114 protein-coding genes and 1 pseudogene (2 of these 115 cut by a window edge) are annotated in these 113,048 nt (G+C 54.0%); 68 read left to right on the top strand and 47 right to left on the bottom strand.

The window, feature by feature from the left end; all coding sequences use genetic code 11:
• From ycjQ to SOM82_RS11090, 7 genes are all read left to right on the top strand, one after another.
• A protein-coding gene (ycjQ, locus tag SOM82_RS11120) for a D-guloside 3-dehydrogenase (protein WP_320461533.1) crosses the window boundary here: on the top strand, positions 1–162 show its end. It extends 891 nt beyond the left edge of the window; the window shows 162 of its 1,053 coding nt (coding positions 892–1,053); its start codon lies beyond the left edge, outside the window; its stop codon occupies positions 160–162.
• 17 nt (positions 163–179) lie between these two features.
• Positions 180–968, top strand: a complete 789-nt coding sequence (gene ycjR, locus SOM82_RS11115) for a 3-dehydro-D-guloside 4-epimerase (protein WP_320461532.1) — start codon at positions 180–182, stop codon at positions 966–968.
• A gap of 14 nt (positions 969–982) precedes the next feature.
• The gene (ycjS, locus tag SOM82_RS11110; RefSeq protein ID WP_414672136.1) at positions 983–2,038 is read left to right on the top strand and encodes a D-glucoside 3-dehydrogenase; all 1,056 of its coding nucleotides are present in this window, start codon (positions 983–985) and stop codon (positions 2,036–2,038) included.
• Entirely contained in the window at positions 2,032–4,311 is a 2,280-nt protein-coding gene (locus SOM82_RS11105; RefSeq protein ID WP_320461530.1) for a glycoside hydrolase family 65 protein, read from the top strand. Before ycjS ends, SOM82_RS11105 begins: the two co-directional genes overlap by 7 nt.
• Positions 4,301–4,981: a beta-phosphoglucomutase gene (pgmB, locus tag SOM82_RS11100; protein WP_320461529.1), complete on the top strand. Its 681-nt coding sequence runs from the start codon at positions 4,301–4,303 to the stop codon at positions 4,979–4,981. Before SOM82_RS11105 ends, pgmB begins: the two co-directional genes overlap by 11 nt.
• 8 nt (positions 4,982–4,989) lie before the next feature.
• A complete protein-coding gene (locus tag SOM82_RS11095) occupies positions 4,990–6,072 on the top strand; it encodes an ABC transporter ATP-binding protein (protein ID WP_320461528.1) in 1,083 nt (360 codons plus the stop codon).
• A 67-nt stretch (positions 6,073–6,139) separates the two neighbouring features.
• Positions 6,140–7,054, top strand: a complete 915-nt coding sequence (locus tag SOM82_RS11090) for an OmpG family monomeric porin (protein ID WP_320461527.1) — start codon at positions 6,140–6,142, stop codon at positions 7,052–7,054.
• 32 nt (positions 7,055–7,086) lie between these two features.
• Here the strand turns inward: SOM82_RS11090 and SOM82_RS11085 are convergent, their stop codons facing one another.
• Complete coding sequence (locus SOM82_RS11085; protein ID WP_320461526.1) at positions 7,087–8,097, bottom strand: LacI family DNA-binding transcriptional regulator; 1,011 nt, start codon at positions 8,095–8,097, stop codon at positions 7,087–7,089.
• 153 nt (positions 8,098–8,250) lie between these two features.
• Here SOM82_RS11085 and SOM82_RS11080 point away from each other — a divergent pair, with 153 nt between their 5' ends.
• The 4 genes from SOM82_RS11080 to SOM82_RS11065 all read left to right on the top strand — a co-directional run bounded on the left by SOM82_RS11080 (position 8,251) and on the right by SOM82_RS11065 (position 12,901).
• Positions 8,251–9,648 (top strand): YcjX family GTP-binding protein, encoded by a 1,398-nt coding sequence (locus tag SOM82_RS11080; RefSeq protein WP_320461525.1) that lies wholly within the window; start codon positions 8,251–8,253, stop codon positions 9,646–9,648.
• Complete coding sequence (locus SOM82_RS11075; protein ID WP_320461524.1) at positions 9,645–10,694, top strand: TIGR01620 family protein; 1,050 nt, start codon at positions 9,645–9,647, stop codon at positions 10,692–10,694. Before SOM82_RS11080 ends, SOM82_RS11075 begins: the two co-directional genes overlap by 4 nt.
• A 107-nt stretch (positions 10,695–10,801) precedes the next feature.
• Positions 10,802–12,343: a transcriptional regulator TyrR gene (gene tyrR, locus SOM82_RS11070; RefSeq protein ID WP_154125608.1), complete on the top strand. Its 1,542-nt coding sequence runs from the start codon at positions 10,802–10,804 to the stop codon at positions 12,341–12,343.
• A 231-nt stretch (positions 12,344–12,574) separates the two neighbouring features.
• Positions 12,575–12,901: a DUF1493 family protein gene (locus SOM82_RS11065; RefSeq protein WP_320461523.1), complete on the top strand. Its 327-nt coding sequence runs from the start codon at positions 12,575–12,577 to the stop codon at positions 12,899–12,901.
• Positions 12,902–13,037: 136 nt separating this feature from the next.
• Here the strand turns inward: SOM82_RS11065 and tpx are convergent, their stop codons facing one another.
• Entirely contained in the window at positions 13,038–13,544 is a 507-nt protein-coding gene (gene tpx / locus SOM82_RS11060) for a thiol peroxidase (protein ID WP_154125605.1), read from the bottom strand.
• A gap of 95 nt (positions 13,545–13,639) precedes the next feature.
• Here tpx and ycjG point away from each other — a divergent pair, with 95 nt between their 5' ends.
• Complete coding sequence (gene ycjG, locus SOM82_RS11055; RefSeq protein WP_320461522.1) at positions 13,640–14,605, top strand: L-Ala-D/L-Glu epimerase; 966 nt, start codon at positions 13,640–13,642, stop codon at positions 14,603–14,605.
• On the opposite strand, the gene mpaA is transcribed toward ycjG, so the two are convergent.
• A complete protein-coding gene (mpaA, locus tag SOM82_RS11050) occupies positions 14,596–15,309 on the bottom strand; it encodes a murein tripeptide amidase MpaA (protein ID WP_320461521.1) in 714 nt (237 codons plus the stop codon). The two genes, ycjG and mpaA, sit on opposite strands and share 10 nt — an antisense overlap.
• A 184-nt stretch (positions 15,310–15,493) precedes the next feature.
• Between mpaA and SOM82_RS11045 the strand changes: the two genes are divergently transcribed.
• Positions 15,494–17,110, top strand: coding sequence for a peptide ABC transporter substrate-binding protein (locus SOM82_RS11045; RefSeq protein WP_320461520.1), 1,617 nt, complete (start codon positions 15,494–15,496; stop codon positions 17,108–17,110).
• A 166-nt stretch (positions 17,111–17,276) separates the two neighbouring features.
• Here SOM82_RS11045 and SOM82_RS11040 read toward each other — a convergent pair whose 3' ends face one another.
• The 3 genes from SOM82_RS11040 to SOM82_RS11030 all read right to left on the bottom strand — a co-directional run bounded on the left by SOM82_RS11040 (position 17,277) and on the right by SOM82_RS11030 (position 20,902).
• A complete protein-coding gene (locus SOM82_RS11040; protein ID WP_320461567.1) occupies positions 17,277–17,417 on the bottom strand; it encodes an Ecr family regulatory small membrane protein in 141 nt (46 codons plus the stop codon).
• 70 nt (positions 17,418–17,487) lie between these two features.
• Positions 17,488–18,720 (bottom strand): sensor domain-containing diguanylate cyclase, encoded by a 1,233-nt coding sequence (locus tag SOM82_RS11035; protein WP_320461519.1) that lies wholly within the window; start codon positions 18,718–18,720, stop codon positions 17,488–17,490.
• A gap of 52 nt (positions 18,721–18,772) precedes the next feature.
• On the bottom strand, positions 18,773–20,902 hold the full coding sequence (locus SOM82_RS11030; protein ID WP_320461518.1) for a putative bifunctional diguanylate cyclase/phosphodiesterase: 2,130 nt from the start codon (positions 20,900–20,902) through the stop codon (positions 18,773–18,775).
• 452 nt (positions 20,903–21,354) lie between these two features.
• Between SOM82_RS11030 and SOM82_RS11025 the strand changes: the two genes are divergently transcribed.
• The 5 genes from SOM82_RS11025 (at position 21,355) to dbpA (ending at position 26,989) form a co-directional block, all read left to right on the top strand.
• On the top strand, positions 21,355–22,509 hold the full coding sequence (locus SOM82_RS11025; RefSeq protein WP_320461566.1) for a methyl-accepting chemotaxis protein: 1,155 nt from the start codon (positions 21,355–21,357) through the stop codon (positions 22,507–22,509).
• 320 nt (positions 22,510–22,829) lie between these two features.
• Positions 22,830–23,813, top strand: coding sequence for a zinc transporter ZntB (gene zntB / locus SOM82_RS11020; RefSeq protein ID WP_320461517.1), 984 nt, complete (start codon positions 22,830–22,832; stop codon positions 23,811–23,813).
• Positions 23,814–24,129: 316 nt separating this feature from the next.
• Entirely contained in the window at positions 24,130–25,335 is a 1,206-nt protein-coding gene (locus SOM82_RS11015) for an ISL3 family transposase (RefSeq protein ID WP_501083522.1), read from the top strand.
• A gap of 84 nt (positions 25,336–25,419) precedes the next feature.
• Positions 25,420–25,587 (top strand): proline-rich small protein YnaL, encoded by a 168-nt coding sequence (ynaL, locus tag SOM82_RS11010; RefSeq protein WP_414672108.1) that lies wholly within the window; start codon positions 25,420–25,422, stop codon positions 25,585–25,587.
• A 28-nt stretch (positions 25,588–25,615) separates the two neighbouring features.
• On the top strand, positions 25,616–26,989 hold the full coding sequence (gene dbpA, locus SOM82_RS11005; RefSeq protein ID WP_320459598.1) for an ATP-dependent RNA helicase DbpA: 1,374 nt from the start codon (positions 25,616–25,618) through the stop codon (positions 26,987–26,989).
• Positions 26,990–27,043: 54 nt separating this feature from the next.
• On the opposite strand, the gene ttcA is transcribed toward dbpA, so the two are convergent.
• The 3 genes and pseudogenes from ttcA to SOM82_RS10990 form a co-directional block, all read right to left on the bottom strand.
• Positions 27,044–27,979 (bottom strand): tRNA 2-thiocytidine(32) synthetase TtcA, encoded by a 936-nt coding sequence (ttcA, locus tag SOM82_RS11000; protein ID WP_154125596.1) that lies wholly within the window; start codon positions 27,977–27,979, stop codon positions 27,044–27,046.
• A 103-nt stretch (positions 27,980–28,082) separates the two neighbouring features.
• Positions 28,083–28,226 (bottom strand): annotated as a pseudogene (locus tag SOM82_RS10995) (site-specific integrase); the annotation flags it as partial.
• 202 nt (positions 28,227–28,428) lie between these two features.
• On the bottom strand, positions 28,429–28,986 hold the full coding sequence (locus SOM82_RS10990; RefSeq protein ID WP_501083521.1) for a DUF3828 domain-containing protein: 558 nt from the start codon (positions 28,984–28,986) through the stop codon (positions 28,429–28,431).
• 435 nt (positions 28,987–29,421) lie between these two features.
• Between SOM82_RS10990 and SOM82_RS10985 the strand changes: the two genes are divergently transcribed.
• Positions 29,422–29,595 (top strand): GnsA/GnsB family addiction module toxin, encoded by a 174-nt coding sequence (locus SOM82_RS10985; RefSeq protein WP_154125594.1) that lies wholly within the window; start codon positions 29,422–29,424, stop codon positions 29,593–29,595.
• Between the two features lie 175 nt (positions 29,596–29,770).
• Complete coding sequence (locus SOM82_RS10980; protein WP_154125593.1) at positions 29,771–30,187, top strand: GFA family protein; 417 nt, start codon at positions 29,771–29,773, stop codon at positions 30,185–30,187.
• Between the two features lie 19 nt (positions 30,188–30,206).
• On the opposite strand, the gene SOM82_RS10975 is transcribed toward SOM82_RS10980, so the two are convergent.
• The 4 genes from SOM82_RS10975 to SOM82_RS10960 form a co-directional block, all read right to left on the bottom strand.
• Entirely contained in the window at positions 30,207–30,404 is a 198-nt protein-coding gene (locus SOM82_RS10975; RefSeq protein WP_320459620.1) for a KTSC domain-containing protein, read from the bottom strand.
• Between the two features lie 377 nt (positions 30,405–30,781).
• Positions 30,782–34,306, bottom strand: a complete 3,525-nt coding sequence (gene nifJ / locus SOM82_RS10970; RefSeq protein WP_320459596.1) for a pyruvate:ferredoxin (flavodoxin) oxidoreductase — start codon at positions 34,304–34,306, stop codon at positions 30,782–30,784.
• 285 nt (positions 34,307–34,591) lie between these two features.
• Positions 34,592–35,020 (bottom strand): DUF3828 domain-containing protein, encoded by a 429-nt coding sequence (locus SOM82_RS10965; RefSeq protein ID WP_154125591.1) that lies wholly within the window; start codon positions 35,018–35,020, stop codon positions 34,592–34,594.
• A complete protein-coding gene (locus SOM82_RS10960; RefSeq protein ID WP_320459595.1) occupies positions 35,020–35,382 on the bottom strand; it encodes a CHAP domain-containing protein in 363 nt (120 codons plus the stop codon). The genes SOM82_RS10965 and SOM82_RS10960 overlap by 1 nt, the downstream gene beginning before the upstream one ends.
• 340 nt (positions 35,383–35,722) lie before the next feature.
• Between SOM82_RS10960 and SOM82_RS10955 the strand changes: the two genes are divergently transcribed.
• The gene (locus SOM82_RS10955) at positions 35,723–35,989 is read left to right on the top strand and encodes a putative hemolysin (RefSeq protein ID WP_154125589.1); all 267 of its coding nucleotides are present in this window, start codon (positions 35,723–35,725) and stop codon (positions 35,987–35,989) included.
• On the opposite strand, the gene hslJ is transcribed toward SOM82_RS10955, so the two are convergent.
• The 4 genes from hslJ to SOM82_RS10935 all read right to left on the bottom strand — a co-directional run bounded on the left by hslJ (position 35,990) and on the right by SOM82_RS10935 (position 39,100).
• Positions 35,990–36,403: a heat shock protein HslJ gene (gene hslJ / locus SOM82_RS10950; RefSeq protein WP_320459594.1), complete on the bottom strand. Its 414-nt coding sequence runs from the start codon at positions 36,401–36,403 to the stop codon at positions 35,990–35,992. It abuts the gene before it with no gap.
• Positions 36,404–36,555: 152 nt separating this feature from the next.
• Positions 36,556–36,684: a DUF2474 domain-containing protein gene (locus SOM82_RS10945; RefSeq protein WP_320459593.1), complete on the bottom strand. Its 129-nt coding sequence runs from the start codon at positions 36,682–36,684 to the stop codon at positions 36,556–36,558.
• Positions 36,684–37,694, bottom strand: a complete 1,011-nt coding sequence (gene cydB, locus SOM82_RS10940; RefSeq protein ID WP_320459592.1) for a cytochrome d ubiquinol oxidase subunit II — start codon at positions 37,692–37,694, stop codon at positions 36,684–36,686. Before cydB ends, SOM82_RS10945 begins: the two co-directional genes overlap by 1 nt.
• On the bottom strand, positions 37,694–39,100 hold the full coding sequence (locus SOM82_RS10935) for a cytochrome ubiquinol oxidase subunit I (protein WP_320459591.1): 1,407 nt from the start codon (positions 39,098–39,100) through the stop codon (positions 37,694–37,696). Before SOM82_RS10935 ends, cydB begins: the two co-directional genes overlap by 1 nt.
• Positions 39,101–39,524: 424 nt before the next feature.
• Between SOM82_RS10935 and ymcF the strand changes: the two genes are divergently transcribed.
• The 7 genes from ymcF (at position 39,525) to patD (ending at position 46,864) form a co-directional block, all read left to right on the top strand.
• Positions 39,525–39,716, top strand: a complete 192-nt coding sequence (gene ymcF, locus SOM82_RS10930; RefSeq protein WP_154125584.1) for a cold shock small protein YmcF — start codon at positions 39,525–39,527, stop codon at positions 39,714–39,716.
• A gap of 78 nt (positions 39,717–39,794) precedes the next feature.
• Positions 39,795–41,204: an aminotransferase-like domain-containing protein gene (locus SOM82_RS10925; protein ID WP_320459590.1), complete on the top strand. Its 1,410-nt coding sequence runs from the start codon at positions 39,795–39,797 to the stop codon at positions 41,202–41,204.
• Between the two features lie 293 nt (positions 41,205–41,497).
• Positions 41,498–42,643, top strand: coding sequence for a putative ABC transporter substrate-binding protein YdcS (gene ydcS, locus SOM82_RS10920; RefSeq protein ID WP_154125582.1), 1,146 nt, complete (start codon positions 41,498–41,500; stop codon positions 42,641–42,643).
• A 16-nt stretch (positions 42,644–42,659) separates the two neighbouring features.
• Positions 42,660–43,673 (top strand): ABC transporter ATP-binding protein, encoded by a 1,014-nt coding sequence (locus tag SOM82_RS10915; protein ID WP_320459589.1) that lies wholly within the window; start codon positions 42,660–42,662, stop codon positions 43,671–43,673.
• Position 43,674: 1 nt separating this feature from the next.
• On the top strand, positions 43,675–44,619 hold the full coding sequence (locus SOM82_RS10910; RefSeq protein WP_320459588.1) for an ABC transporter permease: 945 nt from the start codon (positions 43,675–43,677) through the stop codon (positions 44,617–44,619).
• Positions 44,609–45,415 (top strand): ABC transporter permease, encoded by an 807-nt coding sequence (locus tag SOM82_RS10905; RefSeq protein ID WP_154125579.1) that lies wholly within the window; start codon positions 44,609–44,611, stop codon positions 45,413–45,415. The genes SOM82_RS10910 and SOM82_RS10905 overlap by 11 nt, the downstream gene beginning before the upstream one ends.
• Before the next feature lie 24 nt (positions 45,416–45,439).
• Positions 45,440–46,864 carry an aminobutyraldehyde dehydrogenase gene (gene patD / locus SOM82_RS10900; RefSeq protein ID WP_320459587.1) on the top strand — a complete coding sequence of 475 codons (1,425 nt, stop codon included), beginning with the start codon at positions 45,440–45,442 and terminating at the stop codon, positions 46,862–46,864.
• 79 nt (positions 46,865–46,943) lie between these two features.
• Here patD and SOM82_RS10895 read toward each other — a convergent pair whose 3' ends face one another.
• Complete coding sequence (locus SOM82_RS10895) at positions 46,944–47,099, bottom strand: hypothetical protein (RefSeq protein ID WP_320459586.1); 156 nt, start codon at positions 47,097–47,099, stop codon at positions 46,944–46,946.
• A 310-nt stretch (positions 47,100–47,409) separates the two neighbouring features.
• Between SOM82_RS10895 and SOM82_RS10890 the strand changes: the two genes are divergently transcribed.
• A complete protein-coding gene (locus tag SOM82_RS10890; protein WP_320459585.1) occupies positions 47,410–47,571 on the top strand; it encodes a hypothetical protein in 162 nt (53 codons plus the stop codon).
• Positions 47,572–47,667: 96 nt separating this feature from the next.
• On the opposite strand, the gene SOM82_RS10885 is transcribed toward SOM82_RS10890, so the two are convergent.
• Genes SOM82_RS10885 through SOM82_RS10875 form a run of 3 tightly spaced genes read right to left on the bottom strand, consistent with a single transcriptional unit; the run spans position 47,668 to position 48,562 of the window.
• Positions 47,668–47,850 carry a DUF1869 domain-containing protein gene (locus tag SOM82_RS10885; RefSeq protein WP_154125921.1) on the bottom strand — a complete coding sequence of 61 codons (183 nt, stop codon included), beginning with the start codon at positions 47,848–47,850 and terminating at the stop codon, positions 47,668–47,670.
• 4 nt (positions 47,851–47,854) lie between these two features.
• The gene (locus SOM82_RS10880) at positions 47,855–48,208 is read right to left on the bottom strand and encodes a TehB family protein (RefSeq protein WP_320459584.1); all 354 of its coding nucleotides are present in this window, start codon (positions 48,206–48,208) and stop codon (positions 47,855–47,857) included.
• Positions 48,209–48,235: 27 nt separating this feature from the next.
• The gene (locus SOM82_RS10875) at positions 48,236–48,562 is read right to left on the bottom strand and encodes a TehB family protein (protein ID WP_320459583.1); all 327 of its coding nucleotides are present in this window, start codon (positions 48,560–48,562) and stop codon (positions 48,236–48,238) included.
• A gap of 332 nt (positions 48,563–48,894) precedes the next feature.
• Between SOM82_RS10875 and SOM82_RS10870 the strand changes: the two genes are divergently transcribed.
• Both SOM82_RS10870 and SOM82_RS10865 read left to right on the top strand, forming a co-directional pair.
• The gene (locus SOM82_RS10870) at positions 48,895–49,068 is read left to right on the top strand and encodes a GhoT/OrtT family toxin (RefSeq protein ID WP_095284283.1); all 174 of its coding nucleotides are present in this window, start codon (positions 48,895–48,897) and stop codon (positions 49,066–49,068) included.
• A gap of 86 nt (positions 49,069–49,154) precedes the next feature.
• Positions 49,155–49,913: an alpha/beta fold hydrolase gene (locus tag SOM82_RS10865; RefSeq protein ID WP_320459582.1), complete on the top strand. Its 759-nt coding sequence runs from the start codon at positions 49,155–49,157 to the stop codon at positions 49,911–49,913.
• Between the two features lie 31 nt (positions 49,914–49,944).
• Here the strand turns inward: SOM82_RS10865 and SOM82_RS10860 are convergent, their stop codons facing one another.
• From SOM82_RS10860 to SOM82_RS10850, 3 genes are read right to left on the bottom strand one after another with little or no spacing between them, the layout of a single operon-like run.
• Positions 49,945–52,119 (bottom strand): virulence factor SrfC family protein, encoded by a 2,175-nt coding sequence (locus SOM82_RS10860; protein ID WP_320459581.1) that lies wholly within the window; start codon positions 52,117–52,119, stop codon positions 49,945–49,947.
• Positions 52,116–55,097, bottom strand: coding sequence for a virulence factor SrfB (locus SOM82_RS10855; RefSeq protein WP_320459580.1), 2,982 nt, complete (start codon positions 55,095–55,097; stop codon positions 52,116–52,118). The genes SOM82_RS10860 and SOM82_RS10855 overlap by 4 nt, the downstream gene beginning before the upstream one ends.
• Before the next feature lie 4 nt (positions 55,098–55,101).
• Positions 55,102–56,454, bottom strand: coding sequence for an SrfA family protein (locus tag SOM82_RS10850; protein WP_320459579.1), 1,353 nt, complete (start codon positions 56,452–56,454; stop codon positions 55,102–55,104).
• A gap of 282 nt (positions 56,455–56,736) precedes the next feature.
• Between SOM82_RS10850 and SOM82_RS10845 the strand changes: the two genes are divergently transcribed.
• The 3 genes from SOM82_RS10845 (at position 56,737) to SOM82_RS10835 (ending at position 59,722) form a co-directional block, all read left to right on the top strand.
• Entirely contained in the window at positions 56,737–58,335 is a 1,599-nt protein-coding gene (locus SOM82_RS10845) for an ABC transporter substrate-binding protein (protein ID WP_154125572.1), read from the top strand.
• An 86-nt stretch (positions 58,336–58,421) separates the two neighbouring features.
• Complete coding sequence (locus SOM82_RS10840) at positions 58,422–58,655, top strand: YdcY family protein (protein ID WP_320459578.1); 234 nt, start codon at positions 58,422–58,424, stop codon at positions 58,653–58,655.
• A gap of 128 nt (positions 58,656–58,783) precedes the next feature.
• On the top strand, positions 58,784–59,722 hold the full coding sequence (locus tag SOM82_RS10835) for a zinc-dependent alcohol dehydrogenase family protein (protein WP_320459577.1): 939 nt from the start codon (positions 58,784–58,786) through the stop codon (positions 59,720–59,722).
• Here the strand turns inward: SOM82_RS10835 and SOM82_RS10830 are convergent.
• Positions 59,713–60,747, bottom strand: coding sequence for an AI-2E family transporter (locus SOM82_RS10830; protein WP_320459576.1), 1,035 nt, complete (start codon positions 60,745–60,747; stop codon positions 59,713–59,715). The two genes, SOM82_RS10835 and SOM82_RS10830, sit on opposite strands and share 10 nt — an antisense overlap.
• Positions 60,748–60,914: 167 nt before the next feature.
• On the opposite strand from SOM82_RS10830, the gene SOM82_RS10825 reads away from it, so the two are divergent.
• From SOM82_RS10825 to SOM82_RS10810, 4 genes are all read left to right on the top strand, one after another.
• Complete coding sequence (locus tag SOM82_RS10825) at positions 60,915–61,052, top strand: protein YdgV (RefSeq protein WP_422655527.1); 138 nt, start codon at positions 60,915–60,917, stop codon at positions 61,050–61,052.
• Positions 61,053–61,169: 117 nt separating this feature from the next.
• Entirely contained in the window at positions 61,170–61,532 is a 363-nt protein-coding gene (gene mdtJ, locus SOM82_RS10820) for a multidrug/spermidine efflux SMR transporter subunit MdtJ (RefSeq protein ID WP_154125568.1), read from the top strand.
• Positions 61,519–61,848, top strand: a complete 330-nt coding sequence (mdtI, locus tag SOM82_RS10815) for a multidrug/spermidine efflux SMR transporter subunit MdtI (RefSeq protein ID WP_154125567.1) — start codon at positions 61,519–61,521, stop codon at positions 61,846–61,848. The genes mdtJ and mdtI overlap by 14 nt, the downstream gene beginning before the upstream one ends.
• An 81-nt stretch (positions 61,849–61,929) precedes the next feature.
• Positions 61,930–64,092 carry a bifunctional diguanylate cyclase/phosphodiesterase gene (locus SOM82_RS10810; RefSeq protein ID WP_320459575.1) on the top strand — a complete coding sequence of 721 codons (2,163 nt, stop codon included), beginning with the start codon at positions 61,930–61,932 and terminating at the stop codon, positions 64,090–64,092.
• Position 64,093: 1 nt separating this feature from the next.
• On the opposite strand, the gene SOM82_RS10805 is transcribed toward SOM82_RS10810, so the two are convergent.
• The 3 genes from SOM82_RS10805 to asr form a co-directional block, all read right to left on the bottom strand.
• Positions 64,094–64,915: a trypsin-like serine peptidase gene (locus SOM82_RS10805; protein WP_154125565.1), complete on the bottom strand. Its 822-nt coding sequence runs from the start codon at positions 64,913–64,915 to the stop codon at positions 64,094–64,096.
• A 101-nt stretch (positions 64,916–65,016) separates the two neighbouring features.
• Positions 65,017–65,100 carry a small membrane protein YdgU gene (gene ydgU / locus SOM82_RS10800; RefSeq protein ID WP_154125919.1) on the bottom strand — a complete coding sequence of 28 codons (84 nt, stop codon included), beginning with the start codon at positions 65,098–65,100 and terminating at the stop codon, positions 65,017–65,019.
• A 92-nt stretch (positions 65,101–65,192) separates the two neighbouring features.
• Entirely contained in the window at positions 65,193–65,582 is a 390-nt protein-coding gene (gene asr, locus SOM82_RS10795) for an acid resistance repetitive basic protein Asr (protein WP_154125564.1), read from the bottom strand.
• 254 nt (positions 65,583–65,836) lie between these two features.
• Here asr and SOM82_RS10790 point away from each other — a divergent pair, with 254 nt between their 5' ends.
• Positions 65,837–66,127: a hypothetical protein gene (locus SOM82_RS10790; RefSeq protein ID WP_154125563.1), complete on the top strand. Its 291-nt coding sequence runs from the start codon at positions 65,837–65,839 to the stop codon at positions 66,125–66,127.
• A gap of 85 nt (positions 66,128–66,212) precedes the next feature.
• On the opposite strand, the gene SOM82_RS10785 is transcribed toward SOM82_RS10790, so the two are convergent.
• Both SOM82_RS10785 and ynfM read right to left on the bottom strand, forming a co-directional pair.
• Positions 66,213–67,700 (bottom strand): carboxypeptidase M32, encoded by a 1,488-nt coding sequence (locus tag SOM82_RS10785; RefSeq protein WP_320459574.1) that lies wholly within the window; start codon positions 67,698–67,700, stop codon positions 66,213–66,215.
• A 397-nt stretch (positions 67,701–68,097) separates the two neighbouring features.
• Positions 68,098–69,351 (bottom strand): multidrug efflux MFS transporter YnfM/SxtP(Kp), encoded by a 1,254-nt coding sequence (ynfM, locus tag SOM82_RS10780; RefSeq protein ID WP_320459573.1) that lies wholly within the window; start codon positions 69,349–69,351, stop codon positions 68,098–68,100.
• Between the two features lie 121 nt (positions 69,352–69,472).
• Between ynfM and ynfL the strand changes: the two genes are divergently transcribed.
• The 3 genes from ynfL (at position 69,473) to bioD (ending at position 72,547) form a co-directional block, all read left to right on the top strand.
• Positions 69,473–70,405: a multidrug efflux transcriptional activator YnfL/SxtR(Kp) gene (ynfL, locus tag SOM82_RS10775; protein ID WP_320459572.1), complete on the top strand. Its 933-nt coding sequence runs from the start codon at positions 69,473–69,475 to the stop codon at positions 70,403–70,405.
• A gap of 94 nt (positions 70,406–70,499) precedes the next feature.
• Positions 70,500–71,720 (top strand): sugar metabolism global transcriptional regulator Mlc, encoded by a 1,221-nt coding sequence (mlc, locus tag SOM82_RS10770; protein ID WP_320459571.1) that lies wholly within the window; start codon positions 70,500–70,502, stop codon positions 71,718–71,720.
• Between the two features lie 131 nt (positions 71,721–71,851).
• A complete protein-coding gene (gene bioD / locus SOM82_RS10765) occupies positions 71,852–72,547 on the top strand; it encodes a dethiobiotin synthase (RefSeq protein ID WP_320459570.1) in 696 nt (231 codons plus the stop codon).
• 67 nt (positions 72,548–72,614) lie between these two features.
• Here bioD and osmV read toward each other — a convergent pair whose 3' ends face one another.
• The 7 genes from osmV to SOM82_RS10730 form a co-directional block, all read right to left on the bottom strand.
• Positions 72,615–73,763 (bottom strand): osmoprotectant ABC transporter ATP-binding protein OsmV, encoded by a 1,149-nt coding sequence (osmV, locus tag SOM82_RS10760; RefSeq protein WP_320459569.1) that lies wholly within the window; start codon positions 73,761–73,763, stop codon positions 72,615–72,617.
• A complete protein-coding gene (osmW, locus tag SOM82_RS10755; protein ID WP_320459568.1) occupies positions 73,763–74,410 on the bottom strand; it encodes an osmoprotectant ABC transporter permease OsmW in 648 nt (215 codons plus the stop codon). Before osmW ends, osmV begins: the two co-directional genes overlap by 1 nt.
• 9 nt (positions 74,411–74,419) lie before the next feature.
• A complete protein-coding gene (gene osmX, locus SOM82_RS10750; protein ID WP_320459567.1) occupies positions 74,420–75,319 on the bottom strand; it encodes an osmoprotectant ABC transporter substrate-binding protein OsmX in 900 nt (299 codons plus the stop codon).
• A gap of 18 nt (positions 75,320–75,337) precedes the next feature.
• Positions 75,338–76,051: an osmoprotectant ABC transporter permease OsmY gene (gene osmY / locus SOM82_RS10745; RefSeq protein ID WP_320459566.1), complete on the bottom strand. Its 714-nt coding sequence runs from the start codon at positions 76,049–76,051 to the stop codon at positions 75,338–75,340.
• A 285-nt stretch (positions 76,052–76,336) separates the two neighbouring features.
• The gene (gene dmsD, locus SOM82_RS10740) at positions 76,337–76,951 is read right to left on the bottom strand and encodes a Tat proofreading chaperone DmsD (RefSeq protein ID WP_320459565.1); all 615 of its coding nucleotides are present in this window, start codon (positions 76,949–76,951) and stop codon (positions 76,337–76,339) included.
• A gap of 130 nt (positions 76,952–77,081) precedes the next feature.
• Positions 77,082–79,520, bottom strand: a complete 2,439-nt coding sequence (gene ynfE / locus SOM82_RS10735) for a selenate/tellurate reductase subunit YnfE (RefSeq protein ID WP_320459564.1) — start codon at positions 79,518–79,520, stop codon at positions 77,082–77,084.
• Between the two features lie 132 nt (positions 79,521–79,652).
• Entirely contained in the window at positions 79,653–79,958 is a 306-nt protein-coding gene (locus tag SOM82_RS10730; RefSeq protein ID WP_154125552.1) for a DUF1161 domain-containing protein, read from the bottom strand.
• A 471-nt stretch (positions 79,959–80,429) separates the two neighbouring features.
• Between SOM82_RS10730 and SOM82_RS10725 the strand changes: the two genes are divergently transcribed.
• Positions 80,430–81,122: a YnfC family lipoprotein gene (locus SOM82_RS10725; protein ID WP_501083566.1), complete on the top strand. Its 693-nt coding sequence runs from the start codon at positions 80,430–80,432 to the stop codon at positions 81,120–81,122.
• A 24-nt stretch (positions 81,123–81,146) separates the two neighbouring features.
• Here the strand turns inward: SOM82_RS10725 and speG are convergent, their stop codons facing one another.
• Both speG and SOM82_RS10715 read right to left on the bottom strand, forming a co-directional pair.
• Positions 81,147–81,707 (bottom strand): spermidine N1-acetyltransferase, encoded by a 561-nt coding sequence (speG, locus tag SOM82_RS10720; protein WP_154125550.1) that lies wholly within the window; start codon positions 81,705–81,707, stop codon positions 81,147–81,149.
• Between the two features lie 23 nt (positions 81,708–81,730).
• Positions 81,731–82,069, bottom strand: coding sequence for a DUF1283 family protein (locus SOM82_RS10715; RefSeq protein ID WP_154125549.1), 339 nt, complete (start codon positions 82,067–82,069; stop codon positions 81,731–81,733).
• A gap of 152 nt (positions 82,070–82,221) precedes the next feature.
• Between SOM82_RS10715 and SOM82_RS10710 the strand changes: the two genes are divergently transcribed.
• Entirely contained in the window at positions 82,222–82,548 is a 327-nt protein-coding gene (locus SOM82_RS10710; protein WP_320459561.1) for a YnfA family protein, read from the top strand.
• 111 nt (positions 82,549–82,659) lie between these two features.
• Positions 82,660–83,874, top strand: coding sequence for a D-mannonate dehydratase ManD (gene manD, locus SOM82_RS10705; protein ID WP_320459560.1), 1,215 nt, complete (start codon positions 82,660–82,662; stop codon positions 83,872–83,874).
• A 94-nt stretch (positions 83,875–83,968) separates the two neighbouring features.
• Here manD and SOM82_RS10700 read toward each other — a convergent pair whose 3' ends face one another.
• Positions 83,969–84,418 (bottom strand): DMT family transporter, encoded by a 450-nt coding sequence (locus tag SOM82_RS10700; RefSeq protein WP_154125546.1) that lies wholly within the window; start codon positions 84,416–84,418, stop codon positions 83,969–83,971.
• On the bottom strand, positions 84,415–84,933 hold the full coding sequence (locus SOM82_RS10695; protein WP_320459559.1) for a GNAT family N-acetyltransferase: 519 nt from the start codon (positions 84,931–84,933) through the stop codon (positions 84,415–84,417). Before SOM82_RS10695 ends, SOM82_RS10700 begins: the two co-directional genes overlap by 4 nt.
• Before the next feature lie 149 nt (positions 84,934–85,082).
• On the opposite strand from SOM82_RS10695, the gene SOM82_RS10690 reads away from it, so the two are divergent.
• From SOM82_RS10690 to SOM82_RS10675, 4 genes are all read left to right on the top strand, one after another.
• A complete protein-coding gene (locus SOM82_RS10690; RefSeq protein WP_320459558.1) occupies positions 85,083–85,658 on the top strand; it encodes a helix-turn-helix domain-containing protein in 576 nt (191 codons plus the stop codon).
• 65 nt (positions 85,659–85,723) lie between these two features.
• Positions 85,724–86,761: an NADPH-dependent curcumin/dihydrocurcumin reductase gene (curA, locus tag SOM82_RS10685; RefSeq protein ID WP_320459557.1), complete on the top strand. Its 1,038-nt coding sequence runs from the start codon at positions 85,724–85,726 to the stop codon at positions 86,759–86,761.
• 253 nt (positions 86,762–87,014) lie between these two features.
• Positions 87,015–87,683, top strand: coding sequence for a GntR family transcriptional regulator (locus SOM82_RS10680; protein WP_154125542.1), 669 nt, complete (start codon positions 87,015–87,017; stop codon positions 87,681–87,683).
• A gap of 187 nt (positions 87,684–87,870) precedes the next feature.
• Entirely contained in the window at positions 87,871–89,409 is a 1,539-nt protein-coding gene (locus SOM82_RS10675; RefSeq protein ID WP_320459556.1) for a methyl-accepting chemotaxis protein, read from the top strand.
• A gap of 33 nt (positions 89,410–89,442) precedes the next feature.
• On the opposite strand, the gene pqqU is transcribed toward SOM82_RS10675, so the two are convergent.
• A complete protein-coding gene (gene pqqU / locus SOM82_RS10670; RefSeq protein WP_320459555.1) occupies positions 89,443–91,557 on the bottom strand; it encodes a TonB-dependent receptor PqqU in 2,115 nt (704 codons plus the stop codon).
• A 267-nt stretch (positions 91,558–91,824) separates the two neighbouring features.
• Here pqqU and yncE point away from each other — a divergent pair, with 267 nt between their 5' ends.
• Entirely contained in the window at positions 91,825–92,886 is a 1,062-nt protein-coding gene (gene yncE, locus SOM82_RS10665; RefSeq protein WP_320459554.1) for a 7-bladed beta-propeller protein YncE, read from the top strand.
• A 54-nt stretch (positions 92,887–92,940) separates the two neighbouring features.
• Here yncE and ansP read toward each other — a convergent pair whose 3' ends face one another.
• Both ansP and SOM82_RS10655 read right to left on the bottom strand, forming a co-directional pair.
• Positions 92,941–94,437, bottom strand: a complete 1,497-nt coding sequence (ansP, locus tag SOM82_RS10660; protein WP_320459553.1) for an L-asparagine permease — start codon at positions 94,435–94,437, stop codon at positions 92,941–92,943.
• A 380-nt stretch (positions 94,438–94,817) separates the two neighbouring features.
• A complete protein-coding gene (locus SOM82_RS10655; RefSeq protein ID WP_320459552.1) occupies positions 94,818–95,708 on the bottom strand; it encodes a LysR family transcriptional regulator in 891 nt (296 codons plus the stop codon).
• A 111-nt stretch (positions 95,709–95,819) separates the two neighbouring features.
• Here SOM82_RS10655 and SOM82_RS10650 point away from each other — a divergent pair, with 111 nt between their 5' ends.
• On the top strand, positions 95,820–96,218 hold the full coding sequence (locus SOM82_RS10650) for a (R)-mandelonitrile lyase (RefSeq protein ID WP_154125537.1): 399 nt from the start codon (positions 95,820–95,822) through the stop codon (positions 96,216–96,218).
• Here SOM82_RS10650 and SOM82_RS10645 read toward each other — a convergent pair.
• Positions 96,215–97,750, bottom strand: a complete 1,536-nt coding sequence (locus tag SOM82_RS10645) for a methyl-accepting chemotaxis protein (protein ID WP_320459551.1) — start codon at positions 97,748–97,750, stop codon at positions 96,215–96,217. The two genes, SOM82_RS10650 and SOM82_RS10645, sit on opposite strands and share 4 nt — an antisense overlap.
• A gap of 349 nt (positions 97,751–98,099) precedes the next feature.
• Between SOM82_RS10645 and SOM82_RS10640 the strand changes: the two genes are divergently transcribed.
• The 13 genes from SOM82_RS10640 (at position 98,100) to SOM82_RS10580 (ending at position 107,978) form a co-directional block, all read left to right on the top strand.
• Entirely contained in the window at positions 98,100–98,639 is a 540-nt protein-coding gene (locus SOM82_RS10640; RefSeq protein ID WP_320459550.1) for an AAA family ATPase, read from the top strand.
• A gap of 110 nt (positions 98,640–98,749) precedes the next feature.
• Positions 98,750–99,751 carry an LLM class flavin-dependent oxidoreductase gene (locus SOM82_RS10635; protein WP_320459549.1) on the top strand — a complete coding sequence of 334 codons (1,002 nt, stop codon included), beginning with the start codon at positions 98,750–98,752 and terminating at the stop codon, positions 99,749–99,751.
• Positions 99,748–100,869, top strand: coding sequence for a M20 peptidase aminoacylase family protein (locus tag SOM82_RS10630; protein WP_320459548.1), 1,122 nt, complete (start codon positions 99,748–99,750; stop codon positions 100,867–100,869). The genes SOM82_RS10635 and SOM82_RS10630 overlap by 4 nt, the downstream gene beginning before the upstream one ends.
• Before the next feature lie 16 nt (positions 100,870–100,885).
• Positions 100,886–102,202 carry an NtaA/DmoA family FMN-dependent monooxygenase gene (locus SOM82_RS10625; RefSeq protein ID WP_501083520.1) on the top strand — a complete coding sequence of 439 codons (1,317 nt, stop codon included), beginning with the start codon at positions 100,886–100,888 and terminating at the stop codon, positions 102,200–102,202.
• A 13-nt stretch (positions 102,203–102,215) separates the two neighbouring features.
• A complete protein-coding gene (locus SOM82_RS10620) occupies positions 102,216–103,148 on the top strand; it encodes a transporter substrate-binding domain-containing protein (protein WP_501083519.1) in 933 nt (310 codons plus the stop codon).
• A 9-nt stretch (positions 103,149–103,157) separates the two neighbouring features.
• Positions 103,158–103,667 (top strand): GNAT family N-acetyltransferase, encoded by a 510-nt coding sequence (locus SOM82_RS10615; RefSeq protein ID WP_320459547.1) that lies wholly within the window; start codon positions 103,158–103,160, stop codon positions 103,665–103,667.
• 9 nt (positions 103,668–103,676) lie between these two features.
• The gene (locus SOM82_RS10610; RefSeq protein ID WP_320459546.1) at positions 103,677–104,597 is read left to right on the top strand and encodes an amino acid ABC transporter permease; all 921 of its coding nucleotides are present in this window, start codon (positions 103,677–103,679) and stop codon (positions 104,595–104,597) included.
• Complete coding sequence (locus SOM82_RS10605) at positions 104,581–105,354, top strand: amino acid ABC transporter ATP-binding protein (protein WP_154125529.1); 774 nt, start codon at positions 104,581–104,583, stop codon at positions 105,352–105,354. Before SOM82_RS10610 ends, SOM82_RS10605 begins: the two co-directional genes overlap by 17 nt.
• Before the next feature lie 9 nt (positions 105,355–105,363).
• Positions 105,364–106,251, top strand: coding sequence for an ABC transporter substrate-binding protein (locus SOM82_RS10600; RefSeq protein WP_320459545.1), 888 nt, complete (start codon positions 105,364–105,366; stop codon positions 106,249–106,251).
• A gap of 52 nt (positions 106,252–106,303) precedes the next feature.
• Complete coding sequence (locus tag SOM82_RS10595) at positions 106,304–106,921, top strand: glutathione S-transferase family protein (protein ID WP_320459544.1); 618 nt, start codon at positions 106,304–106,306, stop codon at positions 106,919–106,921.
• 34 nt (positions 106,922–106,955) lie between these two features.
• Positions 106,956–107,186, top strand: coding sequence for a tautomerase PptA (gene pptA, locus SOM82_RS10590; protein ID WP_320459543.1), 231 nt, complete (start codon positions 106,956–106,958; stop codon positions 107,184–107,186).
• A gap of 195 nt (positions 107,187–107,381) precedes the next feature.
• Complete coding sequence (locus SOM82_RS10585; protein ID WP_154125526.1) at positions 107,382–107,615, top strand: type II toxin-antitoxin system Phd/YefM family antitoxin; 234 nt, start codon at positions 107,382–107,384, stop codon at positions 107,613–107,615.
• Between the two features lie 27 nt (positions 107,616–107,642).
• Positions 107,643–107,978 carry a type II toxin-antitoxin system RelE/ParE family toxin gene (locus SOM82_RS10580; protein ID WP_320459542.1) on the top strand — a complete coding sequence of 112 codons (336 nt, stop codon included), beginning with the start codon at positions 107,643–107,645 and terminating at the stop codon, positions 107,976–107,978.
• Positions 107,979–107,983: 5 nt separating this feature from the next.
• Here SOM82_RS10580 and SOM82_RS10575 read toward each other — a convergent pair whose 3' ends face one another.
• On the bottom strand, positions 107,984–108,286 hold the full coding sequence (locus tag SOM82_RS10575) for an ArsR/SmtB family transcription factor (protein ID WP_320459541.1): 303 nt from the start codon (positions 108,284–108,286) through the stop codon (positions 107,984–107,986).
• A gap of 161 nt (positions 108,287–108,447) precedes the next feature.
• Between SOM82_RS10575 and fusA the strand changes: the two genes are divergently transcribed.
• From fusA to SOM82_RS10560, 3 genes are all read left to right on the top strand, one after another.
• A complete protein-coding gene (gene fusA, locus SOM82_RS10570; protein ID WP_320459540.1) occupies positions 108,448–110,550 on the top strand; it encodes an elongation factor G in 2,103 nt (700 codons plus the stop codon).
• 274 nt (positions 110,551–110,824) lie between these two features.
• Complete coding sequence (locus SOM82_RS10565; protein WP_320459539.1) at positions 110,825–111,193, top strand: NlpC/P60 family protein; 369 nt, start codon at positions 110,825–110,827, stop codon at positions 111,191–111,193.
• Complete coding sequence (locus SOM82_RS10560; protein WP_320459538.1) at positions 111,193–111,636, top strand: DUF3828 domain-containing protein; 444 nt, start codon at positions 111,193–111,195, stop codon at positions 111,634–111,636. Before SOM82_RS10565 ends, SOM82_RS10560 begins: the two co-directional genes overlap by 1 nt.
• A 26-nt stretch (positions 111,637–111,662) precedes the next feature.
• Here the strand turns inward: SOM82_RS10560 and SOM82_RS10555 are convergent, their stop codons facing one another.
• Positions 111,663–112,235: a flavin reductase family protein gene (locus SOM82_RS10555; RefSeq protein ID WP_320459537.1), complete on the bottom strand. Its 573-nt coding sequence runs from the start codon at positions 112,233–112,235 to the stop codon at positions 111,663–111,665.
• A 138-nt stretch (positions 112,236–112,373) separates the two neighbouring features.
• On the opposite strand from SOM82_RS10555, the gene SOM82_RS10550 reads away from it, so the two are divergent.
• Positions 112,374–113,048, top strand: the 5' portion of a protein-coding gene (locus SOM82_RS10550; protein WP_154125521.1) for an ABC transporter ATP-binding protein. The gene runs 18 nt beyond the window's last position; 675 of the gene's 693 nt are visible here — the first part of the coding sequence; its start codon is at positions 112,374–112,376; the stop codon falls past the right edge of the window.

Here is a 113,048-nt window from a genome sequence, read left to right as displayed (position 1 = left end):
AAACGCATTGAGGAGACCTGTTGGGAATTGCTGATGAATGGCTATCTCAACTGCGAGGATCTGATCGATCCGATCGTGAGTTTTGAAACCAGCGCTGAAAGCTATATGACTTATGTCGATAAGCATCCAGAACTGAGTATCAAAATGGGCGTCACTTTTTAAGCTAAGGAGAGCACACAATGAAGATCGCAACGCAAAATCAGGCTTTTTTCCCGACCTCTGTTCTTGAAAAATTCCAGTACATCAAAGCCATGGGCTTTGACGGATATGAAATCGACGGCAAGTTGCTGGTGGAGAATCTGGAAGAGGTGAAAGCCGCTATTCACGCCACCGGACTGCCCGTGACCACCGCCTGCGGCGGCTACGACGGTTGGATCGGCGATTTTATCGAAGAGCGTCGTCTGAACGGCCTGAAGCAAATTGAACGCATTCTTGAGGCGCTAAGCGAAGTGGGCGGGAAAGGGATTATCGTCCCGGCAGCCTGGGGAATGTTTACCTTCCGCTTACCGCCTATGGTATCGCCACGCAGTCTGGAGGGCGATCGCAAGGCGGTCAGCGCTTCACTACGCTGGCTGGACGAAGTGGCGGCCCGCACCGGAACTACGGTCTATCTGGAACCGCTCAATCGCTACCAGGATCATATGATCAATACCCTTGCGGATGCCCGACGTTATATCGAAGAAAATGCCCTTCAGCATGTGCAGATCATCGGTGATTTCTACCATATGAACATTGAAGAAGACTCAATGACGGAAGCGTTGCACGTCAATCGAGGCTTGCTGGGCCATGTCCATATTGCTGACAACCACCGTTATCAGCCAGGCAGCGGCACTCTGGATTTTGCCGCTCTGTTCGATCAGCTTCGCGCCGATGATTACCAGGGTTACGTGGTGTACGAGTGCCGAGTCCGCGCTGAGAACCCGGCGCAGGCTTATCAGGACTCACTGACCTTTTTACGTGAATGCTAAGGATGACCAGCGTGATGAGTGCTTCTAGCCCTTCGACTTTGCGCGTCGCCATCATTGGTGCCGGGCAGGTCGCGGAAAAAGTGCATGCCTCGTATTATGCCACGCGAACCGATCTGCAAATGGTGGCTGTCATGGACAGCCGCCTGGATCAGGCGCAGGCCTTTGCTGAACGCCACACGATAGCCGGAGCGTATCAGGATACCCGACAGATGCTTGAGGAGGTGAAGCCGGACATCGTTAGCGTCTGTTCGCCCAACCGTTTTCACTTCGAGCACGCGATGGCGGCGCTCGAGGCGGGTTGTCATGTGATGTGCGAAAAACCGCCCGCGATGACGCCGCAGCAGGCCGATCGGATGCGGCTGGCGGCCCGTAAGTCGGGAAAAGTGCTGGCCTATGATTTTCACCATCGCTTTGCGCTGGATACGCAGCTACTGCGTGACGCGGTACAGAACGGTACTTTCGGCGAAATCTATGTCACCAGTGCGCAAGCGCTACGGCGCTGCGGAGTTCCGGGCTGGGGCGTTTTTACCAATAAAGCGCTGCAGGGCGGTGGGCCACTGATTGATATCGGCATCCATATGCTGGATGCGGCGATGTACGTATTGGGTTTTCCCGCGGTAAAAAGAGTGACGGCGCATAGCTTCCAGAAGATTGGCACGCGCAAAAGTTGCGGTCAGTTTGGCGAATGGGATCCGCAGCGTTACACGGTAGAAGACGCGCTCTTTGGCACTATCGAATTTTGCAATGGCGGGATTTTGCGCCTTGATACCTCTTTCGCGCTCAACATTCGCGAGCAGTCGATCATGAATATCTCTTTTTGCGGAGAGCACGCAGGGGCAACGCTTTTTCCCGCTCATATCTATAACGATATGAACGGCGAACTTCACACCATTTTACAGCGTGATGATGCTGACGATCAGCGCCATCTTCGCAGTATGGATGCGTTTGTTCGCCATGTTCTGGGCGAGCCGGTGATGATTGCCGATGCGGAACAAGGGCTGGTGATTCAGCAGCTGGTGGCCGCGCTGTATGAATCAGCAGAGAAACGGGAGAGCGTGGAATTATGTTAACGATTTCCGTTCTGGCCGATCCAACCTTCAGCCCACACACGCTGAACAAATATGGCTCCATTATGGCGTGTGGCAATGGCTACATGGGGGTTCGGGCGGCCCACGAAGAGAGCTATACGCAGCAAACGCGCGGCATGTATCTGGCCGGGCTGTATCATCGCGCCGGACGCCATGAAACCACTGAGCTCGTCAATCTCCCTGATGTGACGGGCATTGAGTTGCAGCTGGATGGTGAAAATTTCACACTGCTTGCCGGAGAGATCCTGAGCTGGCAGCGCGAGCTGGCGTTTGCCAGCGGCGAGCTGCGCCGCAGCGTGGTCTGGCGCTCCTCAACAGGCCGACGTTTTCAGATCGACAGCCGACGCTTTGTCTCTCTGGATCAACTCCCGCTCATGGCGTTGCAATTTTCCGTCACACCGCTGGATAGCGCAGTGCAGATTAGCCTCACCACGGGCATTGATGCGACGCAGACCAACAGCGGCAGGCAGCATCTGGATGAAATCTCCGTGCGGGTGTTCGACCAACACTGTATGCAGGGGATTTATGAAACCCAGGACGGAGCGACAGAAGTGGTGATCTCTGCCTGCTGTCGATTGAGCAGAGACAGTGAAAGCTGTTTCACCGCTAAAAATCGCCGTCTCAATTGTCACCATTCTCTGCGGGCTGAAGCGGGGCAAACGGTGATGCTTGAAAAAATCATCTGGCTAACGCACCGCAGCGATAGAGCCCTTTCACAAAGCTCTTTTGCGCAAAAGGGGATGACCGCGCTGAAGGCTTGCGCGGATCAGGGCTATGACGCATTGCTGATGAATACCACGCGGGCGTGGAAAAATATCTGGCTCAAGGGTCGCGTTGAAGTGTGCTCCACTGACCCGGGCGATCAGCTGGCGCTGGACTACGCGGTCTGGCATCTGACTGCCATGACGCCGGCACACGATCAGCGCTGCAGTATTGCCGCAAAAGGGCTGACCGGCGAAGGCTACAAAGGGCATATTTTCTGGGACACTGAGATATTCCTGTTGCCGTTCCATCTCTTCACCTGTCCGCAGACTGCCCGCAATTTACTGCGCTATCGTTGGCTGAATCTTTCAGGAGCCAGAGAGAAAGCAAGGCGTAATGGCTGGTCCGGCGCGCTGTTCCCCTGGGAGAGCGCCTCCAGCGGGGAAGAAGAAACGCCGGAATTTGCCGCCATTAATATCCGCACGGGTGTCCGCCAGAAAGTCGCGTCGGCTCTGGCCGAACACCACATTGTTGCCGATATCGCCTGGGCTGTGGTGGCGTACTGGCATGCAACTCAGGATCATGAATTTATGCGCCATGAGGGGCTGACGCTGCTTATCGAAACAGCTTCGTTCTGGATGTCACGGGCAATTGAGATTAACGGGCGACTGGAACTCCATGATGTGATCGGCCCTGATGAGTATACCGAGCACGTCAATAACAATGCCTATACCAATTATATGGCCTGGCAAAATGTCGCCTCTGCGCTGAAGTATATGCATCAGTTTGAACGCCAGGATGAACGGTTTGCTCAGGCTGCACAGCGTTTTCTGGAACAGTTATGGCTACCAGAGGCAAATGAAGAGGGCGTTATTCCGCAGGATGATACTTTCCTGACGAAACCCGCGATCGATCTCAGTCGCTACAAAGCCGATGCCGGAAAACAGACCATTCTGCTCGACTACTCCCGGGCGGAAGTGAACGAGATGCAAATTCTGAAGCAAGCGGATGTGGTCATGCTGAACTACCTGCTACCGGAGAAGTTCGATCGCCAGCAGTGTGCCGCGAACCTCGAATTTTATGAACCCCGAACCATCCATGATTCGTCACTCAGTCAATCGATCCACAGCATCGTGGCCGCGCGCTGCGGTGAGACGGATCTCGCCTGGCAGTTCTGGCGCGATGGGGTGGCCATTGATTTGGGAGAGGATCCCCACAGCTGTGACGACGGGATCCACGCGGCAGCAACGGGAGCGATTTGGTCTGGCGCGATTCAGGGGTTTGCCGGTATGCAGATGATTGACGGTGAGTTACACCTTGCGCCGTCACTGCCTGCGCAATGGCAGCGGCTGCGATTTAGCCTGAAATGGCGTAATGCCACCATTGATATCTGCATTGAGACTGGTTGTATAACCCTGAGCACGACTGCACCGGTCACGCTGACGATTTTTGAACACACTCAGACGCTTTCCGGCCGGCAAACATTCATGTTCGACGAATTAAATTTACCTGTTTCTGGGACCGCTACCACGGAGGGCCGGTATGACGCTTAAGGCCATTATTTTCGATTTGGATGGTGTGATTACCGATACGGCGCATCTGCACTTCCAGGCGTGGAGGACCATTGCAGCAGAAATTGGAATCACCCTTGATGAGACGTTCAACGCCGAACTGAAGGGGATTGGTCGTATGGATTCCTTGCTGAGAATACTGCGCTTCGCGGGCATGGAGAAAGCTTTCAGCGAGAAAGAGCGCTATGCACTGACACAGGCAAAGAACGCCCTGTACGTGCGTTCTCTGGCTGGACTCAATGCCGACTCGCTGATGCCGGGTATTGGCGGGCTCCTCTCTGAAATTCGGGCCGCTGGGATACGTACCGGGCTGGCTTCGGTTTCTCTCAATGCTCCACAGATCCTTCATGCGCTCGGCATCACCGCTGCCTTTGATTTTTGTGCTGATGCAGCGCGGATCACCCACTCCAAGCCTCACCCGGAGATTTTCCTTGCGGCCTGCCAGGGGCTGGGCGTGATGCCTGAACAGGCGCTGGGTATTGAAGATGCCCAGGCTGGCATTGAAGCGATTAACGCTGCGGGCATGCTGTCGGTAGGGATTGGCGATGATTTAACGCATGCCGGTCTGAAACTTTCGTCAACGAATGAACTGACCTGGCAGCGTTTATCTGATTTTTGGCACGCGAAACGCTGCCCGATTTTGCATCAATAGGGGACACAATGGCTCAGCTTTCTCTTAAACATATTCAAAAAATCTATGATAACCAGGTGCATGTGGTTAAAGATTTTAACCTCGAGATTGCGGATAAAGAATTTATTGTCTTTGTCGGCCCTTCAGGCTGCGGTAAATCCACCACGTTACGAATGATCGCCGGATTAGAAGAGATCAGTGGCGGTGACCTGGTTATCGATGGCAAACGTATGAATGATGTACCCGCCAAATCGCGTGGTATCGCCATGGTGTTCCAGAACTATGCGCTCTATCCACATATGACCGTCTACGACAACATGGCGTTTGGCCTGAAGACGCAGAAGATTGCCCCGACGGTGATCGAAGAACGCGTCAACTGGGCCGCCCAAATTCTGGGGCTTAGGGACTACCTGAAGCGTAAGCCGGGCGCACTTTCCGGGGGCCAGCGCCAACGAGTGGCGCTGGGGAGAGCCATTGTGCGGGAGGCGGGGGTATTTCTGATGGACGAGCCGCTGTCGAACCTCGATGCCAAGCTTCGTGTACAAATGCGTGCCGAAATCAGCAAGCTACATCAGAAACTGAATACCACCATGATTTACGTGACACACGATCAAACCGAAGCTATGACCATGGCGACGCGGATTGTGATCATGAAGGATGGCATTATTCAGCAGGTGGGGGCGCCGAAGCAGGTCTATAACGAGCCTGCCAATATGTTTGTCGCCGGCTTTATCGGTTCCCCGGCTATGAATTTTATTCGCGGTGCGATAGATGGTCGTTATTTTGTGACCGAAACTCTGCGCCTTGAAATCCCGGAGACAAAACTCGCGGCACTTAATGCGTTGGGTTACCAACGCAAAGCGGTGGTCTTTGGCATCAGACCTGAAGATATTCTCACCACTCAGGGGCTGGCAACAGGAACTGACGCGAAGGTCAGCGTTGCGGAGCTTACCGGCGCGGAGTTTATGCTTTATGCCACCGTGGGGGGGCATGAGTTAGTGCTTCGTGCCGGAGCGGTAAACGATTATCGCGCCGGGGATAATCTGGCCATTCAATTTGAAATGGACAAATGCCATTTCTTCGACGCTGAAAGCGAAATGGCGATCAAATAAAAAGAGTCAGTCGCCGGGAATTCACGTCCCGGCATTTTTAGTTGTCATTATATAAAGGAATATAACAATGAGTACTCGATTAAGAAGTGCTGCGCTTTTGTTATGCGCAGGGGTGATGTCTGCCCATGCAACAGACAATGACAAGAAGTGGAATTTTAATCTTGGCGCAATGTATGAGAGCGAAAATATCGAAGGGCAGGGTGAAGATGAGGATGGTCTGTTTGAACCTTCAGTCTATTTTAATGCCTCGTGGGATGCTTGGCGTATATCGGTGGCGATGTATCAGGAAGGGGCGGTGAATTATAGTGACATGAGTCGCGGCACTTATTTCGACAGACCCGAGCTGGAGATTCGCTATCAGTTTGTCGGAAATGATGATTATACTTTGGGTCTGACCGGAGGTTTTCGTAACTACAGTTATCATTATGAAGATGAAAAGGGGACGGATACCGGTAGCGCGAATATGCAGCGTTATAAAATTCAGCCCGACTGGGATATCAGGCTAAGTGACGACTGGCGGTTCAGCGGCTGGTTGGCCTTATATCAGTTTGGTCATGACCTGGATAAAACCGGTTATTCCGATAGCCGGGTCGAAAGCGAAACCGGATTTAGCTGGACCATCAATAAAACCTTCTCCGCGAGGATCAATTATTACCTCGAGCGGGGTTTCAATATGGATAATGGAAGCAACAATGGTGAGTTTTCCACTCAGGAAATTCGCGCCTATTTCCCTGTTTCATTGGGTAATACGACGTTGACGCCTTATACCCGGCTGGGTTTAGATCGCTGGTCAAACTGGGACTGGCGCGACGATCCCGAGCGTGAGGGGCATGATTTCAACCGTCTTGGCCTACTGTATGCCTATGATTTTGGTAACGGGCTGTCAACGACGCTGGAATATGCTCACGAATGGGAAAATCATGATGAAGGTAAAAGCGACAAATTCCATTACGTGGGTATTGGTTTGAATTATGCGTTTTGATGTTCAATTGACAGGGGTCATCGACCCCTGATTCATTTCATTGAAGACGTTAATGTCAGTTGAGTATCAACGATAATCTTATGCGGCACAACCTGGCCGGCGATACGGTTAAAGAGCAGATCGCAGCTCTCTTCACCCAGTCTGCGAGTCGGGATCTCTAAACCGCCCGGTGCAGGGGTTAAAATCAACGACAACAGCGGATCGGTATAACCCGCAACGGCCAACTGCTCGGGTATCATCAAATTTAATTCATCAGCCGCGCGATACAGCGCCAGTAGTTTCATACTGTCCGCCGCCAGAACGGCACGCGGGGGCGCAGAGGATGAGAGTAATTCCCTGGCTGCGACCAGTGCACTGTCGTGTGTATAGCCGCCGTCGACAATCCAGTCAGTATTCACGGCAATATGGTGCTTTTCGAGGCTGGCCTTATACCCGGCGAGTCTGTCTATTGATACGTGATAATCAAGGGGAGCGTGTAGACAAGCGATATCGCGGTGACCATTGTGAATGAAATTATCGGTCAATGTCATACTGCCGTGGATATTATCTGTATCAACAGAATAGATATTCTCAAAATCCCCTTCAACTTTGCCAATAACAACTACCGGAACGCCATACGTATCGAGCCGTGGGAAAAAGGATTCATTCGCCGGGGAGCTCAGCATGATAATGCCTTTAACCATTTTTTGCTTAATTTTACTTTCGCATTTCAGCAAATCATCTTCGCTGCTTTTTGACGTCTGGAGAATAACATCAAAGCCTTCTTGTTCTGCTTTTGCCGTGATGGTGTGCAGCACGTCAGAGAAAAAAGGATTACCGGCAGTGGTTTTTGTTGAGCGCGTGGAAATAACCATAATCGCGTCGAAACCAGAAGAGGTCAGGGCCCGGGCGAGTTTGTTAGGTTGATAATTTAATTCATCGATCGCTTTAAGCACCTTCTCACGTGCTTCAGGGGAAATATTTGTTTGCTTGTTAAGAACCCTGGACACGGTTGATTTTGATACGCCAGCAGCGCGTGCAATATCATAAATGGTGGGTGACATACACCTTACAACTCCATCATAGAGGCAGGAAAATTATTTTACGGGAGAAAAAAGGGGAATGACAGTGACATTGAATTGAAAATCAACGATCTGCCCCAATTTATTGTATTCTGAAGGTAATATCAGCGGTCTTCAGGGCAAAACAGGATGGCGATGAAGAGATTAAAAAACGAACTGAATTCACTGGTCAACCGCGGCGTCGATCGCCATTTACGGCTGGCGGTTACCGGTTTGAGCCGGAGTGGTAAAACGGCGTTTATTACCGCGATGGTTAACCAACTGCTCAATCTGCATGCCGGTGCGCGCTTGCCTCTGCTGAGTGCGGCGCGTGAAGAGCGTCTGCTTGGCGTCAAACGCGTGCCACAAAGTAATTTTGGCATTCCGCGTTTCACCTATGACGAAGGGCTTGCGCAGCTGTATGGTACGCCCCCTGCATGGCCCACGCCGACGCGTGGAGTGAGTGAAATTCGCCTGGCGCTGCGCTTTCGTTCTAATGATTCGTTACTGCGTCATTTCAAAGATACCTCCACGCTCTATCTTGAGATCGTCGATTATCCCGGCGAATGGTTGCTCGATTTGCCGATGCTGGCCCAGGATTATCTGAGCTGGTCCCGCCAGATGACCGGTTTATTACAGGGGCAGCGGGCCGAGTGGTCTGCGAAATGGCGGGAATTGTGCGCAGGGTTAGAGCCGCTGGCGCCTGCCGATGAAAATCGCCTGGCCGCCATCGCCGAAGCCTGGACCGACTATCTCCATCGCTGCAAACAGCAGGGGCTGCATTTTATTCAGCCGGGCCGTTTTGTGCTGCCAGGAGAGATGGCGGGTGCGCCAGCGTTGCAATTCTTCCCGTGGCCTGACGTGGACGGCTGGGGTGAATCCAGACTGGCGATGGCCGACAAAAACAGTAACGTCGGCATGCTGCGGGAGCGCTTTAATTATTACTGCGAGAAGGTGGTGAAGGGGTTTTATAAAAATCATTTCCTGCGCTTCGATCGCCAGATAGTGCTGGTGGACTGTCTGCAACCGCTCAACAGCGGGCCGCAGGCTTTTAACGATATGCGCCTGGCGCTGACCCAGCTCATGCAGAGCTTCCACTACGGTCAACGCACGCTATTTCGTCGCCTGTTTTCCCCGGTCATTGATAAACTGCTGTTTGCGGCAACCAAAGCGGATCACGTGACTATCGATCAACACGCCAACATGGTTGCGCTGCTGCAACAGCTGGTGCAGGACGCCTGGCAAAATGCGGCGTTTGAGGGGATAAGTATGGATTGCCTGGGGCTGGCCTCGGTTCAGGCTACCCAGAGCGGTCTTATTGATGTGAACGGCGAAAAAATACCGGCGCTGCGCGGCCATCGTCTGAGCGACGGAGAGCCCCTGACCGTTTATCCTGGTGAAGTCCCGGCACGCCTGCCCGGACAAGCCTTCTGGCAGAATCAGGGTTTCCAGTTTGAGGCATTCCGTCCTCAGACGATGAATGTCGACCAGCCGTTGCCGCACATTCGCCTGGATGCGGCACTGGAGTTTTTAATTGGAGATAAATTGCGATGACGGAACCGTTGAAGCCGCGTATTGATTTTAGTGGCACGCTGGAGCAGGAGCAGACCGAAGCACTTAAATCTGCCCAGGCTTTTAGCGGACCGCTGGCAGACAATTTTGCCCCCGCCGTCGCGGATGATGTGTTGCTGGAAGAGGGGGCGGCAGAAGCGGTTGTTGAGTCTGCGCTGCGCCCGAAACGCAGTCTGTGGCGTAAAATGGTCACCGCCGGGCTGACGCTGTTTGGCGTAAGCGTAGTGGGCCAGGGCGTTCAGTGGACAATGAATGCGTGGCAAACTCAGGACTGGGTTGCCCTGGGAGGCTGTGCCGCCGGTGCACTGATTATCGGTGCGGGGGTTGGTTCAATCGCTACCGAGTGGCGTCGCCTGTGGCGGCTACGCCAGCGCGCGCACGAACGTGATGAGGCCCGCGATCTGTTGCACAGCCATGCGGCGGGTAAAGGACGCGCTTTTTGTGAAAAACTGGCCAGTCAGGCGGGAATCGATCAATCACATCCGGCCCTTCAGCGCTGGTATGCGGCGATCCATGAATCGCAAAACGACCGCGAAATCATCACGCTGTACGCCAATATTGTGCAGCCGGTTCTGGATTCCCAGGCCCGCCGGGAAATCAGTCGCTCCGCTGCGGAATCAACGCTGATGATTGCCGTCAGCCCTCTGGCACTGGTGGATATGGCGTTTATCGCGTGGCGAAACCTGCGCCTCATCAACCGAATCGCCACGCTGTATGGAATCGAACTGGGCTATTACAGCCGCCTGCGTCTGTTCCGCCTGGTGCTGCTGAATATGGCCTTTGCCGGAGCCAGCGAGCTGGTGCGCGAGGCAGGAATGGACTGGATGTCTCAGGATCTCGCTGCGCGATTGTCGACACGCGCCGCGCAGGGGATTGGCGCCGGGCTTCTGACCGCGCGTCTGGGTATTAAAGCAATGGAGTTATGCCGACCGCTGCCGTGGATCAACGATGATAAACCGCGTCTCGGTGATTTCCGCCGTGAATTGATCGGCCAGCTGAAAGAAACGCTGAATAAAAAACCGCAATAACGCAGAAGAAATCACCTCGCTGTCAATATTTGTTGACAGCGAGCTTCCAGCCAGACGATATCTGACATATTATTTTAAGGTTACTGGCTTACTAGAGTGATTTTCCCATGCGTCTGGAAGTGTTCTGTCAGGACCGTATCGGTCTGACTCGCGAGTTACTCGATCTCCTTGTTTTGCGTGACATTGATTTACGCGGCATTGATATCGACCCTATCGGGCGAATTTATCTCAACTTTGCCGAAATCGAATTTAATACGTTCAGTAGCCTGATGGCGGAAATCCGCCGTATCGCTGGCGTTACGGATGTGCGTACGGTGCCGTGGATGCCTTCAGAGCGCGAACATCTGGCGTTAAGCGCGTTGCTCGAGGCGATGCCTGAGCCGTTCTTATCGTTAGATCTGAAAGGCAAAGTGGAACGCACCAACCAGGCCTGCTGCCAGCTGTTTGCCCAGAGTCAGGAGAAATTGAGCAACCATCACGCGGCGCAGCTGATCCCAGGCTTCAATTTCCAGCGCTGGCTTGAAAGCAATCCTCAGGGTACTCACAGCGAACATGTCGTGATTAACGGGCAGAATTTCCTGATGGAGATCACGCCCGTTCATCTGCAGGGCGAGAACAACGTCAGCGTTCTCACCGGGGCGGTGATCATGCTGCGTTCCACCATTCGTATGGGACGACAGTTACAAAACCTTTCCCAACAGGATGTGGGCGCATTCAGTCAGATTATTGCGGTCAGTCCAAAGATGCGACATGTGGTCGATCAGGCGCGTAAGCTGGCTAATCTTACCGCGCCGCTGCTGATTACCGGCGAGACGGGTACCGGTAAGGATCTCCTGGCGCATGCTGTACACACTGCCAGCCCGCGCGCGGCAAAACCGTATCTGGCGCTGAACTGCGCCTCTATCCCGGAAGATGCGGTCGAGAGTGAGCTTTTCGGACACGCGCCGGAAGGGAAAAAAGGCTTTTTCGAGCAGGCCAGCGGCGGATCGGTCCTGCTGGATGAAATCGGCGAAATGTCGCCGCGTATGCAGGCTAAACTGCTGCGTTTCCTCAATGACGGCACCTTCCGCCGCGTGGGTGAAGATCATGAGGTTCACGTTGATGTCCGCGTGATTTGCGCCACGCAGAAGAATCTTGTCGAACTGGTTCAGAAGGGGGTCTTCCGCGAAGATCTCTACTATCGCCTGAATGTTCTGACGCTGAATATCCCGCCGTTGCGCGATTGTCCTCAGGACATTATGCCGCTCACCGAGCTGTTTGTGGCCCGGTTTGCCGACGAGCAGGGCGTGCCGCGTCCGAAGCTTTCTGCCGATCTGGGGACCATGCTGACGCGCTATGGCTGGCCGGGAAATATCCGCCAGTTAAAGAACGCGATTTACCGCGCCCTGACGCAACTCGAAGGATACGAGCTTCGCTCGCAGGATATTCTACTTCCGGATTACGATGCCGGAACGGTGTCGGTCGGCGAAGAGGCAATGGAGGGATCGCTGGACGATATCACCAGCCGCTTTGAGCGCTCCGTCTTGACCCAGCTTTATCGCAACTATCCCAGCACGCGTAAACTGGCAAAACGTCTGGGGGTCTCCCACACCGCCATCGCCAATAAGCTGCGTGAATATGGGCTGAATCAGAAAAAAGCAGACGATTAAATCGTGTCGCTTCTGTACCAACGGGCCCAGGACGTAGCCCTGGGCCGCTCAGGAATTCTTGAAAGGGGTGATGCCAAATTCATTCACTTCTGGCATGGCTAAGTTTGATAACCTGAAAAGCATGTTGATTGTCAACATTCAATGGAGTGAATGGTGGATACGTTAGGAGAACTGATGGAACCTAAGGCTTACATCGCGCTTTAACAAGATTGTGCGGGAGAGCGATAAAATATGGTGACAGATGATGAGATATTGTCGTTTTTCCGCAAAGCATTACCGGAACAGGCAACACTGACGTTTAAAAGAATACCGTTGCAGGCTGATGATGTATTACAGGATTATTGTGATTCGGAAGATTTAATATACGTTATCAATGAATTTTTTGCCCAGTACTGCCTTAATCCGGCGGATATGCATCTTGATAACTATTTCCCGTGGAACACGGCATGGTTCTTCCGGAAGTGGTTCACGAAAAAGCCATTAATGCAGACCCGCAGGCCACTCACGGTGCGGATGTTCGCGGCGTCGGCGCGAGCGGGGCGCTGGCTCTACAGTTAATGACATCATTAAAAAAGCCTCGCGCAGGCGAGGCTTTCGGTATCACCAGGCTCATTGTTCAGATGAGACCAGAAACAAATCCTTTTATTTCATTAGTTTGCTAAGCTATAAATCATGCTTAGCAACGTTTCGTCGCTTACGCTTTCAGCGCTTCAAGTGCAGCAGTGTAATCAGGTTCGTTGGTGATTTCGTTAACCAGCTCGCTGAAGACCACGGTGTCGTTTTCATCAATCACCAGCACCGCGCGAGCGGCCAGGCCTTTCAGTGCGCCTTCGGCGATCCCCACGCCGTAGTGCTCCAGGAAGTCCGGGCTGCGCAGGGTGGACAGTGTAATCACATTGCTCAGACCTTCTGCGCCGCAGAAGCGGGACTGGGCAAATGGCAGGTCGGCGGAAATGCACAGCACAACGGTGTTGTCCATTTCAGTAGCCAGCTGGTTGAATTTACGCACGGACGCGGCGCACACGCCGGTATCGATGCTTGGGAAAATGTTCAGCACTTTGCGTTTGCCGGCGAACTGGCTCAGCGTAACGTCAGACAGGTCTTTAGCCACGAGGGAAAAAGCCTGCGCTTTGCTGCCAGCCTGCGGAATGGAACCAGCAACAGAAACCGGGTTGCCCTGGAAATGAACGAGTTGTGACATAGATATCTTCCTGTTTACATATAGTTAACGTCGTGGCTAGTGTATGACATCAGCAGATAACACGGCAAACCAATTTTGCCCTACAGGAGCGAGTGATGAGAAGCGTCAAGGTCTATGAAGAAGCATGGCCATTGCATACCCCGTTTGTAATCTCTCGCGGCAGTCGCAGCGAAGCCTGCGTGGTGGTGGTTGAAATAGAAGAAAACGGTGTGAAAGGGGTCGGCGAATGTACGCCGTATCCGCGCTATGGCGAAAGCATCGCGTCGGTGATGGCCCAGGTCATGACCGTTATTGACGCGCTGGAGAAAGGACTTTCTCGTGACGATTTACAGCGTCTCCTGCCGTCGGGTGCTGCGCGTAACGCGATCGATTGTGCCTTATGGTCGCTGGATGCCCACCGTCAAAATCAAACCGTGGCCCACGTTCTCGGTGTGCCGCTGGCCGATACGATTATCACGGCGCAAACGGTGGTGATTGGTGAGCCTGTACAAATGGCAACCCGCGCCAAAGCGCTGTTCGACGCGGGAGCACAATTGCTGAAAGTGAAGCTTGACGATCACCTGATTAGCGAAAGGATGGTCGCGATCCGCGACGCCGTGCCTGAAGCGACGCTTATTGTGGATGCCAACGAATCCTGGAAGAGTGAAGGGCTGGCGGCGCGCTGTCAGCTGCTTGCGGATTTAGGCGTGGCGATGCTTGAGCAACCGCTCCCTGCTGAGGACGATGCCGCGCTGGAAAACTTTATTCATCCGCTGCCGATTTGTGCGGATGAGAGTTGTCATACGCGCGCCAGCCTGGCCAGTCTCAAAGGGCGTTACGAGATGATCAATATTAAGCTCGACAAGACGGGGGGCCTGACCGAGGCGCTGGCGCTGGCGCAGCAGGCGCGAAGCGAAGGATTTGCGCTGATGCTGGGGTGTATGCTCTGCACCTCTCGAGCCATTAGCGCGGCGCTCCCGCTGGCAGAACAGGTCACTTTTGCCGATCTGGACGGGCCAACCTGGCTGGCCGTCGATGTCTCTCCTGCTCTGAACTTCACGACCGGTTTACTTCATCTTTGAGACTGCCAGCGCAGGAGGCCGGTCATCGCCTTCAGGTATTTCTCGCTCGCTTCGTCAGAGGACACGGGCGGGAATTCCGCAGTAATGCAATGCAGACCAAGGTCGGCGCACCAGCTGCCGAACGATCCCGGCGTCTCGTAGCCGACGCTGGTCACCAGCGGCAGCGAAAAGGCGTCGGCCAGCCATTGCCCCAGCTCCGTGTGGCGGGGATCTTCAATGCAGGCCAGCGGATCGTGAAACGAGACCACCCATGCCGGGTGAAGATGATGAATTAACTGACAAAGCCCCTGTGTTTCAGGCTCTGAGCCAGGCTTTTCGCCGGTCAATAACACCACGTCACGCTCATCCGCAGCGCTGTTCCAGCGATAAACCGTCTCTCCTGCACGCCAGTTTGCCGCCGGGAAATTACGATTCAGATCCACGCCGCGCGCATTGGCGCGTAAACCCAGCTGACAGCCGTCCGGGTTGACGGTGAGTACGACGTGGTGGCGACGCAGTTCAGGCGCCAGCGTGCGCAACGCGCAGGAGAGGGTGACGATAGAGGAGTTCTCATCACCGTGCGTGCCCGCAATGATGAGTCCGCTGTGACGATCGGCCTGCGGTGCGGGGAACCAAATCAGTGGGGCACCTAAAAATGAACGGCCATAATGTTCGGTTCCGGGCGGAAAAGCGCCACGTTCCGTTCTTGGTCGGGTGAGTGACATACGAAATCCTGATGAAGAGTTCATAAATGCCAGTGTTGTGTAAAACACGCGGTTAATCAAATAGTTTCAGCTGAGAGTGAAATGGGCCGAATATCAATTTTCCAGACTAAGGTATTTGCATTTCTCTGTTTTGAAACAAATAATTACGCATCTGCTTGTTACCCACCATTTCAAAGGGGATCTCATGAAGCATCCTGTTTCGTTGCTCTGTTCTGCACTGTGGCTGTGCGGACTCTCTTCTTTTTCTTATGCCGCTGATGTTCCACCGGGAACGGCGCTCGCGCAGAAACAGGAACTGGTTCGCCATATTAAAGATGAACCTGCCTCACTTGACCCGGCCAAGGCCGTAGGCTTACCTGAAATTCAGGTGATTCGCGATCTGTTTGAAGGCCTGGTCAATCAGAATGAAAAAGGGGAGCTGATCCCCGGTGTGGCAACAAAATGGCAAAGTAATGACAACCGCACCTGGACGTTTACCCTGCGTGATAACGCAAAATGGTCGGACGGGACGCCGGTGACCGCACAGGATTTCGTCTATAGCTGGCAGCGTCTGGTCGATCCGAAAACGACTTCTCCATTCGCGTGGTTTGCGGCGCTGGCCGGAATTAACAACGCGCAGAATATTATTGATGGCAAAGCGCAGCCCGGGTCGCTGGGTATCACCGCCGTCGATGCGAAAACCCTGCGTGTACAGCTGGATAAACCCTTACCGTGGTTCGCTAATCTGACGGCGAGTTTTGCGTTTTATCCGGTTCAGAAAGCCAATGTTGAAAGCGGCAAAGAATGGACCCGACCCGGCGCGCTGGTGGGCAACGGCGCCTACGTGCTGAAAGATCGCGTGGTCAATGAAAAGCTGGTGGTGGAGCCCAATACCCATTACTGGGATAATGGCAAAACGGTGCTGAAAAAAGTGACATTTATCCCGATCAACCAGGAATCTTCCGCCACCAAACGCTATCTTGCCGGGGATATCGACATCACCGAGTCCTTCCCGAAAAACCTGTACCAGAAACTGCTGAAAGATATTCCGGGACAGGTGTATACCCCGCCTCAGCTCGGGACCTATTACTACGCGTTTAATACTCAAAAAGGGCCAACGGCGGATTCACGCGTGCGTCTGGCGCTGAGCATGACGATTGACCGGCGGATTATGGCGGAAAAAGTGCTGGGTACCGGCGAAAAACCGGCATGGCATTTTACCCCTGACGTGACGGCGGGGTTCACCCCTGAAGTCTCACCGTTTGAGCAGATGTCGCAGGCCGAGCTGAACGCGCAGGCTAAAATGTTGCTACAGGCGGCGGGATATGGCCCACAGCGTCCACTGAAGCTGACGCTGCTGTATAACACTTCTGAGAACCATCAGAAAATTGCGATTGCCGTCGCGTCGATGTGGAAGAAGAATCTGGATGTCGATGTGAAGCTGCAAAACCAGGAGTGGAAAACCTACATTGACAGCCGTAACACCGGGAATTTTGACGTGATCCGCGCTTCATGGGTGGGCGATTACAATGAGCCATCAACGTTCCTGTCGCTGTTAACATCGACTCATAGCGGCAACATTTCGCGCTTCAACGATCCGGCTTACGATAAAATCATCAACCAGGCCTCACTGGAAACGACCACCAAAGCGCGCAACGCCGATTACAACGCGGCGGAAAAAATTCTTGCGCAAAAAGCGCCTATTGCGCCTATTTACCAGTACACCAATGGCCGTTTGATTAAACCCTGGGTAAAAGGCTATCCGATAAATAATGCCGAAGATGTGGCTTACAGCCGGACGATGTATATCGAGAAGCATTAATCAGTCCAGCGGCTAAAATAAAAAGCCCGTCAGAGAACGGGCGAAATAAGCCAATGATGTGTGCTGCGTTAACCTTTTCAAAGGGGTTAACGCAGCATATTAGGCGCCGATATCCTGGTGGGGAATTCGACATTTTAGACTGGTGAAACAGCGCGTTATCTGTGCCTTACGGAGTATTGATCGTGGGGTAAAGGCTACTTTCCAGGTAGGCGACGAGCTGCCATAGCTCCCCGCTGAAAATAAACCATAGCCCGGAAATAATGATGCACAAAATAATTAGGATGAGTATTAATTCTGTTTTTCCCATCGCTAATTTTACCCGTCCGCCGTTTATTTGAGTGCGCATTGTAGCGGGCGGATAATGTTTACACCAGTTTTCAGGCTGCCAGAACTTTATTACGCCCATCATTTTTTGCGCGGTAGAGGGCGTCGTCGACACGCTTAAACAGCTCATCAATGGTTTCTTCCGGGTTGTGCCGCGCCACGCCGATACTCACAGTGAAGCGGGGCAGACCAGCGATGGCGATACGAGCCACTGCCGCACGGATAGTCTCGGCCACTTGCAGAGCGGTATCCAGGGTGGTTCTGGGCAGCAGGATCACAAACTCTTCACCTCCCCAGCGAAAGACGAAATCATCCTTACGGCTACAGGCTTCCAGCGTGCGGGATAATGAAATCAAGACTTCGTCGCCTTTCTGATGACCAAACACGTCGTTGATATTCTTAAAATGATCGGTATCAACCAGTAATAAACTGAACTGCTGCTGAGCCGGCAAACGGGAGACATGGGTTTGTTCAGTGATGAGGTAAAATTGCCGGCGGTTCAGCAGCCCGGTCATCGAATCACGCATCGCGGCGTGCTCCAGCTCCTGTTCCAGCCGCTTTTGCTCGGTGATGTCGTGAACAATACACAGCATCAATTTTTCGCCGTAAATCTCGATGGGCCCTGCATAAGTTTGCACATGGCGCATTGAGCCATCCGCTAAGCGGTGGATAAAATTCAGCGGTTTATGCCCGCCGGGCAAGCGGGCGATTTCATTCATCACCGGCAGAATATCCCGCCCTAACGTGTTAATTTCCCAGGTGTGTTTTTTACACATCTCGTCGTGGTTATAACCATAGAAATTCAGTGCCGCCAGGTTAGCGTCCACGATTTGTCCGTCCCTGGCAGTGTCGATTAACAGCATCGGCGCGCTGTTGGTCAGAAAGAAGCGGGCATAGAACCCCTGTTTTTTACGCTGATAGCTGGCGGAACGCGTTGCCTTCAGTCCGCTAATCTTTTGCGCGGCGAGACCTTCAAACACAATAATATCGCCGGTATCGTCATCATGCATCAGCGACAGACGACAGCTTAGCGTGGTCTCCTCGTTGTCACGCCAGACCGTCCAGATCTCAACGATATCGAGATCGGATTTAAGATCCGGAACATACATGGCGAGCAGAGTCTGGGCATGGGCAGAATAAAGCCCCTTACGCAAATCGTTGAGGGTTTTGTCGAGCGTCATTTCTGTCGCCGCAGCGTTGGCGAAAATGATCTGCTCAGAAGTGGGTGATACTAACCATACGGGTGTCTTAATGAAATTGAGCGCTTCAAAACTATGGAGCGGCATATAATTTCCCCATTCATCGGCATCTTAATGAAACATACTCTATTTAATCCCTTCAGGCATGATTTTTTTGCGGATTAAGAGGGAGTTCGGACTGATTTTTACCGATTGGTATAATTTGTTTGCCAGATTTATTTTGTAATACCAGCCACGGAACTTGTTCGGCAGGAAGCGGGCGCGAGAAATAATATCCTTGTAAATAATCGCATCCCAGCGCCGCGAGCATCTGCTGCTGTGCTTCGGTTTCAATACCTTCTGCCACTACCACCATCTCCATAGTTCGGGCAACATTAATAATGGTTTCAACTATCTTTTTACTTTTCTCGTTTTCCAGCAGGCTATCGACAAAGCTTTTATCTATTTTAAGCTCTTTAGCCGGAAGAACGTTAAGCATCAGCAGGTTAGAATAACCTGTTCCAAAATCGTCGATAGAGACAATAAATCCGGCGTCGTTAAACGCGTTGAGCAGTTCGATACTGCGTTCCAGGTTTTTCAACGCTGTGCTTTCTGTCACTTCAAGAATCAGCCTTGAAGGGGCAAGGTTATATTTTTTCATTGCGCCGGAGATAACATCAAATATATCCGGTTGTTCAAATTGAATGGGTGACAAATTGAATGAGAGCGTCCACTGCCCAAACCCTTGCTCTGTCCAGAAACGCAACTGTCGGCATGCCTGTTCTATTGCCCAGACGCCCACCGGAATGATCAAACCGGTTTTTTCAAGCGACGGTAAAAATACGGCCGGGAGAAGTACCCCTTGCTCAGGATGATGCCAGCGCAGCAAGGCCTCGAAGCCATGGATCTCTTTGCCTTCGGCGTGCCAGGTGGGTTGGTACCAGAGTTCAAACTGTTCACGCTCAAGGGCCCGGGATAAGTCTTTCACGAAAGAGGGCTCGGCAGAGATACTTTTCGTCATTTCGGGACGGTAAATAGCCCATCCGTTGCGGCCCTCCTGCTTGATATGGTTCATCGCCGCATCGGCTTTAAACTTCAGTTCGTGAAGGGTTTCGCCATGTTGAGGATAGAGACTGACGCCGGTGCTTAAGGTGATATTCAGCACATGACCGCAGATGACGAAAGGTCGGCGAATATCATCCAGCAGAGACATCGTCAGCGCGGTGATTTTGTCGTCGTCGCAGTCCGGCAGGAGAAGAATAAATTCGTCCCCGCCGAGCCGTGCGAGCGTCATGCCCGGCGTCAGTTTCGCCGTAATTCGTTGAGCAATGCTTATCAATAGTTCATCGCCAACCTGGTGACCCCAGGCGTCATTCACCACTTTGAAATGGTCGATGTCTAAAAACATCACCGCAAACTGCTTTTTGTTCAATAACGAGGTGTGCAGACAGTCCTGCATGCTCAGATCCATCTGGTGGCGGTTGGCAAGCCCGGTCAGGGCGTCAAAGCGCGCCTGTAGCTCCAGCTGCTTGTTCAACTGGCGCAAATTTTCCGTCAGGCGATGGGTACGAAAATGGGAATCCACCAGCGAGATAATGAGCATGATTCCCAGCAGCGCCAGAGTGGTGGACGAGACCCAAATCGAGAGCCCCAGCTCGCTGATACCGCCAGGGATGCTGTGTGTCCCATGGTGGAAGTTTGCCGCGCTCATGCCCGTGTAATGCATGGCACAAATGGCGAGTCCCATCAAAAAAGCGGCCGCCATTCGATTGATAAACACCCCTTTTTGTCGGTGTCGTAAATGGAAGGCGAGCCACAGCGCGGCCCCAGCAGCCACGATAGCAATGAGTACCGAAAGCATTACCACGTTCATATTCCAGGCGATATTATCGCCAAACATTAACGCTGCCATCCCGGTGTAGTGCATCGCCACTACGCCAGCGCTGAGGATCAGTGTGGAAAAAAACCAGCGTAAAAAAGACAGCGAGTGACCGGGAACGGCAATATTGATAGCAACTGTTGAGGCCAGTATCGCGATACCGAGCGACGCCACAGTGAGCCACAAATGATAACTGGCGGGAATCGGCATCTTCATAGAGAGCATGCCAATAAAGTGCATTGACCAGATGCCAATGCCTAAGGTAACGCCTCCGGCCATGCGCCACCACAGCGCCATTTTGCGACTGGCACCTGAAATTTTCCCGGCGCTATCCAGCGCAACAAACGATGCGATAAAGGCCACCAGAAATGAAATGGCGATGAGTACGGGATCCCAGGACACAGCCAGCATTATGAATTCCAGGTTAAAAAAACGTTATTGAGCTTATCTGGTAGGCGAGTTGCCACCGTCATAACTGACTCTTACTCATTCCAAGATTAGTTGCTTATCCAAAATCAACAACAGACAGATTCATTTTTAGATGCTTAATCTGTTCAGGATATATTCTTTGATTAATTACTTAAGCCGCGCTACATGATTTTTATCAATAGCTGCATTGCGTCTTAATATACCGGTGTAAAAATATAAAATAAATTGAGTGAATACGCATCCCGTAAGGGGTAAATAGCCCGAAAAAGCGCATTCCGCTTTGTTATGTGTTGGTTTGAAATTTAAATCCTGACTTAAGCTAAATTAGCGAGAGCCACTGATATATAAAAAAGACCATTGAAAATAGAGTGGAAAAAGGAAGTGTGAATGCTATATACATAATACCTTCTCCGTATTGGTGTGTGGGCTCAATTATGCTTAGAAATATTAGCGTAAGAACATTTATTATTTACTTTGTCTCAATAGTACTTTTAATGATCGACGGAATGATTTTAACGCTATCGAAAAGTACAACCCTCTTTATTGCCGTCAATATTCTGAATGTCCTTGCTATTTTTTTACTCTGGTCCTACATGACAAAATATCTTGTGACGCCGATCAATACTGTCAAAAAAAGTATTGAAGAAGTGACATCGGGTAATCTTGCGGTCTCCATTCCCGAATTTGGTAATAACTGTGCCGGACGCTTAATTCCCGGAATCAACAGCTTATCAAGCAGTATTGGCACGCTGGTGCGTGAGATCAGGGCGTCGTCGCAAACGGCCATGACACTCTCAGAGCAGCTTTCCTCTCGTAGTGCGGAGCTGTCAGTCAAAACCGAGCAACAATCCGCTTCGCTGATTCAGACCGCGGCCAGCATGGAGCAAATGGCGGCCAGTACTAAAAACAACGCGGATAATACGCGTCTGGCGAGCGAAAGAGCGAATCTCGCCACCGTCCAGGCCCGTAAAGGTGGAGAACTGATGGGGCAGGTTGCGCACAATATGCAGTCGATTACGGAATGCGCGCAGCAAATGACAGAGATTATTTCCCTGATTGACGGCATTGCGTTCCAGACCAATATCCTGGCGCTGAATGCTGCGGTTGAGGCTGCCAGAGCGGGCGATCATGGCAAAGGTTTTTCGGTGGTCGCGGGCGAAGTGCGCAATCTGGCACATCGTAGTGCAGAGGCGGCGAAGAGCATTAAGTCGCTGATTGATGTCACCAGTCACAACGTCACCCAGGGCGTGACGGTGGTATCGGAGGCGGAAAAGAATATGCATGAGATCGTGAACGGATCCGGGCATGTCAGCAAGCTAATGGATGAGATTTCTGCGACGACAGCAGAGCAGGAGAAGGGCATCACCCAGATTACGCAGGCCCTTTCCGAACTCGAACGTGTGACCCAAAGTAACGTGGCAATGGTCGATGAGCTATCAGGCTCATCAAATGTCCTGAAAAACCAGGTGATTGAACTGCAAACCCGCACCCGCAACTTCAGACTGGAAAAGGGCGGGCTTTCCGAACTTGAGGACCATTCACTTCAGCAGCGTAAAGTTTACCCCCGCCATGCGGAACACTCTTTCTGACAGCAAAGCCTGGTTCGCCAGGCTTTATCATTTTTAAGCGTTCAGTTCGGTCCGATAAAGACCCCTGTACCTGCTTCACCCCCCCCCGCAACGCGCCGCTTTCTGATGCCTGTCATCATCCTCACGCACACTCAGGATACATTTGAAAACAAAATGGATGCCATGATTTAACACTATCGTTTTGCTTGTTACGCCCTTGCCAGTAGAGTGTGGAAGACGATAATTAATGAATAAATTCAGCGTTATGCTGCCTGACAGAATTGCTTAACGGTGGTTGAAGGCTAGACTAACCAGGAAAATAGCAAAAAGACGGAGGCCCTGTGGAAGGAATTAAAGGATCGGAAGTGAACGTTCCGGACGCGGTGTTTACATGGCTGCTTGATGGCAAGGGCGGGGCGCGTCAGCTGGAAGATGACGATGTCATCGACAGCGAACATCCTTGCTGGCTACATCTGAACTACACCCATCCGGAAAGCGCGGAATGGCTCGCTTCCACGCCGTTGCTGCCGAATAATGTCCGTGCGGCACTGGCGGGCGATAGCGTGCGACCGCGCGTGAGCCGTCTGGGTGACGGAACGCTAATTACGCTTCGCTGTATTAACGGCAGCACCGATGAGCGCCCCGATCAACTGGTCGCTATGCGTCTTTATATGGATGAACGCCTGATTGTCTCGACACGTCAACGTAAGGTGTTGGCGCTGGATGATGTTGTCAATGACTTGAAAGAGGGCACTGGTCCGGCCGATTGTGGGGGCTGGCTGGTTGATGTGTGCGATGCGCTGACCGATCATGCCAGTGAATTTATAGAAGAGCTGCACGATAAAATTATCGATCTCGAAGATAATCTGCTCGATCAGCAAATTCCTCCGCGCGGTTTTCTGGCGCTGCTGCGCAAACAGTTGATCGTGATGCGACGTTACATGACCCCGCAGCGGGATGTCTATGCGCGCCTTGCCAGTGAACGGATGAGCTGGATGAACGACGATCAGCGAAGAAGAATGCAGGATATTGCGGACAGACTGGGACGCGGACTGGATGAGATCGATTCCTGTATTGCGCGCACGGCGGTTATGGCTGATGAGATTGCGCAGGTGATGCAGGAATCGCTGTCGAGAAGAACTTACACCATGTCTTTAATGGCAATGGTGTTTTTACCCAGCACGTTTCTGACCGGGCTGTTTGGCGTTAATCTCGGAGGCATTCCAGGCGGGGCTTACCGGTTCGGGTTCTCGGCGTTTTGCATCATGTTAGTTGTTTTGATTGGCGGTGTTGCATGGTGGTTGCATCGCAGTAAATGGCTGTAAAATTGTACTTTTATCGCCCCTGGCGGACTTCAAAACGCTATTTTGTTTGAGCGAAGTCAATAAACGACAGCCCCGACAGGTGCACTATTACTCCCGCAGGTGAATGCAACGTCAAGCGATGGGCGTTGCGCTCCATATTGTCTTACTTCCTTTTTTGAATTACTGCATAGCACAATTGATTCGTACGACGCCGACTAAATTAGTCGGCTTTTTTTTGGTTCATCGCGGTTAAGCGTGAACCAATAGAAAACGGCGGTAAAAGTGGTTAGTTTTGTATTCGCCAAAACACTAACCAGCCACTCAACCGCCGTCTGCCATGAATGCTAATCTTTCTTCCCTCTTCTGGGAAGGTTTCACTGTTGATTCCTTCACTCATCCTGCACCGGATGCTCTGCTTATTACGCTCCGGCCTGACCCCGGTTTTGCGCCGTCCTGCCGTCGATGTGGCTGTAGAGACTGTGCTGTCCATGATGTCTCTGTGCGACGGGTTCGTGAGCGCGATTTACTTCACTGGCGCGTCACACTTCAGCTTCCCGTTCGCCGTCTGCGCTGTTCCCGCTGCGGGATTGTCACCGAGCGCATCTCATGGGTGCCTGAACGGCAACGTTACACGTCCTCGTTAGCGACCTGGGTGGAATCTCTTACCCGGTTATTGCCGGTTAAGCATGTGGCACAGTTGACCGGTCTGCACTGGCACACCATTAAAAATATCGACTGCCGACGCCTGCGGCGGGAACTCCGGGAGCCTGAACGGCACACGCTGCGCCGCCTGATAATGGATGAGTTCGCGCTGTTCAAAGGGCATCGCTATGCCACGGTTGTGGTGGATGCAGATACACAACGGGTGCTGTGGGTCGGTGAAGGGCGCAGCCGGGTAGCCTTCCGTCCGTTCTTCACCTGGCTGGGCCCGGAAGGATGTGCCGCCATCGAATCTGTCGCGATGGATATGAATACGGCGCTGGACCTGGAAGTGAGAGCGCAGTGCCCGCAGGCGGAAGTGGTGTATGACCTGTTCCATGTTGTGGCGAAGTTCGGCCGGGAAGTCATCGACAGAGTGAGGGTCGATCAGGCGAATCAGTTGCGTGACAACAGCAAGGCGCGGAAGGTTATCAAACGCAGCCGCTGGTTGCTGTTGCGTAATCCAGAGAACCTGCCGGCCGGGCATGAGGTGAAACTGGCAGAGTTGCTGGGGGCGAACCAGCCGTTAAATACGGTGTATGTGATGAAAACAGCCCTGAAAGAGCTGTGGTATGCCCCGGATAAAGACGTTGCGAAGCGTCGCTGGAATGAGTGGTACAGGCAGGCACAGGAAAGTGGCATCAGGGCGTTGCAGCAGTTCGCTGATAAGCTGAAGGGTTACGTGAGCGGCATAATCGCGAGTGCCACGCATCGTCTGAATACCAGCGTACTTGAGGGAATGAACAACAAGATCAAAGTGATAAAACGAATGGCATACGGATACCGGGATAACGACTACTTTTTTATGAAGATAAAAGCAGCGTTCCCCGGTAAGGCGCGATGAACCTTTTTTTTGCCTGTAAGTTCTCAGCGTCTACCCTAAAAGAGTCAATCCGATAAACTGGAGGGGAAAATGAGCTGTCTGTTTATGCTGCTGCAAAGTCAAATGTCTCTGCCTGATACGATACCTGTCGATCCGGTGCCGGTTCCCGACACCATCCCTCGTCCGCAACCCATGCCAGACCCACCACCCGACGAAGAACCGATTAAATTGTCGCATCGGTGGCGGAGATCTGCGAGGATACGCGCCAACTGACTGTGATTTTTTACCACGAGACTACATTGTGACCGCTTTTTCAACTCTGAATGTTCTGCCTGCCGCCCAACTCGATAATCTTAACGAGTTGGGCTATCTCGCGATGACCCCCGTACAAGCCGCCGCGCTGCCGGCGATCCTCGAAGGACGTGACGTTCGCGTACAGGCAAAAACGGGCAGTGGGAAAACGGCCGCGTTTGGTCTGGGTCTGCTTCAACAGATCGATGCGAGTCTGTTCCAGACTCAGTCGCTGGTGCTTTGCCCGACGCGTGAACTGGCGGATCAGGTCGCCGGTGAACTGCGTCGTCTGGCGCGTTTTCTGCCTAACACCAAGATTCTGACCCTCTGCGGGGGACAACCGTTCGGCGCCCAGCGCGATTCCTTACAGCATCCGCCGCATATTATTGTCGCCACGCCAGGTCGTCTGCTTGATCACCTGCAAAAAGGCACCGTGTCGCTGGATGCCCTGCAAACGCTGGTGATGGACGAAGCGGATCGCATGCTGGATATGGGCTTTAGTGATGCCATTGATGAAGTGATTCGCTTTGCCCCTGCGACTCGCCAGACGCTGCTGTTTTCTGCAACCTGGCCAGAAGCGATTGCCGCTATCAGTGGTCGGGTGCAACAAAATCCGGCGACGATTGAAATTGATTCTGTAGATGCGCTGCCGTCTATTGAACAACAGTTTTACGAAACTTCGCAAAACGGCAAAATCCCACTGCTGCAAAAGTTGCTGAGCAAACATCAGCCGGCGTCCTGCGTTGTGTTTTGTAATACGAAGAAAGACTGTCAGGCGGTGTGCGATGCGCTTGAAGCCGCCGGACAGAGCGCGCTGGCGCTGCATGGTGACCTTGAACAGCGCGATCGCGATCAGACGCTGGTGCGTTTTGCCAACGGGAGCGCACGCGTCCTGGTCGCCACCGATGTGGCCGCCCGCGGACTGGATATCAAATCCCTTGAGCTGGTTGTTAACTTTGAGCTGGCCTGGGACCCTGAAGTCCACGTCCACCGTATTGGTCGTACTGCTCGCGCAGGCAACAGCGGGCTGGCGATCAGCCTCTGCGCGCCGGAAGAGGCCCAGCGCGCTAATATCCTGTCCGAAATGCTGCAGTTAAAGCTGAACTGGATGCCCGCTCCGGGCAACATTAGCCTTGTTCCGCTGGCGGCAGAAATGGCGACACTTTGCATCGACGGGGGTAAGAAAGCCAAAATGCGTCCGGGGGATGTGCTGGGTGCGTTGACCGGTGATATTGGGCTGGATGGGGCAGATATCGGCAAAATCGCCGTTCACCCGGCTCACGTCTACGTGGCGGTGCGTCAGGCGGTGGCGAACAAAGCCTGGAAGCAGCTGCAAAACGGTAAGATTAAAGGCAAAACCTGTCGGGTTCGTTTGCTGAAATAAGCGATAAAAAAAGCGTCTCAGATGGCCTGTCTGAGACGCTGATAGTCGAGACGTTTACTTCACTTCAATGACGTTCAGTCGCATCTCATCGAGCTGTGAATCGTCTTCTTCCGGCTGCCAGCCAACAGGCTGCATCGGGATATCTTCACGGTCGAAGGCCAGATCGCCACCATCCACCACGTCTGAACCGTGCTTGATACCTTTGAAATCAAACAATTCAATGTCGCTCAGGTGCGAAGGAACCACGTTTTGCATCGCGCTGAACATGGTCTCAATACGGCCTGGATAACGTTTATCCCAGTCGCGCAGCATATCTGCAATCACCTGGCGCTGCAGGTTTGGCTGTGAGCCGCACAGGTTGCACGGAATAATTGGGTATTCACGCGCCTGCGCAAAACGTTCGATATCTTTCTCACGGCAATAAGCCAGTGGACGAATCACAATATGCTTACCATCATCGCTCATGAGCTTCGGTGGCATCCCTTTCATCTTGCCGCCGTAGAACATATTCAGGAACAGGGTTTGCAGAATGTCGTCGCGGTGATGGCCGAGCGCGATTTTGGTCGCTCCCAGCTCCGTGGCGGTGCGATAGAGAATACCGCGGCGCAGACGTGAGCAGAGCGAGCAGGTGGTTTTCCCTTCCGGGATTTTCTCTTTAACGATGCCGTAGGTGTTTTCTTCGACAATCTTATATTCGACGCCCTGTTGCTCCAGGTATTCTGGCAGGATGTGTTCCGGGAATCCCGGCTGTTTCTGGTCGAGATTGACCGCAATCAGTGAAAAATTCACCGGCGCGCTTTGCTGAAGATTGCGCAGGATCTCCAGCATTGTGTAGCTGTCTTTGCCCCCGGACAGGCAAACCATAATGCGGTCGCCTTCTTCAATCATATTGAAGTCTGCAATGGCTTCACCCACATTACGGCGCAGACGCTTTTGCAGTTTGTTCAGGTTGTATTGTTCTTTTTTGTTAATGTCTTGATTTTGTTGCATTATTCTCAATCTCTAAAACCAAAAGGGCATAGAAGGGGCAACGTTTTCAGCGTGCCAGCTTATTATTTAGCATAAGCATCCGATCGCTGTTCAGCTAATCAATCTACATCCTGTAGATGTCATATCCCATCTGGCTCGCCATAAACGACAGGTTTGCACCGGCTGACAGAAACCAGCAGGCAAAAGTATGCCGCGTATGGTACGGATTCCGGCGGCGAATACCAGCACGTTTTACGGCTGGGTTCCATTCAACCACCGCTGCACGATGCTGTGATATTGACGGGTATGCAACGACGTACTGCATGTGCTTGAGAGTTTCCGTTTCAGAGAATCACTGAAATCACTTTTGGAAGCATGATGAGCAGGGCACAGAATCGTTAAACGGTCGCGTAGCCTCTGGATGGAGAATTCGAAAGAAACCCGCTTTCACGGGTGTAATATTTTGTGGCTCAATTGAGGTTACGAGCAGCAACAGACTGCACTTTCCACGCGCCGTCTTCTTTCACCATACAGTCAATGACGACGTGTTTTTTGTTCATCCCAAAGGCGACGTACACCTGCATACAAGCGGCGTCAAAATCTGTTCCCACAACGGTGACGCGATTCCAGTCATTCTGATACCCCTGGGCCTTTATGAACATATCAGCATCGGGAGCGTCATTTTCATTCGGATCTAGCTTTCCGAGCGCTTTTAATTTACCGATCGTGTCGCTGGTCACGTAGGAATTCAGCGAAGCGTAATCAGACAGGGGCTCTTTCCCGTTCATAATCTGCGAAATGTACCATTGGTTAAAATTGAGCGCGGCAGTGGCCTCAGGAGTTAAAACCGCTGTGTCAGCCAGGGCAATGGATGGCAGGAACAGGGCTGCAATAATGAATTTTTTCATTTCAGTCATGGCGATAAATGGCATAGGCCGGCTTAACTTCCCTGTATTCTGGTCCCGGATACATTGTCCGTTGAACAAAATCTGAATACCATGCGCCACCCCCGCCGTAGATGCAGGCATGTCCCCATGCATGATGTGCCGTGGACTGGATAACGGCTTTATTAGCATTCCACATAACATCAATTTCCTTATAATTGAACGGAGGCTAAGAAGGTTGTACGCTTTTTTTCGACAAGTAAATGTAATATATAATGTGTCAGTATTAACCAATATCAACACTGTTTATGTAATTTAATTAATCATTTAAATATGTAATGCCGTTTTCCAATACAGTGTTATGGTGAGTCATAATCGGTATCACGAATTCGCAAGATACGGTCCGTTTGAGTTAAGGCCTGCGTTTGCTTGACGTCAGCCAATCGTCCATCAAAGAACCTTCACACTTGCCTGAAATCTGGAGAGTAGTCTATAGTTTATAAGGGATTAGGCTGAATGGGTTTTCCATTTCCGACCTTACTGACGTTTTCAGGTGTTTGATAAAGTGAAGAGGTAAAAATGAGTTTAGAGGAACAAAAACTCAAGGCCGAAGCAGAGATTTCCGCCCTAATCGCAAAAAAAATTGCGGAATTAAGAAAAAAAACGGGCAAAGAAGTTTCTGAGATCGAATTTATTCCCCGCGAAACCATGACCGGGCTGGAAGGCTATGTGGTTAATATTAAATTGATTTAACGCTCTTATTCAGAAACAGGTCGCTAAGGCGGCCTTTTTTATTGTTCTCTCTATGGCGTCGCTCAAGCGTAGGCCAATGGGTTTTTGGCTTGACGTGAAGATCGGCAGCGGGGATAAATTAAACGTGACAGTCAGCAATTCCCGTTAGCGTAAATAATCACGAACAGGAGGGCTTATGCCTCAAAAACACTCAGCGCAATGCCACTGCGGGGCGGTTGCGTTCACCGTTGAACTGACAGATGAATTTAACACCGCCCGCCGTTGCAGTTGCTCATACTGCCGCATGCGTGGGGCAGTCGTGGTGTCTGCACCCGTCTCAGGAATCGACGTGATAAAAGGCAAAGATAAACTCACGGAGTACCGCTTTAATACTCACGAGGCCCGACACTTTTTTTGTTCCATCTGCGGTATTTACACGTTCCACCAGCGCCGTTCCAACCCGGAACAATATGGCGTAAACGTTGCCTGTTTCGAAGGGGTAACCCCGTTTGATTTTGCCGAAGTTAAGGTTATGGATGGCGTCAATCATCCAAATGATGGTAAAAGCGGAGTGTTCGGCTACTTGTCATTCCGTAAGGCCGAAGAATCGTAACGAGTCTACACCAGCCTCGTCAGGGCACCTGGATTTCCTTAAATTTTCCTTTGACCACGCCATCATAAAAGCGGCCCTTTGAAACCACCTGCAAAAAATCGTTGTAGATACGGGCGGGCACGCGCTGATATTGCAGCGTTTTGCGATCGAGAAAACGAATTTCCAGGGTCGCGCTGTGCTCGTCATAGGCGATGGAGGTTACAGGATGATGGACCATGCTGATTTCTCCCTTACAGCTTAAAACAGGAAATTTATCATCTATCAGGACCGCCGGATCGTGCAAGTCGAAATTATTATCATCCACTGGGCGCGTATCACGGCGGTTCTGCGGACGTTTGCCTCATTCTGATACAGGTCGTCGCTGATACACGACAGGCGAATAGCGATCCTGGAAAATACACATATATTTCATGAATATATTTGAGCAATAGATACAAACTTAAAATTATTCATCAACGGCAGAGAACGGTAGACTTAGCCGCGTTATATGCCTTTAAGATTCTTTTTCCAGGAAGATGACGAGTGAGGTTGGTTAAAACAGCATTCAGAATTGACAGGGATGTGCCCGGAGTGAATACTCCGGGCTTTTTTTTATCACTCGCTGGACGATTTCTCCGCTTTTCCGGCCATCTGCGCCAGGAAGTCGTAGCGTTTTTGCAGATCGGCGGCTGCGTCTTTCCACAACTGCTCGGCCACTTCAGGCTGTTGAGCATTCAGGCGACGGAAACGTTGTTCCTGGAGCAGCGTTTCGGCAAGTGCATCTGACGGTGGGCGCGAATCCAGCGTCAGCGGCAGTTTACCTTCATCAGCACGACGAGGATCGAAGCGATACAGCGGCCAGAAGCCGGTAGCGGTGAGCTGACGCATCTGATCGTGGCTTAGCGCCAGATCGTAGCCGTGCTCTTCGCATGGGCTGTAGGCGATGATCAGGGAAGGGCCGGGATAGGCTTCTGCTTCCTGAATGGCCTTGACCGTCTGGTTAAGCTGCGCGCCCAGCGAAATCTGCGCGACGTAAACATGTCCGTACATCATCATGCTCACGCCTAAATCTTTCCGCGCTTTACGCTTGCCATGTTCGCCAAATTTGGTCACCGCCCCCAGAGGGGTTGCTTTTGACGCCTGGCCGCCGGTATTGGAATAACACTGGGTATCGAGAACCAGAATGTTCACGTTTTCGGTCAGACTCAGAACATGATCCAGTCCGCCAAAGCCGATATCGTACGCCCAGCCATCACCGCCAATCAGCCAGACAGATTTTTCGACCAGCGCATCGGCGTCCGTTAACAGCTGTTCAGCCCCTTCAACGCCATGCAGATGCTGTCGCAATTCGGCTACCTGTTCACGGCGCACTTCCGGTGTCGCATCGCTATGCAGCGCTTCGTTCAGGGCTGTCGGGAACTTGTCAGCAAACTGTCCAAGCAGACGCATCACACGGGCGCGATGTTGATCGACGGTCAAACGGAAGCCCAGTCCGAACTCGGCGTTATCTTCAAACAGGGAGTTCGCCCACGCCGGACCGCGACCATTCTCGTCGGTGGTATACGGTGTGGAAGGCAGATTGCCGCCGTAAATCGAGGAACATCCGGTGGCATTGGCGATGAGCATGCGATCGCCATACAGCTGGGTAAGCAGTTTGATGTACGGGGTTTCGCCGCAGCCGGAGCATGCGCCCGAGTATTCGAACAGCGGTGTAATCAGCTGCGAGGTGCGGATATCAATACGTTCCAGCTTGCTGCGGTCGATTTCAGGCAAATCGAGGAAGAAATCGTAATTCACTTTCTCCTCTTCCACATGCTCCAGGCGAGACATCATATTGATGGCTTTAATCTCCGGGTTCTGACGATCTTTTGCCGGGCAGACTTCGACGCACAGGTTGCATCCGGTGCAATCTTCCGGAGCCACCTGAAGTACATACTTCTGACCGCGCATATCGCGGGATTTCACATCCAGCGAATGCAGGCTGGAAGGGGCGTTTTCCATATCCTGCGGAGAAACCACTTTGGCGCGGATCGCAGAGTGCGGGCAGGCGGCGACGCAATGGTTACACTGCGTGCACAGATCTTCTTTCCAGATTGGAATCTCTTCCGCGATGTTGCGTTTTTCCCAGCGCGTCGTCCCTACCGGCCAGGTGCCGTCTGGCGGCAGTGCGGAGACGGGGAGCGCATCGCCAAGGCCCGCCAGCATTGCAGCGGTAACGGTTTTGACAAAATCTGGGGCGGCGTCAGACACCACCGGCGGACGGTTCGGGCTGGCGGCATCAACAGGCTGAAGCGGGATCGCAGAGATAGACTCGCGCGCCAGGGCCAGCGCCTGCCAGTTACGTTCGACCAGTTCCTGGCCTTTGCTGCTGTAGCTTTTGGCAATCGCGCCCTGCAGCTCTGCCAGCGCGCTATCGCCCGGCAGGATTTGAGTCAAATGGAAGAACGCCATTTGCATGACGGTGTTAATGCGCGCGGCCAGACCACACTCACGGGCAATTTTGGCCGCATTGACGGTGTACAGCCGGGCTTGCTTCTGATTCAACACCGCCTGCACTTCCTGCGGCAGACGCGACCAAACTTCGTCGGCGCTGTATGGCGTGTTGAGCAGGAAAATCCCGCCTGGCTTCAGGCGCTCCACCATCTGATATTTATCAATGAATTGCAGCTGGTGGCAGCCGACAAAATCGGCCTGCGAGACCAGATAAGCCGAGCGGATAGGGGTTTCGCTGACGCGAAGATGCGAAACCGTCAGGCCGCCTGCTTTTTTAGAGTCATATACGAAATAACCCTGCGCATACCACGGCGTCGAGTTGCCGATGATTTTGATGTTGTTCTTGGTGGCCGAGACGCTACCGTCGCTCCCCAGACCATAAAACAGGGCTTCCAGCTTCGCGTTTGAAGGCAGAGCCTCCTCCGGCAGCGCCAGTGAAAGGTTAGTCACGTCGTCATAAATGCCGACAGTGAAGCGCGGTTTAGGTTTGGCGCGGCTCAGTTCACTGAATACTGCCAGAACACAGTCAGGACCAAACTCTTTCGATGAAAGGCCATAGCGCCCGCCAATCACCCGCGGCAGCGTTTCGCGCTCGCCGCAGTTGAAGGCTTCGGCAAGCGCCGTCATCACATCCAGATACAGTGGTTCTGCATGCGCGCCCGGCTCTTTGGTACGATCGAGAACCGCCACGGAGCGAACGCTATCCGGAAGGACGGAGAGCAGATGTTTTGCAGAGAAAGGACGATACAGGCGTACCTTTAATACGCCAACTTTTTCACCTCGGGAAAGCAGTTCATCAACCACTTCTTCGCAGGTACCGATGGCGGAACCCATCAGGACAATCACGCGTTCAGCCTGCGGGTGGCCGTAGTATTCAAACGGCTTATATTCGCGTCCGGTCGCGGTAGAGAATGCCGCCATCGCCTGCTCAACATGGTCGTAGACCGCGTTATACCAGGGGTTCGTCGCCTCGCGGGACTGGAAATAGGTGTCGGGATTCGCTGACGTACCGCGAATGACCGGGTGCTCCGGATTCAGTGCGCGTGCGCGATGGGCATCAATTTCCGCTTGCGGCATCAGATCCAGGATAGTGCTATCGGCCAGCGGAACGATTTTATTGATTTCGTGTGAAGTCCGGAAACCATCAAAGAAATGAATAAAGGGCACGCGGCTTTTGAGGGTCGCGATATGGGAGATTAGCGCAAAGTCCTGAGCCTCCTGCACATTACTGGCACACAGCATCGCACAGCCCGTCTGGCGGACGGCCATGACGTCAGAATGGTCGCCAAAAATCGACAATGCATGCGTCGCGACGGTTCGGGCCGCAACGTGCAACACAAAAGGCGTTAACTGTCCCGCGAGCTTATACAGCGTAGGGATCATCAGCAGCAATCCCTGGGAAGAGGTGAACGATGTGGAGCGCGCCCCGGTTTGCAGCGCGCCATGAACGGCACCTATCGCACCGGCTTCAGACTGCATCTCCACGACCCGGGGAACATCGCCCCAGACGTTTTTTAATCCGTTGCCCGCCCAGGCATCAGCCTGTTCTGCCATCGTGGAACTCGGCGTAATTGGGTAGATGGCGATAACTTCGCTGGTGCGAAACGCGACGGACGCGGCCGCGCCATTACCGTCAATAGTGATCATGTGACACCCTTACATTGCGCAAAAAGAGGGACCTGTGAAACGGCGACAAGTCCTGATAGTTATCCTCTTAGTATAGGACGCGCGGGCTATTCCATTGAAGTTATAAGGCTTTCGAGTGCACAAATTGATCCAGGTGGGCTGGAGACGTTCGGTTTCAGTTAATGATATCCACCTGATTTTGATTCATTTACTCCATCAATCAATTTCCGGGAGACGGGGGGCTTAGAAAGGTGTCAGGCGAGTTGGGGGGAAAGAAACCCGCTTGCGCGGGTTGTCCGTTGAACATCAGTTGAAGTCGCGAGCCGCCACTGATTGCACTTTCCAGATGCCATCTTCTTTTACCATGCAGTCAATAACGGTGTGTTTTTTATCTTTCCCAAACGCGATATAGACGTTTACGCAAACGGGATCGGTATCGACAGAGACGGAGGCAACATGATCTGGCCAGTCATCACCAATATCCTGCGCTTTGAGAAAGAGATCGGCATCGTAAAACGGTTCATCGTCATAGTCCGCCTCCTGTGTTCGACGGAGCTTTTGCATTGTCGATGCGGTGACGTACTGATCAATTTCGCGGCTGTCAGTAATGGGAAATTTATTTTCACTGATTTGACTGACATACCACTTATTGAACTTAACTGCCTGTAATGCCGGATCGTCCGTATTAGCCAGTGCTGATGAGGCTATCAGTAAAAGTAGAATAATTTTTTTCATCAGTAATGCCTGTAATATTTAACGGCTGGTTGTACTTCCCTGTACCGCGGGCCTGGATACAGGCTGCGCTGAATGAAATCTGAATACCAGGTGCCTGCGCCATCATAAATACAGGCATGGCCATGCTGATTTTTACCTGGCAAGGCATCAATAACAGCAACATCACCCTCAATAAGAGTACCGTAAACCTGGCTGAATCCGGCCATCTCAAGTGAGCGGCCGAAATACATGGCGTCGGCACCGGTAATTTTAACTCCTCCGGCGCGTATAGCTGCGGCTACCGCGCGTGCACAATAACCTGAACTGTGTACATGGGCGTTCTGGCGTGCAAATGTAACGGCTTCATGCGGATTCCATGACATGTTAATTTCCTTATTTTTTGAAAGCCAAACAAGGAACAGTTCTACGCCTGTCAGCGGCGAGGGGTTGTAAAAGAGAGTGAGGCGATATTAACCATCATCGACATCGTTTATATAAAATAAATCAACCAGTTATGTGGATTATCAATATGATGATTCAGTCCTGAATAATGGATCCATTGAGAAAAGGTTGTATTCCCGTAATGTCCGCGCAGATCCGCCTTCAGGCAAAAAAGAGTGCTGATTTGTTTATCTGGTGCATAAATATACAGCTGCGCTCTCGACGGCACGGCGCGTGATGCCTATTATGCTTAGGTTTTGCCATTTACAGGGGGAAGAGAGAATGCGTTCAGCGTTTTGGATTGGGTGTGCGGCGTTGTTGTTGTCTGCATGCAGTAGTGAGCCTGAACAGCAGGCGACGGCAGCACACGTTATGCCGGGAATGAAGGCGGCAATGTCCAGTTCTGGGCAGGCCAGTTGTGCGATGGTGGGTGGGTCTTTATCCGTTGCCCGTCAGCTTGATGGCTCAGCTGTTGGTATGTGCGCCTTACCCAATGGCAAACGCTGTAGCGAACAGTCGCTTGCCGTGGGCAGTTGCGGAGCTTACTGATTACTCCGCACGCTTGAACATTAACGTCTGTTCAGCCGTCGCGAGCGTCAACTGATTTTCAGTCAGATCAACCTGTGCGCCTTTGCGCAGCATCTCGCCGATCGTCGCGTCCAGCTGATTCAGCTGCGGGTCGGCACAAAGCTTACGTGTCATCGCCATCTCTTTGACCTTCAGCTCGCCTTCCGATAATTTCGCCTGCCCGCTAAAGCGATTACACATCACGCCCGAGACGGTCAACTTCTCACCAAAGCTCATTTCTGGCGGGACTGCACCGGGCTTGACCGCGGTACCATTCACGCTTTCCAGCACGAAGCGATGTCCTTCAAGTTGCTCGGCCTGAACCGATGCCTTACCGGGATTAACACAACCTGTAAGACACAGGGAGAACATACCTAACGCAACGAGCTTTTTCATTTTTCTTCTCAAACTATCAATAAATTATAAATACGGTGAATCTATCTGGTTATTTTAACGATATCCTGTGGGTTGTCATGCGTGTTTATCTGAAAGTGCGCAGAGTCGCGGTGGGATTCGGGTGGACGGACGCCACCCGAGGATGAAAAAATTTAATGCGCTTTAAACCCTGCGGCAGTCATCAGGAGGCGAAAGAACATCCCGACCGCGGCGAGCGCCAGCACGCTGCCACCCCAGATTAAGACCAGCCACATCAGGCGTTTCCAGACAGGTTGTTGCATCAGTGATACCCCTCGCCGTGTTGTACTTTTCCGCGGAAAACGTAATAACTCCAGAAGGTATAAACCAGAATTATCGGGATAATCAGCAGGGCGCCCACCAGCATAAAGCCCTGGCTTTGCGCCGGTGCTGCGGCCTGCCATAGCGTAATAGACGGCGGAATAATATGTGGCCAGATGCTGATCCCCAGCCCACTGAAGCCCAGAAAGATCAGTCCCAGCGTCAGGACAAAGGGGGCGTTGTGGCTGCCCGCGTTGTTAAGTCGCTTCCACGCCCAGGCGCTCAGGATCACCACCAGCAGCGGGACCGGCAGCAGGAAGTAAAGATTAGGCAGAGTAAACCAGCGTTCGGCAATCGGCGGATGCGCCAGCGGTGTCCAGAGGCTGATCGCGGCGATAATCACCAGCAACGCCAGCAACAGCTGTTTTGAAACCTGACGCATTCTGGCCTGCAGGGGATCCTCGCTTTTCATCACCAGCCAGGTAGCGCCCAGCAGGGCATAAGCCACCGTTAACCCCACGCCGCAGAAGAGGTTGAAGAGCGTCAACCAGTCAAACGGTCCGCCGCTGTAGGCACGCCCGGTGACAGAAAATCCATTAATCACAGCGCCAACCACCACGCCCTGGCTGAAGGTGGCCAGAACTGAGCCGCCGATGAAGGCTTTATCCCAGAACGGACGGTGGGCGGGGGTGGCTTTAAATCGAAACTCAAAGGCCACGCCCCGGAAAATCAGGCCGATCAGCATCAGGGTAAGCGGTATGGTTAAAGCGTCAATAATGACCGCATAAGCGAGGGGAAAGGCACCGAAAAGCGCCGCGCCGCCAAGCACCAGCCAGGTTTCATTACCGTCCCACACCGGAGCGACGCTGTTGACCATCACGTCGCGGTCGTCTGCGTTTTGGGTGGTCGGGAACAGGATCCCAATCCCTAAATCAAAGCCATCCATCACGATATACATCAGGGTGGCGAAAACGATAATCACAAACCAGATAATGGAAAGATCGATGCCCATTATGGTTTCTCCTTAGTGACAAATTCACTGCTGACAGCAGAAAGCGGGCGAGCAGGGCGGCCATCATGTTCAGTGGCAAAGGATTCGTGTTCCTGTGGCCCCTTTTTGATAAGACGCACCATATAGCTGTAACCAACGCCAAACACCGAGGTGTAGACCACAATAAACGCCAGCAAACTGACGCTCATATGCAGATCCCCGTGGGCAGAAACCGCCTCCGAGGTTCGCTGCAGTCCATAGACCACCCACGGCTGCCGTCCGACTTCGGTGGTCACCCAACCGGCAAGAATGGCAATCAAGCCGGAGGGGCCCATCAGCAGGGCAAACCACAGGAAAGGACGCGAGGTATAGACCCGCTGTTTGTAGCGCAGCCACAGGGCAACCACGCCTAACAGCAGCATCAGCATGCCCAGTCCAGCCATGATGCGGAATGACCAGAAGACGATAGTGGAGTTAGGACGATCCTCTTTCGCAAACTCCTTAAGCGCCGGAACCTGCTTGTCCAGACTGTGCGTCAGAATCAGGCTACCCATTGCCGGGATCTCCAGGCCAAACCGCGTGCGCTCTTGTTCCATATCCGGCCAGCCAAACAGCAGTAGCGGTGTAGGCTCTCCGGGTGGGTTTTCCCAGTGTCCCTCTATCGCGGCGATTTTGGCGGGCTGGTGTTTTAAGGTATTCAGGCCGTGCATATCACCGACCATCGCCTGAATTGGCGCAACAATCAGCGTCATCCACAGCGCCATCGAAAACATGTGACGGATAGCGGGGGTATTGTTACCGCGCAGAAGATGCCAGGCCGCTGATGCGCCAACGAACAGGGCGCTGCTCAGGAATGCCGCAATGGACATATGGAACAGGCGGTAGGGGAAAGAGGGGTTAAACACCACGGCAAACCAGTCCACCGGCACGACGACGCCGTTAACGATCTCATAGCCCTGAGGCGTCTGCATCCAGCTGTTAGAGGCCAGGATCCAGAAGGTAGAGATAATCGTTCCCAGCGCTACCATGCAGGTGGAAAAGAAGTGCAGCCCCGGCCCCACTTTATTCCAGCCAAAGAGCATGACGCCAAGGAATCCGGCTTCGAGGAAGAAGGCGGTGAGGACTTCGTAGGTGAGCAGGGGGCCGGTAATACTGCCGGCAAATTGCGAAAATCCGCTCCAGTTAGTGCCGAACTGGTAAGCCATAACCAGCCCTGAGACCACGCCCATGCCAAAGTTAACGGCGAAGATTTTCGACCAAAAATGGTACAGCGAGCGCCAGACCGGATTTTTACTCTTCAGCCATAGCCCTTCCAGCACCGCCAGATAACTGGCGAGACCAATGGTAATCGCCGGAAAAATGATGTGAAAGGATACGGTAAACGCAAATTGTATCCTCGCAAGATGAAACGCATCTAAACCAAACATGCACAGCCTCAATGTCAATCGGTGTGCTGTTATGGTACAGGCGGCAAAATTTAACTATCAGAAGCAGTAAAGTGAAATTTATGTATAACAGTTTTCTGAAGATTGGAGCTTTCTGAATCTGATATAGGCCACAGATGCGCGAACCGACTGAAAACACGCTTAAAAGTTCACATTATAAAAAAGAATCTTTTATGACTTTTGTTTATTAAAGGGGTTGCGTTGTTGCGTCAGACGTGCGTTAATGATTCATCGGTTTGAATCCAAAAAATATCTGACGTCGTTACTTAAAGCATTTCTCATCACGTTGTGCCTCTCCGCAGCCTCTCTTGGGTCTTTTCTTTACACCTCTGATTAGTTTTGTCTCAGACCTCTATAGCCTGAAAGGCCCATTAGCAATTTATGTTGTCACATTAGGAGACACCCCATGATTTCTTATATCCATTTTCGTTGCCCGTGCTGTCATGGCTCGCAATACCGCACTTCTGTTTTTGATGTGTCCGAAAAAAATCCACACGGTGCGAAATGCATTTTCTGCAAATCGTCCATGATGACTTTTGATCATCTCGCTGCGTCCCATTCTGCGGAACAGGCTCAGTTCGATCATCGTCCGGCATAACGGTACAACCATAACAGTTCATTAAAACTGCCATTTTTCTCCTGCTGATATACTATGGTGTGAAGCAAGGAGAGAACGATGAAAAAATACCAGCGCCTGGCGCAGCAAATCATTTCGCAAATTGAACTTGGCGTGTGGTTGCCGGGAGATAAGCTACCGTCGTTGCGTGAGCAAGTCGCCAGCAGCGGCATGAGTTTTATGACCGTCGGTCATGCCTATCAAACGCTGGAAAGCCAGGGGCGAATCGTTGCTCGCCCACAGTCAGGCTATTATGTTGCACCCCGTCCGGTTAAGCAGCAGCCTGCGCCTCCCGCGCAGGTGATGAGTGATGAAGTCGTCGATATCAATACCTACATTTTCGACGTGCTTCAGGCCAGTCGCGATCCCTCCGTTCTGCCCTTTGCTTCCGCATTTCCCGATCCGCGTCTTTTCCCTTTGCAGCAGCTCAACCGATCGCTGGCGAATGTCAGTAAAACCGCAACGGCGATGAGCGTGATTGAAAACCTGCCGCCGGGAAATGACGATCTTCGTCATGCCATCGCCCGTCGTTATGCGCAGCAGGGCATGAATATTTCGCCGGAAGAGATTGTCATTACCGCCGGTGCGCTTGAAGCACTCAATCTCAGCCTGCAGGCCATTACCGAACCCGGCGACTGGGTGATTGTCGAAAATCCCTGTTTTTATGGCGCACTGCAGGCGCTGGAAAGGCTCAAGCTCAAAGCACTCTCAATCGCCACGGATGTGCGCGAAGGGATTGACTTTAACGCCCTGGAACAGGCTTTAAATGACTACCCGGTCAAAGCCTGCTGGCTGATGACTAACAGCCAAAATCCTTTAGGTTTTACCCTCAGCGCCGAGAAAAAAGCCCGGCTTGTCGCATTGCTGACCCGGCACAACGTCACCTTGATCGAAGATGACGTCTACAGCGAGCTCTATTATGGGCGCGAAAAACCGCTGCCCGCAAAAGCCTGGGACCGCCAGGATATGACATTGCACTGCTCATCCTTCTCGAAATGTCTGGTCGCCGGATTTCGCATCGGCTGGGTTGCCGCAGGAAAACATGCGAGGCGCATTCAACAGTTACAGCTGATGAGCACGCTTTCTACCAGCTCACCGATGCAGCTGGCGCTGGTGGACTATCTCGCCACCAAACGTTACGACGCCCATCTTCGCCGCCTGCGCCGCACGCTGGCAGAGCGTAAACAACTGGCGTGGCAATCGTTAATGCGCCATCTGCCCGCTGAAGTCAAAATCCACCACAACGACAGCGGCTACTTTTTGTGGCTGGAACTGCCTGCGCCGCTCGATGCGGGTCAGTTGAGCGAACAAGCGCTGGCGCACCATATCAGTATTGCGCCCGGGAAAATGTTCTCAACTTCCGATGCCTGGACGCCGTTCTTTCGTTTTAATACCTCATGGGCGTGGGGAGAACGTGAAGAACAGGCCGTTATACAGTTGGCTAAATTAATTAGAGCAATGTTGAAATAGGCCAGATGCCTTATTTTTCGCGTAGCAACTTTCCCCGTTTAAATAAACAATTCTTATCCTGTGGCCGGCGCCGGGTTTATTCGCTGGCGTCGGTCATAGGAAATCCGCATACCGCTCGCCGCCGCTAACTCCTTGTCTATAATCCAGTTAACAGGGAATGCGCCCTCGGTCACAACCTGATGAAATTTCCCCGGGCCGCAGGGTGCGGCGCATTTACGCGGTCTACGTTTAGTAAGGGAGATATTTTTACGGCATGGCTGCCGCCAAATTTCATTGCGACAGGAGTAAACCCGATGAGCAAAAAATTTGCCCGCAGCAGCCTGTGCGCGCTCGGCATGACTATCATGACAGCGCAAGCCGCAGAGCCGCCGAAAGAGATCGGCAAAGGCGAGGGACGACTGGATATTATCGCCTGGCCGGGATACATCGAGCGCGGCCAGACGGATAAAAACTATGACTGGGTCACGCAGTTCGAAAAAGAGACCGGTTGCGCGGTCAATGTCAAAACAGCCGCAACATCCGATGAGATGGTCAGTCTGATGGCCAAAGGGGGCTACGATCTGGTCACCGCCTCGGGAGACGCTTCGCTGCGTCTGATTATGGGCAAACGCGTACAGCCCATTAATCCGGATCTGATTCCCAACTGGAAAACCGTCGATTCACGCATCGTCAAAGGCGAATGGTTTAACGTAGACGGAAAAGTCTACGGCACCCCTTACCAGTGGGGGCCAAATCTGCTGATGTACAACACGAAAACCTTCCCGACACCACCGGACAGCTGGGCGGTCGTCTTCAAAGAGCAGAATCTGCCGGATGGCAAATCCAATAAGGGGCGCGTGCAGGCCTACGATGGACCAATTTACATTGCCGACGCAGCACTGTTTGTCAAAGCCACTCAGCCGCAGCTGGGAATTACCGATCCGTACCAGCTCACCGAAGAACAATACTCGGCCGTACTGAAAGTGCTGCGCGCCCAGCATGCGCTTATTCACCGTTACTGGCACGACACCACCGTTCAGATGAGCGACTTCAAGAATGAAGGCGTGGTGGCGTCCAGCGCATGGCCGTACCAGGCCAATGCCCTGAAAGGCGAAAACCAGCCGGTCGCCACCGTCTTCCCGAAAGAGGGGGTGACCGGCTGGGCTGACACCACCATGCTGCACGCCCAGGCCAAACACCCGATGTGCGCCTACAAATGGATGAACTGGTCGCTTACGCCAAAAGTTCAGGGCGATCTGGCGGCGTGGTTTGGATCGCTGCCGGTGGTAGCGGAGGGCTGTAAAGCCAGCACGCTGCTGGGTGAAAAAGGCTGTGAAACCAACGGCTATAACAACTTCGAAAAAATCATGTTCTGGAAAACCCCGATTGCAGAAGGCGGAAAATTCGTGCCTTACAGCCGCTGGACGCAGGATTACATCGCCATCATGGGCGGCCGTTAATGGCCGGGAGCAGAACATGACGTACGCAGTAGAATTTAATGACGTCTCCCGTTTGTACGGTGATGTGCGGGCCGTGGATGGCGTCACCATCGGTATTCGCGACGGTGAGTTTTTCTCCATGCTGGGGCCTTCGGGCTCTGGCAAAACCACCTGTCTGCGTTTGATTGCCGGATTTGAGCAACTCAGCGGCGGAGCGATAAAAATCTTTGGTCGGGAGGCCAGCGAGCTGCCTCCGTGGGAGCGCGATGTGAACACCGTGTTCCAGGATTACGCCCTGTTCCCGCATATGTCGATCATCGACAACGTGGCTTACGGGCTGATGGTAAAAGGGATCGGCAAAAAGCAGCGCCAGATCCAGGCGCAGGACGCGCTGGAAAAGGTGGGGCTGGGGTTTGCGCAAAAGCGGAAACCCTCCCAGCTCTCTGGCGGGCAGCGCCAGCGTGTGGCCATTGCCCGCGCGCTGGTGAACGAGCCGCGCGTGCTGTTGCTTGATGAACCGCTGGGTGCGCTGGATCTGAAGCTGCGCGAACAGATGCAGTTCGAGCTGAAAAAGCTTCAGCAGGAACTGGGCATTACCTTTATTTTTGTCACCCACGATCAGGGCGAAGCGCTGTCGATGTCTGACCGCGTGGCCGTCTTCAACAACGGGCGAATTGAGCAGGTCGATACGCCGCGTGAACTGTATATGCGCCCGCGCACGCCGTTTGTCGCCAGCTTTGTCGGGACGTCGAACGTCTTTGATGCGGCGGTGACGCGCCAGGTGTGCGGAATGGAAGGGATGTTTTCGCTACGCCCGGAACATATTCGCCTGAACGAGGGCGGCGAAGTCCAGGTGCAGGGGATCGTACAGGCGGTGCAGTATCAGGGGGCGGCAACCCGTTTTGAACTGCGGCTGAATGATGGCGCAAAACTGCTGGTCAGCCAGGCCAATCTTAGCGGCGCGAATCTACCGGCTGACGTCGTACCCGGTCAGCAAGTGCTGGCTTCGTGGTCCCGCGATGCGATGGTGCCGCTGTATGAGGAGAGGTGAGATGGATGTGAGCGTTTCTCCTGCACCGTCCTCCCGTGGCCCGGTCAGCCGGATCACGACGCTGCTCTGGCGCAAACCGTCGCTCGGCCTGTTTTTACTGCTGCTCGGCCCGCTGATGTGGTTCGGTATCGTCTACCTCGGATCGCTTCTCACCTTACTCTGGCAGGGGTTTTACACCTTCGACGATTTCACCATGTCGGTGACGCCGGATCTCACTTTTGCCAACATTCTGGCTCTTTTCAATCCGGCTAATTACGACATCATCCTGCGCACCCTGTTGATGGCGATTGCGGTAACGATTGCCAGCGCCATTCTGGCCTTTCCGATGGCGTGGTATATGGCGCGCTACACCAGCGGAAAATGGAAAGCCTTTTTCTATATCGCCGTCATGTTACCGATGTGGGCCAGCTATATCGTTAAGGTCTATGCATGGACATTACTGCTGGCAAAAGATGGTGTCGCACAGTGGTTTCTCGGCTATATGGGGCTGGAACCACTGCTGATGTCGGTGCTGACGCTTCCGGCGATTGGGGGCAGTACGCTCTCCACCTCCGGGCTTGGGCGTTTTCTGGTTTTTGTCTACATCTGGCTGCCCTTCATGATCCTGCCGGTACAGGCGGCGCTTGAGCGTTTACCTGCCTCGTTATTACAGGCTTCTGCCGATCTGGGAGCTCGCCCGCGCCAGACGTTCCGCTTTGTGGTCCTGCCGTTAGCCATTCCCGGTATCGCCGCCGGCTCTATTTTTACCTTTTCGCTGACGCTGGGTGATTTTATCGTGCCGCAGCTGGTGGGGCCGCCGGGGTATTTCATCGGTAACATGGTCTACTCCCAGCAGGGGGCGATTGGCAATATGCCTATGGCGGCGGCGTTCACCTTAGTACCGATTGTCCTGATCTCACTCTATCTGGCGTTCGTGAAACGTCTGGGAGCATTCGATGCACTCTGAGCGCGCACCGTTGTTCCTGAAAGTGGCTGCCTGGGGAGGCGTGATCTTTCTCCATTTCCCGCTGCTGATCATCGCTATCTATGCGTTTAATACCGAAGATGCCGCGTTCAGCTTTCCGCCAAAAGGGCTGACCCTCAAGTGGTTTAGCGTCGCAGCATCGCGTGGCGATATCATCGAATCAGTGACGTTGTCACTTCAAATTGCGGCGCTGTCGACAGCCATCGCGCTGGTGCTGGGAACGCTGGCAGCGGCGGCCCTCTGGCGCAGTGAATTTTTCGGCAAAAACGCAGTGTCATTACTTCTGCTGCTGCCCATCGCCCTGCCGGGGATTATCACCGGACTGGCGCTGTTGACGGCGTTTAAAACCATCAATCTGGAGCCGGGATTTTTCACCATTGTGACCGGACATGCCACCTTCTGCGTAGTGGTGGTCTTTAATAATGTCATTGCCCGATTCAGGCGTACTTCGTGGAGTCTGGTGGAGGCATCAATGGATTTAGGCGCAGACGGCTGGCAAACCTTCCGCTATGTGGTGCTGCCAAATCTCAGCTCCGCGCTGTTGGCGGGCGGAATGCTGGCCTTTGCGCTGTCGTTCGATGAGATCATCGTCACGACATTTACGGCGGGGCACGAACGCACGCTCCCGCTGTGGTTGCTCAACCAACTCGGCCGTCCGCGCGACGTTCCGGTCACTAACGTGGTCGCGCTGCTGGTGATGCTGGTGACAACGATTCCGATTCTGGGAGCCTGGTGGCTAACCCGCGACGGCGAAAACGTGGTCGAAAGCGGGAAATAACGTTGATTTCAACAGGACAATGCTATGCAAAATCTACTGCTGATTAATGGTGAACTGGTCGCTGGCGAAGGTGAAAAACAGCCGGTCTACAACCCGGCGACGGGCGAAGTGCTGCTGGAGATCGCCGAGGCGTCGGTCGCCCAGGTGGAGGCGGCCGTGACGGCGGCCGATCGTGCTTTTAAGACATGGGGGCAGGCGACGCCTAAATCGCGCTCAGAGTGTCTGCTCAAACTGGCCGATACCATCGAAGAACATGCCGACACCTTCGCCCGCCTTGAGTCACAAAACTGCGGTAAACCGCTGCACTGCGTGATCAACGATGAAATTCCGGCCGTCGTGGATGTCTTCCGCTTCTTTGCCGGCGCGGCGCGTTGTCTGAACGGGCTGGCTGCCGGAGAGTATCTGGAGGGGCATACCTCCATGATCCGCCGCGATCCGGTTGGGGTGGTGGCCTCTATTGCGCCGTGGAACTATCCGCTGATGATGGCGGCATGGAAGCTGGCGCCAGCGCTGGCGGCCGGTAACTGCGTGGTGATTAAACCTTCAGAAATCACGCCGCTCACGGCGTTAAAACTGGCCGAACTGGCCAAAGATATCTTCCCGGCGGGCGTTCTGAACGTGCTTTTTGGCCGGGGCAAGACGGTAGGCGATCCGCTGACCGGACACGAAAAAGTGCGCATGGTTTCCCTGACTGGCTCGATTGCCACGGGTGAACACATCATCGGCCACACGGCAGCGTCGATAAAGCGCACCCATATGGAACTGGGCGGCAAAGCGCCGGTGATTGTGTTTGATGATGCGGATCTCGACGCTGTGGTGGAGGGAGTTCGAACGTTCGGCTTCTATAATGCCGGTCAGGACTGTACCGCCGCCTGTCGAATTTATGCTCAGAAAGGGATTTATCCTGCGCTGGTCGAAAAACTCGGCGCAGCGGTTGCCACCTTAAAATCCGGTGCGCCGGACGATGAATCAACCGAACTTGGCCCACTCAGTTCTGCTGCCCATCTGGCGCGCGTAGTGAAGGCCGTAGATGAGGCCAAAGCGCTCGGTCACGTTCAGGTTGTCACCGGCGGCAATAAACAGGATGGCGGTGGGTATTACTTCCAGCCCACGCTGCTGGCGGGGGCGAAACAGGAAGATGCCATCGTTCAGCGAGAAGTATTCGGGCCGGTGGTCAGCATGACGGAGTTCGACGACGAGGAGCAGGTGCTGGCGTGGGCCAACGATTCGCAGTACGGGCTGGCGTCATCAGTGTGGACAAAAGATGTCGGCCGCGCCCATCGAATGAGCGCCCAACTACAATACGGCTGCACGTGGGTGAATACCCATTTTATGCTGGTCAGCGAAATGCCCCACGGCGGAATGAAATTATCCGGATACGGAAAAGATATGTCGGTGTACGGCCTGGAAGATTACACCGTGGTGAGACATGTAATGATAAAACACTGAGCAGCGGGCCAAAGCTCAGAACAGCCTCGCCTATGGGCGGGGCTTGTTGTTTTCGCAATCCAGTCTTTGTCCCTCAGTTTTAAAGAGACAATCCAATCACGGTATTGACCACCGTCGAAGCCATAAACACGCCCCCAACGATGAAAAAGGTGCGGTTCTTGCGGGTAAAGCCCAGCGTGAGCATAACAACCGCAACAGCAAAGAAGGGGATGGCGATAATGCTGAAGGTATTCATAGTGCTTCCTGCTCGTTTAGCGCGGCGTACTTAACCCATGGCATGCACTTTCATGACAGCATTATCTGAACAACGGTTCAGCTAAATGAGATCCCGACGAGACAAACCATTCCTGGAACATTCAGCCGTTATATCAGGGATTTCACGAGGGGAATACCTACCCGGACAGGGGGGTAAATCACCATGTCTTATCCCTGTTGTAAAAATGGTCTTGATAAATATCAAATATTTCGTCAAAATATTGTCTGTTATATCAAATAATTTGAGTAATGCACGGAAGGTTGAGTGCGCAGGAAGCAATGGAGCAATAATGAAGTCTATATATGGAGTGGTATTTAGCCTGATGCTAACAGGATGTACTGCGAGCGACTGGATCGATGCCGCAGGTGGCATGATGCAGGCCGCCGATCAACATGAAAAAGACACAAGAAATAACCGCATAAAGGCCGCCAATAAAGCAGCAGGATATTAATCTACGGAATATTTCTCTCTTCCATCAGAATAATGACGCATACGCATCTTCCTCGCAGGGACACCCGGCAGGCCTGCTGACCGCCGGGTATATCGACTACCAACCGCAGACGTTGTGCTCATTTTCCGTATCATATGCACGCACGGTATTGACCAGATCTTTCACCACATCGGCCGCGACGTCGGGAATTAACAGCTCCATCGGGGCCTCCGTTTCGTAATCCACCGACACACCATTGCTGTTGTTCGTCACGGTGACGGTGTACGTTGCTTTGCCCATCATGTTACCCCTTGTGCATATTCACCACTTTCCCCAGGCCTGCACCTTCAAGCTGAGTCTGCGGATCGGCGTAAAAATCAATATTGAAATAGGTATCTTCGGTCAGAAGCTCAATGCGGTGCCATTTTTGTGGGGGAGAGATGCCAAAAGAGCCCGCTTCGATCACCCGTTCGAGATCGGGTTCGGTGGCGTCTGCATCCGGGAAGCCAAAGTATTTCACCGCGCCTTGCATCACCGACAGGCGGCCATATACGCCTGCTTTCGTGTTGTGATGCGTGAAGAGGGCTTTTGGTGCGGAATCTTTATTCCAGAATGGCGTCGCGCGGGTATGAACAAAGTTTTCAGGAATACGTAACATGGTGGGTTCCTTATAAGCGTTAAGAGCTTAAAGAGATCGTAAAACGTCGGGTTCAACAAAGAAGTCGACGTTGAAGAGGGTATCGTCGGCGATCAACTCAATGCGGTGCCATTTTTCGGGAGGGAAAACGCTGAAATGCCCGGCCTGTATAATCAGTTCGCTGTCAGGGGTTAGAGCAAATTCGTCGGCATAGCCCAGATAACGAACGTCACCACGACTCACGGAAAGACGAGGATACACGCCAGGTCTTGTCCCTTGATCCAGATGGCGCAGGAAAATGCCTGCCGGAGCGGTGTCTTTGTTCCAGAACGGAGTGGAACGGGTATGAATGCAACTCTGTGGAATGCGTAGCATCTCTTCTCCCCTTTAAGTCATGCCTTATTACACCACTTTCTGACAGGAATATTTTGCATAAAGTGCATTTTAAATGCAACTTTAAAAAGAGAGCAAAATGAGCGAGTGAGCGCTGGATGATAAAATCTTGCGGAACGGCGATGTGCGGGCGCGGGTCAGAATTTCTGCTTTCAGGATCAGGCAGGCATCAAAGCATCCGGAGGATGTAATGAAAAGTACTCAGTTGTTATTATCCATAATATATGAGTGGTTAATATGTAACATTAAAACTTGATCTGTATCAACATATGGCGCATATTGCGCGCGGTTATTTTATCGATCGGGTGCACAGAATGACGCTTTACCAAAAAATGTTGGTCTTTTACGCCGTGATGGCAGCGATCTGCGCGCTCATTACGTGGTTCCTGTCCAAAGACCGTAAACGCATCCGCTTTTTAAGCGCATTTCTGGTGGGGTCAACCTGGCCGATGAGCTTCCCCGTTGCGTTACTGATCTCGCTTTTCTGAATCACGCTTCAGGTTTTTGAAGACAAATTAGCATTCCGTTGAGAGTGACTGTATAAATACACAGTGCATCGTCAAAGGAGTGCTTTATGAACAGTTTTTATTCGCAGCATGCTGGCTGCGTTGTGCGCTGGCACGATCTTCCCGGCCAGGGCGACCCCGTCGTCTTTATTCATGGATTAGGCTGCGCCTCTTCGTATGAATACCCCCGTGTAGTCTGCGATCCCCGTTTCGGCTCCCGCAGAGCCATTCTCATTGACCTTCCCGGCAGCGGTTACAGTGATAAACCTGAATGTTATCGCTATCGCACCAGCGATCAGGCGCAAGTTGTGGTTGAGTTGCTGAATCATCTCCACATCGAAGCATTCTGGCTGTACGGTCACAGTATGGGGGGCAGTATCGCCATCGAAACCGCAGCACTGACACAGAATCGTATCCTTGGCCTAATCGTCTCTGAACCCAATTTTCATGCGGGAGGAGGGATGTTCAGCCGTGCCATTGCCGCGCAGGATGAACACTCATTTATTACCCGCGGCTTTTCTGCGTTGCTGTCTGCCGAGACATCACCCTGGGCGGGTTGCCTGCAAAGTAACGCACCGCATGCCGTCTGGCGTGGCGCCACCGCGTTAGTGGAAGGCATTCAACCTGACTGGAGTGAACATTTTCTGGCGCTGAGCTGTCCCGTTACGCTGCTTTTCGGTGAGCATTCCCTGCCGGATGCCGAAGCAGAAGAGATGCAGCAACTGGGCGTCACGGTGATGATCATCCCCGATGCCGGACACTCAATGTCGTGGGAAAATCCTTCTGCGCTGGCACAGGCGCTGTCGGCCTGTGTGTCCGGAGGGTGACAGCCCGCGCTGAAACGGGCTGTCCGATGGGCTATCGCAATATCGTCTGAAGTGCCTGACGCGCTGTCGGCTGAATATCGTGCGGATGCTGGTAATCAATATTCTCAATCGCGCGCGTGTAGAGCGCGACCAGCCAGTCGTACACATAGGCGGTTGCAGCGTGTACCGGTTGCTCCCCCAGGCGGGTCAATCTTGGTGTTGCGCTGCTGACAACGGAGGTGACGAAGATAGCCTGGCCTTTACGCACCCGACTCGCCGGACGAGCAACGACAGGTGTCTGGGCATAACCCAGCCAGCCAATGAAGTTGCCGATAGCCGCGTGCAGCTGCGCTGCGCTGCTCTTGTCTGCCTCAACAATGCGCTGTAACTGCTGCGGCAGATCCAGCCGGTAGCTGCTGATCACCAGTACATCTGCAATTTGTGGCAACAGGGCCATATCCAGTCCGAGTCTGTTGGCTGCTGCTTCGTTACGGCTCCACTGACGCAGATGGTTGACCCAGACGCGGTGCGCCAGACGGGCTTTATCTTTTGTCTGGAAGATTTCGCTGCCTTCGCTGCTGTTATCGGCAAAAAGGTCGATAACGTCAGTGAACAGGCCATTGACCTGCTCTTCGCGAGGCTGCTGAACCGCCAGCAACGTTTCAAAGGCTTTCAGTGGCGGTAGCAGTCCTTCCAGCAGTTCGCCGTGACGGGCGGCGCTGCTTTGCAGGCTGCGCACCATGGTCTCGGCCTGAGTGCGCTGCGCTGCGGGTTCAACGGTCATCGGCGTCAGATAGCTCTGCATTAATGCACGAATCTCGCGCTGCTGCGCGGCCTTCAGGGCAAGCAGCCGCGTCTGGCGTGGGGTGGAAAGGGTGGCCTGGGACAGCCATTCGACCACGCGCTGCATGCTGTGGGTATCCAGAGCCTGCAATGTTCCCCAGCGCTGTCCCGGCTTGCCCAACAGATGTTGCACCGCTTCGTCCAGATTCTGTTTAGTGGTGAATCGCGCATCGTGTGGGGTTATCGCCCACACCAGCCCCGGTAGAGCGGAGTCTTCACCGGTTTGCGTCTCTTTCACCCAATTTAACAGCGTCCTGGCGGTTTTTGCCGTCTGTTCATGATGCGCGGTCGCGTTGCAGATCACCAACACATCGGGCTGCATCTGCTGACGATAATGCTCCAGCAGCCACACGCACTTCGCCTGAGCCAGCGGCGGCAGGTCGGTGTCTGAAGGCGCCGGAATATCAATGATATCGACATTATCCAGCACGCCATTTTCAGCCGGCAGGATCAGCTCGCGGGTTAAAAACGCCAGCACGTCGACGGGAATACTAATGGCATTCAACATCTCGCCGTCATTCAGCGGATGCAGCAATGCCTCCTGTGCTTCCGGCGAGGTAAACTCTCCGCGGGTCAGGAAGCCTTCACTCGGCAGGCCGAAGTTATCCACCAGCAGACTCAGCGGTGCGGCCAGTTCGCGCGCATGGCTGGTTTGATGCAGCACGTGAGCCAGTTTCAGCCACTGCTGCGTGAGCTCCTGTTGTTCGCCCCACAGCAGCGACCAGACACTAGCACGGGTGCTGAGATCCAGTGACGGAATCAGTTGAGCAAACTGGTGCCACAGCGCATCGTCCATCTGCTGTTCGGAGCCAGGCACGGTACTGCGCCAGAAACGGGCGATCGCAGCCACTTCCTGGGCTGTGATCCCCGGAACACACTGCGGTTGACGCAGTGCGCGCCATTTTTCTACGCGCGCTTCAATCACGGATTTTTCCACCGCACGGATCGGCGAGTGTAGGCTGGTGCGCGCAATAAAGAGTTGTACCAGCTCTGCCTCGGTGACCAGACTCAGGCGCAGGGGAAAGGCATCATCCTGAATGTCCGGCGCATGCGGGGTAAAACGCACCGCCATGTTGGTCAAAGCGTGGCCAGGGTTAATGTGCGAAAAATAGTCGAAGGTACGCTGGCCTGGCGAAACGTTTAGCCGGTTATTTCCGCTGCCGCACAGCGATACCAGCAGGTGCGCTTTGGCCGCCTGTGAATGGCCATATAAGCCGATGCTGCTGTTGGCGGTGATGGCGCGCTCAAGCACACCTTCACGCGCCTGCGCCGAGGTCAGTCGGGCCAGCAGTGCATCGGCATCGTTATCCAGCATGGGGGCGTGCAGACGCGTTTCATTGATCCACCCGATTAAGGCCTGAGTGGTGGCAGTCATCGCTGTCATTTCAGATATACGCTCCCGCTGTCGATCCAGTAGTGGCTTCCGCTGTGGCGGCGGTCTGCCAGAGTATTCAGTTTAAACGTCAGGGCATCAGGCGCAACGGGTGTACCGTCCTGGAGCCAGGCATCGCTCAGTTCAAAAGACTCCGGGCCTTCGTGTTTTGTGCCGCCGCGCAGCTGTAAACGCACATTCAGCACGCCATCCCCGGCGATAGATTTTGCCAGTTCCGCAGAGTTGATACTCAGGGTATAGAGCGGGGTGGCAGGCCAGCGGGCGTTCTCCAGCTGGCGGAACCCGAGGGTGACATTTCCGCGAAGCGGGAAGTGCAGCCGGGCGTCCAGCTTTGCGCCAGGTTTGTCGAGATCGATATTCTGATACCAGACATTCTCTTCGCGCAGCGTGTTGACCGTATTATCCAGAACGCCGAGATAGCGCACGGTTGAGTACGCGCCAATGTCGGCCGCTTTGAAATTAAAGCGGGGCAGGCGCAGATCGAGCGCAAGGCTACAAAGCATGGCGCCGACGGCGGCCGTCGATTTTGGATTACCGATGCGGCCCTGCTGACTGAACGGATACCACTCATGCACCCGGTACTTATCCAGCCAGACAATGCGGTTCACCGGTACGGGCTGTAAATGGCGAATCAGCGCCTGTACGCCAGGCAAGCAACCCGGACGGCCGGTGATCAGCAAAATATCGCAGGCATAGTGCGAAATAGCTTCGCACACCGCATGCAGCGGTGCGGCGAGGGTAAACTGACCCGCCAGCATCGCATCCTGCATCTCCTGGAAATCGACGTGCAGCGGCACGGCAAACAGATCAAACGGAGCCGAACCGGTCGGTAACGCGTGGTCGATTGCCTGCTGCAGATAGTTCATCACATTGCGGGTAGGCTGCTGGGGCAATAAATCGCCAAAGGTGGCATGTAAACCCGCCAGCGGATCGTCAATATCGCTACTTTCCCATGCCGCAAGAATCGCATGACCAATCGGCATAAACAGCTGAAGGGCCGTTTGCTGACGTAAAACGGCCTGGGTATCAATGCGACCGGAATCGCCAAACAGAGACGCCATCAGCAGGGAGGCATCCGCGATGCCGGATTTTTGCAGCTGAGTTTGCAAGGCAGGCAGCACGTAGCGTTGAATCACATCGAGCAACGTATCGTCACCCGCCACTTTAAAGCCTTCGCGGAACAATAGCTGTGGCGTAATTTTGACGTTATTACCGGAGCCATCGTCCAGTTGATAGTGGGTGATCGCCATATCGGTCGTGCCGCCGCCAATATCTATGGAGGCCACGCGTAGCGAGCGTCCGGGCGGCGTACCCGGTTCGGCTTCGCGATCCGGGCGAGCCAGCGAGGCAAAAAACGCTTCCGTCTGGCCGCCGAAATGGGAAATAGCTTCGTTATACAGCCACACCAGCTGGCCGCAGCTGGCCTCATCCCACTCCATCTGGATTTCAGGAACCGGGATCACGCTTTTATCCTGCTGCTTACGGCTGGCAAAATCGTCATCCTGAGGATGCCAGCCCATCGCTTTCCAGACAATCGCGATGGCTTCAAACATCCGGCGGCGGAAGATCTCTCGCTCCTGTTTTGGCATCGCGGAGGGCAGCGTCAGGATCAAGGTACGCAGCTGCCGCGGGGATGCCGGGAAGCCTAAACGAAGACGCGTGGCGACGCTGTTAATCTGCCCCAGAGCCTGGGCGAGCAGCTCGCACAGCATATGGGTCATCAGCGTGCTGCGGCTGTATTGCGGCGAGAAGACCGGCAAACGCTCGTCCTGCGGCAGCGTAAACAGCGGCTGGCCGTCATCGTTCATTAAATTCATCAGCGGGAAAGCCGTCGCCAGCGGTTCGCGCTGGGTTTTGGCGTTCATCTGGCTAAAACGCCAGTCCTGCACCACCGGCGTTTCATCCCACAGATAGCGGCGCGGGCTGGAGATCCCGCTGTTGCCTTCCGTACCCAGACGCTGCATCGCCAGTTTGCGTGCCTCATCGCCGACGCGGACGATAGAAGGCCAGACGAACGCATCTTCACGGCCACTTTCGACGGAAAAATGCTGTTTGCCAAAGCGGGCTTCAGAAAATTCAAGGCGGCTGGTAAACAGCGGCTCATTCAGAAACTGCGGTTCGCTCAGGGAGCGCACCTGTAACTCTGCGGTCTGGCGCAGGCCATCATTGGCGTCGCCATGATCTTCAATGATCACACCGCAGGTATGGGTGTTGCCCACGTCGAGGATCAGATCAACCGGAATGGCTGGCGTGCTCAACGTATGGGTTACAAATTTCACTTCAGGAACGGTGATTTGTTCACCCAGCATCGACATCAGGTTCAGCCAGTGCGCCTGGTATTCAAAACCGCGCATCGCCTGTTGCAGCTCGCGGTCCGGACGGTTTTCGACGGCGGTCGCGTAGCCGGTAAAGGCCTCGCGCAACCAGCCATCAATCCAGGTTTGGTCGAGGAAATTCAGCACTTCCTCATCGCGCCAGGCCAGCGCAAAGCGCGTGCCGTTCAGAATATCGTTTTCAACCGGAGACAGTCCCGGAGTGGCATGGTCGGCAATCTGGCTGTCGAGCGCAAACGTCACGCGATGCGTGTTTCCGGCGCTGTCAGGGGATGCAAGCTTCCGTACCTGGACGCGCGCCCAGTTGTCCGGGCCATCGACAAAGGTGCGCGGCGGGTTAAAGCGTAAAAAAGGAACCGGAAGCCAGACGCCATCGAGTGTGGTCAGAGACTGATGCAGCGGGATCGTGCTTTCAGGCTTCACCACTTCCGGCTGACCGCCGCCAGAGGCGGGCAGGGTATAACGACCGTTAACCAGATCGTAATTCAGACGCAGCAAAGGCCCATTGGCCGTTTTACGCACGAAGCGACCGTTGCTGGCCGTATCCTGTGGCATCAGGCCGAAATCAAGAAATTGCACTCCGCTGTTCGCAATCAGCGTGACGCTTTGTTTGTAGTCGCAAAGATTTACCAGCATAGGATCAGGCACCTGCTTTCTTGAACGTCAGCGGAACGACGGTTTTGGCATCATAACGGGCGGTACATTCCGCCACGTCGTTAGTCCCGGCTTTACAGGCGATCTCCGGCATCGGATAGCGCGAGCCATCGGTGCAGCGGGCGTTGCCACGGCTTTTGATCATCAGTTCGCCGTTGCTGTGCAGACCGGAGAAAATCTCGCTCCGACAGACGATGTTGTCACCGTGAACCACTCTGGCGGTGCCTTTATTATTTTGAATTTGATAGCGCAGTGACGGTGGTTTGCCGGTAATCGGGTCTTTCACGTCCAGCAGCGCGCGCCAGGTGCCATTGAGGAATTTGGTCGAACCGGTTTTAACCTGGATCGCATCCATCACCATCGCATCTTTCGGGATCGCGGTAATGACGACCGCTTCCGCGACGGGGGCCGGATCTGGCTCTTTCGCTTTAACTGGCAGGATCTCGGCCTGATGCAGCGGCAGGTTCATCGCCATTTCTACCGCCGGTTTCACCGGCTGGGGGGCAATCGCGACCGGTGCGGGTGCAGGAGCGGGCTCCGGCTGTGCAGAAGGGGCCGCTTTCGGCCATAACAGCGGCGCGGCGACCGCGGCGACGATGATTGCCGCAACGGGCAGAGACCAAAGCGGAACGCGGCGTTTTTTGCTGACAACGACCGGCTCCGGCGGCGGTGCCGGGACTGGTTCGTCATTTACGGCCGCTGGCGCAGGTGCGGGCTCGGCTTGATAAAGATCGTCTTCAGTGATGCGCACCACCGGCGGTGGGGCGATGAGCGGCGCATCTGCTTGCTCAAAGATAAGGGGTGGGGCCGGTTCCGGCTCGACCTCTTCGACAGCAGCGGGCATGGGCTCAGGCTTCAGCGATTCGCGCAGGCAATCCAGAACATCTTCGCGCGCGTTTTCATTGAGGTTTACAAAACCCCAGAAGGTGATAACCGGTTTGCCATCGACCAGAAAGAGGAAATTTTCACCCGGGAACTGGAATGCTTTTGAGAGCAGGGAGCCAAACAGCTGTTGGGCGGTTTTCGGCGACTGAAGGCTCTTTTTACTGAGCGAATCGACGCTGGCAAGGGTATTTTCCAGATAGCGCAGGGCGCGAAAGCGCGCGTCTTCATCTGCGGCTTTCCAGCTGGTTACGTCACCTTCCAGCGGCGAATACCAGTCCACGCGGTCGCCGCCATCATTCACCTGAGGGATCGCGAGACTGTCGACAATGGCCTGCTGTTTGCGCAGACGCAGCGCTTCGCGAATTTGCAGTGCTGATTCAAATACGGCCTGTCCGCCGCCGCCAACGGCCTGAAAATCATCCAGATTGCCGCTGCGTAAAAGTGTTTTTGCCACGATGGGGTCCTGTAGACTTCTTCACCCCTCTACTTTAACCAAAGCGAAACGCAAGCAAACGGGCGAAGAGACGGCAAAAGCGGCGATTTCTTGGCGCATAGAAAGCAACGGGAGTGCTTGACGATTAATGGGACTTAAGGCAAATCAATGCGTGGGCGCTGGCTGTAAAACCAGCGATATCATCTGCTTTAGAATAACCTGATAGTGTTTCGTTATTTGCCACTTTTACGGCGCTGTGCTGTTATTACCCTTCAATATAATAAAACGAAAAGGCTTATAACCATGTCTACAGGGAAAACGTTGCTCGCGTTAGCGCTGAGCACACTCTTACCGGCAAGCGCTGCGTGGGCGGCAAATAATGACACCCTTATCTATTGCTCTGAAGCTTCGCCAGAATCATTCAACCCGCAAATCGCCAGCTCAGGCCCGTCTTTCGTGGCCAGTTCGCAGGTGCTTTATAATCGTCTGATCAATTTTGATCCGGTCAAAAATACGCCCGTTCCGTCGCTGGCGGAATCGTGGACTATTTCGCCGGATGGGAAAACCTATACGTTTGCGCTGCGTAAAGGCGTGAAGTTTAACAGCAATAAATTCTTTAAGCCGACGCGCGATTTTAACGCAGATGACGTTATTTTCTCCGTCATGCGTCAGAAAGACCCTAAGCACCCGTACCACAACGTGTCGCAGGGCAACTATGAATATTTCAACGATGTTGGCCTGGATAAACTGATCCAGGACGTTAAAAAAGTCGATGATTACCATGTGCAGTTTGTGTTGAGCGAGCCGAACGCCGCATTCCTTGCCGACTGGGGAATGGATTTCGCGTCTATTCTGTCAGCGGAATACGCCGATGTGATGCTGAAAAAAGGCACGCCGGAAAATGTCGATACCTGGCCAATTGGTACGGGGCCATATGTGCTGCAACAGTACAAGGTCGATTCGCTGATCCGCTACATTGCTAACCCGAATTACTGGGACGGCGACGTGCCAACAAAGCATCTGATTTTCTCTATCACCCCAAATGTCGAAACCCGTCTGGCAAAACTTCAGACCAACGAGTGCCAGGTTATTCCTGCGCCGTCGCCGGTGCAATTTGAGGTGATTAAAAAGAACAAAGATCTGACGCTGCACTCCGTAGATGCGCTGAACGTCGGCTATCTGGCGTTTAATACCGAGAAAAAACCGTTTGATAACGTACTCGTACGCCAGGCGCTGAACTATGCGACGGATAAAAACGCCATTGTGAATGCCGTCTTTATGGGCTCCGGCACGGTGGCTAAATCACCGATCCCGCCCAATATGCTCGGTTTTAACAAAGATTTGAAAGACTACAGCTACGATCCGGAAAAAGCGAAAGCGCTGCTGAAACAGGCGGGGCTTGAGAAGGGGGCAGAAGTGACGCTGTGGTCGATGCCGGTTCAACGTCCGTATAACCCGAACTCCAAACGCATCGCGGAGATGATCCAGAGCGACTGGGCGAAGGTGGGCGTGAAAGCGAAAATTGTCTCATACGAGTGGGGCGAGTATCTGTCCGGAATGCGTAAAGGTGAGCATGACTCGGCGCTGTTTGGCTGGATGTCGGACAACGGCGATCCGGACAACTTTGCCGATGTGCTGCTGGGCTGCAACAGCATCAAGACCGGCTCCAACGCTGCGCGCTGGTGTGACAAGGGATATAATGAGCTGGTGCAAAAAGCGAAGCTGACCAGCGATCCCGCGCAGCGTGCGGCCCTGTACAGCCAGGCGCAGGAGATTTTCTATCAGCAGGCGCCATGGATTGCGCTGGCCAACGGGAAAACGTTCTATGCCACACGCAGCAACGTGACGGGTTACAGCGTCAGCCTGATGGGCAGCGATTTCTCGAAAGCGAAGCTGAATTAATCCCGACTGAGGGGCGCGTTTTGCCGTCTGCGCCCCTCACTACGGCCCTCTCCCGAATCGAGAGGGGGTATCATTAAGGAGTGACAATGTCACATTTAGATGAGGTTACGGCGCGCGTTGACGCCGCAGTCGCAGAAAGTGTTATTACCCACATGAATGAACTGCTGATTGAACTAAGCGAAGACGCGCAATTGAGCCGTGAAGATCGCTACACCCAGCAGCAGCGGCTGAGAAACACCATTGCCCATCACGGCAAACAGCATAAAGAAGAAGCCGATGCGCGCCACGAGCATCTGACCAAAGGCGGCGAGATCCTGTAATCCTAAAACTGGCGTCGGGCTACCCGCCAGGCGCCAGTCATCAGCAGCACCGCAAGCCCAGTAAACATTTCCGTCCAGCGAACGAGGCGGTAAAATCGTGTGATTTTAACGCTATCAGGCATCTGCAAATGAACCATTTGGCTTTAGGCTATCGCCGCTTTGGCGAGCCAGAATCCGTCCTTCAGCCGGAGATATCGGCATCTGGCCCGTTACGTCCCGACATGCTACGGGTGCAGATGATCTGTTCACCGATCAATGCGTCGGATCTTATTCCCGTCACGGGCGCTTACCGTCACAGAACCCCATTGCCTGCTGTCGCCGGATATGAAGGCGTCGGGGTGGTAATTGAGGGGCCGTTGTCTCTACGGGGCAAGCGCGTGTTGCCGCTGCGCGGGCAGGGCACCTGGCAACAGGTGGTGGATTGCCCGGCGGAACTGGCGATCCCCGTGCCGGATGGGATCGATTCTGTGCTCGCGGGCCGCGCGTACATTAACCCGCTGGCGGCGCAAATGTTGATCGCGCTCTATCCTCCCCGGGGCAAGCGGGTTTTGCTGACCGCAGCCGGTTCGGACTGCGCCGTGTTGCTGGGACAGTGGGCGCGTAGCGCGGGCGCTGTCGAGGTGTATGGTATTCACCGTTCGTCGGTGCATGCGGACAAACTGGCCGCGATGGGTATTACGCCGGTTTCGCAGGAGAACACCGCAAAGATTGCGCAGATCGCAGCACAGACGGATATTGTCTATGACGCCACGGGCGGCGGTCTGGCAGAGACGATTCTCGGCGCGTTGCCCGAAAGCGGACTGTTTGTGTGCTACGGTCTGCTGTCGGGAAAACCGTTCAGACAACAGCCGCAGGTGCGCTGGTTTCATATTCGCAATACCCTGGATGTGCTTAGTGCGGCGGCCTGGCAGCGGGAATTTCACGCAATATGGCCGAAATTGCAGGCCAGCCAGTATGGCGACGTGACGCTTTTTGCGTTTTCTGAGTGGCGAGCCGCCCTGGCGTACTATCGACAAGCGGGCCGCACGAGCAAACCTATGCTGACGATGATGCCCCGTTACCTGTGACTCATATCACTGAGCAGTACGGCGATACTCTGTCCGCCAGCCGTCTGTTCCAGACCGATCTTCACAATAATGGTGAGCGGGACGGAGAGTAACATGCCCACCGGCCCGAGCAGCCATCCCCAGAAGATCAAGGATAAAAAGACCACCAGCGTCGAAAGCCCGAGTCCGCGCCCCATCATGCGGGGTTCGAGGATATTGCCAAAGACCAGGTTAATCACCAGATATCCCGCCAGAACAATCAGCGCATCGTAGAGCCCGCTAAATACCAGCACCTGGGCGATAGGGGGGATCGCCGCCAGCACGGATCCAATGTTGGGAATATAGTTGAGGGCAAACGCCAACAACCCCCAGACAAAAGCAAAACGGACATCCAGCGCGGCGAGCATGGCCCAGGCCACCAGCCCCGTGACGAGGCTAATAGCGGTTTTCAGCACCAGATAGCGCGACACGCTGTCCAGCGCCCGTTGGATCGCGTTCATCCCTTCATCGGGGCGGGACATCATCTGCTGCAGTTTAACGGGCAGTTGCGGCACTTCGATTAGCATAAACACCACGGTCAGCAGGAGCAGGAAAATAGAGGTCATCGCACTGGAGAGCTGGCTCAGAAGTGCGGTCACCACCGTCATGGCCGCATTGGGGTCGATGTATTTCAGCAGCTCTTCAACCGAGACTTCAATCCCGGCGCGCTGTAACCACGGTTCGATATGCTGTAAAGGAACGACCAGCGAGGAGCGGTATTGCGGCAGGGTGCGCGCCAACTCATTCAGCGATGTCCCCAGATAGGCAATCAGCAGCACCATCGCCAGGATGATCACGGTGATAAGGAGTGAGATCGCCAGCACGCGCGGCACCCGCAGGCGTACCATCCGTTGCACTAACGGATTAAGGATCACCGCGATAAAAAGCGCCAGAATAAAGGGCACAATGATATCAGCGGCAAAACGGATCCCCGCAAGTATCATCACCAGCATTCCAAGCATGATGACAATTTTTAATCCGTTCAGAGTAATGATGGGTTTCGCCATGTGAGTTCCTGGGTGAATCCTTTTTATTTATAATAACGGGAAAGCGCATTTAATCTACTAACGGAAATCAAACAGGGTGGGTAAAGAAGTGAAAATCTTTTGAGTTAATTCCTGGCTTATGGTACAAATCAGGCGTGTTTAACTACTGAGGACAATTTTCATCCGCAATGACGAGAAGCAATACCGCGGATAATTGTAATATTATGGACAATCTGTTCAGGACGTACTTTTCAAATAACACCGCTGTCTTTTCAACCTCCCTCTGCCTGCTATCCGGTGAGCAACACTGGCGCAACGCGCTATAGTCCCGTCTTCTGCCTGAGCTAACGCTACGCGTCTAGCACTGTCATTTATTTCATATTTTTCGGTTTGTCGTTTTCGACAAGCTGCGATGGATAATATTCTCAAGCAGGAGAAGCACCATGTTTTACTGGATACTATTAGCCCTGGCCATCCTGGCTGAAATTACTGGAACCCTTTCTATGAAATGGGCCAGTATTAGTGATGGCAATACCGGATTTATTTTAATGCTGGTAATGATTTCCCTTTCGTATATTTTCCTGTCGTTCGCGGTAAAAAAAATCGCGCTCGGTGTGGCGTATGCGTTGTGGGAGGGGATCGGTATTCTGTTGATCACGCTGTTCAGCGTGATGTTATTTGATGAAACCCTGTCAACGATGAAAATTGCCGGACTGACCACGCTGGTCGCAGGGATTGTGCTGATTAAATCAGGCACCCGAAAACCGGCAAAACAGCAGAAGGAGCAGACTCATGCAACAGTTTGAATGGGTTCATGCGGCCTGGCTGGCGTTAGCGATTGTGCTGGAAATCCTCGCCAACGTTTTTCTGAAATTTTCTGATGGCTTCCGCCGTAAATTTTACGGGCTGATGTCTATCGCTGCGGTGCTCGGGGCGTTCAGCGCCCTGTCGCAGGCGGTGAAGGGAATCGATCTTTCCGTGGCTTACGCGCTGTGGGGCGGTTTCGGTATCGCAGCCACGCTGGCGGCGGGTTGGATACTGTTTGGTCAACGCCTGAATCGTAAAGGATGGGTAGGCCTGCTGCTGCTGCTGGCGGGGATGGTGATGATAAAACTGGCCTGATGTGAACGCTGCCTGTATTTACGGGCAGCGAAATTCGCGACCTGTATTACGCTTATAAAGACGTGCTTACAGGAGTGGCGAATGTATAACCCATTAAGCTGGCGCAATATTCCAACCGCAAAAACCCTGTTTGTCATGATATTTATGGCGGGAATTGGCTTAATCATTTCCGTCATCGCACTGCTTTACCTTTCCCTTCATCTGATCAGCAGTCAAACCAACGAAATTGATGAACAACGCTCTGCGCTTTCTGTTCAGGGAGCCATTCAGACTTCGGTAAACCGGGTCTGGTCGCTGGTGATCGATAATGCCGTCTGGGATGACGCCGTTCGCGAAGTCTATCCCCCCAAATTGAATACCGAGTGGCTGTATAACACCTGGGGCGCGGGTTTTAAAATCAATAACCTGTATGACGGAACCTTTGTACTGGACGAGCATTTTAATGTGGTATGGGGCTCGTACCAGAGTAAAGCCTTTCACGAGACTAGCCTCGATTTTTTTGGTTACGGTCTGAAAGCGCTCATCCGCGATCATGCCGATGCACTGCGGTCCGAGAAAAATATCTATGCCGGGATCACCCGTACGCGACAGGGGGTTGCATTCGTCGGGATTGGGCTTATCCGCCCGATGGTTGGCCGCTTACAGGTGCATAGTGATGTGCGGCGATATCTGGTCATTACTCGTCATCTTAATCGTCAGATCCTGACCGATCTGGGGAACACGTTTCAGATTGAAAACCTCGATTTCACCCCGGAGCACGCCAGTGAATCCAGCGTGCCGCTCAGAAGCAGCGCGGGTGAATTGCTCGGTTATCTCAACTGGCAGCCGCGCCTGCCTGGCGCGCAGGCGGCCAGAGCGGCATCCAGTGAGATTACGCAAATTGTTATCCTGGCATCAGCGTTGATTTTACTGTTTATTCTGGTGAGTAGCATAGGGTTGTACAAACTGGCACGCGGCGAAAGCCAGGCGCGGCGGGTGGCGCGTACCGACTGGCTCAGCCATCTTCCCAACCGACGGGCGCTCATCGAAGAGCTGGAGCGGGTCAGCCTGCGTGGCGATATTGATATGAAAAGCGTGGTCTTTATCGATCTCGATGGCTTTAAGGATGTGAATGATATCTACGGTCATGACGTGGGCGATGAGCTGATCGTTCTGATCGCCCGGGCCCTGCGGGAGCATGTGCCGGAAGGCGGGATGCTGGCCAGAATGGGGGGCGATGAATTCGCGATGATGACTGGCGGGGACCGTTCGCAGACGCAGGCGATGACATTCGCAGGCGATGCCCTGGCGTTCCTGAATACACCGGTTCGGCTGGGAGAGCGCACCATCCATATCAGCGCCAGTATCGGTATCGCCGGAGGAACGCTTATCGAATGCACCAGTTCGGAATTATTCCGTCGGGCAGACATCGCCATGTATCACTCCAAAATAACCGGAAAAGGGCGTATCACCCAGTATGATGCGGAGCTGAACAGCGCACGCGAACAGCAACTGGCGATTGAAAATGAGATCCGCAATGGCATGGAGCGCAATGAGTTTGATGTCTGGTATCAACCGATTATTGACGCACGCAGCCAGAAGATGACCAGCGTTGAAGCGCTGGTGCGGTGGCCGCGTCGCCCGGCGGGGGAGCTGGGACCGGACAAATTTATCAGCATTGCTGAAACCAGCGGACTGATTTATGGATTAGGGCAATTTGTCCTGCGCCGCGCTTGCCAGGATCTGCAGCCATTCAGTGATTTAAAGCTCTCGGTGAATATCTCTCCCGCTCAGTTTCGCGATCCTGAATTTGAAGACAAAGTGGCGCATGTCATTGAGATGACCCGTTTCCCGGCCAATCGTCTGCAGCTGGAAGTGACAGAAACCTACGTGCTGGAAAATCCGGAACGGGCGCGGGCGGCCATCGCCAATCTGAAAGCATTAGGTATCGCGGTGGCGCTGGATGATTTTGGCACCGGCTATTCCAGCATTGGCTATTTGCGTCGCTTTAATTTCGATACCATCAAGATCGACAAATCCCTGGCCGGGCTGGTGGATAATGACGAGCAGGCGGCGGCTCTGGTGAGTGGTACGGTGCGGATTGCCAGCGCGTTGGGCATGGCGGTTGTGGCAGAAGGCGTGGAAAACGAAAAACAGATGAAGCTGCTGCGCCTCGCGGGCTGCGACCAACTGCAGGGATTCTGGTTCAGTCAGCCGATGCCCATTGAGGCGATTATTGAGCTACGGAAAGTCAGGTATTGCTGAGTTATTCCCGCGCCAGCGCGTCCAGTTTGTCGCGAAAACCGGTAACCGATAGCGCGCGGTTGTCGGCCCGCCATCTGTCTTTGGCGGCAGGCGCTGAGCTTTGTACGCCAATTAACTGCCAGCCGCTGTCGGTTTTCAGCATCAGCGGCGAGCCGCTGTCGCCCGGCAGGGTGTCGCACTGATGCGAGAGCACGCTGTTTTGCGCCCAGCCAGTGACAACGCAGTCGGTATGCGTAAACAGCGAATCCAGATGATCAACCGGATAGCCGGACTGCGTGACTTTACGATCGGCCGCTTTCAGCGCGGCGGTCAGCGCCGCTTTGTCCCCCTCAAAGAGCGGCAACGGGGTAATGCCGGACGGGGGATAGCGTAACACCACCAGACCAAAATCCCATTCAGCAGCGGCAGGCGGAACAATCCAGCCATCGCCATCCGGTTTTAAGCGTTTACCTAATGAGGGATCAACCCGGCCCTCTACGCCATGAATTTCATATCGCCAGACGCCCTTCTTTGAAACAAAGCGCAGTGCGACGGCTTTATCTGGCTTGCCTTTCGGCGGGATCAGCAGACAGTGCCCGGCGGTCAGCGCCAGGTGAGGGGAGATCAGCGTAGCAGTGCATAAGTTACCGCTGGCTGTTTCCAGTTGCCCAATGGCATCCCAGGGCGATCCGGTAGGATCGGAGACACGCGTCCGGTCGTCATGACCAAAAAACAGCGTTTTCACCTCTTTTGCATCAATCGCGTCATCGTCGCCACTGTCTGCATGGGTCAATCCAGAAAAGAGGCAGAACGTTCCCAGTAAGCACACTACTATTTTCCGCATATCACACTCTGGTGGGGTAATTATGATTATTAAAAGTGAACCCTATGAAAATACTATAGACGGGACGGCGCTAAAGTGGGAGTAAAATCAGCGTGCTACATTCAGGAAAGATAAAACCGGCATGCGATGATCGCGCATAATATAAGCGTGATAAGAATGAACTCAAACCGATAGCGTCGCAGCATACGCCCTCCGGATAAAAAACGGCGCTGATCCTTTGCCGGTTCAGCGCCGGTGTCTCAACATGCCCACGAGGGGCACGCTTAATCAGGTGTGCTTACGCTGCTGGCTGAGCCGCAGGTTTCGCCGCTTCGTGTTTTACCGCTTTTTTGTGGTGCTTTTTAGCGGCCTGCGCTTTTTGCTCTACCGCTGGTTTAGCGGCTTTCTTGTGGTGCTTTTTCGCAGCCTGAGCTTTCTGCTCGGTTGGCGCGGCAGTGGTTGCGGTCGCTGCGGGTTTGGTTGCGGCTTTTTTGTGGTGTTTTTTAGCCGCCTGAGCTTTCTGCTCAACGGATTTTTTGTGTTTTTTGTGGTGCACCGTTTTTGCTGGTGCCGCTTTGGTAGCGGTGGCAGCAGGGGCCGGAGTTGCAGAGGTTGCAGCATCAGCAGCAAACGCAGCAGAAGACAGACCCATAGCAGCGGCAACAACCAGAGCTAATACTTTTTTCATTCTCATACCCTCGAATTTGGTTTCTCATTTAACCCCACTGCGGGGCCGTTGAAATGACTATATCCGTTTGGATCCGAGGCTTCCGTGAGTCATTGGTATCGGCGTGTAACGTAATGTACAAAGGCGGGATCGGGACGATAATGTTCGCTGCAGGCATGGGTCGCACTTTATGCACCAAAGAAAAGGGATGTCCTAATCTTCTCTTAATCTTTCTGCTGCATATTTCAGACTCCTGTTTTAAGTGGGTCCAATATATGAAAAAAAGAGTTCTACTTACTGTCGCCCTGATGGGGCTGACCGGTTCCGCAATGGCGCAGAATGTGACTGTCGATGTACCGAGCGGGTATAAAGTGGTGATTGTGCCTTCTTCTACCTCGGTTCCTCAGGCCGTTTCCGTCACTCCGACGGAGCCACAAACCGTATATGTGGCGCCCGCACCGGTTGCTGCGCCTGCTGCGGCTCCGGTTTACCATCCCCGGGCGCGTCACGTTGCCAGCGTGGCGGAAGGTATGGTTATTGAGCATCAATATGATGACCACCATTAATCCGCTTGAAAAAAACCAACCGCCGCTCAAATAAAACAGCCCCTGATGGTGAAATCAGGGGCTGTTTTTTTACCTCACATGGCCGTTACAGATAGCGTGCGGTGAGATGTTCGCGGAAATAGCGGATGTTGAGATCTTCGCCCGTCGCCTGGGTAATGAGCTGCGATGTGGTAAAACGACTGCCGTGCTGCCAGATGTTCTGCTGCAACCAGTCAAACAGCGCAGAGAAATCGCCGTCAGCTATCGACGCATCCAGCCCCGGAAGCGCTTTTTTAGCCGCACTGAACAGCTGCGCGGCGTACATGGCCCCGAGTGTATAAGACGGGAAATAACCAAAACCGCCGTCTGTCCAGTGAATATCCTGCATACAGCCGTTCCGGTAGTTGTCTTTGGTCGACAAGCCGAGCCACGCCTGCATCTTCTCATCCCACAGGGCCGGGATATCTTCAACTTCGATTTCACCGTTGATCAGTGAACGCTCGATTTCATAGCGCAAGACCACGTGCGCCGGATAGCTCACTTCATCGGCATCGACGCGGATATAGCCCGGCTTAACGCGCTGGTTCCAGGCGATAAAGTTTTCTTCACTGAATGCCGCCTGGCTGCCAAAGCGGCTATGTACGGCCGGGAGCAGGTGCTTGAGGAACGCATTGCTGCGGCCCAGCTGCATCTCAAAGAACAGACTTTGTGACTCGTGGACTGCCGTTGAACGCGCCTGCGAGACGGGCTGACCGAGCCAGTTTCGCGGCAGATTTTGCTCATAGCGCGCATGGCCGGTTTCATGTATCACGCCAAACAGGGCGCTCAACAGCTCATCTTCGTCGTAGCGCGTGGTGATGCGAACATCTTCGGGTACGCCGCCGCAGAACGGGTGCGCACTCACGTCAAGGCGACCGGCATTGAAATCAAAGCCCAGCATCTTCATCGCTTCCAGCCCCAGATCGCGCTGAACGGCAGTCGGGAAGGGACCCTGCGGCGGAACGAAAGATTGCTGAGATTGCTTTTCCACCACGCGGGCGAGCAGATCCGGCAGCCAGGATTTCATGTCGCTAAACAGAACGTCGAGACGCGCGCTGGTCATATCCGGTTCAAAGATATCAAGCAGAGCGTCATACGGTGTGCTGCCCCTGGATTCGGCGCGCAGGTGGGCCTCTTCACGGCTCAGTTTGACCACTTCTTTGAGGTTGGCAGAAAAGCCCTGCCAGTCATTGGCCGGGCGCTGGGTGCGCCAGGCGTGCTCGCATTTGCTTCCCGCCAGCGATTTGGCCTCTACCAGCGACTCAGGCAGCAGAGACGCCTGCTGGAAGTGGCGCTTCATTTCCCGCAGGTTGGCTTGCTCGACATCATTCAGTTCTTCACTTTCGGCGGCCGTCAGCCATTCGCCCACTTTTTTGTCGGTGAGGATCTGATGCTGCAATACGCTCATTTCCGCCAGTGCTTCACCGCGAGCGTTGCTGCCGCCCGGAGGCATCATGGCGAACATATCCCAGCTGGCGATGGAGGAGAGGTGTGAAAAGCGCGAGAGGCGTTGGAACGTACGGGTGAGTTGTTGATATGACGTATTTTTTTGCATCGTTCTTATTCTCGGTCTGATGAACAGGTTAGGGCAGTCTACCTTGATTTATACACTTTTCCTGCCCGATCTTTTCCTCACGCTGACGGAACAGCAGATTATTTTGGCCGCCAGGCCAGGAGCGTGAAATGAGGGGATGAAAATGATCAAAAAGTGATCTCTTGATCGTTATTAACGATCAATAACATAAAAATATATGATAAATCCTTTCAATAACTTACTCTAATGGGGTTTTGCTCATTACGCCAACACCAGCAGAGCAAAACGGGTTGCTTTAACGATTTCCGCACTGAGAGGGACAATATCCTGCACAGCGCAAGAAATCATTGAACAACCAAACCTAAAGGCCACGCTTTGCGTGGCCTTTTCTCATCGGGGGTAATCGACTCGGGAAACGTTAATGCAGGCGTTGGTGCAGGCGGGTCCCGACAAGCAGCGCGGCGCAAAGCATCAGCGCAATGAATCCGCCGACGCCATTCCAGCCATAGTTGTGCCAGAAAACGCCGCCGAGCGTCCCGGCTACGCTGGAGCCGAGGTAGTAACTGAACAGATACAGCGACGATGCCTGCCCCTTCGCACGGCGGGCGCGGGGACCAATCCAGCTACTGGCGACCGAGTGAGCGGCAAAAAAGCCGGCGGAGAAGAGCAGCATTCCGGCGAAAATCACCCACAGCGGCGAAAGCAGCGTCAGCAGTAGCCCCGCCAGCATCACTCCCGTCGAAACCAGCATCACCGGGCCGCGCCCAAAGCGTGCAGTCATCGCCCCGGCTTTTGGTGAGCTCCAGGTTCCGGTCAGATAGGCCACCGAAAGCAAGCCCACAAACGCCTGGCTCAGGTGCCACGGGGAAAGCATCAGCCGATAACCGATATAGTTAAACAGCGTGACAAACGACCCCATCAGCAGAAAGCCGGTCAGGAACAGCAGCGGCAGCCCTTTGTCGCGCCAGTGCAGGCGGAAATTGATAAACAGCGTTTTTGGCCGCAGTGATGTCGGGCGAAAATGGCGCGATTCCGGCAGAATCCGCCAGAACATCAGCGCCGCGGCGAGGGCAAAGCAGCCAATGACCGCCAGCGCGATTCGCCAGTTAAAGAGATCGGTAAAGACCCCGCTCAGCAGGCGGCCGCTCATGCCGCCAATGGAGTTACCGCTGATGTACAGCCCCATCGAAAAGGCGACAAAACTGGGGTGGATCTCTTCGCTGAGGTAGGTCATGCCGACCGCGGCGACACCGCTTAACGACAGGCCGATCAGCGCGCGCATCATCAGTATTCCGTGCCAGCTGGTCATCATGGTTGAGAGCAGGGTACAAACCGAGGCCAGCAGCAATGCCGCGACCATCACAGGTTTTCGCCCAATCGCATCGGACAAGGGACCAGTAAACAGCAGGCCAATCGCCAGCATCCCGGTGGAAATGGACAACGAGATACTGCTGCTGGCGGGTGAAACGCCAAACTCATGCGATAGCACGGGAAGGATGGGCTGAACGCAATACAGCAAGGCAAATGTCGCCAGCCCGGCAGAAAATAGCGCCAGCGTGACGCGCATAAACTGGGCGGTACCGCGTTTGATAAACTGGGCTGGCTGGGGGACTGCGGATCGATCATCAATCTCGCCAGCCGGGGCGATATCAATGGAAGTTGTACGGCTCACTGAAGTTCCTTGCTTAAACATCCCCGTGATTATGGGTGACGGGTATGACCACACGATCAGGGTAGGAAAATGTAAATATTCTGTCTAATATATTAATAATCTCAAATGATACGTTAAACATATGAATATTGAGCTGCGCCATCTGCGTTACTTTATCGCGGTAGCCGAGGAACTGCATTTTGGCCGGGCCGCCGCGCGGCTGAACATCTCTCAGCCGCCGCTTAGCCAGCAAATCCAGATCCTGGAGCAGCAGGTGGGGGCGCGTTTACTGGCCCGCACCAACCGCAGCGTCAGCCTGACGGCGGCCGGGAAGCAGTTTCTGGCCGACAGCCGTCAAATCGTGAGCATGGTCGCCGATGCCGCCGCCAGAGCAGAGCGTTTACATCTGGGCGAAACCGGAGAACTGCGCATTGGTTTTACCTCATCGGCCCCGTTCATTAGCGCGGTGTCCGATACGCTGTCGTCGTTTCGCCGCCATTATCCCGATGTCCATATTCAGACGCGTGAGATCAATACCCGGGAGCAGATTGCCCCGCTCAATGAGGGCTCACTGGATTTGGGGCTGATGCGTAATACGCACTTGCCCGATACCCTCGCCTGGCAGGTCATATTGCGCGAACCTTTGCTGGCGATGATTCCGCGCGATCATCCGCTGGCCGGGCAACCGTCGGTAACGCTGGCAGAGCTCTCGAAAGAGCCGTTTGTGTTCTTCGATCCTCATGTCGGGACCGGCTTATATGACGATATTCTGGGGTTGATGCGCCGTTACGGAGTGGCACCGGTGATTACGCAAGAAGTTGGCGAGGCGATGACCATTATCGGCTTAGTCGCCGCCGGACTGGGCGTGTCCATTCTTCCGGCTTCGTTCAGGCGAGTTCAGCTCAGTGAAATGCGCTGGGTGCCGATTGCCGAAGAGGATGCGGTTTCGGAAATGTGGCTGGTCTGGCCGAAACATCATGAACAGAGTCATGCGGCACAGCGTTTCAAAAATCAGCTGATTGCCGCTTCACAGAGACCGCTTTTACCGAAAACTACGGTCAAAAATGTGCGGTAAATCACATGGCTAAGTAAATATTTGACGATTGCCTGCCAAGTGATTCACCATAGCCCAAAGTTTATTTCGAAGCGCGAAAATAAGGATGTAAGTGGTGGTTGCTGATAGTCAGCCAGGACATATTGATCAGATTAAGCAGACCAACGCCGGCGCGGTGTACCGCCTGATTGATCAGCTTGGACCGGTCTCGCGTATCGATCTTTCTCGCCTGGCACAGCTGGCCCCGGCCAGTATTACCAAAATTGTACGAGAAATGCTTGAGGCCCATCTGGTTCAGGAGACTGAAATTCAGGAGCCGGGCAGCCGTGGTCGTCCTGCGGTGGGGCTGGTGGTTGAAACCGAAGCCTGGCACTATCTGTCCATTCGGGTGAGTCGTGGCGAAGTGTTTCTCGCGCTGCGCGATCTGAGCAGCAAACTGGTTGTGGAGGACAGGCTGGAGTTGCCGCTGGATGCGGAACAAACTCTGCTTGACCGTATTCTCGCCCATATCGACCAGTTCTTTATTCGTCATCAGCAGAAGCTGGAGCGTTTAACGGCGATCGCAATCACCATGCCGGGGATCATTGATACCGAAAATGGCATTGTCCATCGGATGCCGTTTTATGACGATGTCAAAGAGATGCCGCTCGGCGAAGTCCTGAAAAATCATACCGGCGTACCCGTTTATATTCAGCACGATATCAGCGCGTGGACCATGGCTGAGGCGCTGTTTGGCGCTTCACGCGGCGCGCGTGATGTGATTCAGGTGGTCATCGACCACAACGTGGGGGCCGGGGTGATCACCGATGGCCGCTTACTTCACGCGGGCAGCAGCAGCCTGGTCGAGATCGGCCACACGCAGGTGGATCCTTATGGCAAGCGTTGTTACTGCGGTAACCACGGTTGCCTGGAGACCATCGCCAGCGTCGAGAGCGTGATGGAGCTGGCGCAGCTGCGTTTGAGTCAGTCCATGAGCTCGACGTTGCACGGCCAGCCTTTAACCGTCGATTCCCTGTGCGGCGCGGCCCGCGAGGGCGATCTGCTGGCAAAAGACATTATTACCGGCGTCGGCAACAACGTCGGGCGTATTCTGGCCATCATGGTGAATCTGTTTAATCCGCAAAAAATTCTTATCGGCTCACCGCTGAGTCAGGCGGCTGATGTTCTGTTCCCGGCCATCTCCGACTGTATTCGCCAGCAATCCCTTCCGGCATACAGTAAAAATATCGTGGTTGAGAGTACCCAGTTTTCGAATCAGGGCACCATGGCAGGCGCTGCGCTGGTGAAGGATGCGATGTACAACGGTTCGCTGTTAATCCGTTTGCTGCAGGGATAACTCTTTTTCGCTGATCTCATAAAAATTGCGCTATCTCAAGCTGGACGCCACGCGCATACCTTAGACTCACTCCACTGAATTATTTACTTGGTTTATATTTTCAAAGCATATACCCAAAGGTGGAGTGAGTGATGCTTAAGCGTTTCTTTGTAACGGGTACTGATACCTCTGTCGGCAAGACGGTGGTGTCCCGCGCTTTGCTGCAAGCCCTGGCGGCAAGCGGTAACAGTGTGGCAGGGTATAAACCGGTCGCGAAAGGAAGTAAAGAGACGCCAGAAGGACTACGCAATAAAGATGCGCTGGTGCTACAAAGTGTCTCAAGCCTTGAGCTGCCTTATGATGCCATCAATCCCATCGCGCTGAGTGAAGAAGAGAGTAGCGTTGCGCATAGCGGTCTTATTAATTACTCCTTGCTCTCGAATGGCCTGGCCCGGCTGAGCGAGAAGGCCGATCACGTTGTGATCGAAGGAACCGGCGGCTGGCGCAGTCTGATGAACGATCTGCGTCCCTTATCGGAGTGGGTGGTGCAGGAACAATTGCCTGTGCTGATGGTTGTGGGGATCCAGGAAGGATGCATCAATCACGCACTGCTGACCGCGCAAGCTATCGCCAATGACGGCCTGCCGCTTATCGGCTGGGTGGCTAACCGTATCAATCCCGGTCTCGCCCATTACGCCGAAATTATTGACGTGTTAAGCAAAAAATTGCCGGGGCCGCTGGTCGGCGAATTGCCTTATCTGCCGCGCGCCGAGCAGCGTGACCTGACGCGTTATATCGATCTGACCATGTTTGACAATACGTTCCCCGCAGATCGCGTAGTGGCCTGATTCCGCTTTCCGCAACAGAAGAAAACAAAAGAGGAGCACCGGTGTGCTCCTCTTTTGTTTGACGCCATTACGTATCGCTATGAATATTCAGTGCCCGGCGGGTGCGCCCGGAGCTTAAATACTCGGCGATATAATCCTGTGAAATTTCGCCGTTGTAGCGTCCCTCTTCATCGACGATCGGCATCCAGCTGGTATTGCTCTCATACAGACGAGACAGCACCACGCGCAGATTGTCTTCCGCTTTGCCGGTCATGCGGAACGGATGGAGCATATCGGCGCAGGAACCGCTGGCATGACGCGCTTCTCGGCGTTTCACAAAGCCCAGCGGCTTGCCGTTTTCATCCACGACGGTAATGGCGCGAATGTCGTTATCATCCATTGTCGCGAATGCTTCAGGCAATGAAGTCGATTCCCGTACCGTGAGGGTAGGCTGTTGGTCTGTGACATCACCGGCAGAGACCAGCAGCAGACGTTTCAGCGTGCGGTCCTGGCCGACAAACGATCCCACAAATTCATTCGCCGGTTTCGCCAGCAGTTCATCAGGGCTGGCGCACTGTACAATCCGTCCCTGACGGAACACGGCGATTCGGTCGCCAAGCTTCAGCGCTTCGTCAATGTCATGGCTGACAAGCATCACGGTTTTTTTCAGTTTGCGCTGCATGTCCAGGAACTGATTCTGAATCACTTCGCGGTTAATCGGGTCTACCGCGCCGAAAGGTTCATCCATCAGCAGGACCGGAGGATCGGCCGCCAGGGCGCGGATCACGCCGATACGCTGCTGCTGTCCGCCGGACATTTCACGCGGATAGCGGTTCAGGAATTTATGCGGGTCCATTGCCACCATATCCATCAGCTCTTCGGCGCGAGCTTTACTGCGCGCTTTATCCCAGCCCAGCATACGGGGTACGACGGTGATGTTCTCTTCGATGGTCATGTTGGGGAACAGGCCAATCTGTTGAATAACATAGCCAATATTACGGCGTAGTGTCACGGTATCCATTTCGTTGGTGTTTTGACCGTTGATCAGAATATTGCCGCTGCTCGGCGTAATCAGCCGGTTAATCATCTTTAGCGTCGTGGTCTTGCCGCACCCGGACGGGCCAAGCAGGACGCACATTTCCCCTTCGGGCACGTTAAGATTGACGTTGTCCACGGCCTTAAAAGTCTGGCTATTTTTCTGTGAAAATTGTTTGGTGAGGTTTTCCAGTTTTATCATTATCGAATCCCCTTCGGAGTCAGCACGACCTGCAGGCGGTGAAGCAACCAGTCGAGCACAATAGCTAAAAGACAAATCATCAAAGCGCCAGCAATCAACATACGAATATCGCTTCCGCCAATCCCATTCAGTAACAGCAGGCCTAACCCTCCCGCGCCGATTACGGCGGCAATCGCCATAACGCCAATGTTCATGACGACGGCAGTGCGGATCCCGCCGAAAATCACCGGCAGCGCCATCGGAATCTCAACCCAGCGCAAACGCTGCCAGAAAGTCATCCCGATGCCGCGCCCGGCTTCGCGCAGGCCTGGCGGCAGGCTGTCGAGCGCGGTATGGGTATTACGCACTATCGGCAGCAGCGAATAGAGGAATACCGCAGTAATGGCGGGCAGGGCGCCAATACCCTGACCAATCATCGAAAAGAGCGGGATCATCAGACCAAAAAGCGCAATCGACGGAATGGTCAGGACAAGGGTGGCAATCCCCAGTACCGGTGTTGCCAGCCACTTATGGCGCACAATTAAAATTCCCAGCGGTACGCCGATAATAATCGCCAGCCCCACCGCTAACGCCACCAGCCACAGGTGCTGGAAGGTGAGCGCCAATAAATAACCCCAGTTATCAATAATGTAGTGAATCGTATCCATAGCGCCTCCTTACAGCAGCTTCTTGCTACGCAGGAAATAACGGGCGACCTGCTGCGGTGACTGATGGTCGATATCAACCTTTTTATTGAGCTCGGTGATAACGTCATTGTTAAGCTGGCTGGAGAGGGTATTCAGCGCCTCTTCCAGACCCGGATTCGCCTCGAGGGTGTCTTTACGCACCACCGGGGTGACGGCATAGCTCGGGAAGAAACCTTTGTCATCTTCCAGCACTTTCAGATCGAAGCCTTTAACGCGCCCGTCAGTGGTGTAGATAAGCCCGGCATCAACGAAGCCATCGCGCACCGCGTTATAGACCAGACCGGGGTCCATCTGGCGGATCTGCGGCCGATCCAGTTCCATCTGATACGCTTCCTGCAGCGGCTCCATGCCATCGCTACGACCGGCAAATTCGAGATCCAGACCCAGCAGCCAGTTATGATCCGGGTCGGTTTTACGCACCTGTTCGATTTTGGCGACCATCTCTGACATGGTACTGATGTGCTCCGCTTCGGCACGTTTACGCTGCATAGCGAAGGCATAGGTGTTGTTCATATCGGCCGGTTTGAGCCAGACCAGACCGTGCTTCGCATCCAGACGTTTTACCGTTTCGTAGGACTCCTGCGGCGACATCCGTTTATTGATGTGGTTAAAGATAATCAGCGATGTCCCGGTGTACTCCCACGTCATATCAATCTGTTTATTGATCATCGCATTGCGAGAAATCACCGTCGCGATGTTGGTTTGCGGCGTGACCTCAAAGCCTTTCTTTTGCAAATACTGCACGGTCATGGCGGAAAGGATGTGCTGTTCGGTAAAACTTTTGGTGGCCAGTATCAATGGCGCTGCGTGGACCTGGCTTGTGACAAGCGCAGCGGCGAGCAGGGCTGCCAGGCTAGAAAACAGTCTCATAGAATTTCCTTATTATTGTTATCGCGCGAGGTGCGGGCTCATCAGACGGCCCAGCGCAGCCAGCAAGGTATCCAGAATCAGCGCGAACAGCGCCGTAGCCGCGGCGCCCAGAATCAGCGTCGGGAAGTCATTCAGATAGATGCCCGGGAAAATCAGTTCGCCGTAGCTGCTGGCGCCAATCAGGAAGGCCAGCGGCGCGGTCCCGACGTTGATGGCGGTGGCGATGCGGATCCCGGAGAGCATCACCGGCCAGGCATTCGGGATTTCAACCTGAAGAAGGCGCTGCCATTTGGTCATACCGATGCCGTTGGCGGCTTCGAGGAGCGAGGCCGGAACAGAGCACAGCCCGGCGTAGGTGTTACGCACAATGGGCAGCAGTGAGGCCAGGAACAGCGCAATGATCGCTGGCGTGTCGCCAATCCCAATCACCACCATCGCCAGTGCCAGAACAGCCAGCGGCGGAAGGGTGTTGCCCACGTTAAAGATCTGCATCACATACTCGGCTATTCCCCGCGCGGCAGGGCGGCTTAACAGCACCCCACTCGGAATACCGACCAGCAAAGCAAAGAACATGGAAGAAAAAACCAGGATCAGATGCTGTTGTCCGAGATAAATCAGGTCAACCTGACGCGCTTTAATGGTATCCAGCCCAATTCCCCAGATCAGGAGAGCCAGAACCACAGCAATCGCGCCGATGAAAAGCAGCGTTCGTGTCAAAAATGATGAGTGCATTGCGGTGTGTCTCCCTGTGCGCATGCGTTATAGCAACCCATTGATTGCCTGTTGTTATGCCATGTTTCGGCAGGGGTATAAGAGCTATAGCAAGCGGATGGGAAGGGTTCCAGCGAAGGGGCAAAATCACACAGGGGAAGTTAACAATGTAAACAGGGGGTTACGCCTTATGGAATCAGGGCTGAGCAGGTGAAGCCAGAATTGTCCTAAAGAGGTTAGCTGAAAAGTGACGCTGTAACAAATAATGTCGCACGGCAGCGATGACCACCGTGCGACAGGGCTTTGTCACCGATGAAGCGGTTTTTCTGCGACCGGGATCAGCAGCGAGGACTGCCAGTCGGCCAGCGTCAGCAACGCCAGCTGACCGAGTGCGCGATAAAACGGATGGTTGGCCTCTTGCGCGAAGACGCTTAAAAAGCGCTGGCTCCAGGGCAGCAGATGCCACGCCAGCAATTGATCGCACTCAGCGTGACGGCCATTCTCTGCCAGCCACGCCGCCAGCAGCAGCAATGTGCCAAAATGATCTTCCGGCTCGTTTTGCTGCATCTCAAAAGCGATGCTGTTATCGCGCATCCACTGGCGTAGCGCGAGAGTCGAATCACCAAACAGTACCGATTCGCGATCGAGCCACACCGAACCCCACGGGGGAGCCGGTAACGCCCAGGGGCCGATAAACAGGCGCTGCCAGGCGTCGGGCAGCGGTTCATCAGTCGTTTCGCGCATCGTGTTCGCGATTGCCAGCAAATCAGACTGCTCGAGCGGCCAGTCCTGATACCAGTCGGTGGTGGTCAGGGCGGTGACCAGCGGAGCGGCCTGAGGGCTATCCGGGGCAAAGTAGAACAGGGCGCCCAGCACCCGCGCACTAAACGCGAACGAGTCGCGACGAGAAACATCATTCATTACATCATTCCTTACGCGCGCGGATTGGACCGCGCGTTAAAATTAACCCGTAGTCGCCATACCGACGGTCATACAGAAATCGTAAAACAGTCCGCGTCCTGCCGACTCACCCGGTACGACCATCACGAGCCTAAACCTTCTCGATCTGCACGAGATTGGTATGCTGTGGGTTGCCTTTTGCCAGCGGCGAAGGGCGATGTGTGGTGAGCGTATTGATGCACGAGCCGTGATCGACCCGGTCGCCGCTCATATTGGCGTCGTGCCACGCACCCTGGCCCATCGCACTGACCCCGGGCATAATCCGAGGCGTCACTTTAGCCGCAATACGCAGCTCTCCGCGGGCGTTAAAAACGCGCACCATATCGCCATTTTTAATGCCGCGTTTGTCGGCATCGGCCGGGTTCAGCCACACCTCCTGACGACAGGCGGCCTGGAGCACATCAATATTGCCGTAGCTGGAGTGCGTTCTGGCCTTGAAGTGAAAACCAAACATCTGCAGCGGGAACTGTTCGCGCTCGGGCGCATCCCAGCCGTCAAAAGTAGAAGCGTAGACCGGCAGTGGGCTGATGGTTTCATCTTTTTCCAGCTCCCAGGTGCTGGCAATTCTGGCCAGTTCGCTGGAGTAGATTTCGATTTTGCCGGAAGGCGTTTTCAGCGGGTTTGCCTGCGGGTCATCGCGGAACTTTTTATAGGCGACGAAATGCCCGTCAGGATCTTTGCGTTTATAGATCCCCATCTGTTTAAGCTCATCGTATGATGGCAACTGCGGATCTTTTTCGAGCATTTTGGCGTACAGATACTGTAACCACTGTTCCTGCGTCCTGCCTTCGGTAAACCTCTGATAAATATCCGGACCGAGCCGTTTTGCCACTTCACTCATGATCCAGTAAATCGGTTTACGTTCGAATTTTGGCGCGGTGACGGGCTGGAGGAAAATCAGATAGCCCATATTGCCGGCATAGTCGTTAGGAATAATATCCTCCTGCTCAACGGTCATCAGGTCGGGCAGCAGAATATCGGCATACTTTGCCGAAGAGGTCATAAAATTGTCGATGACCACGATCATTTCGCACTGGTTTTCGTCCTGCAAAATGTCGTGGGTTTTATTGATATCGGAGTGCTGGTTAATGATGGTATTGCCGGCGTAGTTCCAGATAAATTTAATCGGTACGTCGAGCTTATCTTTGCCGCGCACGCCATCGCGGGTGGCGGTCATTTGCGGCCCGCGCGCGATGGCATCGGTCCAGCTAAAGCATGAAATTTGCGTTTTGACCGGGTTATCGGGCAGCGGCATCCGTTCGATAGTGATGGTGTAGGTCGATTCGCGCGCGCCGCTATTCCCACCACTGATACCGACGTTGCCGGTCAGAATCGGCAGCATGGCAATGGCGCGGGAAGTCAGTTCGCCATTGGCCTGACGCTGCGGTCCCCAGCCCTGGCAAATATAAGCGGGCTTAGCGCTGCCGATTTCACGGGCCAGTTTGATAATACGATCAGCAGGAATGCCGGTGATGCGTGAAGCCCATTCGGGGGTTTTTGCCGTGCCATCGTCGCCGTGACCCAGAATATAGGCTTTGTAATGGCCATTGGCGGGCGCACCTTCTGGCAGCGTTTTTTCGTCGTACCCTACGCAGTATTTATCGAGGAAGGGCTGGTCGACCAGATTTTCGTCAATGAGCACCCATGCAATACCCGCTACCAGCGCGGCGTCGGTGCCCGGGCGGATTGGAATCCACTCATCTTCACGCCCTGCGGCGGTATCGGTGTACCGCGGATCAATCACAATCATCCGCGCATTTGAGCGTTCTCGCGCCTGTTCCAGGAACCAGGTGATCCCGCCGCCGCTCATGCGGGTCTCTGCCGGGTTGTTGCCGAACATCACCACCAGTTTGGTGTTTTCAATATCTGAGGTGCTGTTACCGTCGTTACTGCCGTAGGTGTAAGGCATTGCACAGGCGATTTGTGCGGTGCTGTAGGTGCCGTAATGGCTGAGGAAACCGCCGTAGCAGGTCATCAGACGCGCCACCAGCGAGGCGTAAGGTGAGGAGCGCGTGATGTTGCCGCCCACGATCCCCGAGGAGTAGTTGATATATACGGCTTCGTTGCCATATTTTTCGACCACACCTTTCAGACTGCGGGTGATCGTATCAAGGGCTTCATCCCAGGTGATGCGCTCAAACTTACCTTCCCCGCGTTTGCCCACGCGTTTCATCGGATAGTTCAGGCGGTCGGGATGGTTGATACGGCGACGGATGGATCGGCCGCGAAGGCAGGCGCGAACCTGATGATTGCCATAGACATCATCGCCGGTGTTATCGGTTTCAACCCAGTACACTTCGTCGTCGCGAACGTGCAGGCGCAGAGCGCAACGACTGCCACAGTTTACTGAGCACGCGCCCCACACAACTTTATCGGCCACAGGGTGAACGGCCTGTTGTACGGCTGCGGCTGCACTTTTCAGACCGAAGGGCAACGATATCCCTCCGGCGGCCAGCGCCAGTGAGCCTATTGCGGTGGATTTAACCAGAGCTCGGCGGCTGATCCCGCCGTGATGTTCAACATCGGACATGACTCACTCCATCATGGTTATAGCTGAAATTTCAGCCCGTAATGACACCGGGCGAATGATGGAGTGAGTGTTACTTATTCAGGGGTAGTAAACATTAATCCTTATCAAGCTAAGGGAGTTTGCGCGGATTAATTACTGTGGCTCGTTCGGAGCATTATCCTGTGTGCCCGCGCCACCCGCTGGCGCCGTTCCGCTGCCGGTTCGGGTATAGAGAATTTTAAAGGTATCGTTAGCGCAGTGACCCACGACCTGGGCATCCGGCTGGTCGGCTTGATCGTTCGGCACGATATTCAGCGTAAAACCGGATTCAGGCACGCCATTGTTAATAATGCGCTGTTGAATATCACTTTTTACCCGTTCGCAAGAGTCGGGGGCGGCCAGAACGGCAGGCGAAACACCTATTAACAGCAGTGCGGTAATCCAGGGTAACCGTTTCATGTGAAGCTCCTTATCTCTGTGTGTGGATCCTATTTTAGCAGGCAGAATGTAAATCGCTGTATTTCACAGAAATTTTCTGAAAAATCTTAACAGCGATTGAGTATTTTAATGTTCTCAATGTTCCTGTTTAAATAAGAGGCGCGACCCGCTCAGAAACGCATAAATTGTTAGCAACGTTTAGCGATAATGTCATCGCCTTTATTTTGTTTATCTTTAAAAAATATAAATACACTGTTCTTCTGTAAAACAGACTTCAGTCTGATGCAGCCACCTGATGAACAGACATTTTTAGATAATGTCACAGAGAATTACCGTGAGCGTAAACGGCCAGTGAAGGAATGGGATTTGTTATTCTCTGCGGGTTATTTCTGTGATAAATCTCTTTTTGGTTTAATGTAAACATCTGTATTTGCTAAAATGTCTGGCAATAATCTCCACACAGCGGTGAGAACGGTGAAGAAACTAGCAGTGATGATTGCGCTGGCAAGCGTGCTGGCAGGATGTGATAACGCCTCCGGGCCGCTCTCGTTTACCCCCGAGATGGCCAGTTTTTCGAATGAATTTGACTTTGATCCGCTGCGTGGGCCGGTGAAAGACTTTACTCAGACGCTGCTCAATGAAAAGGGCGAAGTGAGTAAACGCGTGACCGGGACGATGTCAGAAGAAGGGTGTTTCGATACGCTTGAGCTGCACGATCTTGACGCCAATACCGGCGTTTCGCTGGTGCTGGACGCCAATTTTTATGTCGACGCCGAAACCCAGCAGCAAAAAATCAAGCTGCAGGGGAAATGTCAGTTAGCCGAACTGCCTTCAGCGGGCGTGACCTGGGATACCGACGATAACGGGTTTATCGTGACGGCGCATGGCAAAGAGATGGAAGTGAAATATCGCTACGATGCTGATGGCTACCCGCTGGGTAAAACCACGGTGTCAGGCGAGCAACATCTGTCCGTTGCCGCGACGCCGTCAAGCGATAAGCGTAAAAAGCTGGATTATTCGGCGGTCAGTCTGCTTAACGATAAACCGCTCGGCACGGTAAAGCAGAGCTGCGATTACGATCGGCATCATAATCCGGTTACCTGCGAATTACAGATTAAAGATGAGAGCGTAAAACCCGCCGTTGAGCGGAAGTTCACCATTAAAAACAGTATTGATTACTACTGATAGCGTAAAAGAAAACCGCGCAGGTTACTGCGCGGTAGGTTTTAGCAGGGTATTGCCGGACGCCCGGTGTTCCGCCAGATATTGCTGCTGGAAAATGCACATCCGGATAGTGTTGCGGTACTCACCGTTAATAAAGAACTCATGAATCAGTTCACCTTCCACCATGAAACCGAGTTTGCGGTAAATGTGGATGGCTTTTTCATTCTCTTTATCAACAATAAGATAGAGTTTGTAGAGGTTGAGAACCGTAAATCCGTAATCCATCGCCAGTTTTGCCGCCCGGCTCGCCAGGCCTTTGCCCTGGTAATCAGGCGAGATGATGATCTGAAATTCTGCCCGGCGGTGGACGTGGTTAATCTCAACTAACTCAACCAGACCTGCTTTTTCCCCGTCACACTCGACAACGAAACGGCGCTCGCTCTGATCGTGAATGTGTTTATCGTACAGGTCGGAAAGCTCGACAAAGGCCTCGTAAGGTTCTTCGAACCAGTAACGCATCACGCTGGCGTTGTTATCGAGCTGGTGAACAAAGCGCAAATCCTCGCGCTCCAGCGGTCTGAGTTTTATCACTAAGGGGCTGGCCATAATCATCCTTTCAGGCGTTCAAATTAAGGTGCGACCGTGCGGCCGGTACGTCGATCCAGACAACGCAGCGTGTTAGGTTCCCAGTAGGCGTTAACGTTCGCGCTCTGCTGGCATCTGTCGCGTGAATCAAACGCGACGTCTTCTTTATCCCACTCTTTCTCGGCACGTTTGTTCACCTTCTGACGAAGGTTACGGGTGTCATTCCATTGCTCTTTGTCCATTGCGGCATTCTGGCGGCTCTGGGCACTGTCTCCCGATTCAATGATCAGTTTACTGGTCTGGGCAGACACCGGCGCGCTGAAGGCGATAGCCGCCAGGGAGAGCATGGCCGCCACAGAGAGACGTTTGCTTAATGTACTCATTGCGTGTTCCTTTTATTGGGTGCTGACAAACGGATTACCCGTAGCCAATTCTACACCAATCCGAAAAGAGGGCATACCCGTGTTGCCGGTATGGAAAAGCAGACACAATGATCGCTTATGATGGTTAAACCTGATCTCACTGAACGCTAAAAATGATTAAAACCACCTTACTTTTCTTTGCAACGGCGCTATGCGAAATCATCGGCTGTTTCTTGCCCTGGCTATGGTTAAAACGAGGGGCGTCGATTCTGTTGCTTCTGCCTGCGGGTGTGGCGCTGGCGCTTTTTGTCTGGTTGCTGACGCTGCATCCGGCGGCGAGCGGACGGGTCTACGCCGCTTATGGCGGCGTGTATGTCTGTACCGCGCTTCTCTGGCTGCGAGTGGTGGATGGCGTAAAGTTAAGCGTCTATGACTGGGCCGGTGCGCTCATTGCGCTGTGCGGCATGCTAATCATCGTGGCCGGTTGGGGGCGCGCATAAGCGCCTCTGTTTTGTGATCGATGGATGATTCTCTGGTTGTTATACTTGTATGGTAGTTGAGTGATTCGTTAAGTTGCTTACATCACAACAAACGATGTAAGGAACTGGATTATGAAAATTGTTGGGGCTGAAGTCTTTGTCACCTGCCCGGGACGCAATTTTGTTACCCTCAAAATCACCACCGACGAGGGGATCGTTGGACTTGGCGACGCCACGCTGAACGGGCGTGAGCTTTCGGTTGCCTCCTACCTGAAGGATCATCTCTGCCCGCAGCTGATGGGCCGCGACGCTCACCGCATTGAAGACATCTGGCAATTTTTCTACAAAGGCGCGTACTGGCGTCGCGGACCGGTCACGATGTCCGCGATCTCGGCGGTGGATATGGCGCTGTGGGACATCAAAGCCAAAGCCGCCGGAATGCCGCTTTATCAGTTGCTGGGCGGCGCCTCCCGCGAAGGGGTAATGGTCTATTGCCACACCACCGGGCACACCATTGATGATGTGCTGGAAGATTATGCCCGTCACAAAGAGAGGGGGTTCAGGGCGATCCGGGTGCAATGCGGCGTGCCGGGGATGAAAACCACGTACGGAATGTCTAAAGGAAAAGGGCTGGCGTATGAGCCTGCCACCAAGGGCAACTGGCCGGAAGAACAGCTGTGGTCCACCGAAAAATACCTCGATTTTACCCCTAAACTTTTCGACGCGGTACGCAGTAAATTTGGCTTTGATGAGCACTTGCTGCACGACATGCACCATCGTTTGACACCAATCGAAGCCGCGCGCTTTGGCAAAAGCATTGAACCGTTCCGCATGTTCTGGATGGAAGACCCCACGCCGGCGGAAAATCAGGCCTGTTTCCGCCTCATCCGCCAGCATACCGTCACGCCGATTGCCGTGGGTGAGGTCTTCAACAGTATCTGGGACTGCAAACAGCTGATTGAAGAGCAGCTTATCGACTATATCCGTACCACGATCACCCATGCGGGCGGGATTACGGGTATGCGGCGAATCGCTGATTTCGCCTCGTTGTATCAGGTGCGAACCGGTTCGCACGGCCCGTCCGATCTGTCGCCCATTTGCCATGCCGCAGCGCTGCATTTCGATCTGTGGGTGCCCAATTTTGGCGTACAGGAATACATGGGGTACTCCGAACAAATGCTGGAGGTCTTCCCGCACAGCTGGAGCTTTGATCACGGCTATATGCATCCGGGCGACAAGCCGGGGCTCGGCATCGAATTTGACGAAAAAAGGGCTGCAAAATATCCGTACGATCCGGCCTGTCTGCCGGTGGCACGGCTGGAAGATGGCACGTTGTGGAACTGGTAAAACAGGCGCGAACCATTAAAAGCGTTGTGATTCAAAAACCGAATGAACGGGTGATTGTGTTATCACAAGTCAAAGGCGGCGCGATCCTGTAATCCTAAAACTGGCGTCGGGCTACCAGCCAGGCGCCGATCACCAGCAGCACCGCACCGCATACCGGGCCGATCAGCGCCCGCAGCGGGATACCCTGACTTCTCAACACGTCCATCACCAGCCCACCAATCAACTGGCTGGCGACCAGCACCGCAATAGTGGTTGCGGCCCCGACATATTGATAGCCGCTGATGCTGGCGAAAACAAAAAATGAACCCAGTAATCCCGGTATCAACGTCCACCAGCGTACGGTCGACACCAGTTCGCTGAAGCCCGCCGCCCCATTTTTAAGCAGCAAAATGCTGACGAAAAGCACAATACCCACCAGCGAATTCAGCAGCATCGCGATCAAAATGGTGGAAGATGACTGAGTGATACGCACCATCAACGTATTTTGCACCACCAGACCGATCCCGGCCGCCACCAGGAACACCAGCGTCAGCGATTGATTCATTCGCGGGCGTCCGGTTCGCTGCGGTTATCCAGCTGGAGCTGCATAAACGTCAGATCCAGCCAGCGCCCGAATTTGGTTCCGACCTGCGGCATCTGGCCGGTAATGGTAAAACCGAGCGTGTCGTGCAGATGGATGGACGCGTGGTTTTGCGCCTCGATGCCCGCCACCATGACGTGTTTACCTGTCAGGCGTGCCTCGACAATCAGCTTTTTCATCAATTCGCGTCCAATACCTTTCCCCTGATGGTCGGGATGGACGTAGACCGAATGTTCAACCGTATGACGGAAACCCTCAAAGGCCCGCCAGTCACCAAACGATGCATAGCCGGTGACGACGCCGTTTTCCTCGCTCACCAGCACCGGATATCCCATCAGCGTGCGGGCTTCAAACCAGGCGATACGATTTTCCGTGTCTACAGTCGTGTCGTTCCAGATCGCGGCGGTATGTAATACAGCGTGGTTATAAATCTCGCCAATGGCGGCGCAATCCTCTTTACTGGCGTGGCGAATGAGCATCGGTAACCCCGGAATATGTTGTTCACTATAGTGGTACGTATTTATCACAATATTACACAAACGGCTCGCTGTCGCGCTATGGCATAAGACATATTTTTTTGTTATGACAAGGGCATTGAATTCAGCTTCTTACACTATAGTATGACGTCATGAACACTATGCCAGACGATATGAATCAACGCATTAGCGCGCGCATTCGCCTTGAGCGTGAATCGCGCGGATGGTCTCTCAGCGAGCTTGCCCAGCGCGCGGGCGTGTCGCGCGCGATGATCCACAAAATTGAGCGCAGTGAAAGTAGCCCGACCGCGACGCTGCTGGCGCGTCTGTCAGGTGCGTTCGGCATCAGTATGTCGACCCTGATTGCCCGGGCCGAGATGCAGGAGGGCAAACTGTTGCGCTTCGCCAGTCAGCCGGTCTGGCGCGATCCGCAGAGCCATTACCTGCGTCGTCATGTGTCGCCGCGGAGCGATATGCCGATTGATCTGGTTCAGGTTGAACTCCCCGCCGGAAGCGACGTGCCGATGCCAGCCTCATCCTATGCGCTGGCGCGTCAGCTGATTTGGCTGCAGTCCGGCGAACTGGTGTTCCTGGAAGGCGATACTCGTCACCAGATGCAGGCCGGAGATTGCCTGGAGCTGGGGCCGCCGAATGACTGTCGGTTTATTAATGAGACGCAAGAGCCGTGCGTTTACCTGGTGGTGAGGCTTAATCAGTCAGGCTCGTAATGGTAAGGCGCTTGTCCGTCACAGCGGCTAGTCTCTAAAGACATTTGCGCAATAAGGAGCGATCCATGAGTCAAACTGCAAAAACAAACCGTCGCCTGGTGCTGGCATCACGTCCGCAAGGCGCGCCGGTTGCGGATAATTTCCGCTTAGAAGAACAACCTGTTCCGGAGCTCGCAGAAGGACAAGTACTGCTGCGTACGATTTGGTTGTCGCTCGATCCCTATATGCGTGGCCGCATGAGTGATGCACCGTCTTACTCCCCGCCGGTCGAAATCGGGGCGGTGATGGTCGGCGGCACGGTGAGCCGCGTGGAACAGTCTCGCCATCCGAAGTTTAAAGCCGGTGAGTGGGTATTAGGCTACAGCGGCTGGCAGGAATTTGAGCTTTCCGACGGCACGGGTCTGGTCAAACTTGGGGATAATCCTGACCATCCTTCGTGGTCATTGGGTATTCTGGGGATGCCGGGGTTCACCGCGTATATGGGCCTGCTGGACATTGGTCAGCCGAAAGCCGGCGAGACGCTGGTGGTTGCCGCGGCCACCGGGCCGGTTGGCGCGACGGTAGGGCAGATTGGCAAAATTAAAGGCTGTCACGTCGTCGGTGTGGCGGGCGGTGCGGAAAAATGCCGCCACGCGGTTGAGGTTTTAGGCTTCGATCGGTGCCTTGATCATCATGCCGATGATTTTGCACGTCAGCTGGCGGAAGCGTGTCCGCAAGGCATTGATGTCTATTACGAGAATGTCGGCGGCAAAGTCTTTGATGCCGTCCTGCCGCTGCTGAATACCTCGGCGCGGGTCCCGGTGTGCGGACTGGTGAGCGGCTATAACGCGACCGGGCTGCCGGAAGGACCGGATCGCCTGCCGCTGCTGATGGGCACGCTGCTTAAGAAACGTATTCGGATGCAGGGCTTTATCATCGGTCAGGATTACGGCCATCGCATTCAGGAGTTCCAGGAAGAGATGGGGCGCTGGGTGAAAGAGGGTAAAATTCACTATCGCGAGCAGGCGACGGAAGGACTGGAAAACGCACCGCAAGCGTTTATAGGCCTGCTTGAAGGTAAAAATTTCGGTAAAGTCGTGATACGCGTCGCGAAGGATAACTAAATATACTCAATATGGCGGGGATGCCCGCCATAATATATTCTTAAATTTGACTATAATGTCTTAAATTATACGCGCATAGCCGCAACCATACCGATCCGCCAGGCGCGGTATGCAGAAAAAAATATAAATTTTTGTTGTTCATTTTAGCGTCACTCCAACACCAGGCATGTAGATACAGGATATATCTTGAAAGCTCCGTTAGGGTCAATACGGAGTAGTGAATAGCGCTTATTTTAAGCTGAAGGAAGAGAACATGCTTGATTTGGAAAATTTGGAAAAAGCACAACGACTGAGCCTAACTATGCAAGTTGAGGTCAGTCTGAAAGGGGCGTTGATTGCCGGAGCGCTTAAACCAGGCGCAAGGCTCATTACCAAAGAGATTGCGGATAAATTAGGCACCAGCATTACGCCGGTTCGCGAGGCACTTTTGCGTCTGGTTTCTGCCGGGGCCTTGCATGCCACTCCTGCGCAGGCTTTTCTGGTACCGGAAATAACGCTCGATCGTTATACGGAAATTAACCTCATCCGCAAGCAACTTGAGACGATGGCAGTGGCCGCCGCCTGCGAAAAGATGACGGAGAGCAAGCTGCAGGAATTACGTGAACTGGCGGAAAAATTCCATAACGCGATGCGTGATGGCGAAGCCCAGCGCGCGCTGCACGCTAACCGGGTGTTTCGTTTCCGCCTGTATGAATATGCCCAGATGCCGACATTAACGTCATTGATTGAGCAACTTTGGGTGCGCATTGGCCCATGCTTTAACTATCTGTATGAAGATGTGCACGATATCGCGCAATACTCCTATCGCTATGATGAACTTCTGACCGTGCTTGAGCAGGGCGATGTGGCGGCCAGTCAAAAAGCGATTGATAAACTGATTGACGGCTCAACGGCGCTGTTACTGCAACAATATTTTAGTTAGGTGATAATTTAATTCAGTTTTACTTTTCCGTTCAAACTATCTCTCCTCTGTATTATTTCCCGGTGGCCGCTGGCGACCGGGAACGCTATTTCATTTTTGCGACTGATACGATCTTCCTGACTATGAAATAACCTGAAATTCTGCCGATAAATGCTTCAGGCACGTTTGCCTATAAAGGAGCAGGAAGATGAGTTTCAGCCAACGATTACGAAATATAAAAATGAGCAGAAAGCTCGCGGCAGGTTTTGGACTGGTATTGCTACTGGTGGCAGTCTCCACCGTCATGAGCGTACTGCGCTTCAAAGAGATCCGCGATGTCTATCAACAAACCAATTTGATCTACAACATCAATATTGAAGTTTTCCAGGCCAAAATTAACCGTCTCAAATACCTCTACACCGGAGAAGAAAAGGCGGGGCAATTGCTGGCTGGTTATGTCAAACATGCCGCAGAGCTGACCGATGAGGCCAAAAAACTGCAGTGGACAGCGCAGGAAGGGCGAGTGATCGACGCGATTGGCGGTCATCTGGCCTCTTTTCAAAGCAGTGTCGCTGAAATGCAAACGGCGATGACCGCGTTGAATGCGGACAAAAACGACACCGCGGCAGTTCAGGCGCTGAAAGTGGCCGAAGACAAAGTGAAAACCGCTGGTGATAACAGCAGCGCCTCCATCAAGGAGATTATTGCGCTGGTCAAAACGCATAACGATTCGCTTGCCAACAGCTCAAGTACCATTACCGCTATTGTCGGCGTGGTGGCGATTCTGTTTGGTGTCCTGGTCTCGTGGTGGGTAACGCGTCAGGTGACACGCCCGGTGAAACACAATCTCCAGCTGGCAGAACGCATCGCCAGTGGCGATCTCAGCGCCGATATCCGGGCACCAGGTGATGATGAACTGGGCAAGCTGACGGGCGCAATGGGGCGCATGAACGACACCTTGCGCGCCATGATCGGCGAAGTGCGCAGCAGTGTGGCGCAGGTTTCGCAGGCAGCCAGCGACATTGCTGAAGGCAATACCGATCTGTCGTCGCGAACGGAACAGCAGGCTGCTGCGGTAGTGCAGACCGCCGCAAGTATGGAAGAGTTAACGGCGACGGTAAAAAATAATGCCGATAACGCACGTCATGCCAGCAAACTGGCGGCAGAAGCGTCGCAAACCGCGACGCAGGGTGGGCGGGTGATGCGTGACGTGGTGAGTACCATGAGCGACATCAATACCAGCTCGCAGAAAATCGCCGACATCACTGCGGTCATCAATAGCATCGCCTTCCAGACCAATATTCTGGCGCTAAATGCCGCTGTAGAGGCCGCGCGTGCCGGTGAGCAGGGGCGTGGTTTTGCGGTGGTGGCAAGCGAAGTGCGTAGCCTGTCGCAACGCAGTTCGCAGGCGGCCAAGGATATTGAGCTGTTAATCAGTGAATCGGTGTCACGTATTATGACCGGCAGCGATCTGGTGGCAAAAGCGGGTCAAACAATGGAGCAGGTGGTGAATTCTGTGACGCGGGTGAACGATATCATGGGTGAGATCTCCTCCGCATCCGAAGAGCAAAGCCGGGGAATCGAGCAGATTTCGCGTGCGGTGATGGAGCTGGATTCCACGACGCAGCAAAATGCGTCTCTGGTAGGAGCTTCTTCGTCAGCGGCGGGGGCGCTGGAAGATCAGGCACGCTTGCTGGAGTCGCTGGTGGCGGCGTTCCGTCTGGAACAGAACGCGCGTGCAGCTTAAAAAACGTCTGGCAGCAGTACGCTGCCAGGGTTTTTATTCAAAACGGTATGAAACAGACATTCCAACGCCGTAGTTACGTCCCGGAGCCGGTTCGTAGTAGCGGCCGTTGGATTCATTGACGATGACCGATCCGACATATTCTTTATCGAACAGGTTATCGACACGGCCAAACAGATCCATTCCCCAGTTACCGTAATTGAATTTATAACCGGTATTCAGACCCACCACGGTATAAGACGGGGCTTTGGCGGTGTTTTCGTCATCCGCCATAATGTCGCTCATGTAGCGGACATCCGAACCCGCATACCAGCCTTCTTCCGGCTGCCAGCCAAACGAGGCATAGCCCATATTACGGGCGATGCCCGGCATGCGGTTACCGTTGCAATTTGCGTCAGAACAGACGTTGGTACGGTATGTGGCGTCCAGATACGTCCACGCCATTTTCAGTTTCCAGTTTTCGGCAAACTGCTGGTCGAGAGAGAGTTCAACGCCCTGGCGGCGGGTTTTGCCGGCATTTTTGTAGCTGGTGCGTCCGCCGGAGCTGGCGTCAACGACGATCTCATCATCGGTATCGGTTCGGAATAGTGCTGCGGTCAACAGGCCATTGCCGACGCGGGTTTTGCTGCCCACTTCGTAGGTATTGTTGGTTGAGGGTTTAAGCCCGAAGTTCAAACCACTTTGATTGCCTGAGCGATAGGAGAGTTCGTTAATCGTCGGCGTTTCGAAGCCGCGACCCGCCGCAGCGTACACATTCCACGCATCGGTGATAGCGTATTTCAGCGAGCTGGCTGGCAGCCACTTGTGATAGCTCGCATCGCCGCTGTCATCGCCGTTTGCGCCTTTCACGTAATGGTCGTTGGAATCAAACCATACGGAGCTGTAGCGCACCCCCGCATCCAGCGTCAGTTTTTGCGTCAGCTGCCAGCTGGTTTGCAGATACGGGTCGACATTCCACATCAGGTTGCGTTCATTACGGCGTTTATCGCCTTTTACGCCGTAATCCGGCACGCCATTACTCATGACGAAGTTTTCATAGCCCCGGCGATCTTCACTCATATTTTCGTAGTTCAGACCGGTGGTAAAGGTCACGGGAACCAGCAGCTCGCCGCGATGCGTCCAGCGGGTATCAATGCCCTGATAGTGGCGCTGCATATCGATCACTCCGCCGGAATGGGTCTCTTTCAGCTGAGGCTGATACGGGATCGACTGGTATTGCGTCATTTCGCGTTCGCCGGCGTACATCATCACGCTGAGATCGTCCTGCGCAGTAAGCTGGCGTTCATAGCGCAGCCCGGCCTGGGTCTGCTTGATCGTTTTACGCGTATTGTACTGATCGGCGCGCGGAGACTGACGGGGATTGTCGCGCCATTCCTGATAATCCAGACCACCCGGATCGTTGGCTTTCATATCCACGCTGTTAAAAATCAGCGTCAATTTGCTGGCGTCATCAATGCGTACGCCGAGTTTGGCGTTGGCGAGATTTTTACGCGCGCCGCTGTGATCGCGATAGCCTTTGGTGGTGAAACGCGTGGTTGAAACGGTGTAATCCACGTCGCCAGCGTGCGTGCCATCGCCCATCGCGCCGGTGGCTTTCATGCCGTAACGCCACGTACCGTTACTGCCGTAATAGCTGCTGGCTTCAATGGTTGGCGGTTGCTGCCCTGTCTGGCTGGCGATGTTGATCACCCCGCCAGAAGCGTTGCCATAGAGCGCGGAAAAAGGCCCGCGCAGCACTTCAACGCTATCAATACTGCTCAGATCGATATTGGACGTCTGACCTTGTCCATCCGGCATGGTAGCCGGAATACCATCGACATACATGCGAATGCCGCGCACGCCAAAGGTCGAACGCGCACCGAATCCGCGCATCGAAAGCTGTAAATCCTGGGCATAGTTTTGACGGTTTTGAATTTGCAGACCGGGAACGCTTCCCAGAGATTCGGAAAGATTAACGCGCGGCGCGGCCTGTCGCATGTCATCCCCGTTAACCACGCTCACGGCGGCGGGGGTGTCCAGCTCTGAAACGGTCTGGGGTGTCGCGCTGACGATCATCGTCTGTTCTTGTGCGGCCAGTGCTGCTGCGGGCGAAAAGACAAGGGGGGCCCACAGAAAAGAGAGCGTTGCCTGACTGGCAGAGATAATTTTCATGAATAGAAACCGATTGAGGATGAAAAACGAACCAAATGGAACATATGTGCGTATGGTAAATCTTTTGTAAAGATATTGAAAACTTTAACAGCACATTGCGTTAACGGAAGTGTAGATAATCGCGGGCAGAAGAGCGAAACGGCAAACAAAGACTCCACATTCATCAGAATAATGATTACTATTCTCAACAATTAATATGATGAAGCCATGACTTCGTCTCAGGGAAGCAATGTCGGCATTACACATTTTTTATCAAAGGGAGTCGTCATGTCATTACGTCATCTGTGCTCACCGCGTCTGCGTGGTTCACTGCTGCTGGGTTCGCTGCTGGTAGCGGGCTCGTTTAATGTTCATGCTGCAGAGGAGATGCTGCGCAAAGCGGTAGGCAAAGGCGCTTATGAAATGGCCGTCAGCCAGCAGGAAAATGCCCTGTGGGTGGCCACGACGCAAAGCCGTAAAACGGACAAAGGCGGGGTGGTTTACCGTCTCGATCCGGTCACGCTGGAAGTGACGCAAGCCATTCATAACGATCTGAAGCCTTTCGGCGCAACCATTAACAACGCCACCCAGACCCTGTGGTTCGGCAATACCACCAACAGCGCGGTGACCGCCATTGACGCCAAAACCGGCGATCTGAAAGGGCGTCTGGTGCTGGACGATCGCAAGCGTAGCGAAACCGTTAAGCCGCTCCAGCCGCGTGAACTGGTGGCGGATGACACGACGAATACCGTGTACATCACCGGTATCGGCAAAGAGAGCGTGATTTGGGCTGTCGACGGTGAAACGCTGAAGCTGAAAGAGACCATCACCAACACCGGAACTTACAGCACCGGTCTGGCGCTGGATGCGCAGGCGAAACGCCTGTACAGCACCAATGCTGACGGTGAGCTGATCGCCATTGATACCGCGACGCATAAAGTGCTGAGTCGTAAAAAAGTGCAGGACGACGGAAAAGAGCATTTCTATCTGAACCTGAGCCTCGATACGGCAGGACAACGCGCGTTTCTCACCGATTCGAAGCAGCCAGAAGTGCTGGTCGTGAATCTGAAAGATGGCAAAGTGATTGAGAAAATCGCCGCTCCTGAATCGCTGGCCGTGCTGTTTAACCCGGCGCGTAACGAGGTGTACGTCACCCATCGCGAAGCGGGTAAAGTCAGCGTGATCGACGCAAAAAGGTACAAAGTGACCAAAACTTTTGATACCCCGACCTTCCCGAACAGCCTGGCGTTGTCAGCGGATGGTAAAACCCTGTACGTGACGGTAAAACAGAAGTCGACCCGTCAGCAGGAGGCGACCCAGCCGGATGATGTAATTCGTATCGCGCTGTAATCAGCCATAAAAAAAGGGAAGGCACTGGCCTTCCCTTGTTCGTTTTAGCGTATCTTAACGCGACGTCTCTTCAATCAGTGGACCGTCGTGCTTTTCATCTTCTGCCAGCACGGGCGCGGTACTGTGGATCTCGTTAACGCGCTTACGCACGCCGAACCAGCCCGCAATCAGCAGCACGGCCAGCAGCGGAATGGTGGCGATGGTGTAGGTGCCGTTCGGATAATCAAACGCCATCAGAACCAGTACGCTGAGCAGGAACAGCAGCGTCAGCCATGAAGTGACCGGCGCGCCCGGCATCTTAAAGCTCACGTCCGCCGCTTTGCCTTCTTTGATCGCTTTACGCAGGCGCATCTGGCACACCACGATAAACGCCCAGGAGGCGATAATGCCGAGAGCCGCCACGTTCAGCACAATCTCAAAGACCTGAGAGGGCACCAGATAGTTCAGGAACACGCCAAAGACGTAAACCACCAGCGTAGCGAGAATCCCCGCGTAAGGAACCTGCTGTTTGCTCATCTTCGACATGAACTTTGGCGCAGATCCGCCCATCGACATGGAGCGCAGAATACGGCCCGTGGAGTACAAACCGGAGTTCAGGCTGGAGAGCGCAGCGGTCAGCACCACAATGTTCATGATGCTGCCAACGTATGGCACGCCCAGTTTCGAGAAGAAGGTGACAAACGGACTTTGACCGGCCTGATAGGCATTCCATGGCAGCAATAACACCAGCAACACCACCGAGCCCACATAGAACAGGCCGATACGCCAGATCACACTGTTAATGGCTTTTGGCACCATCGTCTGCGGGTCTTTACATTCGCCCGCCGCGGTTCCGACCAGTTCAATAGAGGCGAAGGCGAAAACGACCCCCTGAACCAGCACCAGCGCAGGCAGCAAGCCGTGCGGGAAGAAACCGCCGTTGTCGGTGATCAGATGGAAACCGGTCGCGCCGCCGTCGAGCGGTTTTCCGCTGCCGAGAAACACGGTACCCACCACCAGGAAGATCACAATCGCCAGCACCTTGACCAGCGCGAACCAGAACTCCATTTCAGCGAACCACTTCACGCCGATCATGTTCATCGTGCCAACAATCGCCAGCGCGCCAAGGGCAAATACCCACTGTGGCACATCGCCAAATGCGCCCCAGTAGTGCATGTAAAGTGCGACCGCGGTGATATCGACAATACCGGTCATCGCCCAGTTGACGAAGTACATCCAGCCCGCTACATAGGCGGCTTTTTCGCCGAGGAATTCACGGGCATAAGAGACAAAGCTGCCGCTCGAAGGGCGGTGAAGGACCAGTTCGCCGAGCGCACGCAGAATAAAGAAGGAGAAGATCCCGCACACCAGATAGACCAGGGCGAGAGCAGGGCCAGCCATTTGCAGACGGGCGCCTGCACCTAAAAACAGACCTGTACCAATAGCGCCGCCGATGGCGATCATCTGTACCTGACGGTTACCCATCGCTTTGTGATAGCCCTCTTCGTGAGAGTTCAACCAGCGACGTTTCGCAGCATGATGTTCAGCTGCGTTTTTATTGCTTGTTTTCATTGAGTTACCTGTTTACCTGTCTGAATCATCTTGGGGATGTCCGCGCCTGGCAGCCAGCAGACCAAACGATTGCTTCTGCGCAGGCACATGCCGCCTTTCCAGTCATTCTGCGTATGGATAAGGCAAAACATGGCGAAGCATCCTACCTGCAATCCATAAACGACGCAAAATATAACCAGCGTGAAAGTGATGCAGGTCGAATGAAAACGTGTGGTCAGAGCAGATAGTTATCACAACGCGCTGAATTGTGGGTATATTTTAGACAAAACGGCCGTTCTGCTGCAGCGTTAATCATCATTTACACTTAACAGTTTCGAACGGGTATTGATGAATCCCTTTCATCAACACAAGCGTATTCTGCAGGCGGGCCGGGAAATAGCCTACGGATGGCGTAACGCATCAACCAACAGCGCAAACGCCGTCGTGTGCTGGCGGCGGCTGGGGTAGTAGAGATGGTATCCATCGAAAGGCGGACACCAGCTCTCAAGCACCCGAACCAACTGTCCGTCAGCGATCGCATCGAGAACCGTATCTTCCGGCACATACGCCAGCCCCAGGCCTGCCACTGCGGCGTCAATCCGCTGCGGCAGGTTGTTCAGCGTTAATTGGCCTTCCACGCGCACCCGCAGTTCGCGCCCGTCTTTTTCAAATTCCCAGGCATATAACCCGCCCAGCGTCGGCAAACGCATATTGATGCAGCAATGGCTGGCAAGCTGTTCAGGTGATTCCGGCACGCCATACCGGGAAAAGTAATCTGCCGAACCGACCACGGCCATCCGCATATCGGGCGCAATGCGCACCGCAATCATATCTTTGGCAACCTGTTCGCCTAAACGCACCCCCGCATCAAAACGACCGTCAACGATATCCGTCAGGCCGTTGTCTACAGTCACTTCGATATGAATGTCGGGATATTGCGCCATAAACGGTTTCAGGACCGGCCACAGGACTGAAGACATGGCGTGTTCCCCGGCATTCAGGCGAATGTTTCCGGCCGGGGTATCGCGCATGTCGCGCAGGGTGGCCAGCTCCTGTTCGATCTCAAGCAGATGGGGACTAAGACGCTGAAAAAGTTGTTCGCCTGCGGCGGTGGGGGCCACGCTGCGGGTTGTCCGGGTGAGCAAACGAACGTCCAGGCGGGTTTCAAGGTTGCGCATCGCGTGGCTCAGCGCCGACTGCGAGACGCCAAGCTGGGCGGCGGCGCGGGTAAAACTGCGCTCACGAGCGACCACCATAAACGACAGAAGATCGTTAACATTATCTTTCAACACCGCGCGGCTCCCGATTAATGAATTTCGCTCATGGTTCTTTTCTGATTATGCAGTCTAATGTCGGTGCTTGCTTTGCGCTACTGTTAACGCAACAGCAAAACAGGAGGAAGCATGAAAATTATCCGTAGTGGTTCATTACCGTCAGTCCGTGGGCCAGAAGCGTGGTTTAGTGGAACGGTACGTATTGATGCGCCATTTCAGGCCACTGAACCGGCAACGGTCGGCGGCGCCACGGTGACATTCGAGCCAGGCGCACGTACCGCATGGCACACGCATCCGCTGGGGCAAACGCTGATTGTCACGCACGGGCGCGGCTGGCTGCAGGAGTGGGGTAAAGAGGCGCAACCGCTAAACCAGGGCGACATCGCGTGGATCCCGCCTGGCGTCAAACACTGGCACGGAGCCAGCTCGCAAACGGCGATGACGCATATCGCCATCGCCGAATCGGTGAACGGTAGCCCCGTTGACTGGCTGGAAAAAGTGACCGACGAACAGTATCAGGATCGTTAACCACCAAAGACCGCAATCGCCTGTTGCAGTCGCGTCGTGCGCTGCGTCAGGTGATGCGCGGCGCGAGTGACGTTATCGACCATACCGGTATTGTTATGGGTCATGACGCCGATGCGCGAGATCGACTCGTTAATCAGCGTCAGCGCCTGAGTCTGCTCCTGGGTCGCGTGGCCGATCTCTTTGATTAATGATGTCACCTGCAGCACATTGCCGATCATCGCGGTGAGGTGTGTTTCCGTCTGTTCGACCATCGCTACGCCGGCATTGACGCTGGCGACGTTTTTCTCAATCAGCGTTTTGATCTCTTTGGCCGCGGACGCGGAGTGTTGGGCCAGATTGCGCACTTCTGCCGCCACCACCGCGAATCCCCGACCGGCTTCTCCGGCGCGTGCGGCCTCTACGGCGGCATTAAGCGCCAGGATATTGGTCTGAAACGCGATCCTGTCGATCACGCCGATAATATCGACGATCTGGCTGTTATCCTTCGACACCGACTGCATCATGCCAATGGTTTGCTTCATCGCCGTTTCGCCGCTGCGGGCGCTGCTGCTGGTGCGATCGGCCATATCTATCGCTTCCCCGGCCGTTTGCGCGGTTTGCTGCACGGCACTGGCAATCTCTTCGACGGCGGCTGCGGTTTGTTGCAAGTCATCGGCGGTCTCTTCTGAACGCGCCTGCAGTGAGGCACCTTCTTTTTCCACCTGTTGGCTGATGGTGCTGATCCCGGCGATTTGCGTGCCCACATCTTCCACCAGCGAATTCAGATTAAGGCCCGACTGATTCACCAGTCGCATCATCATGCCGACTTCATCGACGCGGTCGAAATGGTAATAAGCGGTTTTACGTCCCGAAACGACATGTTGCATATGCCGGACAATGGTTTTCAGCGGACGGTTGATCTGCGCGTGAAGATATAACGCGAGAATAACAAACGGCAGAATGATGCCCGCTATTTGTATGACACCTTGCGGCAATAATAATGTCGCCAGCAGAGTGAGCAGGGCGGTAATCGCGATGCCATAATTCACTCTTTTTGCGGTGCTGATTTTTTTAAACAGCGAAAGAAAAGAGAATAAACCGCGGCGAACCAGCACCCCTTTATATAAACGGTGGCCGGTTAAGTCATTATTTCTGACCCGTTGATAGAGATTTTCGCTGGCGGCGATTTCGTCGCGCGGCGGAATATTACGCACAGAAATGTAGCCGGTCAGGGTGTCGTTCTGATAAACCGGCGTCACGTTGGCGCGGACCCAGTAGTGATCGCCGTTGTGGCGGCGGTTTTTTACCAGCCCCGTCCAGCTCTGCCCCTGCTGGAGCGTGAACCACATATCGCCGAACGCCTCCGGCGGCATATCGGGGTGGCGAATCACATTATGTGGCTCGCCAATAAGATGTTCTTCTTTATAACCACTGGCTTCAATAAAAGCCGAGTTCGCATAGGTAATATAACTCTGCGTATTGGTCGTCGACATCAGCGTCGACCCTTCGTTAAGCAAATACTCGCTTTGTGTAACAGGAGTGTTATTTCTCATGAAAAACTCCATGGTGATGTCAAGAAAAGCAGAAGCCGCCCGAAAAAAGTTCAGGCAAGACGAAGTTATTGTTCTGTTTATTACGGACTGCGCATTCTTCCACAGAATGGGGTAGATAAGAAAGACGCTAAATTAAATATTTTTAACTGTTCAATTTTTGTTATGTAATAAAAATGCAAACAAAAGCACTCCGTTTAATAATGGGTAAATTAAATTCTCTACCTAAGTCAAATAATAAGTTGATCCACCACGTAACGAGGCAGCGGTGAAGCCGAAATAGCGTTTCATTAACATTAATAAAACGCTACTATGACGCCTGTCCCCACTCTGAACCCGATCGGCCAATGCTATGAAAATCAACCTTGTCGGCACCAGCGGCAGCGGTAAAACGACCCTCGCAAAACGCCTCGCCGCTGAGCTTTCGCTCCCCTACATCGAAATGGACACGCTGTACTGGCGCCCTGACTGGCAGGGGACGCCGGACGAACAGCTGCTGCCAAAACTGGAAGCCGCCCTGAATGCGTCTCCGGGCTGGGTGCTTGATGGGAATTACAATCGTACCCGACCGGTTAAATGGCGCTACATCGACATGGTGGTGTGGGTGGATTGTGGGTTCGCCCGCACGCTGTGGCAGGCGGTGAAGCGTGCAGCGACGCGGGCCTGGACGCAACAGGAGTTGTGGCCGGGAACAGGAAATCGCGAAAGTTTTCGCCGTTCATTTTTAAGCCGCGAGTCAGTGCTGCTGTGGACAATCAAAACCTGGCGCAGCAACCGCGGGCGTTACATCGCTGATATGCATAATCCGCACTATGCCCACATTCGTTTTGTGCGGATTACCTGTCGCAAAGAGGCTGAAAGCCTGATCGCAGAGTTAACGTTAAACCGTTAACCTGGCTTTGCATTTCTGTTTTCCGGCAAACTAAATGTAAATTAATTGTTTCTCAGAGGTGAAATCGCCCCTTAATAATGACGACATGTTAAGTCAAACGAGAACACAACATGTCCTGGCGAATCAGCATTCTGGATAAAAGTCCCGTAGCGGTAAACGAAACGGCCGCCGATGCGCTGGCGCGTACCTTAAGTCTGGCAACACAGGCCGAAGCGCTGGGGTTTCACCGCTTCTGGATTGCCGAACACCACAATACATCTCAGCTCGCAAGTCCGTCTCCGGAAATTTTGATTGCCTGGATCCTCGGCCAGACAAAGCATATTCGCGTCGGCTCCGGCGGCGTGATGCTGCAACACTACAGTCCCTATAAAGTGGCCGAAAATTTCAACGTGCTGGCCTCAATTGCGCCTGGCCGCGTGGATTTAGGCGTCGGCAAAGCTCCGGGAGGGCTGCCGCTGTCTACGCGCGCGCTGCAGCGGGGTTTGCATCAGGACGAAAAGGGCGATTTCGCCGATCAACTGACGCAGCTTGACGGCTGGCTCTCACAGACGGCTGACCGTCAGGATGATGCGGTCAACGCCACGCCGTTACCGTCCGCTCCGGCGGAGAAATTTCTGCTCGGTGCCAGCATCGAAAGTGCATTACTGGCGGCAAAGCTCGGCTGGAATTTTGTCTTCGCGGCTCATCTGAACGGGGATGCCACGCTCCTGCGTGATGTGCTGAAAACCTGGCGCGCCAACAGTGCGCTTAACGCCATCGTGGCGGTACAGGCTATCGTCGCACCGACGCAGGCTCAAGCCGACGCGCTGGCCGAGAAAGTAGAAGTGTGGGGCGTTGAACTGGCCAACGGACAGCGGGTGACGGTCGCCAGCGAGGAGCAGGCGTATGCCTTTGCGCGTCAGGCGCAGAGTGAGCCGCTGCGCATTGCCCGTCGCGCCCAGTCGCTGATCAAAGGCACCGCCGAATCGGTGCTTGCGGAGCTGGAAACCCTGCACCAGACCTGGGGCATTGACGAATTTATCATTGATACGCCCGTGGCTGACGGGCTGGCCCGGACGCAGTCGCTGCGTCTGCTGGCGCAGGCCAAATTCGCCGGGGAGGTGCTGGTATGAGCCTCGGACAACAACTCATCGACTGGCGGCGCGAACTGCATCGCCATCCGGAGCTGTCGGGACAGGAGGTCGAAACGACTGCCCGTCTGCGCCAGTGGCTTTCCGCCGCCGGGATCGCAGTCCTGCCTTATGACATTCAAACCGGCGTTGTGGCTGAAATTGGCTCGGGCAACAAACGCATTGCGTTGCGCGCGGACATTGATGCTCTGCCTATTGAAGAGCGCAGCGGGGTGGAATTCACTTCGCAGAACCCGGGCGTCATGCACGCCTGCGGCCATGACGTACACACCAGCGTGATTCTTGGCGCGGCACTCCAGCTGAAAGCCCGTGAGTCTTCCCTGCCGGGCCGGGTGCGCATTCTGTTCCAGCCTGCCGAAGAGAATTTTGGCGGTGCCAAAAGCCTGGTTCGGGCCGGTGCGTTACACGACGTCAGCGCCATTTTTGGCATGCACAATGAGCCGGGTCTTCCGGTGGGGTCGTTCGCGACGCGCGGCGGCCCGTTTTACGCCAATGTCGACAGATTTGTTATCAGGGTCACCGGCAAAGGGGCGCATGCCGCGCGTCCGCATGAGGGGTCTGACGCGATTGTACTCGCCAGCCAGCTCGTGACGGCTCTGCAAAGCGTCGCCAGCCGCAACGTCAACACGCTGGATTCGGTGGTGTTAAGCGTCACGCGCATTGAAGGCGGAAATACCTGGAACGTCCTGCCGGAAAGCGTAGAGCTGGAAGGCACGCTGCGTACCCACCGTAGCGAAGTGCAGCAGAACGTGAAAGCGCGGGTGGGAGAGATCGCCGCCGGTTTTGCCAGCGCCTTTAATGCGCAAATTGATATCACCTGGTACGCCGGTCCGACGGCGCTGGTTAACGACGAGCGCTGGGCGAATTTCGCCACCTCCGTCGCGCGGGAAACGGGCTACGAAACGCAGCACGCAGAGTTGCATATGGGGGGCGAGGATTTTGCCGTCTATCTGCAGCATATTCCTGGCGCGTTTGTCAGCATCGGCAGCGCCAGCCCCTTCGGTCTGCATCATCCGGCGTTTAATCCTGATGAAGCATTAATCGAACCCGCGGCGCACTATTTCTCACAGCTTGCAGAAAAAGCATTACAACAAATTTAACCATTAAGAGGTGAATATGTCTGCAACACGACAATTACGTCTGGGAACGATATTGCATGGCGCATCCGGAAATATGTCCGCGTGGCGTCATCCGGCGGCCACGGCGGATGCCAGTATTAATTTTGATTTCGTTAAAGAGACGGCATTAAAAGCGGAGCAGGGGAAGCTCGATTTTTTATTCGTGGCCGACGGTCTGTATATTAATGAAAAATCAATTCCGCATTTTCTGAATCGCTTTGAGCCATTAACCGTATTATCGGCGCTGGCGAGTCTCACGTCGCGTCTCGGGCTGGTGGGAACGCTTTCCACCTCCTACAGCGAGCCGTTTACCGTTGCGCGGCAGTTCGCCAGCCTCGATCATTTGAGTGATGGCCGTGCAGGCTGGAACGTGGTGACGTCGCCGCTGGAAGGATCGGCAAAGAACTTTTCCCGTGATAAACACCCGGAGCATGCCCTGCGCTATCGCATTGCGGATGAGTATCTCGACGTGGTGAAAGGGCTGTGGGATTCCTGGGAAAAAGACGCGTTTGTACGTAATAAAGAGAGCGGCCAGTTCTTTCATCCTGAAAAGTTACACACCCTCGATCATCAGGGGGATTTCTTCCAGGTCGCCGGTCCACTCAATATTGGGCGGACTCCGCAAGGACGCCCGATTGTATTTCAGGCGGGGGCGTCTGATGATGGTAAAAAGCTGGCGGCGAAACATGCTGATGCCATATTTACCCATCATGAAACGTTAGACGAAGCCAAAGCCTTTTATCGCGACGTAAAACATCTGCTGGAGATAAAGGGTCGCCGCGCCGATCAGTTGCATATATTTCAGGGCGTCAGCGTAATTGTTGGAAAAGATGCGGCCGACGTTGAGCAGCAATATCAAACCACCGCTGCGCTGGTCTCCATTCACGATGCGCTTAATTATCTCGGGCGTTATTTCGAACATCACGATTTTAGCCAGTATCCGCTCGACGAACCGTTCCCGGATATTGGTGATTTAGGACAAAACAGCTTCCGTAGCACCACCGATGAGATCAAACGCAACGCTCATGAGCGCCACTTAACCCTGCGTCAGGTGGCGCTGGAAGCCGCTTCACCGCGTCCACGTTTCTCCGGTACGCCGGAAGAGGTGGCCGATGGTCTGCAGGAGTGGTTTGACGCGTACGGTGCCGACGGATTCATCATCCAGGGCGGAACGCCTGATACCTTCCCGCGCTTTGTCGATCAGGTGGTGCCTATCCTCCAGGCGCGTGGCCTGTTCCGCACGGAATATCCTGGCACAACGCTGCGCGACAGCCTTGGGCTGGCAGAACCTGAAAATCAGTTCACACAACAATAAAGAGAACACCGCTATGCAGAAAACATCGCTTATTCTGGCGCTCGCGCTGGCCTTTACCCCTGCCGTCTGGGCAGAGAATGTCAATATTAACGGCACCGGCGTGAGCGTCGAGGCCAATAAAAAGCCGATCAATACCGCTAAAAATGGCGACGCGGTGGCGCAATTGCCGAAGGATTATCGCTTCGCGGTTCCGGGGAAATTTACCGTCGCCGTGGCCGGGCTGAATCAGCCGCCACTCACCGTATTCTCCGATGACAACAAAACTCTGCTCGGCAGTGAAGTGGACGTCGCGCGCCTGGTGGCCGACAGCCTCGGGCTGGAGCTGAACGTGGTGCCGACCTCCTGGGAAGACTGGCCGCTGGGCGTCGCCTCCGGCAAGTATGATGCGGCAATCAGCAACATCACCGTCACCAAAGAGCGCAAAGAGAAGTTTGATTTCGCGACCTATCGCAAAGATTCCCTCGGCTTTTACGTGAAATCGACCAGCCCGATCAAAACCCTTGAGAAGGCCGAAGACATTGCCGGGCTGCGCATTATCGTCGGGTCGGGCACTAATCAAGAGGCGATTTTGCTGGCGTGGAACGCCGAAAACCTCAAAAAAGGCCTCAAGCCCTTTACCCCGGTTTACACCAAAGATGACGCCGCTCAAACCCTGGCGCTGCAGTCCGGGCGTGCGGATGCGTTCTTCGGACCGAATGTGATTGGCGCATGGAAAGCCGCGCTGACGGGCAAAACCAGGCTGGTCGGTAGCGTGGACGGCGGCTGGCCGAAAGCGGCGCACATCGCCGTGACGCTGAAAAAAGGCAGCGGCCTGGTGGAGCCGGTGCAAACCGCGCTGAACGGTGTGATCAAAAATGGTGATTACGACAAAGTGCTGAACCGCTGGGGTGAAGGCGTCGAGCGTATTCCGAATTCAGAAGTGAACCCGGCCGGACTGGGCGACTAAGGAGGTCCTGTGAGCGAACTTTTTCGCGATGTTTCGCCGGAAGACGCCGAACTTCAGCCCATTATTGAGGGATTGTTCGGCGAGTACGCGGCGCGCTACGGCGATTACTTTTCCAAAGACGCTGAAATTGAACTGACCGAGTGGTATTTGCCGCCGCAGGGGCTGTTTATTGTGCTGGAGCGCGACGGAGAAATCATCGCCACCGGCGCGTATAAGCCCTTCGATGCGCAAACCGCCGAAATCAAACGTATCTGGACCGACAAAACGCTGCGCCAGCAAGGGCTTGCCGCCCGCGTGGTGCGCGAGCTGGAACGCAGGGCCGTGCTGGCGGGGTACAGCCAGATTTACCTCACGACCGGTTTTCGTCAGCCGGAAGCGGTAAAGCTGTATCTGAGCCAGGGCTATGCACCGCAGTTCGATCTGGAGCGCGACCCGGAAGAGTACAGCCAGCCGCCGTTTGACGGGCGACTGCGCTTCATCAAGACGCTGGTACGCGAAGCGTTCAGCAAAACCGCATGAGGAACGACGATGAACAACGTTGAAACCATCAAAGTGGTCCCGGCGCGCTATCCGTGGCGCACCGTCGGGGCGATCGCGGCGCTGTTTGTGCTGGCGGTCGTCATTCAGTCGGTGGCTTTTAATCCGCGCTGGGAGTGGGGCGTGTTTGCCCGCTGGTTCTTCGATCCGGTGATCCTTGAAGGGGTGGGGCAAACGTTGCTGCTGACCTTAATCGGCACGGTGTTGAGCGTGATGTTTGGCGGAATGCTGGCGCTGGCGAGATTGTCCTCGTCGTGGCTGTTAAGCAGCCTGGCGTTTGGCTATATCTGGCTGTTTCGCTCGCTGCCGCTGATTGTGGTGCTGATTATTCTGTATAACTTTTCGTATCTGTACGACACGCTCTCGCTGGGCGTGCCCTTTACCGACATCGTCTGGGGACACTTTGAGACCATCAATGTGCTGGGGCAGTTTTCTACTGCCGTCGTCGGTCTGACGCTGGTGCAAAGCGCCTATACCGCCGAGATCATTCGCGGCGGCTTTTTGGGCGTCGATCACGGCCAGTACGAAGCCGCGGCCGCGCTGGGCTTGCCGGCATGGCGTCGCACGGTGCGTATTATCCTGCCGCAAGCGCTGCGCACCATTCTGCCGTCCGGATTCAACGAGATCATCAGCCTCGCGAAGGGGACGGCGATGGTCTATGTGCTGGCGATGCCGGAACTGTTTTACACCATCCAGATGATCTACAACCGCACGCAGGAAGTGATCCCGCTGCTGATGGTGGGCGCGGTCTGGTATCTGGTGATCACCACCGTGCTGTCCGCCATTCAACACATTGTGGAACGCGGGCTGGCGCGCAGCGAACGCCGCTCGGCGGTAAATCAGTCGCGCGCCGCAGGCCGCACCCGTACTGTCACCACGACCCAGGAGCCCGTCCATGCCAGCCTCTCATGAAGGACACATTTCGATTACCGGCGTGAGCAAGTTTTTTGGTCGCCATAAAGCGCTCGATAACGTGTCGCTGGAAATTCCCCCCGGTTCGGTAACGGTGATCCTCGGCCCGTCGGGATCCGGTAAATCGACGCTCCTGCGGACCATTAACCATCTGGAGCGCGTTGATGAAGGTTTTATCCAGATTGACGGCGACTATATTGGCTATCGACGTCAGGGCGACAAGCTGTACGAACTGAAAGAAAAAGAGATCCTGAAACAGCGCGTGAACGTCGGGTATGTGTTTCAGAACTTTAATCTGTTCCCGCATCTCACGGTGCTGGAGAACCTGATTGAAGCACCGATCGCCCATAAACAGCTGAGCCGTAAAGCTGCCGTGGAGCGGGCGTACGGTCTGCTGGATGTCGTCGGGCTGCGCGATAAAGCCGATGCGTGGTCCCGTCATTTATCCGGCGGACAACAGCAGCGCATCGCCATTGCCCGCGCCCTGGCGCTGCGACCGCGCGTGATGCTGTTTGATGAGCCAACGTCGGCACTGGATCCTGAACTGGTGGGCGAGGTGCTGGATGTGATCAAAAAGCTGGCCCGCTCCGGGACCACGCTGGTGGTGGTCACACATGAGATTGGCTTTGCCCGCGAAGTCGCCGATCAGGTGGTGTTTATGGTCGATGGCAAAATCGTGGAACAGGGCAGCAGCGACGAAGTATTGAACCGTCCGGCGCATGCCCGAACGCGCCAGTTCCTGTCAAAAGTGCTGTGAGGAGAGAAGATGAAATATGGATTTCTGGCGTTACTGGGCGTTGTGTCGGTGAGTCATGCCAGCATTGATTTACACGCGAATGAACAGCCGCTGCCGGTCACGGCGGATCGGGCGGCGATCGCGAAGATCCCGCAGGGCTATAAATTTGTCGAGCCAGGCACGTTGACGGTGGCCATTTCCGCGCTGAATTCACCGCCGCTGGCGCTCCTGGCCAGCGATAACCGTACCCGCATCGGGAGCGATCCGGATATTGCCCGCCTGCTGGCAGGCAGCCTGGGGTTAAAGCTCAAACTGGTGCCGACAGCGTGGGAAGACTGGCCGCTGGGGATCAGCTCCGGGCGCTATGACGTAGCGCTGGTGAACATTGCGGTGACCGAACAGCGCAAAGAGAAGTTTGATTTTGCCACCTATCGTGTCGATTCGCTGGCGTTTTCGGTGAAATCGACCAGCGATGTGCAGTCGATCAAAGGTGCGGAAGATTTGTCCGGCAAAAAAGTGATAGTCGGTTCCGGAACTAATCAGGAGCGGATCCTGCTGGGCTGGAACGAGGAGAACAAAAAAGCGGGCCGCGAGCCTGCGCTGCCGGTTTATCTCACCGACGATGCGTCCGGCAATTTGTATCTTCAGTCTGGTCGCGCGGATGTGTTCTTTGGCCCGCAGTCGGTATCGGCCTATAAAGAGGCACTGACGGGTAAAACTCGCGTGGTCGGCTTAGGGCCGAAAAAGGCTTATGTCGCAACGACCACCAAAAAGGGCAACGAGCTGGTGTATGCCCTGCAGGCCGCGCTGGATGGGGCGATTCAGCGTGGGGAGTATCAAAACGTGCTGGCGCGCTGGGGAGAACAGGGCGAAGGGGTAGAGCGCTCGGAGGTCAACCCGCCAGGGATAACCTATTAGATAACCGATTAAGGGTGTTCTACACTGACAGTTTCCCTTCTGCGGAGGCTGCATGATTAACCTCTATGGCGTACCCGGCTGGGGATCGGCCATCAGCGAAGTGATGCTGACCCTGGCGGATATTCCTTATCGTTTCGTGAATGTGGACGGGTTTGATACTCCCGGCCCGCAGCGAGATCTGTTGGAAAAACGCAACCCGCTGTGTCAGGTGCCCACGCTTGAGCTGGAAAACGGAGCGATCATGACCGAAACCGCAGCGATAGCGCTGATGGTTCTCGATCGTTGTCCGCATCTCGCGCCGCCCGTCGGTGATGCCGACAGAGCGCAGTTCCAGCGTTTGCTGATCTGGCTGGTTGCCAATGTGTATCCCACTTTTACCTATGCTGATTACCCGGAACGCTGGGCACCGGACGCTGCGGAACAGCTACGCGAGAATTGTCTCGACTATCGCAAGTCGCTCTGGCTGTGGCTGGATAACCATCTGCACGCCACGCCGTATGCCTTTGGCGAGCAGCTCACGCTGATTGACGTCTATATTGCGGTGATGCTCACCTGGGGGCCGGGCCGTGACTGGTTTGCCGCCAATACGCCGCGTATTACCGCTGTCGCAGATTCTGTCTGTCAGCGGCCAGAACTGCACAAGGTGTTAAAGGCAAACGAAATTATCTGATAAGTTGAAACGCTCACAACAACAGGAGCCTGCAATGCCACACGTTGATATCAAGTGTTTTCCCCGCGATCTGAACGATGAACAAAAATCCGCACTGGCGGCGGATATCGCCGAGGTGATCATCCGTCACTTCAACAGTAAGGACAGCTCGGTGTCGGTTGCCCTCAATCAGGTGCAACAGGAAGACTGGAAAGCGCAGGTCTGGGACACGGAAATTGGACCAAATCTGGATGAGCTGATTAAGAAGCCTGGGTATTCGATGTAAGATCTATGCCGGGTGGCGGCTGCGCTTGCCCGGCCTATAAATCTCCGCTACCCACTACCGCCGCCAGGCATTTTTCCGGTCTGCGAGGCTGCTTCCAACGCCATTCTTAATATCGACGTATCCTGTTATAGCGTCAATTGAATGCGGTCTAAATATGGTCTATATTTAAGCTTCTTTGATACGCAAGGACGTACCATGAAAGTTGAAACTATCAGTTTTGTGAAGAAAAATGCGGCAACGCTGGATCTTTCGGAACCCATTCTGGTGACGCAAAATGGTGTACCTGCCTATGTTATTGAATCTTATGAGCAGCAGCAGGAACGGGAAAAAGCCATTGCGCTTCTTAAGCTGCTGACGTTATCTGAAAAAGACAAAGCAGAAGGAAAAGTTTTTTCCAAAGATCAGCTGCTGGACGGTCTCGACGACTGAACCCGAGTAACGGATTAGGGACAGGTAATGGACAACAGTCAGAGCGTTTTCGAGTACACGCGGACGGTAAAATATTGCATTGATGATATTGTCATTTTTTTGAGACGCATTGATGTCGAGCCACGCCCCGTCATCGCAGGCATTCTGAAGCAGTTTGAAAATACGGTCGGTCAGTTTCCTTTGGGTGCTCAGATCTGCCCAGAGTTGCTAAAGATCGGGTGCGCAAAGTATCGCGAATTTAATACCCAGGATGGCTACCGGGTGTTGTATTCAATCGAAAATTCGATAATCACGGCGCACGCCATACTATCGCAACGTCAGGATATACAGCAGCTTCTGTTCAGGCGCCTGGTACTGGCCTGATATTCTTACTTCATTACCCGCAACAACGTATCCAGCAGCCCCGGAAAGCGGGCATCCAAATCTGCTCTGCGCAATGAAATCAAATTCTCACGTCCCTGTGGGCGCTGCCAGATCACGCCGCTGTCGCGCAGGACACGCCAGTGGTGCGTCATGGTCGATTTCGCCACTTCCTGCGGGCGCAGAGCGTTGCAGCTCATTTCGCTGCCATCGGCAAGCAGGCGCAGGATCTCCAGTCGTAACGGATTCCCGAGAGCTAAAAGGACGTTTTCCAGGGTGATCTGTTCCGTTTCGGGGTGGTTGGCAATCATCGTCTTCCTGAGGTCACTGTCAGGTTGAGCTATCTTAATGATAGGTCAACGCGTGAAAAAATAGTTCGAATATACTCGTACAATAGGACTATTATAACAAACGAACAGACAGACGACCATCCCGGTCGTCACTCTCATGTCAATCTGACTAAGGACGCATCATGCCCCGACCCATCCCTCTCGAACGTTATCGCAACATCGGTATCTCCGCGCATATCGATGCCGGTAAAACGACCACCACCGAGCGCATTCTGTTTTACACCGGAATGAGCCACAAACTGGGTGAAGTCCACGATGGCGCGGCAACAACTGACTGGATGGCGCAGGAGCAAGAGCGCGGAATTACGATTACCTCCGCCGCCGTGAGCTGCTTCTGGCCGGGTATGGACCGCGGGTTTGAGCCGCATCGCATCAATATCATCGACACCCCGGGCCACGTGGATTTCACCATCGAAGTGGAGCGATCCATGCGCGTGCTGGATGGCGCAGTGATGGTGTATGACTCTGTTGGCGGCGTACAGCCGCAGTCGGAAACGGTATGGCGACAGGCCAATAAATACCATGTGCCGCGGCTGGCATTCGTCAACAAAATGGATCGCCCGGGGGCAGACTTCTTCCGCGTGGTGCAGATGATGATCGACCGTCTGAAAGCGAATCCGGTGCCGATTGTGATCCCCATTGGCGCGGAGGAGCATTTTACCGGGGTGGTTGACCTCATTAAAATGCGTGCGATTTTATGGGATGAAGCCACCCAGGGCATGACCTTCAGCTATGCGCCGGTCCCGGACGATTTGCTGAGCACCGCTAAAATCTGGCGAGAAAAAATGGTTTCGGCCGCCGCGGAAGCCAGCGATACGCTGATGGATAAATACCTGGAAACGGGCGATCTGGATGAGGCGGAAATCATCGACGGGCTGCGCAAACGCACTATTGCTGGCGAGATCCAGCCGATGCTGTGCGGCAGCGCCTTCAAAAACAAAGGCGTACAGCGGATGCTCGATGCGGTGATCGAACTGATGCCATCGCCGCTGGATGTTCCGGCTATTGATGGCGTGGATGAAAAAGGGCAACCGGCAGAGCGCCATCCAAGTGATGATGAACCGTTCTCTGCGCTGGCATTTAAACTGATGACCGATCCGTACGTGGGCCAGTTGACCTTTATCCGCGTCTATTCAGGCGTGCTGAAAAAAGGCGATGCGGTCTACAACCCGGTGAAAGGGAAGAAAGAGCGCATTGGCCGCATCGTACTGATGCATGCCAACGATCGTCATGAAGTGGACGAACTGCGCGCGGGCGATATCGCTGCCTGCGTGGGGCTGAAAGATGTGACGACGGGCGACACCCTGAGCGATCCGGATCACGTCATCACGCTTGAGCGGATGGAATTCCCTGAGCCGGTGATTTCGCTGGCAATCGAGCCGAAAACGAAGGCCGATCAGGAGAAAATGGGGATCGCCCTGCAGCGTCTGGCGGCAGAAGATCCGTCGTTCCGTCTGCATACCGACGAAGAGTCGGGCCAGACGATTATCTCCGGGATGGGCGAACTGCATCTGGAAATTATCGTCGACCGTATGAAACGCGAGTTTGGCGTCGAGGCCAACATCGGGCGGCCACAGGTGACCTACCGCGAGACGTTACGCAAGGCGGTGAAGGATATTGAAGGCAAATTCGTACGCCAGTCCGGCGGGAAAGGGCAGTACGGCCACGTGGTCCTGAGCCTGGAGCCGCTGGAGCCGGGCAGCGGATTTAAATTTGAAGATGCGACCAAAGGCGGCGTAGTACCGCGCGAGTATATTCCGTCAGTGGAGAAAGGCTTGCGCGAAGCCATGAACAGCGGGGTGCTGGCGGGGTATCCGGTTGTTGACGTGAAAGCGACCCTGACGTTTGGTTCGTATCATGACGTCGACTCCTCGGAAATGGCCTTCCGCATGGCGGCCATCTTCGGCTTCAAAGAGGGCGCGCGCAAAGCGGATCCGGCGATCCTTGAACCGGTCATGCAAGTGGAAGTCGAAACCCCGGAAGAGTACGCCGGTAATATTATGGGCGATCTCTCTTCCCGCCGCGGAATGGTGCAGGGCATGGAAGAACGCTTCGGCAGCCAGATTATCCGTGCTGATGTGCCGCTGGCGGAGATGTTTGGCTACGCAACCACGCTGCGATCGATGTCGCAGGGGCGCGCAACCTACAGCATGGAGTTTCACCATTACGCAGAGGCTCCGCGCAATGTCGCTGACGCGATTATCGCCAGCCGGGCAAAAGGGTAACAGGTAAAACCGTAAAATGCGCAGTCGATATCATCGGCTGCGCATTTTATTAAGTGCTTTTTCAGGTTCACTTTTTCATAGCCTCGACTGAATTTTCTCTGGTCCCAGAAAGAGTTGATGATTTTAAATATACAAAAATGTAATGTGTTATTTAACAACTGGTTTGTATTTCAATAAATGAAACACTCTGTCATCAATCATTTTTATTTGAAATTGACGAGGGAGATGCCGTATTAATAAAATCGAATTAGGTTAAACGCGTAAAGGGAATTTTATGAGCTGGAATAAAGATGCAGCAGTCCGCCATTTAAATGTTAGTGCGGGTGCGCATAGTCATCGTGATTGCGCAAAATATACACGTCAGGCCATTGAAGCGGGTGGAATTAAGATCGGAAGCACGTACTTTGCCAAAGATTATGGTCCATTGCTGGAACGAGCGGGTTTTAGTAAAGTTTTGCCAGCAGAAATCGTGCGCGCAGGTGATGTGATTGTTATTCAGTCCTATCCTGGTAATGATGCTGGCCATATGGCAATGTTTAACGGGACGATCTGGGTGTCGGATTTTCGCCAGCAAGCTGATGTTTATCCAGGCCCAGGATATCGGAAGTACATGCCTGCGTATCAAATTTACAGGAAGAATTAATGAGAATATTTATTTTAATCTGTTCTCTGCTCATGCTGTCAGCCTGTGCCCGATCCCCGGAGAAACAAACTGCCGAATTTTATCAATGGTACACCTCGGCAATTAACGAACCGAACGGGAAGATATTTTTTGCTTCGCCAGAATTAAATCGTTGGGTTGATAGTTCCACGATGGACAGGTTGAAAAAGGCTTATGAAAACGATGATGAAAATATCTATGCCGATTATTTTACTTATTCGCAAGATGTCAGTTCACAATGGCCTGGTAATATTATTGTGTCACCGTCTTATCATGTTCCGGGCGGTGTGGCGGTGAATGTCATGCTCGGCTCATGGGATGAGCCGAGCATGATGGGCTTTCTGACGGTTTACCTCGTTCAGAGGGACGGCGAATGGAAAATCACCCGGGTACGCATGCCGAAGATGGAACAGTATTTGCCGTAAGCATTATGCGTAAAAGCTCCGGACAATCACTCCGGCGCTTTTACGATCTTCCCGCTCGTCACAAAAGTTCCCGCCCCCAGGTGATGCAGCGTATTCAATTTATCCTCATCAAACTGCCAACGTCCGGCAAGGAACGCGCGTGCGTCGGCCGCTGCGGCGACCACTTCGCCGAACAGGGTATCGTACTTTTGCGCAGCGGAAGTGGCTGGCAGCAAACGGCACTCCATCCACGCCAGGCATTTTTCTTCAATCACCGGCAGACCCAGCACCGGACCGTTTATCGCCGGAATACCGTAGCAGTTAAATTTATCTTCATCACGTCCACTGACGCTGCCCACCGCGTAGGTCCAGTTAGCGGCGGCGACCCCGGGGATCACAATGCCGAACATGCCGCTGTGTTCAATGAGCTCGCGTGACCACGCGCTTTTGTCCACCACGATGGCTATCCGGGGCGGTTCAAATTCAACGGGCATCGACCAGGCGGCGGCCATGACATTACGGCGATCGATGCTCTCATCGCGGCTGGTGATCAGCACCGTTGGGCCGTGATTGAGCAGGCGGCTGGCGTGTTTTAATTCGACGGGGCGGAAGTGGCTCACAGGAACTCCTCAAACAGATGGGATACCGGCATTAAACGACTGAAGACCGTCTGAAATCAAGCCGTAACGCGAGCGTCATGCATTCGTCATACTGGCTACCTACAGTGGCGGACATTAAATCCCAAAGAGGATAACAAGATGGTCAGCGATATCTCGCTCAACGGCGTGTCGTACGCTTTTGGCGCCAACACGGTATTAAATCAGATCGATCTGCACATTGACGCAGGCAGCGTTGTGGCGCTGCTTGGCCCGTCTGGCTGTGGTAAAAGCACACTTCTGCGACTGCTCGCCGGGTTAACGCAACCGGCGCAGGGCGAGATCTTCTTCGGCGAACGTCTGGTCGCGAAGGCGGGCTGGTCACTGCCGCCCGACGCCCGCGATATCGGCATGGTTTTCCAGGATTATGCCCTGTGGCCGCACATGACGGTGGCGCAGAACGTCGCGTTCCCTCTCAAGATGCGCAATATCCGCCGTGATGAATGCAACGCCCGGGTGGCGCAAGCGCTTTCCCGCGTCGGCTTAAGTGATTTTGCTCAGCGCAAACCGGCAGGCTTATCCGGTGGGCAACAGCAGCGCGTGGCGCTCGCCCGCGCCATTATTGCCGAGCCTCGGGTTCTGCTGTTTGACGAACCGCTCTCCAATCTGGATAGCGAACTGCGTGAATCACTGTGTCTGGAGATGGCGACGCTGCTGCGTCAGCTCGGCACGACAGCCGTCTACGTTACCCACGACCGCCGGGAGGCTGAAATCCTGGCCGATCGCATCGTGCATTTGTCTGCTGGCAGCGTCGCTGCCGATCGTTTGATTTCATCC

Source organism: Lelliottia sp. CFBP8978, assembly GCF_034046055.2.
GTDB lineage: Bacteria > Pseudomonadota > Gammaproteobacteria > Enterobacterales > Enterobacteriaceae > Enterobacter.
Note: the sequence above shows the minus strand (reverse complement) of the source record. Positions and strands in the feature narration are given on the sequence as shown.

Excerpts from the sequence above, each read along its gene's own strand:
- ycjR (WP_320461532.1), top strand. The coding sequence starts at position 180 with ATGAAGATCGCAACGCAAAATCAGGCTTTTTTCCCGACCTCTGTTCTT.
- ycjS (WP_414672136.1), top strand. The coding sequence starts at position 983 with ATGAGTGCTTCTAGCCCTTCGACTTTGCGCGTCGCCATCATTGGTGCC.
- SOM82_RS11105 (WP_320461530.1), top strand. The coding sequence starts at position 2,032 with ATGTTAACGATTTCCGTTCTGGCCGATCCAACCTTCAGCCCACACACG.
- pgmB (WP_320461529.1), top strand. The coding sequence starts at position 4,301 with ATGACGCTTAAGGCCATTATTTTCGATTTGGATGGTGTGATTACCGAT.
- SOM82_RS11095 (WP_320461528.1), top strand. The coding sequence starts at position 4,990 with ATGGCTCAGCTTTCTCTTAAACATATTCAAAAAATCTATGATAACCAG.
- SOM82_RS11090 (WP_320461527.1), top strand. The coding sequence starts at position 6,140 with ATGAGTACTCGATTAAGAAGTGCTGCGCTTTTGTTATGCGCAGGGGTG.
- SOM82_RS11085 (WP_320461526.1), bottom strand. The coding sequence starts at position 8,097 with ATGTCACCCACCATTTATGATATTGCACGCGCTGCTGGCGTATCAAAA.
- SOM82_RS11080 (WP_320461525.1), top strand. The coding sequence starts at position 8,251 with ATGAAGAGATTAAAAAACGAACTGAATTCACTGGTCAACCGCGGCGTC.
- SOM82_RS11075 (WP_320461524.1), top strand. The coding sequence starts at position 9,645 with ATGACGGAACCGTTGAAGCCGCGTATTGATTTTAGTGGCACGCTGGAG.
- tyrR (WP_154125608.1), top strand. The coding sequence starts at position 10,802 with ATGCGTCTGGAAGTGTTCTGTCAGGACCGTATCGGTCTGACTCGCGAG.
- SOM82_RS11065 (WP_320461523.1), top strand. The coding sequence starts at position 12,575 with ATGGTGACAGATGATGAGATATTGTCGTTTTTCCGCAAAGCATTACCG.
- tpx (WP_154125605.1), bottom strand. The coding sequence starts at position 13,544 with ATGTCACAACTCGTTCATTTCCAGGGCAACCCGGTTTCTGTTGCTGGT.
- ycjG (WP_320461522.1), top strand. The coding sequence starts at position 13,640 with ATGAGAAGCGTCAAGGTCTATGAAGAAGCATGGCCATTGCATACCCCG.
- mpaA (WP_320461521.1), bottom strand. The coding sequence starts at position 15,309 with ATGTCACTCACCCGACCAAGAACGGAACGTGGCGCTTTTCCGCCCGGA.
- SOM82_RS11045 (WP_320461520.1), top strand. The coding sequence starts at position 15,494 with ATGAAGCATCCTGTTTCGTTGCTCTGTTCTGCACTGTGGCTGTGCGGA.
- SOM82_RS11040 (WP_320461567.1), bottom strand. The coding sequence starts at position 17,417 with ATGGGAAAAACAGAATTAATACTCATCCTAATTATTTTGTGCATCATT.
- SOM82_RS11035 (WP_320461519.1), bottom strand. The coding sequence starts at position 18,720 with ATGCCGCTCCATAGTTTTGAAGCGCTCAATTTCATTAAGACACCCGTA.
- SOM82_RS11030 (WP_320461518.1), bottom strand. The coding sequence starts at position 20,902 with ATGCTGGCTGTGTCCTGGGATCCCGTACTCATCGCCATTTCATTTCTG.
- SOM82_RS11025 (WP_320461566.1), top strand. The coding sequence starts at position 21,355 with ATGCTTAGAAATATTAGCGTAAGAACATTTATTATTTACTTTGTCTCA.
- SOM82_RS11015 (WP_501083522.1), top strand. The coding sequence starts at position 24,130 with ATGAATGCTAATCTTTCTTCCCTCTTCTGGGAAGGTTTCACTGTTGAT.
- ynaL (WP_414672108.1), top strand. The coding sequence starts at position 25,420 with ATGCTGCTGCAAAGTCAAATGTCTCTGCCTGATACGATACCTGTCGAT.
- ttcA (WP_154125596.1), bottom strand. The coding sequence starts at position 27,979 with ATGCAACAAAATCAAGACATTAACAAAAAAGAACAATACAACCTGAAC.
- SOM82_RS10990 (WP_501083521.1), bottom strand. The coding sequence starts at position 28,986 with ATGCCTGCATCTACGGCGGGGGTGGCGCATGGTATTCAGATTTTGTTC.
- SOM82_RS10985 (WP_154125594.1), top strand. The coding sequence starts at position 29,422 with ATGAGTTTAGAGGAACAAAAACTCAAGGCCGAAGCAGAGATTTCCGCC.
- SOM82_RS10980 (WP_154125593.1), top strand. The coding sequence starts at position 29,771 with ATGCCTCAAAAACACTCAGCGCAATGCCACTGCGGGGCGGTTGCGTTC.
- SOM82_RS10975 (WP_320459620.1), bottom strand. The coding sequence starts at position 30,404 with ATGGTCCATCATCCTGTAACCTCCATCGCCTATGACGAGCACAGCGCG.
- nifJ (WP_320459596.1), bottom strand. The coding sequence starts at position 34,306 with ATGATCACTATTGACGGTAATGGCGCGGCCGCGTCCGTCGCGTTTCGC.
- SOM82_RS10965 (WP_154125591.1), bottom strand. The coding sequence starts at position 35,020 with ATGAAAAAAATTATTCTACTTTTACTGATAGCCTCATCAGCACTGGCT.
- SOM82_RS10960 (WP_320459595.1), bottom strand. The coding sequence starts at position 35,382 with ATGTCATGGAATCCGCATGAAGCCGTTACATTTGCACGCCAGAACGCC.
- SOM82_RS10955 (WP_154125589.1), top strand. The coding sequence starts at position 35,723 with ATGCGTTCAGCGTTTTGGATTGGGTGTGCGGCGTTGTTGTTGTCTGCA.
- hslJ (WP_320459594.1), bottom strand. The coding sequence starts at position 36,403 with ATGAAAAAGCTCGTTGCGTTAGGTATGTTCTCCCTGTGTCTTACAGGT.
- SOM82_RS10945 (WP_320459593.1), bottom strand. The coding sequence starts at position 36,684 with ATGCAACAACCTGTCTGGAAACGCCTGATGTGGCTGGTCTTAATCTGG.
- cydB (WP_320459592.1), bottom strand. The coding sequence starts at position 37,694 with ATGGGCATCGATCTTTCCATTATCTGGTTTGTGATTATCGTTTTCGCC.
- SOM82_RS10935 (WP_320459591.1), bottom strand. The coding sequence starts at position 39,100 with ATGTTTGGTTTAGATGCGTTTCATCTTGCGAGGATACAATTTGCGTTT.
- ymcF (WP_154125584.1), top strand. The coding sequence starts at position 39,525 with ATGATTTCTTATATCCATTTTCGTTGCCCGTGCTGTCATGGCTCGCAA.
- SOM82_RS10925 (WP_320459590.1), top strand. The coding sequence starts at position 39,795 with ATGAAAAAATACCAGCGCCTGGCGCAGCAAATCATTTCGCAAATTGAA.
- ydcS (WP_154125582.1), top strand. The coding sequence starts at position 41,498 with ATGAGCAAAAAATTTGCCCGCAGCAGCCTGTGCGCGCTCGGCATGACT.
- SOM82_RS10915 (WP_320459589.1), top strand. The coding sequence starts at position 42,660 with ATGACGTACGCAGTAGAATTTAATGACGTCTCCCGTTTGTACGGTGAT.
- SOM82_RS10910 (WP_320459588.1), top strand. The coding sequence starts at position 43,675 with ATGGATGTGAGCGTTTCTCCTGCACCGTCCTCCCGTGGCCCGGTCAGC.
- SOM82_RS10905 (WP_154125579.1), top strand. The coding sequence starts at position 44,609 with ATGCACTCTGAGCGCGCACCGTTGTTCCTGAAAGTGGCTGCCTGGGGA.
- patD (WP_320459587.1), top strand. The coding sequence starts at position 45,440 with ATGCAAAATCTACTGCTGATTAATGGTGAACTGGTCGCTGGCGAAGGT.
- SOM82_RS10895 (WP_320459586.1), bottom strand. The coding sequence starts at position 47,099 with ATGAATACCTTCAGCATTATCGCCATCCCCTTCTTTGCTGTTGCGGTT.
- SOM82_RS10890 (WP_320459585.1), top strand. The coding sequence starts at position 47,410 with ATGAAGTCTATATATGGAGTGGTATTTAGCCTGATGCTAACAGGATGT.
- SOM82_RS10885 (WP_154125921.1), bottom strand. The coding sequence starts at position 47,850 with ATGGGCAAAGCAACGTACACCGTCACCGTGACGAACAACAGCAATGGT.
- SOM82_RS10880 (WP_320459584.1), bottom strand. The coding sequence starts at position 48,208 with ATGTTACGTATTCCTGAAAACTTTGTTCATACCCGCGCGACGCCATTC.
- SOM82_RS10875 (WP_320459583.1), bottom strand. The coding sequence starts at position 48,562 with ATGCTACGCATTCCACAGAGTTGCATTCATACCCGTTCCACTCCGTTC.
- SOM82_RS10870 (WP_095284283.1), top strand. The coding sequence starts at position 48,895 with ATGACGCTTTACCAAAAAATGTTGGTCTTTTACGCCGTGATGGCAGCG.
- SOM82_RS10865 (WP_320459582.1), top strand. The coding sequence starts at position 49,155 with ATGAACAGTTTTTATTCGCAGCATGCTGGCTGCGTTGTGCGCTGGCAC.
- SOM82_RS10860 (WP_320459581.1), bottom strand. The coding sequence starts at position 52,119 with ATGACAGCGATGACTGCCACCACTCAGGCCTTAATCGGGTGGATCAAT.
- SOM82_RS10855 (WP_320459580.1), bottom strand. The coding sequence starts at position 55,097 with ATGCTGGTAAATCTTTGCGACTACAAACAAAGCGTCACGCTGATTGCG.
- SOM82_RS10845 (WP_154125572.1), top strand. The coding sequence starts at position 56,737 with ATGTCTACAGGGAAAACGTTGCTCGCGTTAGCGCTGAGCACACTCTTA.
- SOM82_RS10840 (WP_320459578.1), top strand. The coding sequence starts at position 58,422 with ATGTCACATTTAGATGAGGTTACGGCGCGCGTTGACGCCGCAGTCGCA.
- SOM82_RS10835 (WP_320459577.1), top strand. The coding sequence starts at position 58,784 with ATGAACCATTTGGCTTTAGGCTATCGCCGCTTTGGCGAGCCAGAATCC.
- SOM82_RS10830 (WP_320459576.1), bottom strand. The coding sequence starts at position 60,747 with ATGGCGAAACCCATCATTACTCTGAACGGATTAAAAATTGTCATCATG.
- SOM82_RS10825 (WP_422655527.1), top strand. The coding sequence starts at position 60,915 with ATGACGAGAAGCAATACCGCGGATAATTGTAATATTATGGACAATCTG.
- mdtJ (WP_154125568.1), top strand. The coding sequence starts at position 61,170 with ATGTTTTACTGGATACTATTAGCCCTGGCCATCCTGGCTGAAATTACT.
- mdtI (WP_154125567.1), top strand. The coding sequence starts at position 61,519 with ATGCAACAGTTTGAATGGGTTCATGCGGCCTGGCTGGCGTTAGCGATT.
- SOM82_RS10810 (WP_320459575.1), top strand. The coding sequence starts at position 61,930 with ATGTATAACCCATTAAGCTGGCGCAATATTCCAACCGCAAAAACCCTG.
- SOM82_RS10805 (WP_154125565.1), bottom strand. The coding sequence starts at position 64,915 with ATGCGGAAAATAGTAGTGTGCTTACTGGGAACGTTCTGCCTCTTTTCT.
- ydgU (WP_154125919.1), bottom strand. The coding sequence starts at position 65,100 with ATGCTGCGACGCTATCGGTTTGAGTTCATTCTTATCACGCTTATATTA.
- asr (WP_154125564.1), bottom strand. The coding sequence starts at position 65,582 with ATGAAAAAAGTATTAGCTCTGGTTGTTGCCGCTGCTATGGGTCTGTCT.
- SOM82_RS10790 (WP_154125563.1), top strand. The coding sequence starts at position 65,837 with ATGAAAAAAAGAGTTCTACTTACTGTCGCCCTGATGGGGCTGACCGGT.
- SOM82_RS10785 (WP_320459574.1), bottom strand. The coding sequence starts at position 67,700 with ATGCAAAAAAATACGTCATATCAACAACTCACCCGTACGTTCCAACGC.
- ynfL (WP_320459572.1), top strand. The coding sequence starts at position 69,473 with ATGAATATTGAGCTGCGCCATCTGCGTTACTTTATCGCGGTAGCCGAG.
- bioD (WP_320459570.1), top strand. The coding sequence starts at position 71,852 with ATGCTTAAGCGTTTCTTTGTAACGGGTACTGATACCTCTGTCGGCAAG.
- osmV (WP_320459569.1), bottom strand. The coding sequence starts at position 73,763 with ATGATAAAACTGGAAAACCTCACCAAACAATTTTCACAGAAAAATAGC.
- osmW (WP_320459568.1), bottom strand. The coding sequence starts at position 74,410 with ATGGATACGATTCACTACATTATTGATAACTGGGGTTATTTATTGGCG.
- osmX (WP_320459567.1), bottom strand. The coding sequence starts at position 75,319 with ATGAGACTGTTTTCTAGCCTGGCAGCCCTGCTCGCCGCTGCGCTTGTC.
- osmY (WP_320459566.1), bottom strand. The coding sequence starts at position 76,051 with ATGCACTCATCATTTTTGACACGAACGCTGCTTTTCATCGGCGCGATT.
- dmsD (WP_320459565.1), bottom strand. The coding sequence starts at position 76,951 with ATGAATGATGTTTCTCGTCGCGACTCGTTCGCGTTTAGTGCGCGGGTG.
- ynfE (WP_320459564.1), bottom strand. The coding sequence starts at position 79,520 with ATGTCCGATGTTGAACATCACGGCGGGATCAGCCGCCGAGCTCTGGTT.
- SOM82_RS10730 (WP_154125552.1), bottom strand. The coding sequence starts at position 79,958 with ATGAAACGGTTACCCTGGATTACCGCACTGCTGTTAATAGGTGTTTCG.
- SOM82_RS10725 (WP_501083566.1), top strand. The coding sequence starts at position 80,430 with ATGATTGCGCTGGCAAGCGTGCTGGCAGGATGTGATAACGCCTCCGGG.
- speG (WP_154125550.1), bottom strand. The coding sequence starts at position 81,707 with ATGGCCAGCCCCTTAGTGATAAAACTCAGACCGCTGGAGCGCGAGGAT.
- SOM82_RS10715 (WP_154125549.1), bottom strand. The coding sequence starts at position 82,069 with ATGAGTACATTAAGCAAACGTCTCTCTGTGGCGGCCATGCTCTCCCTG.
- SOM82_RS10710 (WP_320459561.1), top strand. The coding sequence starts at position 82,222 with ATGATTAAAACCACCTTACTTTTCTTTGCAACGGCGCTATGCGAAATC.
- manD (WP_320459560.1), top strand. The coding sequence starts at position 82,660 with ATGAAAATTGTTGGGGCTGAAGTCTTTGTCACCTGCCCGGGACGCAAT.
- SOM82_RS10700 (WP_154125546.1), bottom strand. The coding sequence starts at position 84,418 with ATGAATCAATCGCTGACGCTGGTGTTCCTGGTGGCGGCCGGGATCGGT.
- SOM82_RS10695 (WP_320459559.1), bottom strand. The coding sequence starts at position 84,933 with ATGCTCATTCGCCACGCCAGTAAAGAGGATTGCGCCGCCATTGGCGAG.
- SOM82_RS10690 (WP_320459558.1), top strand. The coding sequence starts at position 85,083 with ATGAACACTATGCCAGACGATATGAATCAACGCATTAGCGCGCGCATT.
- curA (WP_320459557.1), top strand. The coding sequence starts at position 85,724 with ATGAGTCAAACTGCAAAAACAAACCGTCGCCTGGTGCTGGCATCACGT.
- SOM82_RS10680 (WP_154125542.1), top strand. The coding sequence starts at position 87,015 with ATGCTTGATTTGGAAAATTTGGAAAAAGCACAACGACTGAGCCTAACT.
- SOM82_RS10675 (WP_320459556.1), top strand. The coding sequence starts at position 87,871 with ATGAGTTTCAGCCAACGATTACGAAATATAAAAATGAGCAGAAAGCTC.
- pqqU (WP_320459555.1), bottom strand. The coding sequence starts at position 91,557 with ATGAAAATTATCTCTGCCAGTCAGGCAACGCTCTCTTTTCTGTGGGCC.
- yncE (WP_320459554.1), top strand. The coding sequence starts at position 91,825 with ATGTCATTACGTCATCTGTGCTCACCGCGTCTGCGTGGTTCACTGCTG.
- ansP (WP_320459553.1), bottom strand. The coding sequence starts at position 94,437 with ATGAAAACAAGCAATAAAAACGCAGCTGAACATCATGCTGCGAAACGT.
- SOM82_RS10650 (WP_154125537.1), top strand. The coding sequence starts at position 95,820 with ATGAAAATTATCCGTAGTGGTTCATTACCGTCAGTCCGTGGGCCAGAA.
- SOM82_RS10645 (WP_320459551.1), bottom strand. The coding sequence starts at position 97,750 with ATGAGAAATAACACTCCTGTTACACAAAGCGAGTATTTGCTTAACGAA.
- SOM82_RS10640 (WP_320459550.1), top strand. The coding sequence starts at position 98,100 with ATGAAAATCAACCTTGTCGGCACCAGCGGCAGCGGTAAAACGACCCTC.
- SOM82_RS10635 (WP_320459549.1), top strand. The coding sequence starts at position 98,750 with ATGTCCTGGCGAATCAGCATTCTGGATAAAAGTCCCGTAGCGGTAAAC.
- SOM82_RS10630 (WP_320459548.1), top strand. The coding sequence starts at position 99,748 with ATGAGCCTCGGACAACAACTCATCGACTGGCGGCGCGAACTGCATCGC.
- SOM82_RS10625 (WP_501083520.1), top strand. The coding sequence starts at position 100,886 with ATGTCTGCAACACGACAATTACGTCTGGGAACGATATTGCATGGCGCA.
- SOM82_RS10620 (WP_501083519.1), top strand. The coding sequence starts at position 102,216 with ATGCAGAAAACATCGCTTATTCTGGCGCTCGCGCTGGCCTTTACCCCT.
- SOM82_RS10610 (WP_320459546.1), top strand. The coding sequence starts at position 103,677 with ATGAACAACGTTGAAACCATCAAAGTGGTCCCGGCGCGCTATCCGTGG.
- SOM82_RS10605 (WP_154125529.1), top strand. The coding sequence starts at position 104,581 with ATGCCAGCCTCTCATGAAGGACACATTTCGATTACCGGCGTGAGCAAG.
- SOM82_RS10600 (WP_320459545.1), top strand. The coding sequence starts at position 105,364 with ATGAAATATGGATTTCTGGCGTTACTGGGCGTTGTGTCGGTGAGTCAT.
- SOM82_RS10595 (WP_320459544.1), top strand. The coding sequence starts at position 106,304 with ATGATTAACCTCTATGGCGTACCCGGCTGGGGATCGGCCATCAGCGAA.
- pptA (WP_320459543.1), top strand. The coding sequence starts at position 106,956 with ATGCCACACGTTGATATCAAGTGTTTTCCCCGCGATCTGAACGATGAA.
- SOM82_RS10585 (WP_154125526.1), top strand. The coding sequence starts at position 107,382 with ATGAAAGTTGAAACTATCAGTTTTGTGAAGAAAAATGCGGCAACGCTG.
- SOM82_RS10580 (WP_320459542.1), top strand. The coding sequence starts at position 107,643 with ATGGACAACAGTCAGAGCGTTTTCGAGTACACGCGGACGGTAAAATAT.
- SOM82_RS10575 (WP_320459541.1), bottom strand. The coding sequence starts at position 108,286 with ATGATTGCCAACCACCCCGAAACGGAACAGATCACCCTGGAAAACGTC.
- fusA (WP_320459540.1), top strand. The coding sequence starts at position 108,448 with ATGCCCCGACCCATCCCTCTCGAACGTTATCGCAACATCGGTATCTCC.
- SOM82_RS10565 (WP_320459539.1), top strand. The coding sequence starts at position 110,825 with ATGAGCTGGAATAAAGATGCAGCAGTCCGCCATTTAAATGTTAGTGCG.
- SOM82_RS10560 (WP_320459538.1), top strand. The coding sequence starts at position 111,193 with ATGAGAATATTTATTTTAATCTGTTCTCTGCTCATGCTGTCAGCCTGT.